The organism is Streptomyces tanashiensis (genome assembly GCF_014648895.1).
Lineage (GTDB): Bacteria > Actinomycetota > Actinomycetes > Streptomycetales > Streptomycetaceae > Streptomyces > Streptomyces tanashiensis.
Genome location: NZ_BMRZ01000020.1, coordinates 55,628 through 167,904, shown reverse-complemented (window position 1 = coordinate 167,904; position 112,277 = coordinate 55,628). Strand labels below are relative to the sequence as shown.

Below are 112,277 nucleotides of genomic sequence, written 5' to 3'. Positions count from 1 at the left end.
CCGCCTCCTGCGGGGAGACCGCCGGCGCCACCGGGGCCGAGTCCGCCTCCGGCTCCGGCGTCGGCACCGGGCGCCGGCTCTCGCGCAGACGGGCGGCGGCCGCTTCGGCCCGGCGCCGGTCCATCACGTACACGAAGCGGCGCCGCTCCTGGGTCCGCAGATGCACGATGTACGCGCTGAGGAGCAGCGCGGGGACCGCCGGGGCCCACAGGAAGGCGATGCCGCCGACGGCCGCGACGACCGCGCCGAGGGTGAAGCCGGCGAAGAGGAGCGTCGTGGTCCGGCGGCGCCGCGCGAGGACCTTGCCGCGGCGGGCGCGCTCGGCCGCGGCGCCCGGGGCCGGGCGGGCCGGGGCAGGGTTCGGCGCCGGTTCCGGATCGGGCTCCGGGAGTTCCAGGCGCGCCTCCGTCCTGGCCGCGGGCGCGGAGAAGGCCCGGACGTCGACCGAGCTCAGATGCTCGGTCTCCGCGTCCGGGTCCACGTCGGGCGTCGGTCCCTCCGCCGTACGGTCCCGCTCCTTCAGCTCCTTGGCGTACCGGCGCTCCATGCCCGCCCGTCCGGAAAGCAGCCGGATGGCGGTGCTGAAGCGTTCCGTCGGACGGGCTTCGTTCAGCTCGTCCTGCCTGCGGAGCCACATCGGCACCAAGTAGGCGGCCCAGGCCCCGACGATGACTGCGTAGATGAGGCCGCTGCTGCTCACGCCTCACACGGTAGAGGGGTTCTGTAACACGCATCGGCCAATTGGCCCGGTGTGTCGCACGATCTGGCTGATATCACTGAACTTTTTTGTGATTGTTCAGATCGATTGACCGCCAACTGGCGATTAAATTCGAACACTTATTGCATTCTCGCGTGATGCCAGCGCCTCAGCAGACCCTCCGGAACCTCCTCGGCCGTCAGCGCGAACACCAGATGGTCCCGCCACGCGCCGTCGATGTGGAGATAGCGGGGCCGCAGACCCTCCTCGCGGAAACCGAGCTTCTCCACCACCCGGCGCGACGGCCCGTTCTCCGGGCGGATGCACACCTCCATGCGGTGCAGCCCGACCACCCGGAAGCAGTGGTCGACCGCGAGCGCGACCGCCGTCGGCATCACCCCGCGCCCGGCCACCTCACTGTCCACCCAGTACCCGACGTGCCCCGAGCACATCGAGCCCCAGGTGATCCCGGCCACCGTCAACTGGCCGACGAGCCGCCCCCGGTACTCGATCACGAAGGGCAGCATCCGGCCGGCGTTCGCCTCCGACCGCAGATGGCGCACCATCTGACGGTACGTCGGACGATGCGCGACCGGACCACCGGGGGGCGCCGGCGGAACCGTCGCCTCCCAGGGCCGCAGCCACTCGCGGTTGCGCCGGTTCACCTCGCGCCAGGCCGCCTGGTCGCGCATCCTTATGGGTCGGAGCACCACCTCGCCGTCGACGAGGACCACCGGCCAGGACGGGATCACGACGCTCTCGGGTGGTCGCCGCCGCGGATCTGGTCGACGGCGTGGCGCAGGAGCGGCTCCAGGACGGCGAGCCCGTCGCGCACCCCGCCCGGGGACCCCGGCAGGTTCACGATCAGCGTGGAGCCCGCGACCCCGGCCAGACCGCGCGAGAGCGCCGCCGTCGGGACCTTCGCGCGGCCGTACGCGCGGATCGCCTCCGGGATGCCGGGGATCTCCCGCTCCAGGACCCGGCGGGTCGCCTCGGGGGTCTCGTCGGTGGGCGAGATGCCCGTACCGCCGGTGGTGACGATCACGTCGTACCCGGCGGCGACCCCGTCGCGCAGGGCCGCCTCGACCGGCGCCCCGTCCGGGACGACCCGCGGGCCGTCCACGGCGAAACGCATCCCGGTCAGGCCTTCGGCGATCAGCGGACCGCCCTTGTCCTCGTAGACCCCGGCCGACGCCCGGTTGGAGGCGGTGACGACCAGCGCGCGGTACGCCGCCTCCGGGACCTCCCCGTGCCCGTGCGCCGCGTGCTCGTGCGCTCCGGACACCCGGCCCGCGCGCGTCACGCCTCGGCCCTCGTCCAGTGGCCCGACTTGCCGCCCGTCTTCTCCTCCACCCGTACGTCGGAGATGACCGCGCCCTTGTCGACCGCCTTGATCATGTCGACGACGGTCAGCGCCGCCACCGAGACCGCCGTGAGGGCCTCCATCTCGACGCCCGTGCGGTCCGTCGTCCTCACCGTGGCCAGGATCTCGACGGCCTCGTCGGTGACCGCCAGGTCCAGGGTGACGCCCGAGACGGCCAGCGGGTGGCAGAGCGGGATGAGGTCCGGGGTCTTCTTGGCCCCCATGATCCCGGCGATCCGCGCGGTGGCGAGCGCGTCACCCTTCGGGACGCCCTCGCCGCGCAGCAGCTCGATCACGCGCGGCGAGACGAGCACCCGCCCGCTGGCACGGGCGGTGCGGGACGTGACGTCCTTCGCCGATACGTCGACCATCCGGGCCGCGCCCGCCTCGTCGATGTGGGTGAGACCTTGCTGCGTGCTCATGGCCGTGACACTCCCGGTCGCTGTGTGAAGGACGACACCGTACCTCCAGCGTCGCCCCCTCAGCCGAGGAGGACCACGTCCAGCTCCGCGCCCGGCTCCACGGATTCCGTTTCCTCCGGGACCACGAGCAGGCAGTCCGCGTGGGCGAGGGCCGCGATCAGGTGGGAGCCGGCACCGCCCACAGGTGTGACGGTGCCCGCCTCCTTGTCGTACGTACCGCGCAGGAACTGGCGGCGGCCCTCCGGGGACGACAGGGCCTTGTCGGCGGCGAGGACCGCCCGCACCGTGGGCCGGTGCAGGTCCTCGACGCCCATCAGCGCGCGGATCGCGGGGCGCACGAACAGCTCGAAGGAGACGTACGAGGAGACCGGGTTCCCCGGCAGGGCGAGCAGCGGGATCTGCTCGGCGCCGACCGCGCCGAAGCCCTGCGGCTTGCCCGGCTGCATGGCCAGCTTGCGGAAGTCGACCTGCCCGTCGGCGGTCAGCGCCTCCTTCACCACGTCGTACGCGCCGACGCTCACCCCGCCGGTGGTCACGATCAGGTCGGCCCGGATCAGCTGGTCCTCGATGGTGCCGCGCAGCGACTCCGCGTCGTCGGCGACGGCCCCCACCCGGTAGGCCAGGGCGCCGGCGTCCCGCGCGGCGGCGGCGAGCGCGAAGCTGTTGGAGTCGTGGATCTGGCCCTCGCCCAGCGGCTCGCCGGGCTGGACGAGCTCGCTGCCGGTGGAGAGGACGACCACCCGGGGGCGGGGACGGACCTTCACGGTGCCCCGGCCGATCGCGGCGAGCAGACCGATCTGCGGCGGACCGAGGACCGTGCCCGCCGCGAGGGCGAGCTCCCCGGCCTTCACGTCGCTGCCCGCCCTGCGGACGTGGGCGCCGGCCTCGGCGGACCGGTGGACCCGGACCTCTCCCGCGGCGCCCTCGGGGGCGGCGCTGGCGGCGGTCATGCCGGTGGCCGCGCCCCCGCCCGTACCGCCGTCGGTCCATTCGACGGGGACGACGGCCTCGGCGCCGGGCGGCAGCGGGGCGCCGGTCATGATCCGGGCGGCCTCGCCGGGGCCGACCTCGGGCAGGCCGCCGGCGCCCGCGGCGACGTCGCCGACGACGGTGAGGACGGCGGGGAACTCCTCGGTGGCACCGGCGACATCCGCGACCCGGACCGCGTACCCGTCCATGGAGCTGTTGTCGAAGGGCGGCAGCGCGGCCGGCACCGTCACGTCCTCGACGAGGACGCAGCCCTGGGCGTCGAGGAGTTGCAGCTCGATCGGTTCGAGCGGGGAGACCGTCGCGAGGATGTCGGCGAGGTGCTCGTCGACGGACCACAGACCGCGGGCCGGGCCCGCGCAGGGGTCCGGCGCGCCTGCCGCGTGGTCGTGCTCGTGGCCGTGTGCCGCACTGCTGCTCAAAGTGCTACATCTCCTCGCTGACGTATCTCCGGAGCCAGGCCCGGAAGTCCGGTCCCAGATCTTCACGTTCGCACGCGAGTCTGACAATGGCACGCAGATAGTCCCCGCGGTCACCGGTGTCATAGCGGCGTCCCTTGAAGACGACTCCGTGCACCGGTCCGCCGATCTTCTCGTCCGAGGCGAGCTTCTGCAGGGCGTCGGTCAGCTGGATCTCCCCGCCGCGGCCCGGCTCGGTCTCCCGCAGCGTGTCGAAGACCGCCGGATCCAGGACGTAGCGGCCGATGATCGCGTAGTTGCTGGGCGCCTCGCCCGGGTCCGGCTTCTCGACCAGGTCCGTCACCTTCACGACGTCCGAGTCGGCGGTCGGCTCGACCGCCGCGCAGCCGTAGAGGTGGATCTGCGAGGGTTCGACCTCCATGAGGGCGATGACGCTGCCGCCCTCCCTTTCCTGGACGTCGACCATCCGCGCGAGCAGCGGGTCCCTCGGGTCGATCAGGTCGTCGCCGAGGAGGACCGCGAAGGGCTGGTCGCCGACGTGCGGGGCGGCGCAGAGCACGGCGTGGCCGAGGCCGCGCGGGGCGCCCTGGCGGACGTAGTGCATGGTGGCCAGGTCGCTGGGTTCCTGGACCTTGGAGAGGCGTTCGTCGTCGCCCTTCCGGATCAGGGCCTCCTCCAGCTCGTAGTTCCGGTCGAAGTGGTCCTCCAGGGGCCGCTTGTTCCGGCCTGTGATCATCAGGACGTCGGAGAGGCCCGCGGCGACGGCCTCCTCGACGACGTACTGGATGGCCGGCTTGTCGACGACCGGCAGCATCTCCTTCGGCGTCGCCTTGGTCGCCGGGAGGAAGCGTGTACCGAGACCGGCGGCGGGGATGACAGCCTTGCTGATCCGGCCGAGCCTGGGGAACGACTGATTCATGCGGAGCACCTTAGCCGTTCGGAATGAGAGGAAGATGTGGCTTCGGTTAACTTCCTTCACATAAAGACAGTTACGAGACTTTCGTACATGCACATGAGGCCGTCATGACACCTGAGATGTCCGAAAAGACCCTGCTGCGCAGCCGACTTCTGGCCGCCCGTGCCGCGCTGACCCCCGAATCCCTCGGGGAGACGGCCGAATCTCTCGCCCGGCGGGGGATGGAACTGGCCGAACTCGCCGGGGCCGCCACGGTCGCCGCCTATGTGTCGGTGGGCCGTGAGCCGGGCACGCGCGCGTTGCTCGACGCCCTCCACGCGCGCGGGGTGCGGGTCCTGCTGCCCGTCCTGCTGCCCGACAACGACCTGGACTGGGCGGCGTACGAGGGGCGGGAGGCGCTCGCGAAGGCCGGCCGGGGCCTGCTCGAACCGACCGGCCCCCGCCTCGGTCCCGAGGCCGTGTGCGCCGCCGACACCGTGCTGCTGCCGGGCCTCGCCGTCGACGGGCGCGGGATGCGGCTGGGGCGGGGCGGCGGCTCGTACGACCGGGTGCTCGCCCGGCTCGCACGCGCGGGCGTGGATCCGGCCCTGGTGGTGCTCCTCTACGCGGACGAGGTGGTCGCCCGGGTCCCGGAGGAACCGCACGACCACCCCGTGCACGCGGTGGTGACCCCGGAGGGGGTCACCCGCTTCCGCCCCTGATCAGGGCTTGAGCGTGAGCGTGTCCTTCGCCGCCGCGTCGACCGCCGCCTTGCCGTAGGCCCAGTCGTACAGCTCGCCCTTCGCCCAGGCGTCCGTCTGGTCGGTGTAGTTCGAGTGGAAGGCGTGACCGGAGGCGCCGGTCAGGTTGACCCACCGGGACTTGTCCCATTCCCCGACGTTGACGACCATCCGCATCGACGGGACCCAGATGACCTCGTAGCCGCCGGCCGCGTTCCAGCCGGTGGCGTCGACGGCGGCCTCGCCGCCGCCCAGGTTCCACGGGCCGCGGTTGAGGAGCTGCTGCACGAGGCCCGGGCCCGCGGTGCCGAGGGTCTGGTTCTTCAGGGTCAGCTGGTGCAGCCGGCCCCAGCTCCAGGTGGAGACGTCCTTGCCGAGCTTGGCGGTCAGCTCCCAGCGGGCGTCCTTCATGGCCTGGGCGAGCAGCTGGTCACGGGTCTCGGTGGCCGCGTCGGTGCGGCTGCCCGGGGTCTTCCACCACTCGTTCTTCTCCTGCTTGAGGAGCGGGCGGACCACCTCGTACCAGCGGTCGCCGCCGTCCGGCTGCGCCGAGTCGGGGTCGCGCTGGCCGCACTCGCGGACGAGCCTGTTCTGCTCGTCGACCGGTCCGGTGGCGTCGGCCGGGCGGACGTTGATGCAGTCGCCCTCGGCGCGCAGCTCCTTGGGCAGCTTGTTCCCGAAGGCGAGCTTGAGGACGTTGCGCCAGACCGCGTTGAAGTAGGCGGCGGCGGCCGAGTCGGGCTCCTGGGTGTAGTCCCAGCCCTCCAGGAGCTTCTGCGCCTCGCGGACGTACGGGTCGGAGATGTCGATCTTCAGCAGGAGCGGGTTGAGCAGGGTCGCGATCTCGCTGCGGTTGTCGGTCTGCATGGTCCGCATGTCGTCCGGCGAGATCTTGCCGCCGTCCTTGATCTTCGACTCGATGAGGTCGTTGATCCGCTGGCTGCGCGAGCCGTAGCCCCAGTCCTTGGTGAGCAGGTCCGGGTAGGTCTTCTGGTCGATCACGGCCTGGTTGGCGGTGACGATGTAGCCGCGGTCGGGGTCGTACTCGTAGGGCAGCTTCTCGAAGGGGATGTATCCCTTCCACCGGTACGAGGAGTCCCAGCCGGGCGCGGGCAGGGTGCCGTCGCCCTTGGAGCGCTGGGGGATCTTGCCGGGCGACTGGTAGCCGATGTGGCCGTCGGTGTCGGCGTAGATCAGGTTCTGGGACGGGACCTCGAAGTTCTTCGCGGCGGCCCGGAAGGTGGTGAAGTCCTTGGCGCGGTCGAGCGCGAAGATCGCGTCCATCGACTTGCCCGGCTGGAGGGCGGTCCACTGGAGGGAGACGCCGTAGCCGGTGCCGCGGTCGGGGGCGGCGTTGCCGACGGGGGCCTTCTGGCCGACCTTCTCCAGCTCGGAGGAGCGGTCGGAGACGAGCGGGCCCCGCTCGGTGGAGCGGACGGTGATCTTGCGGTCGGTGCCGCCGGCGACCTTGATGATCTCCTCGCGGACGGTGAAGGGCTTGACCTTGCCGTCGACGAGGTAGCCGTCGGGGCCGATCTTCTCCAGGTAGAGGTCGGTCACGTCGGCGCCGAGGTTGGTGAGGCCCCAGGCGATCTTGTCGTTGTGGCCGATGATCACGCCGGGCATGCCGGAGAAGGTGTAGCCGGCGACGTCGTAGCGGCAGGTGGCCGAGACCGAGCGGCAGTGCAGGCCCATCTGGTACCAGAGGGACGGCAGCTGGGGCGCGAGGTGCGGGTCGTTGGCGAGCAGCGGATTGCCGGAGGTCGTGTACTTGCCGGCGACGACCCAGGAGTTCGAGCCGATGCCGTTGCCGTTGGGGCCGAGCAGCGCGGGGACGGTGTCGAGGACCTCGGAGAGCGCGCCGAGCTGGGAGGACACTCCGCCGCTCGCGCCGCCCGGGCCCGTGCCGGGGGTGTCCCCGGTGGTCGTCCCGTCGCCCTCGGTCGCCTCGGCCTTCGGGTCGAACTTCCCGGTGGACTCGTCGACCGCGCCGCCGTCCAGGATCGGCTGGTGGAGCGCGTAGGGGTACTCGGGGTACAGCTGCTTGATCTGCCGGGCGCTGAGCCGGCTCGTCATCAGCGAGCGGTCGATCTCGTCCTGCATGTTGCCGCGCAGGTCCCAGGCCATCGCCTTGAGCCAGGCCACCGAGTCGACCGGGGTCCACGGCTCGATCGTGTAGTCGTTGGTGAGGCCGAGGGCCGCGTACTCGACGGAGATCTCCTTCGGCGCGCGGTCCTTCAGGTAGGCGTTGACGCCCTCCGCGTACGCCTGGAGGTACTTCTTCGTCTCCGGCGACAGGACCTTGTCGTACTCCTCCTGCGCGACCCGGCGCCAGCCGAGGGTGCGCAGGAAGGCGTCGGTGTCGACCTGGCTCGCGCCGAACATCTCGGAGAGCCGGCCCGCGGTGACGTGCCGCCGGACGTCCATCTCGTAGAACCGGTCCTGCGCCTGGACGTAGCCCTGGGCGCGGAAGAGGTCCGTCTCGTTGTCGGCGTAGATCTGCGGGACGCCGTTCGCGTCCCGCTTCACGTCGACGTCGGCGGAGAGCCTGTCGAGGCGGATCTCGCCGGTCGTCTGCGGGAACGAGGCCCGGACGGTGCTGACACCCCAGTACCCGCCGAAGCCCATGCCCGCGACCAGTGCGAGGACCAGGACGAGGAGGAGCAGGCGGGCACGCCGCCCTTTCTTCTTGGCGGTCTTCTTGCCGGGGGGCGCGGTCGTGTTGGAGGGCATCGCTGTCCTTCGAGGGGCAGGGTGGTCCTGGAGTACGGGAGCAACCTTAGGCGCAGCGTCCGGACGGCCCGGACGCGGTGTCAGGAAGAGAACCGTACTGGTGAGCGAGGAGAGGCAAAGGACGCGTCAAGAAAGCGTTAAAGATTAGGTAAGGTAACGAAGTACCGGCCGCTGGAGGAACGATCCAGCCGCACGTGAGGGGAAGGAACGGCCACTGACTGTCCACCAGCTCAACGAACTCCTGCTCATCTGCTCGCTCGTCCTGCTCGTGGCCGTCGCGGCCGTGCGGATCTCCTCCCGCAGCGGGCTCCCCAGCCTCCTGCTCTACCTGGGCATCGGCGTCGCGATCGGACAGGACGGCATCGGCAACGTCGCTTTCGACAACGCGGAACTCACGCAGGTCATCGGCTACGCAGCCCTCGTCGTGATCCTCGCCGAGGGCGGTCTCGGCACGAAGTGGAAGGAGATCAAACCGGCGCTGCCCGCCGCGGTCGTCCTCTCCACCGTCGGCGTCGCCGTCAGCGTCGGCATCACCGCCGCCGGCGCCCACTACCTCGTCGGTCTCGACTGGCGGCAGGCCCTGATCATCGGCGCCGTCGTCTCCTCCACCGACGCCGCCGCGGTCTTCTCCGTCCTGCGCAAGGTGCCCCTCCCCTCACGGGTCACCGGCGTCCTGGAGGCCGAGTCCGGCTTCAACGACGCCCCCGTCGTCATCCTCGTCGTCGCCTTCTCCACCGCCGGACCGATCGACCACTGGTACGTCCTCGTCGGAGAGATCGCCCTCGAACTCGCCATCGGCGCCGCCGTCGGCCTCGCCGTCGGCTTCGTCGGCGCCTACGGCCTGCGGCACGTCGCCCTGCCCGCCTCCGGCCTCTACCCGATCGCCGTCATGGCCATCGCCGTCGTCGCGTACGCCGCCGGCGCCATGGCCCACGGCTCCGGCTTCCTCGCCGTCTACCTCGCCTCGATGGTCCTCGGCAACGCCAAGCTGCCCCACGCGCCCGCCAACCGCGGCTTCGCGGAAGGACTCGGCTGGATCGCCCAGATCGGCATGTTCGTCCTGCTCGGCCTGCTCGTCACCCCGCACGAGCTCGTCCACGACTTCTGGCCCGCCGTCGTCATCGGCCTCGTCCTGACGGTCGTCGCACGCCCCACGGAAGTCCTGGTCAGCCTGCTGCCCTTCCGGATCCCCTGGCAGGAGAAGGCCCTGATGTCCTGGGCCGGCCTGCGCGGAGCCGTCCCCATCATCCTCGCCACCATCCCGATGGTGTCGAAGATCGAGGGCAGCGAGCGGATCTTCAACATCGTCTTCGTCCTCGTCGTCGTCTACACCCTCGTCCAGGGCCCGACGCTCCCCTATCTGGCCAAGGCCCTCAAGCTGCGCGACTCCACCGAGGCCGCCGACCTCGGCGTCGAATCCGCCCCCCTCGAAAGACTGCGCGGACACCTGCTCTCCGTCGCCATCCCGGAGCGCTCCCGGATGCACGGCGTCGAGGTCGCCGAGCTGCGCCTCCCGGCCGGAGCCGCGGTCACCCTCGTCGTACGCGAGGACGCCAGCTTCGTCCCGGGACCCGCGACCGTCCTGCGGACCGGCGACGAACTCCTCGTCGTCGCCACCGACCCCGTACGGGACGCCACCGAACGGCGACTGCGGGCCGTCGGACAGGGCGGAAAGCTCGCCGGCTGGCTCGGGACCGGGGGCGCGACCGCGGCCTCACCACCCGCCGCCACCGGACGCTTCCACCTGCCGGGCAGCGGCGGACAGAGGCCGGGCCATGGTGGACCCAGGAAGACATCCGGTTAATCGCAGGCATTAATTCAGGTGCGGGAGCGTTTTCCCAGGCGGGAAGACGCTCTTCCCTGTACCATGAAGGCACACCTGATCGAACCAACTCTGCCTGACGCAGAGCTGGCGCGACCGTATGGCGGCCGTGGCGCCCCTCCGCAGTGGGGCCGGCCCGGTATCTACCGCAGTAACGCGCATGAGGACAGCTCTCGGCGACACCCGCACCACCGTGCCGGGGCGCGCTACCAGGCGGCAGAAAGGCCAGGACCGTGGCGTCCACGGTCATCTCGGACAAGCGGCCCGGCTACGGGCAGCTGCTGCGCACCCCCGGCGCGCTGTCCTTCCTGCTCCCCGGCTTCGCCGCACGGCAGCCCTTCGCGATGCTGACCATCGGCATCGTCCTGCTCGTCCAGCACACCACCGGCTCCTTCGGCAGCGCCGGCTCCGTCGCCGCCGTCACCGGCGTCTCCATGGCGCTCTTCGCCCCCCAGAGCGGCAAGCTCGCCGACCGCTTCGGCCAGCGCGCCGTCCTCGTCCCCGGCGTCCTCGTCCACACCGCCTCCGTCTCCCTGCTCGTCGTCCTCGCCCTGACCGGCGCCCCGCTCTGGGCGCTGTTCCTGGCCGCCGTGCCCGCCGGCGCCTCCGTGCCCCAGGTCGGGCCGATGGTCCGGGCCCGCTGGGCCGCCAAGCTCGACGGCACCCCGCTGATGCCGACGGCCGCCGCCTTCGAATCCGTCACCGACGAATTCACCTTCGTCGTCGGCCCCGTCCTCGCCACCGCCCTGTGCACCGGCGTCCACCCGGCCGCCGGCCTGATCGCCGAGGCCGCCCTCACCCTCGTCGGCGGCCTGTTCTTCGCCGCACAGCGCGCCACCCAGCCCGCCCACGGCCTGTCCGCCGCGGCCGGCCACCTCGGCGGCGAGCCCCGCCGCTCCGCCCTGTCCGTCCCCGGCGTCCGCGTCCTCGTCGTCGCCTTCCTCGGCATCGGCACCGTCTTCGGCGGCATGCAGGTCTCCCTCACCGCCTTCACCGAGGAGATCGGCAACCCCGGCGCCAACGGCCTCCTCTACGGCATCTTCGCCGCCGGCAACATGCTCGCCGGCATCGCCATGGGCGCCGTCGCCTGGAAGACCGGCCCCCGCCGCCGCCTGATCATGGGCTACGCGGGCCTCACCATCGCCGCCTCCCTGCTGTGGACCACGCACTCCGTGCTGCTCCTCGCCGCCCTCGGCCTGGTCGTCGGCCTGTGCATCGCCCCCGCCCTGATCACCGGCTACACCATCGTCGAGACCCTGATCCCGGCCTCCGCCCGCACCGAGGCCTTCACCTGGCTCACCGGCGCCGTCGCGCTCGGCCAGGCCGCCGCCGTCACCGTCGCCGGCCGCCTCGCCGACGCACACGGCGCGAGCACCGGATTCCTGGTGCCGATGGCGGGCACCGCCCTCGCCCTGACCACGCTCCTCGCCCTCCGCTCGCGGCTGAAGCCGCACGAGGCGAGCCGGGTCGCGGCACGTGGCATCGGTCACCGCGTGCCGGTGACGGTGGACTGATCCCACGGAATACGTCAGTATGGATCGTCGTTAGCACTCGATGAGTGTGAGTGCCAGGAGGAAGTCAAGTGCCGACCTACCAGTACCAGTGCACCGAGTGCGGCGAAGGCCTCGAGGCGGTGCAGAAGTTCACCGATGACGCCCTGACCGAGTGCCCCAGCTGCAACGGACGCCTGAAGAAGGTGTTCTCGGCCGTCGGCATCGTCTTCAAGGGCTCCGGCTTCTACCGGAACGACAGCCGCGGCTCGTCGTCCAGCAGCTCGCCGGCCTCGTCGAAGTCCACGACCACGACGTCCACGACGTCCTCGTCCACGGACTCCAAGCCCGCCGCGTCGACCGCGTCCACGTCCGCTTCCTCCTCCTCGACGTCCTCGTCGAGCACCGGAAGCTCGGCCGCCTGACCGCACGTCCTTCCCAGGGCCCCGTCGCCGTCCGCGACGGGGCCCTCGGCGTTTCCCCACGGCGTGCGTAGGGTGACCGGCATGGCGAACCATGACGTGTACGCGGACATCGGCGTGATCGGCGGCTCCGGCTTCTACTCGTTCCTGGAGGACGTCACCGAGGTGTCCGTCGACACCCCGTACGGCAGCCCCAGCGACTCCCTCTTCCTCGGCGAGATCGCCGGCCGACAGGTCGCCTTCCTCCCCCGGCACGGCCGCGGCCACACCCTCCCGCCGCACCGGATCAACTACCGCGCCAACCTCTGGGCACTGCGCTCCCTGGGCGTACGGCAGATCCTCGGGCCCTGCGCCGTCGGCGGACTGCGCGAGGACCACGGCCCCGGCACCCTCGTCGTCCCCGACCAGCTCGTCGACCGCACGAAGAGCCGCGCCCAGACCTACTTCGACGGGGAACCCCGGGCCGACGGAACCGTGCCGAACGTCGTCCACGTGACCTTCGCCGACCCCTACTGCCCCGACGGACGGCGAGCCGCGATCAAGGCCGCCCGGGGACGCGACTGGGAACCCGTCGACGGCGGCACCATGGTCGTCGTCGAAGGACCCCGCTTCTCCACCCGCGCCGAATCACGCTGGCACGCCGCCGCAGGCTGGTCCGTCGTCGGCATGACCGGACACCCCGAAGCCGTCCTCGCCCGCGAGCTGGGCCTCTGCTACACCTCCCTCGCCCTCGTCACCGACCTCGACGCGGGCGCCGAGACCGGCGAGGGCGTCTCCCACACCGAAGTACTGCGGGTCTTCGGCGAGAACGTGGGCCGGCTGCGCGACGTGCTCTTCGACGCCGTGGCGGCCCTGCCCACGACGGTCGACCGCGACTGCCTCTGCACCCACGCACACGACGGCTGGGACCTGGGGATCGAACTCCCGTAAACCACCCCCCGGGGTGGGGAAGTTGTCCACAGCCGCAGAGCCGTCCCCAGGCCGGAACGGGGTGCCGGCGGGGCGAGGAGAGTGGGAGGCGTTCAGCTCCTCCCCCTCCCGACCGGACAGGCGGCACCCCCGCATGACGACCACTCACCCCTCCCCGTCCCCCTCCCCGTCCCCCTCCCCGTCCCCCTCCCTCTCCCCCTCGTCCCCTTCCTCCGTCCCCGCGCCGTGTACGGTGCCGCCCTTCGAGCCCCTACGGGTGCGCGGCGCCCGGCACCGGCTGCGGAGGGCCCTCCGGCGCGGGCGGCGCGCACCGGCACTGCTCCTGGCCCTGACGGCCGGCGCACTGGCCGTCGCGCACACGAACCCGGCCCCGGCCGCGCCGCCCCCGACGACCGCCACCCGCGCGCGACCACCCGCACCCGCACCCCTGGTCTCCGCGCCCGTACGGATCGCCGACGCCGCGACCGTACGGCTGCTGCGGCCCGGCGACCGGGTCGACGTGATCGCCGCACCCAACTCGCCACTGGGCGGGGAGGATGATGCCCGGGTCGTCGCCACCGGCGCCCGAGTGGCCGAAGTCCCACGGCCGGGCGAGACTCGTTCGGACGGAGGGGCACTCGTCGTCCTCTCCGTGCCACGGCCGACGGCGGCAGCGCTGGCAGGCGCCGGAGTCACATCCCAACTGGCGGTGACGGTGTGCTGATTCGCACTGACTCACTGTCAAGTCACCGTCCCGTGTGTACGGATTGGACGGCTCTGCGCCGTTCACGGCCTAATGGCTGCGCACACAGCAGCACACGCGACGAAAGGCACCTCGGTGGCCGAGAAGAAGGAATCCCTGCTCGGAGGCTTCAAGGCCTTCCTGATGCGCGGCAACGTGATCGACCTGGCGGTCGCGGTCGTCATCGGTGCCGCGTTCACCAACATCGTGAACTCGGTGGTCAAGGGCATCATCAACCCGGTCGTCGGCGCCTTCGGCACCAAGGACCTGGAGAGCTACTCGTCCTGCATCAAGGACAGCTGCGCCGTGGTCAACGGCGAGGTGCAGGGCATCCAGATCCAGTGGGGCCTGGTCCTCAGCGCCGTACTGAGCTTCCTGATCACCGCGGCCGTCGTCTACTTCCTCATGGTCCTGCCGATGGCGAAGATCCTCGCCAAGCGGGCCGCGCACGAGAAGGCGAAGGAGGGCGTCGAGGAGGTCATGGAGATCAGCGAGCTGGAGGTGCTCAAGGAGATCCGCGACCACCTCGTCGCCCAGCGCGGCCCGGCGACGGGCACGGGTTCCGGCACGGGCACGGGCACGGGCTCCGGCTCCGGTGGTGGCACGGGGACGCACCCCACCTCCTGACCGGCGGACCACGCCGGTCTCAGAGGTGGTGCGGCGGCTTCTCGTCGAGGAAGCGCGCGAGGTCGGCGGCGCTGCCGCCGGCCGGAGGCCGCTCGCCCCACCCGCGGTCCGTGTCGTCCGCGGATTGCTGGTCCAGCGGATCGTCGAAGACGAGTGCCGGCTTCGGACTGTTCTCGGGGCTGGAAGATGTGCCGGGCCGCTTCGCGTCTCGCGGTCCGTGGGCGGGGGCGGTGCTCATCTCTTCAGAGTACGCCCGCTCACCCGCCCCGTACCCCTCTGATCAGCGATCCTTCGGATCGATCAGCCAGAGCCCCAGCACCACGAGGAACGACAGGACGAGGAAGCCCGCGCCCCACCACGCGGTGCCGGTGTCACCCGTCATCCACTCGTCCACCACGATCGTCAGGCCCCACAGCTGGCCGATGACCACCGTCAGCGCCAGCGTCAGGCGCGCCGACAGCTTCGACGAGCGCTCCGGCTCCTGCTCCGTGCCCGCACCGGGCCCCGGTCCGGTGTGCCGGATCCGCGGATCGCCGTAACCGCTGGTGGGCCGGATCTGCGGATAGCGCTCATGCACGGGCCGGTTCAACCGGGGCTGAGCGCTGCCCGGGGTGTACGCGGGGCGGGGAGGGAGGGGGGCGGAGGGGGAGGGGGGAGGCCCCCCTGGGCTCTCCGGGTCCTTCGGGAACGGTGTGTCGGTCACGTCCGCTCGCTCCTCTCGGTCCCGCCGCCGGTCTCCGTGGCCGTGCCCTCCAGTCGGGCGCAGAGGGGGCTGCCCTGGCCGCGCTGGCGGCAGTAGCCCTCCTGGAGGCTCTCGCCGGAGCGGGCGGTGCCGACGGCCCAGACGCTGCCGTCGGCCTGTTCGATCAGGATCACCTTCGGCAGTCCGCGGGGCGGCGGGCCGGCGGTGACCTCTCCCGTACGGGCGTCGAAGATTCCTTCGTGGCAGGGGCAGTACAGCTCGCCCTCGCTGCCCCTCTCCTTGCGCCACAGGACCGCGCAGGCGAGGTGGGTGCAGACGGCGGAGTAGCCGGCGAGGGTGCCGTCGTCCATGCGGACGGCGATCGCCCGGTCCTCGTCGCCGGGGTAGCGGAAGGCGAGCGACTCCCCCGGCTCGATCCGGTCGGCGATCTTCATGATCTCGGGGCTGCCGTCGGAGTCGCCGTGCCGGTGCAGGATGCCGGAGGCGACGCCGATGCCGCCGACGGCGAGGCCTCCGGAGACGGTGGCGACGATCCGCAGGTAGTCGCGGCGGGTGGTGAGGGAGTCGGCGGCGATCCGGTCGTGGAGCGCTTCCTGGGCCGCGTCGGTGCGGGCGTCCGGTGCGGGCGGCTGCGGGTCGGTGACGCTCAACGGACCCCCTCCCGTCGCCCGCCGCCACCCTTGTTCGAGTTCGCTTCGCTCACGTCCCTTCCATTGATCTCGACGACGGGGAGGCCGCCGGGCACCGGCCACTGGACCTTGTCGGCGGGGACGACCATCGCGACGCCGGTGGAGACGGTGGTGCTGCCGAAGGTGAAGGAGTCGGCGACCTGGACGCCGGGGCGTTCGGCGCGGAGCTCGTCGAGGGTTCCGTAGAAGAGGGCGCCGGTGGGGCAGACGGTGGCGCACATCGGGGCGAGGCCGTAGGCGGTGCGGTCGTAGCAGAGGTTGCACTTCATCTGGAGCTTCGCCTGGAGGTCGATCTTGGGGACGCCGAAGGGGCAGGCGTTGACGCAGTTGGCGCAGCCGATGCAGCGGGTGGTGTCGGCCTGCTGCACGACGCCGTCGGCGGTGACGAGGATCGCGTCGGCGGGGCAGACCTCGGCGCAGGGGGCGACGGGGTCCTCGCAGTGCATGCAGACGGTGGGGAGGGAGGCAACGGAGTGGCCTTCGTCGGGGTAGTCGAGGTGGATCATCGACTTGCCGCGGTGGGAGTCGCATTCGCGGCAGGCGGAGACGCAGGCCTGGCAGCCGATGCAGCGGCCCGGGTCGATGAAGATCGTGCGGCCCATCATGTGCGGGTCAGCTCCTCTCCGCGGTGCCGCGGCCCTGGGGGGAGGTGGGGGGCAGCGGGTCGGTGCGGGAGACCTGGGTCTCCGGGTAGGCCTGGTGTCCGGGGGCGGTGGGTGGGGCGGGGACCTCGTCGATGCGTTCGGCGGCTTCGATGCGGGCGGCGCACACCTTGTACTCGGGGATCTTGGAGCGCGGGTCGAGGGCGTCGATGGTGAGGGCGTTCGCGGCGGTGGGGACGGGCCAGTGGTACGGCACGAAGACGGTGTCGGGGCGGATGGCCTCGGTGACGAGTGCGGGGAAGACCTCGCTGCCGCGGCGGGTGACGACGCGGACGGGTTCGCCGTTGCGGAAGCCGTGCGAGGGGTGGACCTCGACCCAGGGGCGGGGGGTCTGCTCGACGAGGGCGCCGAGGCGGCGGGTCTGGTTGCCGGAGAGGAAGTGGGCGACGGTGCGGCCGGTGGTGAGCGAGAGGGGGTACTCCTCGCTGTACGGGTCCATGGGCGGGTGCCATTCGACGACCTGCATGTGGATCTTGCCGTCGGGGTGGTAGGTGCGGCCGTTCTCGAAGAGGCGGGGGGTGCCGGGGTGGTCGGTGCTGGGGCAGGGCCAGGCGATGCCGCCGGTCTCCTCCAGGCGTTCGTAGGTGATGCCGTAGTAGTCGTTGACGGTTCCGGCGGAGGCGATGCGGAGTTCTTCGAAGACGGAGCGGGAGTCGGGGAAGGCGAATTTGTCGCCGGCGCCGAGGCGCTTGGCGAGTTCGCAGATGACCCAGGTGTCGGTGCGGACGCCGGCGGGTGGTTCCTGGGCCTTGTTGTGTTTGACGACGCGGGCCTCGGCGTTCGCCATGACGCCTTCGTCCTCGGCCCAGACGGTGACGGGGAAGACCACGTGTGCGTTGGCTGCGGTCTCGGAGAGGAAGAAGTCGAACTGGGCGTGGAATTCGAGGGTGTCGTAGCCGTCCTTGACGGTGGCGTAGTTCGGGAGGGAGACGAAGGGGTTGTTGCAGATGCCGACGAGGCCTCGGATCTCCTGGCGCTGCATCTGCCAGACCATTTCCATCATGGAGGTGCCGGCGGGTGGGAGTTCGGTCTCGTCGATGCCCCAGATCTCGCAGATCTGCCGGCGGTGCTCGGGGTTGGTGATGGAGCGGCCGCCGGGAAGGAGGTCGGACTTCTGGCCGTGTTCGCGGCCGCCCTGGCCGTTGCCCTGGCCGGTGATGGTGCCGTAGCCGGCGCCGGGCTTTCCGATGTTTCCGGTGGCGGCGCAGAGGTTGATGATGGAGAGGCAGTTCTCGACGCCCTGGGAGTGGTGTTCGACGCCGCGTGCGTGCCAGGCCATGGCCTTGTCGGCGCCGGCGAACATGCGGGCGACCTGGACGATCTGCTGCTCGGGTACGCCGCAGATCTCGGCCGAGCGGGCGGGTGGGTGGTCGGCGACGGTGCGCTTGACCTCGTCCCAGCCGGTGGTGTGGGCGGCGAGGTAGGCCTCGTCGGTGAGGCCTTCGGCGACGACGACGTGGAGGACGGCGTTGAAGAAGGCCGAGTCGGTGCCGGGTCTGATGGCGACGTGGACGTCGGCGGTGCGCGCGATCGCGGTTTCGCGGGGGTCGACGACGATGAGGGAGGCGCCGCGGTCGCGTGCTCCCCACAGGTACTGGGTCATGACGGGGAAGCATTCGCCGACGTTGGAGCCGGCGATGAGGAGGCAGTCGGTGAGGAGGATGTCGGAGAAGGGGTTGCCGGCGCGGTCGATGCCGAAGGCGAGTTTGTTGGCTCCGGCGGCGGAGACCATGCAGAGGCGGCCGTTGTAGTCGACGTGGCGGGTTCTGAGGGCGACGCGGGCGAATTTTCCGACGAGGTAGGTCTTCTCGGAGTAGAGGCTGGCGCCGCCGAGGAGTCCGAAGGCGTCGTTGCCGTACTCGGCCTGGATGCGGCGGATCTCGGCGACGGTGTGGTCGAGGGCCTCGTCCCAGCTGACCTCGCGGAACTCCTCGTCGCGGTTGCGGCGCATGAGGGGGGCGGTGAGCCGGTCGGGGTGGTTGACCTGCTGGTAGGCGTTGATGCCCTTGGGGCAGAGCCGCATGCGGTTGATGTCGTGGTTGCGGGGTTCGACGCCGAAGACCTTGCCGTGGCGGTCGACGCGGAGGTACATGCCGCACTGGACGCCGCAGAAGCAGCAGTGGGTGGGGACGAGGGTCTCGCCGTTCTGGTCGGCGTGCCAGCGGTCGGCGGGGATGCCTCCGGCGTCGCGGAAGTTGCGGGTGCCGGGCGGGGCGAGGGAGGGGTCGAGCGGCACCGGCCGGCCGGGGGTCGCGGGGTCGGTCGCGGTCAATTGAAGCCCTTCTTCACGTGGTCGAGGTAGGCGGTGCCGCGGAGGACGCGCTTGCAGCGGGGGCAGTACTCGGTCCATGTGTCGAAGCCGAGGTCGAGGTCGCGCATGGTGCCCTGGAGGTTCTCCACGTAGGGGGCGGTGTCGATGGGCTCGTGGCAGCGGCGGCAGGTGAGGATCTCGTCGTCGTCCTTGCGGCGGGCGGTGTATTTGAAGAGCTGCATGCCGACGGCGGCGGGGCGCTGGACGATGTGGAAGAACTTCCCGAAGGGGATGTAGATGAGGGTGAAGACGACGGTGACCATGTGGAGGATGGCGAGGAATTCGTAGCCGCCGCCGTGCAGGAAGATGGACGAGAAGGTCAGCAGGAGCCCGGTCACGGAGATGACGATGAGGGCGATGAGCGGGACGAGGTCGTAGGCGAAGCGCTGGCCGGTGATGGCGCCCCGGTCCTTCATGCGGCGCCAGAGGAAGTAGGAGGCGCCGGCGATGACGAGGACGGCGGCGATGTCGAGGCCGTGGAACATGAGCCAGCCGACGGCGTTGAGGGCGTCGAAGCCGATGATCTTGAAGCCCCAGATCCGCATCTCGTAGCCGGGTCCTGAGCCGCTGTCGGAGGTGAAGGTGAACCAGCCCCAGGTGAGGGGGAAGGTGATCGCGGCGGCGAGCAGGCAGCCCCAGAAGATGAGCTGGTGGGCGGCCCAGCGGGCGTGGGAGCGGGCGCCGAGGAATTTCTGGAAGCCGAGGTAGGTGGCGATCATCTTCGGCAGGGCGGTGGGTGCCGTGCGGAAGTTGGCGGCGGAGAAGAAGGATCGCCAGCCCTGCCGGAAGAGGCGGCGGGCGCCGGGGGCGGAGATCCAGACGGTGTAGCGGTAGGCGACGCCGAAGGCGAGGAAGACGGTGGCGACGGCGTACGGCAGGAGGGCCGAGTCGAAGTCGCGGAGCAGGCGGCTGCCGAGGACGATCGCGAGGATCAGCAGGGCGGAGACCGCGGCTCCGGTGAGGGCGGCGCGGCGGCGCACGGCGGCGGGGGTCTGGGGTGTGGTGCCGTCGGCCGCCGCGGGGCCGGGCGCGGGGCCCGGGGCGGGGCCGGGTACGGGGGTGGGCTCGGCTGTCTGCGGTGGCTCGGTCACGCGGTCACGGTAAAGCCGCATGCCCTATTCAGTCCCGTTTTGCCCGCTATAGGGGTGACGCGTCGCTCAGACGGCGTTCAGCCCGTGGGCCCGGAACACCTCACGGGCCGCGGTGACCTGCTCGGGGGTCGGGGGGGTCGTGTCGTGCAGGGTGAACGGCATGGCGAGTGCCTGCCATTTCGCTTCGGCGAGCTTGTGGAGTCGTCGCCTTCGGACGGCGTGTAGTTCCGCTGGATGAAGTCGCGGACGTCGATGGCGTCGCGCCGGAGTCCGCCCTTGAAGCCCTGCCAGGCCCGCTCGTTCACCGTCGCCTCAGCAGGGGTCGCAGTCACTGCCGGCACCGCCTTCTTCGCATCGTTCGATCGCGTCGTCGCTCCCTTTCATTGCACTCCTTCCGATCGGTCGTTTCGGGCGGCATCGGTCACCCTTCGGGGCCCTAGGTCCCGTCCCGGGCATGCGGAAGGGCCCCGCCGCAGCGGGGCCCTTCTCTCTGGGGACGGGGGCCGGTCAGCTGGGCGCCTCGGCGTTCTTGCGGGCGTAGAACCACCAGGTCACGGCCATGCAGCTGATGTAGAAGGCGACGAATCCCCACATCGCGCTGGTCACGGCGACCGAGCCGAACAGGGCCGGGATGAAGAAGAAGCCGTAGGCGGCGACGGCCGAGGTGAAACCGGTGACGGCGCCGGACTCCATCTCCGCCTGCTTCAGGGCCCTGGCGTGTTCCGGGGTGCCTTCGTCGAGGCCCTTGAGGTGGGTGCCGCGGAAGATGACCGGGATCTGGCGGAAGGTGGAGCCGTTGCCGATTCCGGAGAAGAAGAACGCGGCGAGGAAGCAGAGGAAGAAGCCGTGGAAGGAGCCGCTGTCACTGCCCGAGGGCAGGAAGGTGATCACTCCGACGATCGAGGCGGCCATGCCCACGAAGGAGAGGATCGTGACCCGGGCGCCGCCCCACTTGTCGGCGATCCAGCCGCCGCCCCAGCGGGCCAGGGCGCCGACGGCGGGGCCCATCCAGGCGTAGGTGGCGACCGAGTAGTCGGGGAACGTGGTCTTGATCAGCATCGGCAGGGCGGCGGCGAAGCCGATGAAGGAGCCGAAGGTGCCGACGTACAGCCAGGTCATCAGCCAGTTGTGCTTGCGCTTGAAGATGATCTTCTGCTGCTTGAACGGGGTCGAGGCGACCTTCAGGTCGTTCTGCCCGAACCATGCGATCGCGGCGAGGACCAGCAGCACCGGGACCCAGAGGAACGCGGCGTTCTGCAGGAAGACCGGGGCGCCGTCCGCCTTGTGCTGGGCCGAGCCGATCGCGATCGTCGACCACGTGATGACGATCGGGGTAAGGAGCTGCACGACGGAGACGCCGAGGTTTCCCAGACCGCCGTTGATGCCGGTGGCGCTGCCCTTCTTCGCCTTCGGGAAGAAGAAGCCGATGTTGGCGAGGGAGGAGGCGAAGTTCGCGCCGCCGATGCCGCAGAGGGCCGCGATGGCGACCATCACGCCGTACGGGGTCGTCGGGTCCTGGATGGCGATGCCGAGCCAGATCAGCGGGACGACGAGGACGGCCGTCGACAGCGCGGTGAAGCGGCGCTGGCCGACCATCGGGCCGAGGAAGGTGTAGAAGATCCGGGCCGTGCCGCCGGTCAGGCCGGGGATGGCCGTCAGCCAGAACAGCTGGGAGGTCGAGAAGCCGAAGCCGACGTCCTTCAGGTCGGTCGCGGTGACCGACCACACCTGCCAGACGACGAACGCCACGAGCAGCGCCGGCACCGCGATCCACAGGTTGCGGGCGGCGACCCTCTTGCCGATGGCCTTCCAGAAGAGCTCGTTCTCCGGCTCCCAGTCGGTGATCGGCTTGCCGGGACGGTACTGCTCCGTGTCGTACGAGGCGGGTGACCGGCCGGCCGTTCTGCTGTCCTGGACTACGGAACTCATGGCGCTTCCCTGACGTTTCGGGGCTTCCTTGCTCTTCCAGGCTGCGCCCGCCCGTCAGGGGTGTGTGAGTGCCGATGGTCACCGGTGGAGCGGGCCTAGGTCCCTGGCCGGTGTCCCGGACGCCTGGGCGGTGACGGAGCCGCTCGCCGACCTCCCTCTCGTGGCGGGGGTCGTGGCCGACCTGTGCGCGGGCGGGCAAGTCACCGGGCGTGGCACGCGAGCGGGCCCGCCGCCCGCTCTGCTGTGCTGGGGCGCATGACACAACCGTTCCTGCCCCTGACCGCCCGCTCCCGCGAGGAGTCGCACCGGGCCGCCACGCCCCTGGAGCTCTTCTTCGACCTGTGTTTCGTGGTGGCCGTCGCCCAGGCGGGCGCCGAGCTCGTGCACGCGGTCGCCGAGGGCCACGCGGGCGAGGGCATCCTCAACTACGCGATGATCTTTTTCGCGATCTGGTGGGCCTGGATGAATTTTTCCTGGTTCGCCTCGGCGTACGACAATGATGACGTTCTCTACAGAGTCGTCACCCTTGTGCAGATCGCCGGTGTGCTCATCCTCGCCGCCGGCGTCTCGCGCGCCTTCGCGGAGCACGACTTCCTCGTCGTCTACCTCGGCTACCTCGTGATGCGGCTCGCCCTGGCCTCGCAGTGGCTGCGCGCCGCCCACCACGCGCGGGACGCGGCCGAGCGGACGATGTGCCGCCGGTATGCGGGCGGGGTCCTCGCCGTGCAGGTCGGCTGGCTCGCGCTGCTCCTCGCGCCCGAGCCGGCCCGGCCGTGGGTCTTCCTGGTCATGGCACTCGCCGAGATGGCCGTGCCGGTGTACGCGGAGAAGGACGCCCCCAGCGCCTGGCACCCGCACCACATCGCCGAGCGGTACGGCCTGTTCACCATCATCGTGCTGGGTGAGACCGTCGCCGCCGCGACCGTCGCCGTGAAGACGGGCATCGCCGAGAACGACGCCCTCGGCGAGGTGCTCCCGATCGCCGCGGGCGGTCTGCTGCTGGTCTTCGCCGCCTGGTGGATCTACTTCGTCGTGCCCGCCCACGACCGGCTGACCTCCAGCCGGCAGGGCTTCCTGTGGGGCTACGGCCACTATGTGATCTTCGCGTCGGCCGCCGCCGTCGGGGCGGGCCTGGAGATCGCCGTCGAGCAGGCCGTGGACGAGGCCCACATCTCCACGCTCGCCGCCTCCGCCGCCGTGACGATCCCGTCCGCGATCTTCCTGCTGTCGGTGTGGCTGCTGCACGCCCGCTACTTCAAGATCGGCATCGCGCAGCAACTGGTGCTCCCGGTGGCGTCGTTCGCGATCCTGATGTGCTCGTTCGCGGGCCACTGGGCGGTCCTCGCGGCCGGGCTCGTCGCGGCGGCCACGGTCGCCGTCGGGGTCACCCTGACCGCCCGCACCCCGGCCCCGCGCGCGACGACGGCCTGACGGGGCGGTCCGGGAGGCTGGAAGAGCCGCCGTCAGGCGGGACACAATCCCGTACATGATCTTCCGCCTGCTCGGACCGCTCACGGTGGCCGAACCCACCGATGCCACCGCGGGCGCCACCGGGGACGCCACCGGGGTGGCCGCCGGGGTGGCCGCCGGCGCGCCGGTCCCCGTCACCGGCGGGCCCAAGGTCCGCGCCCTGCTCGCCCGGCTCCTCCTGGACGCGGGCGGCACCGTCCCGGTGGAGCGGCTCGTCGACGGGCTGTACGGGGAGGAACCGCCGGCCGGCACCACGGGCGCGCTCCAGGCCCAGGTCTCGCGGCTGCGCCGGGTCCTTCCGCCGGGCGTGACGGTGGAGTTCTCGCCCGCCGGGTACCGGCTGGCCGTCGCGGACCCCGTCGCGGACGTCGACGTCCTGCGGTTCGAGGCGCTCGCACGGGAGGGTGCGCGGGCCGGCGCGGCGGGCGACCCCGGGCGCGCGACCGGGCTGCTGCGGGAGGCGCTCGGGCTCTGGCGGGGGCCGGCGCTCGCCGACGTACGGGACGCGCCGTTCGCGGCGGGTCAGGCGGCCCGGCTCGACGCGCTGCGGCTGGACGCGGTGGAGGAGTGGGCGGCGGCCGAGCTGGCCTCGGGCGGTGACCCGGCCGTGCTGGTCGCGGAGTTGGAGCGGCCGGTCCGGGAGCAGCCTTTGCGGGAGCGGCTGCGGGGGCTGCAGATGCGGGCGCTCGGCGCGGCGGGCCGGCAGGCGGAGGCGCTCGCCGTGTACGAGGAGGTGCGGGCGGCCCTCGCCGAGGAGCTGGGGGCCGATCCGTCGCCGGAGCTGTCCGCCGTCCACCTGGAGCTGCTGCGGGGCGGGAGCGCGGCGGAGCGGGCGGTCCCGCCGCTGCCCGCGCCGCTGACGGACTTCGTGGGTCGTGAGCGGGAGCGGGAGCGGCTGGCCGGCCTGGTGGCGGCGGCCCGGCTCGTGACCCTGGTGGGCCCGGGCGGTGCGGGCAAGACGCGGCTCGCCCTGGAGGTGGGCGCGGGGCTGCCGGGGGAGGTGCGTTTCGTGGACCTGGGGGCGGTGGCGGGCACGGGCGGCCCGTCCGGCGAGGTCGCGGAGGCGTTCGCGGCGGCGCTCGGGGTGCGGGGCGCGGCGCGGCTCGAAACGGCCCTGGCCGGGCGGCCGGTGCTGCTGATCGTGGACAACTGCGAGCACGTCGTCGTGGAGACGGCGGTCCTCGTACGGCGCCTGCTGGCCGCCTGTCCGGGGCTGCGGGTGCTGACGACGAGCCGGGAGGCGCTCGGGATCACCGGGGAGTCGCTGCTGCCGCTCGGCGCGCTGGCGCCGGAGGCGGCCGTGGAGCTGTTCGTGCGGCGGGCGGCGGCGGTCCGGCCCGGATTCGCGGGCCACGCGCGCGTGGCGGAGCTCTGCGCGGGGCTCGACGGGCTGCCGCTCGCCGTCGAGCTGGCGGCGGCCCGGCTGCGGACGCTGTCCGTGGAGGAGCTGGCGGACGGGCTCGGCGGGCGGTTCGAGCTGCTGTCGCGCGGGGACCGCACCGCACCGGAGCGGCATCGCACGCTGCGGGCCGTGGTGGAGTGGAGCTGGTCGCTGCTCGAACCCGGCGAACGGGAACTGGCCGCGCGCCTCTCGGTGTTCCGGGGCGGCGCGACGGCGGAGGCGGTGGCCCGGGTGTGCGGCGCGGACGCGGGCCTGCTGGCCTCGCTCGTGGAGAAGTCGCTGGTGGAGGTACGGGACGACGGCCGGTACCGGATGCTGGAGACGATCCGCGCGTACGCCGCCGAACGGCTCCCGGACGACGATCCGGCGCCGGCCGCCCACCTCGCGTACTACCGGGAGCTCGCCGAGGCGGCCGACCCCGAACTGCGCGGGGCCGCCCAGCTGGAGTGGCTGGCCCGGCTGGACGCGGAGGACGCGAACCTGCGGGCGGCGCTGCGGCGCGGCACGCCGGAGGACGGGCTGCGGCTGGTGGCCGCGCTCAGCCCGTACTGGTGGCTGCGCGGGCTCCGGGGCCGGGTGGCGGCGCCGGTCGCGGAGCTGCTGGACCGGGTGGAGCCGACGGCGGAGCGGGGCGAGGAGTACGCGCTGTGCGTCCTCGCGGCGGGCCTCCGGGAGGGCGAACGCGTCGACCGGGCACGGGGTTTCCTCCACGCGGGTACGGCTCCGCTCCGGCAGCCGTACACGGCGTTCCTGTGGTCGACCTCCGTCGGACCCGTGGAGGGCCTCCGCCTCGGCGACGACCCCTGGTCCCGGGCCCTGGGGCTCGTGGGCCGCGCCCAGCTGACGGCCTCCCCCGCCGAGGCCGGGGCGCTCCTCACGGAGGCACTCGCCGGGTTCCGGGCGCTCGGGGAGCGGTGGGGGACGGCGACCGCCCTGGAGGGTCTCGCGGCGCACTCCACCACGCCGCTGCCCCTGCTCGCGGAGGCCCTCGCCCTCTTCGAGTCCCTGGGTGTGGCCGAGGACGTCGTGGACCTGCTCCACCGCCGGGCGGCCGTCCACGAGGCCGCCGGGGACGCGGCGTCGGCGGCGTCCGACCGGGCTCGCGCGACGGAGACGGCCCGCCGGGCGGGGCTGCCGACGCCGGCGGGGCGTGCCGCCGCCGGCTGAGCCGGCCCCCCGATGAGGCGCCCCGTCCCGTGTGGGCCGCGCCCCCGCCCCCCGTGTGGGCCGGTGCCCGCCCCCGTGTGGGCAATCGTCCCGCTGGGCGGGACGGGTGGGCACACGGGACGGCGCCCTTCAGCGGCGCCTCCGCGTTCCGCGCCTGGGCCCGCACCACGAGGCATTGCACCAGGGGTGCGGGTTCAGGCGCGGGAGCCTCTGGCGCCGGCAAGGGCGCCGTTCCGTTGTGCCCACCCGTTCCGCCCCAGCGGAACGATTGCCCACAACGGGGGGGGAGCCGTCAGTCGGTCGTCAGTGGTTCGTCAGCGCCCCGCGCGACCGTTCTTCTCGTGCCCCGGGGAGACGCTCCGGGCCGCAGGGGAAGTCCGAGGAGACCGCCATGCAGAACACCACCGCCACCACCCGTACCGCCCTCGTCACCGGTTCGTCGCGGGGGATCGGGCGGGCCGTCGCCCGCCGGCTCGCCGCCGACGGGATGGTCGTCGCCGTCCACTACGGGCGGGACGCCGCCGCCGCGCAGGAGACCGTGGACCTGATCGCCCGGGACGGCGGGCGGGCCTTCTCCGTCGGGGCCGACCTGGCCACGCACGACGGGGTGCTCGCGCTGGTCGAGGGCGTCCGGGCCGGGCTCGCCGCCCACACCGGGGAGGCGGCGCTCGACGTCCTGGTCAACAACGCCGCCGCGACCGGCTCGGGCGGGCACCTCGGGGACGAGACCCCCGAGCAGTTCGACCGTGTCTTCGCGGTCAACGTCCGGGCGCCGTACTTCCTCGTCCAGGGACTGCTGCCCGTGCTACGGGACGGCGGCCGGATCATCAACATCGGCTCGGCCGTCACCCGGATCGCACTCGCCGACGAGCTGGCGTACGCGATGACGAAGGGCGCGATGGAGACCTTCACGCGCACCCTCGCCAACGTGGTCGGCGAGCGCCGCATCACCGTCAACACGGTCGCCCCCGGCCCGACGCAGACCGCCTCGCTCACCGCCGCCATGGCGGCGGTGCCCGAGCTGGAGGGGATGCTGATCGGCGGCCAGGCGCTGCCGTGGGTCGGCCGGCCGGAGGACATCGCCGACCCGGTGGCCTTCCTGGCCTCGGAGGACGGCCGGTGGATCACCGGCACCGTGATCGACGCCTCGGGCGGCACCTACCTCGGCCCCAAGCACTGAGCCAAGCACCGTGGTAGGCAGGGGACATGACACTCCCCGAGGAGAAGAACGGCCGGGACGCGATCACCGACGTGACCGGGCTGCGCGTGGGGCACGCGCGCGTGGCCGGGCCGGGGGCGCTGAGCGGCACCACGGTGGTCCTGGCCCCGGAGGGCGGGGCCGTCGCCGCCGTGGACGTACGGGGCGGCGGTCCGGGCACGCGGGAGACGGACGCCCTGGACCCAAGGAACGTGGTCCAGCGGATCGACGCGGTCGTCCTCACCGGCGGCAGCGCGTACGGCCTGGACTCGGCGGGCGGGGTGATGGCCTGGCTGGAGGAGCGGAACCGGGGCGTGCGGGTGGGCCCCGACCCGTCCCACGTGGTGCCGGTGGTGCCCGCCGCGTGCGTCTTCGACCTGGGTCGGGGGGGCGACTTCAGGGCCCGCCCGGACGCGGCGACGGGACGGGCGGCGGTGGAGGCGGCCGCCGCGAGCGGGGACCACGCGCGCGTGGAGACGGGCGCGGTCGGCGCGGGCACCGGGGCCGTGGCCGGCGGGCTGCGGGGCGGGGTGGGGACGGCGAGCACCGTCCTGGAGTCGGGGATCACGGTCGGGGCGCTCGTGGTGCTGAACGCGGCGGGCTCGGCCGTCGACCCGGCGAACGGCGTCCCGTACGGCTGCTACTACGCGGCGGGCCCGCTCGTCCCCCCGGAGGCCGCGGTCCACGAGGCGGCCCTGCGGCGGCTCGCGGAGGCGCGGGAGGCGTCCGTCCGGCCGCCGCTGAACACCACGCTCGCCGTCGTCGCGACGGACGCGGCGCTGACCCGGGCGCAGGCGCAGAAGGTCGCGGGCACGGCCCACGACGGCATCGCGCGCGCGGTGCGCCCGGTGCACCTGATGAACGACGGGGACACGGTCTTCGCGCTCGCCACCGGGACGCGGGAGCTGCCGGAGGAGCCGGGCCCGCTCGCCCTGAACGAGATCCTGGCGGCGGGCGCGGACCTGGTGACCCGGGCGATCGTCCGGGCGGTCCTCGCGGCCCCGGGCGGCCGGCGCGGCCCGGGCGGCGACTTCCCCTCGTACCGCGAGCTGTACGGACCGCACGCGGACGCGTACTGCCGGTAAGCCCAAGGGAGTTGAAGGAAACGGTCGGGAACTTCCCAAGCGGGCCCCTCGTTTTCCGGAACGCCGGACGCGATGTCAGACCCAGGGACTACGTTAAGCAAGCACCAAGTGACATGCGGCGACGGCCTGGAGACCCTCTTGAACGATCCGCAGGATCCTCACGATCCTTACGAGACGACCGAGACGCACCTTGAGCGGCTTCTCGGCCGGGCGCTCAACTCCTTCGACCTGCCCGACTCGACCGTCGAGCGCCTCGGCACGGCGCTCGCGCACTCCAGCGCGCTGCACTCCTCGCACCACAGCGCGTCGCTGCACCGCACGACCCACCGCCACACCTATCTGCTCGCCGACGGCAGCGCCCTCAGCCTCTGGGAGCTCGCGCACAACGCCGGCCGGGACGGCACCGAGCAGCACGAGCTGTACGCGGAGGAGTCGGAGGCGCGGCTCGCCGCCTCCCGCCTCCCGACCGGACCGCTGCCGGGCTGGACGGCGGAGCGCTCCGACGGCCGCGCCCTCGACGACGACGACGACCTGGAGCTGCTGAGCTCCCTGCTGGCCCGCCCGATACCCGCCCAGCCCCGGATGTACGTGCCGGACAACTCCGCCGACCACGCGCGCCGCGTCCTGCGCCGCGCGGAGAACGCGGACCGGCCGGGCGAGCGGACGGCCCGTCGCCTCCGGCTGGCCTTCGCGCACCACATCACCCAGGCCTTCGGCCGCCACTGCCCGGTGGAGGGCGGCCGGGACGCCGGCTTCACCCTCTACGAGCACCAGTTCCTGCTGCTCGACGGCAGCGAGGTGAGCCTCTGGGAGGTCGAGCACACGGCGACGCCGGACGGCCGGCACATGTGCGAGGTGTACGAGGACGAGCACGCGGCCCGCGGGGCGATGGAGTCCCGCTCGCGGGTCCGCTGACGCACCGCCGGCGCACGCCCGGCCGGGCCGCCGGTCCCGCCCCGTCCGTTCAGCGGACGAGGGCGGGGGCGGCGGCCTCGGTCAGCCTCTCCACGGCGAACGCCCGGTTGGCGCGGGTCTGTTCGCGGTAGCTCTCCGGCAGGTCCGGCAGGGCGAGCAGCCGGTCGCAGGCGGCGAGCGAGGCGGCGTGGTCACCCACCCAGTACGCGGTGATCGAGTACTCGAACAGCAGCCCCCACCGGTAGACCCACGGCTGGGTGAACAGCACGTCGTCCGGCATCTCCCGGCCCACGACGGCGGACACGATGGCGTGGGCGGTCGCGTGGCGCCGCATCTTCCTCAGCCGCGCCACCAGCTCGTAACAGGCCTCCAGGCGCTCCGGCCGGGAGTCCCAGGCCCGTGAGAGGGCGTCCATCGCGGCCGGCCAGTCGCCGGCGTCGGCCCGCAGGACACCCGACTGGAGCAGCGAGAAGTACACCTCCTCGACCCAGCCGCCCATGGCCGCGCGCCGCTCGTAGAGGGCGACGGCCTCGTCGGTGCGGCCCATGTCCCGCAGGGTCTGCGCGAGGTAGAAGACCGTGCGGTGGTTCGTCGGGTCCCGGTCGAGCTCGGCGCTCAGGAGGCGGGCGTCGCGCTCGAACTTGTCGTGGCGCGAGCCGCCGTCGGCGTGGTCCTCGATGACGAGGGCGTCGAGGTTCTCCTGGACGTGGTCCCGGTCGGCCGTCAGGTACTCGTGGGTGACGCCCTCGTACCGCCACGGCAGATCGCCTCTGACCAGGCGTTTGATGCGGTACTCGACGGTTCCCCGGTGGCGGATCATGTACGCGTCGGCGAGCGGTCCGCCGGCGGCGGGCAGCGGGGCCTCCTGCCGCAGGACGTGGTCGGCGTCGAGGAGCAGGAGATAGTCGGCCCGGCCGAGGGCGTGCGCGATGTTCAGGCTGCGGTTGTGGCCGAAGTTCACCCACGTCTCCTCGTGGAGCTCCCCGGGGATGCCGTCGAGGGCCTTGCGGATCAGCTCCTGGGTGCCGTCGGTGGAGCCGGTGTCGGAGATGACCCAGGTGTCCACGAGACCGCGGACGGAGGCGAGGCAGCGCTCGATCACGGCGGCCTCGTTCTTGACGATCATGCACAAGCAGATGGACGGACGCACGGCAACACCACTTCCGGTGGGGGCGGGGGGAACGGTCGGGTCGGACAGTGGGGGGCGACCCTACGGGCGGGCTCCCGGAGCGCCCCTCCGACGCGCCGACAGACCGTTCGAAGTTCGCCGTTGCGTACGCATCCATTCAGCTATCCGTGTTAGGCCATGGCGTTGAGAGTGCCGAAAAATCGTCAAGCCTTTGCATGCGCGATCCGATGATCCGACCAGGGAGTGAGAACCGGCTCCCCCCTCGACCTCACTCGCGCCGGCCGCAGAGCCGGTGGAGGAAGGAGCATGCACATGCGTCCTGATGCCAGGACCAGGACCCCGCTCGGCCCGCTGCCCCGCCGGCGCGCGTGGATCAGCGGTGGGGCCATCGCCTCGGTCGCACTCGTCCTCACCGGATTCGCGTCACCGGCCGCGTCGGCCGCGTGGGGGTCCTCCCCCGAACTCGGCGCCCGTGGCGTGACGAGGGCGGGCCCCCCGCCCGGCGACCCCTGCAAGGAAGGGCCCCACCACCACGAGGACGGACCTCCGCCGCACCGCGAGGACGGACCTCCGCCGCACCACGAGGACGGACCTCCGCCGCACCACGAGGACGGACCTCCGCCGGGCCACGAGGACGGGCCTCCCCCGTGGGAGCAGGACGGGCCCCGGACCGCCGACCTCGCGGCCTTCCTGGACAACGAGATCCAGGGGCCCCGCGCACTGACCGAGGCCGCGCTGCGCACGGTGGGCGGCGGCCACGACGACGACTGCAAGGTCGGCCCGACCGGACCTACGGGCCCGACGGGACCCACGGGTGCGACGGGCGCGACGGGCGCCACGGGCGCGACGGGCGCCACGGGCGCCACGGGCGCGACGGGTGCGACCGGAGCTACGGGCGCGACAGGCGCCACAGGTGCGACCGGAGCCACCGGAGCCACCGGTGAGACGGGTGCTACCGGCGCGACGGGTGACACCGGAGCCACGGGCGCCACCGGCGCGACGGGAGCCACCGGCGAGACCGGAGCCACTGGAGCAACAGGCGCCACCGGAGCGACCGGCGCGACGGGAGCCACCGGCGAGACCGGAGCCACTGGAGCAACAGGCGCCACCGGAGCGACCGGCGCCACCGGCGCGACGGGCGCCACCGGAGCGACCGGCGCCACCGGCGCAACGGGAGCCACCGGCGAGACCGGAGCCACCGGAGCGACGGGCGCCACCGGCGCGACCGGCGCCACCGGCGCGACCGGCGCCACCGGCGCGACGGGCGCGACGGGCGCCACCGGCGAGACCGGAGCCACGGGTGCCACGGGTGCCACCGGCGCCACGGGAGCCACCGGCGCAACAGGCGCCACGGGCGCGACAGGCGCCACAGGCGCGACAGGTGCCACCGGAGCCACGGGCGCCACCGGCGCCACAGGTGCGACCGGACCCACCGGGCCCTGCTCCGACATCGACCTCTACGCCCCCTCCAGCACCGAGGACCAGCAGGCGGTGCTCACCGGAGGCCGGGTCTACGTCGGAAGGGCGCCCTCTGCGGGCGGAATCATCACCTGGCAGGACCTCACCAACGCCACCGCCACCGCCGACGACCCCGCCAACCCGAACTTCCCCGGCAACGCCTGCGGCGTCTCCTACGACAACCAGGGCAACACGGCTCTCGTCAAGATCGTGACCGTGAACGGGCAGGTGTGGCAGACGATCGGCCAGACCAACGGCGGCAACTTCATCTGGAACCAGGCCTGGAGCCAGCAGACGACACCCACCCCGGCGGCACTCCGCTCGAGCAAGTTCGAGCGCACCCTGCCGCCCAGCACAGCCCGCAACCTCGTCCCGGGCCTGAAGCGCCCCTGACCGACAGGAGACACGGCTGAGGGGCGGTGCGCATCATGCGCACCGCCCCTCTTCGCTTCCCCCGGACTCAGTGCGTCAGCACCGGCTCCTTCGCGGCCCCGTCGGCGACGACCTCGTCGTCACCGCCGCCCTCCACGTGCTGCTTCGGCTTCGCCGGCAGCGCGAACATCACCAGGAAGATCACCGCGAGCACGCCCGCCGCCCAGCCCAGCGAGTTCTGGAAGGCGTCCGTGAACGCCGCCCCCACCTCGCCCGGGGCCTTGGCGAGCTTCTCGTCGTCGATCGTCCCGAAGAAGACCACCGACACCAGGCCGAGTCCGAGCGCGTTGCCCATCTGCCCGGTCGTGTTGATGAGGCCCGAGGCCGAACCGGCGTGCTCCTTCGGCACCTCCGAGAGCACCGCGTCCGTCAGCGGCGCCACGATCAGGCCCATGCCGAGACCCATGACCACCAGCGGCGCGATCATCTGCCAGGAGTGGATCCCGGTCCCGTACCGCCCGGTCACGAAGAGGTAGAGCAGGATGCCCGCGATCATCGTCAGCGCGCCCGCCTGGAGCACCTTCCGGCCGAAGCGCGGCACCAGCTTCTGCACGGACATGCCCGCCGCCACCGAGACCGCGATCGAGAACGGCACCCCGGTCAGACCCGCGTGCAGCGGGGTCCAGCCGAGCCCGATCTGCATGTACATCGTCCACACGAGGAAGAAGATGCCGAGCACGACACCGAAGGTCAGCTGCACCGCGACACCGGCCGCGAAGCTCTTCACCTTGAACAGCGACAGCTCGACCAGCGGCGACCCGTCCTTCTTCGTCTTGTACTTCTCGTACGCCACGAGGGCCCCGAAGACGAGCAGGCTGCCGGCCATCATCAGGTGACCCCAGAGCGGCCAGTCCAGCTCACGGCCGCGCGTCAGCGGGTAGACCAGCATGAGCAGCGCCGTCGTCACGAGGAGCACGCCGACCATGTCGAGCTTGAGCGCCTTCGGCGCCTTCGACTCGGTGATGAACTTCCGGCCCAGGATCAGGGCGGCGACGCCGACCGGAAGGTTGATCAGGAAGATCGGGCGCCACTCCAGACCCGCGATGTTCCACTGGGTGAGGAGCGCGCCGAGCAGCGGGCCGGAGACCGCGCCGAGGCCGATGATCGCGCCGAACATCCCGAAGACCTTGCCGCGCTCGTGCGCCGGGAAGGTGACGTGGATGATCGACAGGACCTGCGGCACCATCATCGCGGCCGCCGCGCCCTGGAGCAGGCGGGAGCCGACGAGCATCTCCTGGTTGGCCGCGAAGCCGCAGAGCGCCGAGGCGAGGGTGAAGCCGGCGGTGCCGAGGAGGAAGAGGCGCTTGCGGCCGTAGATGTCCCCGAGCCGCCCGCCGGTGATCAGACCGGCGGCGAACGCGAGCGCGTAGCCGGCGGTGATCCACTGGATGGCCCCGAACGAAGCGCCGAGGTCCTTCTCGATGCTGGGGATCGCGATGTTGACGATCGTGGCGTCGACCAGGTCCATGAAGGCGGCGGTCATGACGATGGCGAGGGCGATCCAGCGCCTCTTGTCGCTGGCCGCTGCTGCTTCGGTGGCGGCGTCGTGTGAACTCATACGAAGAAGATAAGAGTCATCTAGGTCAGGTCATGTCCTAGATGGGCCTCATCCTGGAAAACATGACGGACACCCCGGCACGACTCCTGAATCTGCTCTCGCTCCTCCAGACCCCGCGCGAGTGGCCCGGAAGCGAGCTCGCCGAACGGCTCTCGGTCTCCCCGCGCACCATCCGCCGGGACATCGACCGGCTCCGCGACCTCGGCTACCCCGTCGAGGCGACCATGGGCGCCGTCGGCGGCTACCGCCTCGTCGCCGGTACGGCCATGCCGCCGCTGCTCCTCGACGACGAGGAGGCCGTCGCGATCGCCGTCGGCCTGCGCGCCGGCGCCGGGCACGCCATCGAGGGCGTCGAGGAGGCGTCCGTACGGGCCCTGGCCAAGCTGGAGCAGGTGCTGCCGGCGCGGCTCCGGCACCGGGTCTCCACCCTCCAGAACGCCACGATCCCGCTGACCCGGGGCGACGGCGCCACGGTCACCCCCGCCACCCTGACCGCGCTCGCGGGCACGGTGACGGGGCACGAGCGGCTGCGGTTCGGCTACCGGGCCGGGGACGGCACGGAGACGAAACGGCTGGTCGAGCCGTACCGGCTGGTGTCGACGGGGCGGCGCTGGTACCTCGTCGCGTACGACCTGGGGCGCGAGGACTGGCGGACCTTCCGGGTGGACCGGGTGAGCGAGCCGTTCCCCACGGGCGCGCGCTTCACCCCGCGCGAGCTGCCCTCGGGCGACGCCGCCACGTACATGGCCCGCTCGATGGCGCGGACCCAGGGCGAGGTCGACCTCGACGTGGAGTTCGCCGCGCCGGCCGAGTTCGTCGTGGCCCGCCTCCCGTCCCACCTCGTGCCGGTCGCGACGGGCCCGGACCGCTGCCGGCTGCACGCCCGCGTCGCCGACTCGGTGGAATGGCTGGCGCTGAGGCTCGCCCTGATGGACGTCGACTTCACGGTGCGGGGTCCGGATGCGCTGGTGACGTACATGCGAGACCTCTCGGGGAGGCTGGCGGCGGCCGTTGCGGGCAATCGTTCCGCCGGGACGACTGCCCACACGAGGGTGGGCCGCCGGCCGCTCTAGGCCACCGCGTCGAAGCCCGTGTCGTGGGCCATCTTCTTCAGTTCCAGCAGCGCGTGCTTCTCGATCTGGCGGATCCGCTCGCGCGTCAGCCCGTGCTCCTTGCCGACCTCCGTCAGGGTCCGCTCGCGGCCGTCCTCGATGCCGTACCGCATGCGGATGATCGACGCCGTCCGGTGGTCGAGCTTGTCGATGAGGTCGTCGAGCTCCTCGCTGCGCAGCAGTGTCAGCACCGACTGCTCCGGGGAGACCGCCGAGGTGTCCTCCAGGAGGTCGCCGAACTGGGTCTCGCCCTCGTCGTCCACCGACATGTTCAGCGAGACCGGGTCGCGCGCCCAGTCGAGGACGTCCGTGACCCGCTCCGGCGTCGAGCCGAGCTCGGCCGCGATCTCGGCGGGCTCGGGCTCCCGGCCGTTCTCCCGGTTGAACTCGCGCTGCACCCGCCGGATCCGGCCGAGCTCCTCCACGAGGTGGACGGGGAGCCGGATGGTCCGGGACTGGTCGGCGATGGACCGGGTGATGGCCTGGCGGATCCACCACGTGGCGTACGTGGAGAACTTGAAGCCCTTCGCGTAGTCGAACTTCTCGACCGCGCGCACCAGGCCCGCGTTCCCTTCCTGGATCAGGTCGAGCAGCGGCAGCCCGCTGCGCGGATAGCGCCGGGCCACGGCCACCACGAGCCGCAGGTTGGACTTGATGAAGAGGTCCTTGGCACGCTCGCCCTCGGCGACCAGCGCTTCGAGCTCCTCGCGGGTCGCCCCGCCCCCGTCGCTCTCCACCTCTTGGTCGAGTATCTGCTGGGCATAGACGCCCGCCTCGATCGTCTGGGAGAGCTCGACCTCCTTGGCGGCGTCGAGCAGGGGCGTGCGCGCGATCTCGTCGAGGTACATGCCGACCAGGTCGCGGTCGGCGATCTCCCCGCCCACGGCGCGAACGCTGCTTGCCCGTGCGGCCCCGCTCTTGGCGGAGGTCTGACGACGGGCGACGGCACGGGTTGCCATGCGTGCTCCCTTGCTGAGTAGGTCGCGACACCCTTCCGGGTGCCCTGCATCCGACGGAAACAACGACTGGAATCAGGACAGAATTCCCACCCGGCACATGGATTTTCGCGATCATGCAGTATCCTGCGCGGCCGCCGCCCCCGCGGGCACGCCGCGGGCACCCATGGAGGTGCAGGTCAGACCGGGCACGGAGGGTGAAACGGCGCCCCTCGCGGGCGCACGCGACCACGCTGTCGGTGAGACCGCGATCACATGCGGCGCCATCCCTTCAGACGCCGCCGCACGACCCACGGTTGCCTCGGGCCCACGGTTGCCTCCGACCCACGGTTGCCTCCGGCCCACGGTTCGGTTGCCTCCGACCCACGGTCGCCCCGACCCACGGTCGCCTCCGCGGCGGACCGCCTCGCCTCCGCCCTGCGGCCTAGGTCCCCAGCCCGTTCCGCCCCACCGCTCCCCGCGCCTAGCGTCGCCCTCATGACCGACACCACCGGCACCCTCGACGAGGCCCTCGAACGGCTCCACACCTCGGGCCCCGAGCGCAACGGCTGGCTCACCAATCACGCCCCCATGGCCGTCGAGGCCCTGGTCCGGCACGGCCGGGCCCCGGCCGTGCACCGCTGGCTCGACCACTACGCGCCCAAGCTGGAGGAGCTGCCGCCCGCGCGCCTCCCGGTCACGACGGACAGCTGGCGGGAGGCGCTCGGCGATCCGGCGCGGATCACGGACTGGACCCGGTTCTTCTCCCGCGAGCTGGCGGACCACCCCTGGCGGGAGGTCCTCGCCGCGTGGTGGCCCCGGCTGCTGCCCGGCATCGCGGGCGGGGCGACGCATCCGGTGATCCGTACCGGTCACGCCGTACGGACCCTTCTGACGCCCGGCGCGGAGGAGACGGCGCCGCGCCTCGCCGAGCTGGCGCACGCCCTCGGCTACTGGGCGGCCCGCCACCAGCCGCTGCCGCTGCTCGCCCCGCTGGCCGCCGCGCCGACGGCGGCGGCCGCGCTCGACGCCGTACCGCCGGTCCCGGAGCAGGACGGCGGGATCCGGACCCGGCTCGCGCAGCTGACGGCGTTCCCGGTGTGGGGCGGGGCGACGGACCCCGAGACGGCGAAGGAGCTGCTCGTCGAGCTGGTGACGGCGGCGACGCACCGGTACGCGTCCCACGGCCACGGCGAGCCGATCATGCTGGTCCACGCGGCGACCGCGCCGAACGCGGTCCTGCGGGCGCTGCCCGCGCTCCCCCGTGAGCTGTGGGCGCCGAGCGTGGCGGCGGCCTGGGCGGCGGCGGCCGCGGTGACGGCGGCCTACACGCCGCGCGAGGCCGCCCCGTACGCGCGGACCGGCCTCACCGCGGAGGAGGTCTTCGAGCGGGCGGCTGCGCACGGCGACGACCACACGATCAAGTTCGCGGACACGGCGCTCGACGTGGGCGACGGCCTCGCCCTCAGCGCCGCCGTCCGCTCCGTCGAGCTGAATCCGCCGGTCTTCTGAGCCCGGCGCTCCGGAGGGCCCGGAGAGCCCTGAGGACCCGCAGGGCCCTGCCGACCCCGACGAACCGCACGAACCGGACGACCCTGCCGATCCCGATGAACCGGAGGACCCGAACCGTGCGGCGGACCCGGACCATTCCGATGCCCCGGCCGCTCAGCCGAACTGGACGGACCGCTTGGCGAGTCCCATCCAGAAGCCGTCGATCACGGACCGCTCCGCGTCGAGGTCGCCGGCCGCGTCCGCCGCGCCCATGGTGACGAAGAGGGGGGCGAAGTGTTCGGTACGGGGGTGGGCGAGGCGGCCGGCGGGCGACTTGTGCTCGAAGTCCAGGAGGGCGTCGACGTCGTGTGCGGCGAGGGCCTCGCTCCCCCAGGCGTCGAACTCGGCGGACCAGCCGGGGACGCCGGGGCCGGTGTGGCGGAGGGCGGCGAGGTTGTGGGTGAAGAAGCCGCTGCCGACGATCAGGACGCCCTCGTCGCGCAGCGGGGCGAGCTTGCGCCCGATGTCCATGAGCCGGCGCGGGTCGAGGGTGGGCATGGAGATCTGGAGCACGGGGATGTCGGCGCCCGGGAACATCTCGACGAGCGGCACGTACGCGCCGTGGTCGAGGCCCCGGTCGGGGATGTCCTGCACGGGCGTGCCGGGGGCGCGGAGCAGCTTGCGGACGGCCTCGGCGAGCCGCGGGGCGCCGGGGGCGGCGTACTGGACGCGGTAGTAGTGCTCGGGGAAGCCCCAGAAGTCGTACACGAGGGGGACGGTCTCGGTGGCGCCGAGCGCGAGCGGGGCCTCCTCCCAGTGGGCGGAGACCATGAGGATCGCCGTGGGGCGCGGCAGGCCGGCGGACCAGGCGGCGAGCTCGCCGGGCCAGACGGGGTCGTCGGCGAGCGGAGGGGCGCCGTGGGACAGGTAGAGGGCCGGCATCCGTTCGAGCGTGGCGTCCATGGCGACGATCCTCCTGGTCCTTGAAACTTCAAGCTAACTGCTCACAGCCTAGCCGTACATAGTTCAACTTTCAAGAATGAGTCGTACGATGGGACCCATGGGAGACATGACCGAACCCCGCTGGCTGACCGACGAGGAGCAGCACGTCTGGCGCGCGTACCTGCACGCCACCACGCTCCTCGAGGACCACCTCGACCGCCAGTTGCAGCGCGACGCCGGGATGCCGCACGTCTACTACGGACTGCTCGTCCAGCTCTCCCAGGCACCGCGCCGCCGGCTGCGCATGACCGAGCTCGCCCGGAGCGCCAAGATCACCCGCTCCCGGCTCTCCCACGCGATCGCCCGCCTGGAGAAGAACGGCTGGGTCCGCCGCGAGAACTGCCCCTCCGACAAGCGCGGCCAGTTCGCCCAGCTCACGGACGAGGGGATGGAGGTCCTCCGGCGGAACGCCCCCGGGCACGTGGCCGCCGTCCGCCAGGCCATGTTCGACCGGCTCTCCGCCGATCAGGTGGAGCAGCTCGGCGCGATCATGCGCGTCATGGCCGAGGGCCTCGAACCGGCGGACGCGGACGCGGACCTGCCCTGGCTCCGCTGAGGAGGCGGAACCAGGGCAGGCGGCGCGGGATCACCGGGGTCGGTGACCGACGGCGGGATCACCGGGGTCGGTGACCGACGGCGGGATCACCGGGGTCGGTGACCGACGGCCGGGATCAGTGGGCGATGACCGGCACCTTCACCTCGTCGTCCGCGCCCGCGCCGGACCCGGCGACCACTCCGGTCCCCGGCTTCCCGGTGTTGATGAGCACGAAGGCGATCGTGGCCGAGACGACCAGGATGCCGACCGCCCACCAGATGGCCGCGGCGTACCCCTCGACCATGCCCTGGAGCTGAAGCAGCTTCTGCGCGGCCGGGGTCGTCGCGCCGGCGGCGTGGTCGGTCAGGTAGGCGGTGGTCGCCGAGGCGGCGATCGTGTTCAGCAGGGCCGTACCGATGGCGCCGCCGACCTGCTGCGAGGTGTTGACCATCGCGGAGGCCACACCGGCGTCCCGCGGGTCCACGCCGAGCGTCGCGAGCGACATGGCGGGCATGAACGCCGTACCCATGCCCAGGCCGAGGAGCAGCTGCGCGGGCAGGATCAGACCGGCGTACGAGGTGCCGATCTCCAGCTGGGTGAGGAGCAGCATGCCGACACCGGCGGTCAGGAAGCCCGGGCCCATCAGGAGCCGCGGCGGGACGCGGGTCATCAGGCGCGTGCCGATCTGGGTCGAGCCCACGATCATGCCCGCGATCATCGGCAGGAACGCGAAGCCCGTCTTGACCGGCGAGTACCCCTTCACGACCTGGAGGTAGTACGTCAGGAAGAGGAACAGGCCGAACATCGCGATGACGGCGAGACCCAGCGAGAGGTAGACACCGCCGCGGTTGCGGTCGGTCAGGACGCGCAGCGGCAGCAGCGGGGACTTCACCTTCGCCTCGGTGAGCACGAAGGCGAGGAGCAGGACCGCGGAGCCGACGAAGAGGCCGATCGTGCCGGCGTCGCTCCAGCCCGCGGACTCGGCGCGGGTGAAGCCGTACACGAGGGCGACGAGGCCCAGGGTGGACAGGATCACGCCGGGGATGTCGAGCGCGGAGCGGTTGCGGCTGCCCTCGGGCTCACGGACGACGAGGTACGCGCCGACGGCGGCGACCACGGCGAACGGGATGTTGACGAAGAAGGTCCAGCGCCAGTTCAGGTACTCGGTGAGGAAGCCGCCGAGGATGAGGCCCACGGCGCCGCCGCCGCCGGCGATCGCGCCGTAGATGCCGAAGGCCTTCGCGCGCTCCTTGGCGTCGGTGAAGGTCACGGCGAGCAGCGAGAGCGCGGCGGGCGCGAGGAGCGCGCCGAAGGCGCCCTGGAGCGCGCGGGCTCCGAGCATCATGGCCTCGCCGGTCGCGGCCCCGCCGAGGGCGGAGGCGGCGGCGAAGCCGATCAGACCGGTGATGAAGGTCCGCTTGCGGCCCCACAGGTCGGCGATGCGGCCGCCGAAGAGGAGGAGGCCGCCGAACGCGAGGGCGTAAGCGGTGATGACCCACTGCCGGTTGCCGTCCGAGATCCCGAGGTCCTGCTGGGCGGAGGGCAGGGCGATGTTCACGATCGTCGCGTCGAGCACGACCATCAGCTGGGCGAGGGCGATGAAGATCAGGGCTTTCCAGCGGCCGGCGTCGGCCTGGATCGCGGGCGAGTCGGGGATTTTCGGCATGGGGGTAGCCACCTCTTGGCGCGTACTGGTGAAAAAAGGACGTAAGGACGTGCGGGTCACATGAGTCGGGGGCCCTGGAGGCGGGCGCTCACGACGGGGCGCTCACGGCGGCGGCGCTCACCACGGGGCACCCGCGGCGGCAGCGCTCCCGAAGGCGGCGCTCACGACGAGGAGCAGGAGTCGCGTCTCAGGTCCTCCAGGGTGGCGGCCTTCCCCGGCAGCTCGGAGCGGGCGGGCGCCTCCAGGCCGTCGAGGAACAGCTGCAGGTGGCGGTGGACGAACTGGTCGAAGGACCCGCAGGCCGATCCGGGCAGCGGACGGGTCAGCTGGGAGATCGCCACCATCAGGTCTCCGACGCCCACGTCGGCGCGGAGCCGGCCGGCCCGCTGCGCCCGGTCGACGAGGCCCTTGACGGCCTCCTCCAGGCGGTCGCGTTCGGCCGTCAGGTCGGGGTGGTCCTTGTCGAAGGCGCCGTCGAGCATCGGGCACAGGGCCCCGATGCGCTCGTCGGCGGCGCCGTGGGTGAAGCGGCGGAGGGCGGCGAAGGTGTCGCTCTCCTCCTCGGTGGCCCGCTCGGCGAGCTCGGTGACGCGGGCCATGAGCGAGAGGACGACCTCGTGGACGAGGTCGGCGCGCTCGGGGAAGTTCCGGTAGAGCGTGGCGTTCCCGACGCCGGCCCGGCGCGCGACCTCGTCGTAGGGCACCTGGGGGCCGAACTCGACGAACATCTCGCGGGCCGTGCTCACGATCCGCTCGCGGTTGCGCAGGGCGTCGGCCCGCGGGCGGGGTACGCGGCGGGCGGGCGCGGTGTCGGCGGTGCTGGTCACGCCACGGCCTCCTCACTCGTCCGGAAGCTTCCGGAACATCCGGGGAAGGATTCCCCACTTCGTTGGACACAGGCGTAAACGGGGAGTCGGTCCCCGGTTATTTCCCGGCCATCCTGTGACCTGCGTCACACGCTCTCCGCTCCGTGGAATACCCACGATCGGGCCACCCGGCGCGCGTACCCGGACCGCGCGTCACAGGCTGATCGCACAGCGCGGACCCGCGGAAAGGGGTCGCGGCGCGCCGACCTGACCCCTCCGGAGAGGCGACGTATGCAGCACCCCCGCCGACGGATACGCAGACCCGTCGCCCTGGCGGCGACCACGGCGCTCTCCCTCACCCTGCTCGCCTCGGCGAGCACCACCCTCCCCGGGCCGGCCCCGGCCTCGGCGGGCCCCGTGGCCGCCGCGCCGAGCGGCGCCCAGCTGGGACCGTGCCGCATCGCCACCACGATGGGCGTGCAGATGTCGGAGGGGCTGCCCACGGCCCCCGGATACGTGCGCTCCACGGGCCTCGTCAGGGCCCTCAACCTGATGATCGACTTCCCGGACGCCTCCGGGGACGGCACGGCGATGAACCGCTTCCGCGAGTTCTTCCCGCAGACCGCCGACTGGTTCCGCACCAGCTCGTACGGGCGCCTGCACTACCAGCCCGAGGCGCCGATACCCGACTGGCTGCGGATGCCGCGGGCGTTCTCCTCGTACGGCATCGAGCGCGGCTCACCGTACGAGCCGGGCTACCGCTCCCTCGTCGAGGACATCGTGAAGGCCGCCGACCCGCGCGTGGACTTCAGCGCCTACGACCTGGTGAACATCCTGGTCACGCCGAACGCCGGGCCCTCCGCCCTCGACACCGTCCTGTCCGTGACCTTCTCCGGCAACGAGGACGCCCCCTACGCCGACGGCGTGCCGCTCGCCAACACGTCCTTCGTCTACAGCCGCCAGGACGACGGCTCCGGCAGCTTCACCGAGACCGGCTACCGCGTCCTGCCGCACGAGAACGGCCATGTCTTCGGCCTGCCCGACCTCTACACCTCGGACGGCGGCGGCACCGTCGGCCACTGGGACATCATGTCCGAGGACTGGGGCGCCAACAACGACCTGCTCGCCTGGCACAAGTGGAAGCTGGGCTGGCTCGACAACGACCAGGTCAGCTGCGCCGCCGGCCCCGGGACGGGCGACTACAGCCTCACTCCGCTCGCGACCCCCGGCGGCCCCAAGCTCGCCTTCGTCCCGCTCTCCGGCACCTCCGGATACGCCGTCGAGGTCCGCAGCAAGGACGGCAACGACGAGGCCGTCTGCGAGCAGGGCGTCCTCGTCTACCGCGTGGAGTCCGACGTGGACACCGGCCACGGCCCGGTGACCGTGGCCGACAGCGACCGGGCCAGCGGCGGCTGCACCCGCCGGGCCAACGTCCACGCGGAGCTGTCGGACGCCCCGTACGGCCCCGGCGAGACGTTCACCGACCGCGCCAACGGCATCCGGATCACCGTCCTCGACGAGGACCCGACGGGGACGTACCGGGTCCGGATCACCCGGCGCTGAGCCCGGCCCCGAGCCCGGCGTCGGCCCCGGCCCCGACCCCGGCCCCGAGCAGGTCCCTGAGCTCGCGCTTGAGGATCTTCCCGGTCGGATTCCGGGGCAGTTCCTCCGCCCGTACGAGGATCCTGGCCGGCACCTTGAAGGCGGCGAGGCGCGCGCCCACGTGCGCCCGCAGCGCCTCGGTGCCGGGATCCGCGCCGGGCCGCGGCCGCACGACGGCCACGACCTCCTCCCCGAGCAGCGGATGCGGGACCCCGAACACGGCGGCGTCGACGACGTCCGGATGCTCGTGCAGCACCCCCTCGACCTCGACGCAGTACACGTTCTCGCCGCCGCGGATCACCATGTCGGTGAGCCGGTCGACGACGCTGACCCGGCCGTCCTCGTCGACCAGGACGAGGTCGCCGGTCCTGAACCACCCGTCCTCGGTGAAGGCGGCCCGGGTGGCGGCCTCGTTCCCCCAGTACCCGCGGATCAGCGACTGCCCGCGCAGCCACAACTCGCCCACGCCCCCGGCGTCGGGCCGCTCGACCCGCACCTCGGTGACGGGCGAGGGCCGTCCGACACTCCCCGGATGGGCGCGGTACTCGGCCCCGACGTTCGAGAGGACCCCGCCGCAGGTCTCGGTGAGCCCGTAGCCGTTCCGGGGCTCGATCCGCTCCCCGTACCCGTCGACGATCCCCGCCACGATCCCGGGCGGGGCGGCGGCGCCCCCGGTGCTGAGCAGGGTGAGGCTGGTCAGCGGGTCGCCGGTGCTCCGGGCGAGCGCCAGCAGCTGGAGCGCGGTGGTGGGCACCCCCGCGTAGTGGGTGACGCCGTGCTCGCGGATGAGGCCGAGGGCCTGGCCGGCGTCCCACTTCCGCATCATCACCAGGGTCCCGCCGGCCGCCATGACGGCGTAGAACGACGTGAACGCGGCGACGTGGAAGAACGGGAACGTGGTCAGGGAGACCGGTGCCGGCGCCGTCCCGGGCACCTCCCCGCGCGCGAGGGCCGCGGCGGCGGCGAAGTACCGCGGGTTCATGGCGGCCCCGGCCTGCGCGAGGTGGGTGGCGACGGCTCCCTTGGGCCGCCCGGTGGTGCCCGAGGTGTAGATGATGGTGGCGTCGTGCTCGGGCAGGACGTCGACGGGCGGCGGCCCCGGCAGCGGGTCGGTGTCGGCGGCGTACGCGGCGAAGCCCTCCTCGGCCTCCCCCCGGAAGACGATCCCGGGCACGCCGTTGCGCACGGCCCAGGCCCGCACCCGGCCGACCCGTTCCCCGTCGACGAGCAGCACACCGGGCGCGCAGTCCTCCAGCGCGTACGCGAACTCGTCCTCGGTCCACCAGGCGTTGAGCGGTACGGCGACGAGCCCGGCGAGCTGCGTCGCCCAGAAGGCGACCTGCCACTCGGGCAGGTTCCGCATGGCCACGACGGCCCGGTCGCCCGGCCGCAGCCCGTACTCCCCGACGAGCCGCCGGGCGAGCCCGCAGGCGGCGTCGAAGAACTCCCGGTAGGTCATCCGCACGTCCTCGGACAAGAGGAACAGCCGGTCGCCGTAGGCCCAGGTGACCTCGACGAACTCCCGCAGGGTCCGCGGCCCGCCGGCGTACACCCCGTCCTCGACGGCGAACGGCGCCCCGTCAGCCGTCAGCCGCTCGACCCCGCCAGCCACCACACCATCCTCCTAAGCGCCCGCTCAGCACACCCGGCGACGCTATGCGCACCCCCGAACGCGGTCAACCCCACCCGGCACGGATGGAACCCCTCACCTGCACGCATTCCGGCACCGAAACGCTCCCCGACGGCATCAACTGCGGCGAGTTCGCCTTCGTCCTCCGGCAGCGACTGGAGGAAGGAGAGGGCCACCGGAAGAATCCGGTGGCCCTCTCTCCTCGGAGAGGCGCACCTCTCCGAAGTCCACCCACGGCTCCCTCACCCGCGTCGACGCCGGCCGTGGTCATGGGCATGCGCGCGGCCGTAGGCGCTCTCGGCCGGCCGAGCCACCCCGGATCAGTGGTTGACGTCGATGACGATCCGGTTGGGGGCCGTCAGCTTGAAGACCTTGTACGAGGTGTGGGGGCCCAGCGCGAGGCCGAAGGTGTTGCTGTCCTCGAAGCTGTACACGAGCGCCTGGCCCTTGAGGCTCGGGTAGCCGAAGGACTGCGACCGCGGGCTCGTGTACGTCGACTGGTAGTTCACGTCGAACGTCTCGGCCGGCATGAGGGTGACCTTCAGGTACGAGTCGCCCTGGATCGGCACCTGGGTCTCCGACCCCTCCTCGCCCCAGTAGAGCGGCGTGGTCTGCTCGCTGGTGGTCCACCCGGGGACGGTGCCCTCGCCGAGGTCGATGACGACGCGGTCGTACGTGTCGTGCGTGGCCGTGCGCACCCCGAGGACGCAGATGTGGCCACAGGTGGGAGCGGCCGCCACGGCCGCGGCGGACGTGGTGCCGAGCAGGGTGGCGGCGAGCGCGGCGGAGCCGGTCAGGGTGGCGATTGCGGTCTTGCGCATGCGTACTCCTCGAGAACGGGGGCGGGACTACCGGTAGATGTCGACGACGACGCGGTTCGGCTGCGTGAGCGTGAAGACGTTGTAGCGGCTCACGGGACCGTTCAGGGTGATCGCGAACTCGGGCTGGGCGTGCTGCTCGTACAGGAACTCCACGCCCTTGACCGTGGGCAGGGCGAAGGGCTTGACCAGCGGGTTCGTCTCCGCGTAGTCGCCGATGCGGGCCGGGGAGAAGTCGAGGAACAGGTACGAGGAGCCGGCGATGGCCACCGTCTCGGCCTGGCCGCTCGGCGGGTAGTACGTGCCGTCCACACTCGTCCGCGGGGTGACCTGGGGCAGGGCGCCCGCCCCCAGGTCGAACACGACGCGGTCGTATCCGGTGTGGGTCGCGGCTCGGACCCCGTCGATGCAGCTGTGGTCACAGACCTCGGCAGCGGCCCGCGCCGGCGCGGCGGAGGCGACGGGAGCGGCGACGACCGCGGCGAGGAGAGCCGTGGCGGCCGGGGCGACGAAGCGGGCGAGAACACGTCTTGCGGTGCGCATGATGCCTCATTCCTTGATCGCGAAACCCCGCAGCCTAGGACGCGCACCGGACACCGTGGCGAGATCATTTCCCTTAGTTCGTCATGTCCACGCCCACAAATCCCCCCACCACGACCCCCCACCCCCGGAACCGATATCCCCCGTGCGCCGCCCCCACCACCCGCTACACTGACAGCGCTCCGCCTTCGCCTTCGTAGCTCAGGGGATAGAGCACCGCTCTCCTAAAGCGGGTGTCGCAGGTTCGAATCCTGCCGGGGGCACAAGCATCAGAGGGGCGTCGCCCACCGATTCGGTGGGCGACGCCCCTCTGGCATGTGGACGTACGGGCTAGCCGATGGCCTCGTCGCCCGTCAGGGCCGTGTACGCGGCCTCGGCGCGGCGGGCCTCCGGGACGTGTGCGGGCGCGTGTGCGAGGAAGGCGCCGGTGGAGCCGGAGAAGGTGATCGTGCCCCGGGTGAGGGCGGTGACGTGGTCGGCCTCCTCCGCCAGGTCGGCGACGTCGTGCGTCGAGAGGAGGACCCGTACCTCCCGGGAGGCGAGCCCGATGACGAGGTCTCGGAAGACGCGGCGCTGTGTCGGGTCCATCCCGGCCGTGGGCTCGTCGAGGAGCAGGACCTCGGCTCCGTGGACCAGGGCGGAGGCGACACCGACGCGGCGCAGCTGACCGCCGGAGAGCTGCTTCGTCCTCATGTCGGCGTGATCCGTCATCCGGACCTGTTCCAGTGCACCTGTGGAGGCGTCCCAGGCGGCACGACGGCTCATCCCCTTCAGCCATCCCGTGTACGCGACCTGCTCGCGGGCGGTGAGGCCGGTCATGGCGGTGACGGTCTGCGGCATCCAGGCCACCTTCATGCGGTACGCCCTGGAGTCGGAAGAGAGGCGCCCGAGTCGTACCGAGCCCTGACTCGGCTGGTTCACCCCGGCGGCCAGCTTCAACGTGGTCGTCTTTCCGGCTCCGTTGGGGCCGAGAAGGATCGTGAAGCCGTCGGGGACGGTGTAGCTGAGCCCGGAGAGAATGCTGCGCGAGCGGCGCCCGTACGCGTAGGAGACGGCGTCGAGTTCGATGGACACGGGGCTGGCGGGCCTTTCAGGAGGTGGGTCGGCGGCGGGTGTGGCGGAGCGCGACCAGGCCGCAGAGGAAGACCGCCAGGCAGAAGAGGAACGTGGGGAGGTAGCCGGCGGGGTGAAGCGTGACGGCCCAGGGCCAGGGGCGGTGGAAGTCGCGGTAGCCGACGAAGGCCGCGATGAAGACCCAGGCGACGGGGGCGACGGTCGCGGCCTGTGGGTGGACGGCGCCCGCGAGGAGCATGAGCCCGGTCAGGAACAGCGTGTTCCGGGCGGCCTCGTACGCCGTCGAGGAGTCCGCGAGCGCGCCGATGGTCCCGGCGGCCGACACCGCCACGGCGACCGTGAACAGGGCAAGGGTCACGTCGTACCGCCGGACAGGGCGCACGCTCAGGTCCTCTGCCTCGGGCAGCCGTTGGGCGAGGCTGTGCGCGAGGACGCCGGTCACGATCAGCGGCGTGATGTGCATGAGGAAGAGGAGGTTTCCGCCGGAGGTGAGCAGTCCGGGCAGGGCCACCGACTCTCCGTGGGCGACGGCGGCGAGCAGCGTGAACGCGAGAAGGCCGGGCAGGACGACCGTGGTGATCCGGCGTCCCTTGTACCACCAGATCACGAGTCCTCCCCCTGCGGGCCGGTCGCGGCAGGGACGCCGGCCGGCCGCTTCGGCATGCCACGGCACGCCTTCGCCTGCTCCTGCTCGAACCAGGCCGTGCGCTGTGCGGCGGTGGGCAGTGCTCGGCCCTTCGCGGCGCGTTCCTTCACCTTCGCCAGGACCTCGGGCCCGTTCGCGAACTGCGCGTACTCGCCGGAACGCCAGCGGAGGTAGGGGTCCTGGGCGTCGACGGTGTACGCGGCCCAGAGCATCGCGGCGTCGCGGTTGACGATCCAGGCGGTGGGGGTGCCGGGAGCGATCGTGGCGGGGAAGGAGCAGGGGAAGGTGACGGAGCCGAGCAGGACGGCGTAGCGGACGCCCGCGAGGCGGCCGTCCGGTCCGGCCGTCTCCGCCTGGGCGGTCAGCGGCAGCCACCAGGTGGAGACGGTCGAACGGGGGCGGGTGCTGGTGCGCTCGTACAGCAGGCCGTCGGTGACGGTGGACGGGACGGTGACGTCGACACCCGCGGCTTCCAGCTTCTCCAGCGATTCGACGACCTCGGACCGTACGTCGTCGAGCCGCTCGACCGCGCCGCCCGTCTCGGCCATGCAGACCCGGGGCGCCGCGCCGACGCAGCGGGCGGGCGCGTGGCCCGCGCTGACCGGGCCGTCGACGACACCCCAGCCGGAGGCCGTCCGCGCGCTCAGGACCAGGGTCGCGAGAGCCACGGCGGTCGCGAGGATCCGTAGCGGCAGACGACGGGGGCCGCGGCTCCACCAGGCGGCGACGGCGGCGGCCACGGTGGCGGCGACGAGGAAGGGGATCAGGACGGTGGGAGCGGAGTAGTACTCACCGAAGGCGACGCTCGTGCTGAGCTGCCCCGAAACATGCCGGGGCCAGAGCGGATCGCTGTACGCGTGCGTCTTGCTGATCACGTAATACGCAGCGACGGCGCTGACAGGTGCGGCGATCACGCGAGGAGCGAGGTGCCCGAGAACGATGCCGACCACGGCGTACGCGCACACGATGCCCATCCCCATGAGGAGGGGGAGCACGGCGGTCGGCGTGGGCAGGAGCCGGGTCTCGCTCAGACGCATGCCGACGGGCAGGAGCAGGATGGCCCAGCCGGCCGCGACGGCGGGCGCGAGCGCCTGTCCGGCCACGCGCCATGGGGCCCGGCCGGGAGCGAGGTCCCACACCCGATCCTGCTTGAGCCGCCCGCCCTCCCAGGTCGCGAGGCCGAGGGTGATGGCGTACGCGAAGGCGTAGAAGTAGGTCAGGGCGATGGCCACCTGCTGGGCGCCCCAGAGCGGCCCGTTGATCACCTCCTCGTACGGGTCCTCGAGGTGCAGCGCGTAGAAGAAGTAGAAGGCGACGATGCCGCCCCAGACCGGCGCGGTCCAGAGGGCGGCGGAGGAGCGCAGGAGGGCTCGGAACTTCACAGGGGCACCGATCTCGCATGGGGGACGGGCCGGGAGGCTGAACAGCCCTCCCGGCCCATGTGTGCGGTTCAGCCGGAGTCGTCGGTCGACACCGGCCGCTCGTTAGTCGGCCAGCGCCGTGTCGACGTAAACCCTCTTTACGTAGAGATGAGCGCGCGTGTAGATGGAGCCGTTGAGCTGCGGGATCGTGAAGTACCGGTTGTCGCCGCCGGCGTAGTAGCCGTTCCAATAGGCTCGCGTGCTGGCATCCGGACCGGTGAAGCAGTTGTAATAGGTCTGCATCCCCATGTCCGCGTCGAGGTTGAAGGGGATTGCCTGCCAGAGCTTCACACCGGCGGACTTGCCGCCTCCCACGTCCAACGAGCACCCGATGAACTGGATCTCCGTGTAGTCGTTGTCGGCCCAGTGGCGCGACTCGAAGTTTCCCGGCCCCCAGCCGCCGATGGCTCCATCCCAGTTCATGGGCCCTATCTGCCCGGGCTCCGGAGCGGAGTACAGCTCGATGAGCCCCGGATCGTTCGGGTTCGTGACGTAGGAGTCTCTGCTCTTAGGCTGAGTGCCCTTGGCGCTGGCCGAGGTGATGGTGCCGACGAGCGTTGTCGCCACCAGCGCCGCGATCAACACGGCGCATCTCTGCGTGGTGCGCGTCATGAGTTCTGTCCCCCCTGGGATTGGACTGTTTGCCGGAGCAATACGATGTGCACTTCTGCGACCTGTCTGTGACGGAGGCCACCCTTCCGGGGGTTGTCGGGGAATCATGACCGGAAGTGACGTACCGATGGCGGGAAGGTGTCCTTCTCGTGGCGGACCTGCGCCGGAGTTACGCTTCGATCCCGCTCTGCTCTTCACAGGGGTGTCGCGCCAACGCCCGGGAAACAGCAGCCGTCCCCGCCGTGTCCGCTCAGTACGATGGACCGCCCCGAAGGGCGGGACGGATCGGCGGGAGGGGCGCGGGATGGCGAAGGGTGGGCCTGGGGGATCCGGGCGGCGGCGGGGGCAGGGGGAGCTGGAGGCTCAGGTGCTCGTCGTTCTGCGGCAGGCTGCCGGGGCGCGGACCGCGGGGTGGGTCCAGGAGCGGCTCGGCGGCGATCTCGCCTATACGACCGTCATCACGATCCTCACGCGGCTGTACGCCAAGGGTGCGGTGAGCAGGGAGCGGGCGGGGCGGTCCTTCGAGTGGACGGCCGTCGCCGACGAGGCGGGGCTCGCGGCCCTGCGGATGCGCAAGGTCCTGGACGGCGAGGCCGACCGGGAGGCCGTGCTCGCCAGCTTCGTGACCGGTCTCTCCCCGCATGACGAGCGGCTGCTGCGGGACCTGCTGGCCCAGGAGCCCGGCGAGGCGGAGGACTGACGGCGTGGGGGTCTTCGTCTTCCTGCCGCTGGTCCTGCCGCTGACGGCGTGGCCGGTCGCACGGCTCGCCGCGCACCGCCTGCATCCCCGGACGGCCACCCGGCTGCTCACCGGATGCGCGGGCGTGCTCGGGGTGTGCAGCACCCTGTCCCTCGCCCTGCTCATGGTGGTCGGCACCGCGCAACTGCCCGGCAACCCCCTGCCGGACGCCTGGTCCGACCCCGAGGTCCGCGCCGCCGTCCCCTACGACGAGATCGCCGGCCGGCTCGCCATCCCCGCGCTCGTCGTCGTGGTCGTCTCCTGCGCCCGGGCCGCGTGGCGGCACCGCCGGGTCCGCCGGCGGGCCGGGCGGGCCCTCGCCGGTCTGCCCGCCACCTCGGTCGTCGTACTGCCCGACCCGCGCCCCTACGCGTACGCGCTCCCCGGGCGGAGGAACCGTGTCGTCGTCACCACCTCCCTGCTCGCCGCGCTCTCGGGGCCCGAGCGCCGTGCGCTCTTCGCCCACGAGCGCGCCCACCTCGACGCCCGGCACCACCGGTTCCTGCTGATCACGCAGCTCGCCGCGCGGGCCAACCCGTTCCTGCGGCCGCTGCGTACGGCCGTCGCCTACACCACCGAGCGGTGGGCCGACGAGGACGCCGCCACCCGCGTCGGCAGCCGCCGGACCGTGGCCCGCGCCGTCGGCAAGGCCTCGCTCGTCTCCCGGGGCGCGCCTTCGACGGCGCTCGCGGGCTTCGCCTCGGCCGCCGGGCCCGTGCCGCGCCGCGTGGCGGCCCTGCTCGCCCCCGCCCCGGCCGCCCGCCTCCTGCCCTCCGTGTTCACGGTCGCGGGCCTCGCCACCTGGGCCGCGGCCGCCGGGACCGCCGTCTCCGCGCTCTCCTCGGCGAACTCGGCCGTGACGCTTTTCCTGATCCTGAAGGCCGCGACCCCTCTCTGACCCGTCCCGCCGGTCCTATCCTGGGCCTTTCACGTACCGGGGGAAACGGGGGAACGACGGTGGACTGGTTCTGGTGGGTACTCATCCTGTTCTGGACCGGCGGCTTCGCGTGGGCGGGCGACAGCATCCGTACCGCGCTGCGCCATCGCCACGAGCGGAAGATGGAGGTGCTGGAGGCGGCGAAGCAGGAACGTCTCGCCCTCGAAGCCGCGCACAAGACGCCCGAGCCGGTGTGCGGGTGCACGCACCATCTCGCGAAGCACGACAAGCAGGGCCGGTGCCATGAGCGGGTCGAGGTGCCGACGGCCTGGGACGAGAACAAGAAGCCCGTCCGTTACGAGGCCGGCAGCTGCAACTGCCAGCAGTACGTCGGGCCGCAGCCCCTGTCCCAGGTGTACGCGGACGAGCTGACGGACCTGGGGTGACGGCGCCTCAGCGCAGTTCCTCCGGGCAGGCCGTGCCCCGCGACAGCTTGTACGGGGCTCCCAGGCGGTAGACGCCCGCCTTCGGGGCGACGAGTTCCGTCCATTCGTCGCCCTCGGTGTCCGCCTCGGCCTTGAAGAGGCAGCCCTCCTCGTTCGCGAAGACCTTGGGGAGCTCGGTCTCCGACTCCTCGCGGGCCGCCTTCGAGGCCTCCGTCTCCTGCGGCGGCTCGATCTTGCCGCCGTTCTCGTCCATGAGGGCGAGCCACGGCGAGTACGGGACGCGGATGAGGACCCGGCCGGGGCTGTCGACCCGGATCACGACCTCGTTCTCCTCGGCGCTCTGCACCTGGGCCGGCGGGTCCGCCAGCGGGGTCGGGTTCTCGACCTCGTACAGCCGCCAGTTCTCGTCCGACCAGACCTGGTTCAGGTACGGCAGGCCCTCGCGGACCAGCTCCGCCTCCTGCTGTGCGCCCGAGTCGGGGGCGCCGGTGGGCAGGACCACGTAGTGGACGGCCCACCGGTCCAGCCACTCCTCGTAGTTCACCGCGTTCAGGGTGTCGTCGTAGAAGAGCGGGTTGCGCTCCATGTCGGCCTGCCGGTTCCAGCCGCGCGCGAGGTTGATGTACGGGCTGAGCGCGGAGGACTCGCGGTGGCTGGACGCCGGCACGACCTCGACGCGCGCCTTGCCCGCGTTCCGCACCTGGAGCTGGTTGACGAGCGGCGCCAGCTCGCGCGCCCAGGAGGCGTCCGGCGCGGTGCGGATGACGTCGTCGACGCCCTTGAAACCGATCCAGAAGTTCAGCCCGGCGACGGCGAGCAGCAGCGCGTACCAGCGGCGTGAGCGCGGCACCGTGTACGGCAGGGCCGCGAGCAGCACGACGCCCGCGAAGAGCATCGGCAGCCGGGAGATGTTCGAACCGATCTGGGAGTCGATCAGCCAGGTCAGGAGCGTGCCGATGGTGTAGACGGCCGCGGCGGTGCGGACCGTCCGCCAGTCCTTGGGGACGAGGACGAAGGTCAGGATCCCGAAGAGCAGCGGCAGTGCCGTCGAGCCGAAGGCCATCGGCTGCGTGCCGGAGAAGGGGAAGAGCCAGGAGGAGAGCGCGACGACGGCCACCGGGGCGAGCCCGAGGGCGTACGCGCCGGGGCGCCGCTTGTTGAGGAAGAGCGCCGCCGCCGCGACCCCGAGGAACAGTCCGGCGACCGGGCTGCACGCCGTCGCCAGGCCGGCCAGCGGGGCGGCGACGGCCGCCTTCGCCCAGCGCTTGTAGCGCCAGCGGTGCGGCCAGCAGAAGACGGCGGCGACCGCGCCCAGCGCGAACATCATGCCGAGGCCGAAGGTCACCCGGCCCGAGAGCGCGTTGCAGAGGAACGCGAAGACGCCCGCGATCGAGCAGACCATCGGGTTCCGGACCGCCCGCACCCGCACCAGGATCAGCGCGGTCAGCGCGGCCGACAGGGTGCCGGCGACCATCATCGTGCTGCGGACGCCGAGCACCGACATCAGGTAGGGCGAGACCACGCTGTACGAGACGGGGTGCATCCCGCCGTACCAGGCCAGGTTGTACGCGGAGTCCGGGTGCCGTCCGACGAACTCGGCCCACGCGTCCTGCGCGGCCAGGTCTCCGCCGCTGTTCGCGAAGAAGAAGAACCACAGGACGTGGGTGAGGGCGGCGAGCCCGGTGGCCACCATGACCGTGTAGCGGCGCTTGCGCCGGGGGGCGCGCGCGGGGGCGGCGGTAGCGGCCTGGGTGGGGGGTGCCGGGGCGGGCCCGGGGGCCGGCGCGGGGGCGGGCCGCTGGGTCGGCAGCACTATTCGCGAGAGCGAAGCAGGGTCGGTATCCGTGGGCGGGCCGCCCTCGCTGTCCCGGGTGTCACGAGCGTCATGGCCCTCACGGTAGACGTCGGGGTCGGAGTCCGCGCGGTCGGCGCGTGTCGGCTCGGCGGTGGTCACTGCGGCCCTTTCCCGTGCTGCCCGTCTCCTGCGCGTCTGCTGCCCGTCCCGCCTCTCGCGAGGTCACACGGGCCCCTCGTCCCCCCGGAGACGCTAACAGCCGGGCGCCCCGGGGTTCCGGGGCGCCCGGCCGAGCGGGTGGCCTCTGGGGGCCGGCCGTCAGCCCACGCGGGTGAGCTTCTTGTCGAAGCCGGGCTCCACCAGGTCCGTCTTGAGGGCGACCGGGGAGCTGACCTTGCCGGTGCCGGTGCCGATCGACACCTGGCCGACGATGTCGCCCGCCTTGCCGGAGTGCGGCACGGCCTTGCCGCCGTTCGTGAGCTCCAGCTTCACCTGGAGGCCCGGCCAGCCCACCGCCTTGAGCTCCTTGGTCGCCACGACCGGGGTGCGGCCGCCGAGGCCGTCGTCGACGTAGCCGAGGACCTGGCCCTTCTTGACCACGGCCGCCGAGGTGACGTCCTTCTGGGCCTGCTGGATCAGCTTGAGGCTGTAGTCGATGGCGAGGTCCAGCTTGTCGTTGAGGATCTTGGCGTTCTTGGCCCCCATGACGATGCCGAGGACACGGCGTTCCTGGCCGTCGACGACGGTGTTCGCCGCCCAGAGCAGGTTGCCGCCGGCCGGGGTGGAGGAGCCGGTCTTGATGCCGCTCACACCCGGTTCGAGCAGGATCTTGTTGTTGTTCTCGATGCGGCCGGGGATGCCGTCGACCGTCAGGTTCGGCATGTTCACGATCTTCCGGAACACGTCGAACTGCATGACCGCCTTCGCCAGCTTCAGCTGGTCCTGCGGGGTCGACACCGTGCTGTCGAGCAGACCGGACGGGTCCGTGTACGTGGACTGGGTCATGCCCAGCTCCTTCGCGGCGGCGTTCATCTTCTCGACGAACGCGGCCTCCGAACCGGCGTCCCAGCGGGCGAGCAGCCGGGCCACGTTGTTCGCGGAGGGGATCATGAGGAGCTCCAGGAGCTCCCTCTCCGAGTAGGTCTGGCCCTCCTGGACCGCCGCCGTCGACTCGTGCGTCGCCTTGGCCTGGTCCGCGGCCTTCTTGTCGATGGTGATCTCGGGACCCTGCTGCTTCCCCTTGATCGGGTGGTCGCGGAGGATCACGTACGCCGTCATCGTCTTGGTCACGGACGCGATCGGGGCCGGCTTCTGCGCCCCGTACAGGCCCATGGAACCGACGCCCTCGACCTCGACGGCGCCCTGTCCCTCGGTGGGCCACGGCATCTTGAGCTCGCCGCCCTCGAAGGTGAACGTCGGCTCGGCCGACAGCGTCAGCGCGGGCGCGGGCAGCGGGCGGACCATCTGCGCGATCGCAAAGACGATCAGGAGGAGCAGGACCAGCGGGGTCCAGATCCGCAGCCGGCGCACGGTCGTCCGCAGCGGGGTCGCCGGCGGGGGCGGTGTGTTGGTCAGCTCCGCGAGCAGGTCGAGCGGAGGCAGCGGGGGCAGCGGCTGCTGCCGGGTCCGCTCCGCCTCGGCGAGCGCGGCGGGGGCCGGCTTGGGCGCGGCCTCCTTGGGCGCGGCAGCCTTCGGAGCTGCCTCGGGGGCGGGCGCCGGGGCGGCGGAGGCCTTGGCGGCCTCCTGCGCGGCCTTCTCGGCCTTCTCGGCCTTCTGCTCGGCGGGGATGTCGGGGCGCAGCGCGCGGAAGACGCTGGTGCGCTCGCTGTCGGAGTCCGCGGTCAGCGCGGACGGAAGCTTCAGGGCGGTCGTCGGCTGGTCCACGACGGGCGGACGGACCATCTTGAACATGGTCGTGGGCTGGTCGACCGGCTCGTCGTCCGGCTCGTCGTCCTCGGAGGAGCCGTCGGAGGAGTTCTCCGCGGAGTCGTCGGCGGAGTCGCCGGAGTCATCCGAGGACGCCGCGGGCTCCGTCGGCTTCTCGTCGGCCGACGGCTTCTCGTCCGGGGACGGCTTCGCGTCGGCCGCCGGCTTCCGCGCGGCGAACCAGGACGCGGAGGGCGCCTTGTCCTCGACGTCCTCGACGGGCTCCTCGTCCGGCTCGTCGCCGGACTCCTCGTCCGCCTCCTCGGGCCCGTCCTCGGGCTCGTCGTCCGCCTCGTCGTCCCGCGGCTCATCCTCGGCCTCGGCGTCGTCGGCCTCGTCCTCCGGCTCGGGCTCGCCGTCGTCCTCCGGCTCGTCCTCGGTCTCGGGCTCCTCGGCCGTCGCGACCCACGCCGCCACGGCCGCCTTCAGGCGGTCGCCCTCCGGCTCGGACACCGACGCCTGCCCGGACCCGGACTCGGACGACGCCGGCTCGGGCGCCGACTCCGAATCCGACTCCGACTCGCCCGTCGGCGTCACGGTCGCCGTCGCACTCGGCTCGTCGTCCTCCGGCGTGCGGGGCGCGAGGGTCTTGAACACGGCCGTCGGCTGGTCCACCTGGACCGCCGAGGCCGACGAGGACTCTGACTCACGGAGTACGGAGAGCCGAGGATCCCGGCCGCCGCCGCCCGAGGCCGCCGTCTCCTGAGACGACCCCTGCTGCTCCGCCTTGTCGGGGGACTCGCCCGCCACCGTGCCTCCTCCATGCGTCATACGTACGTCCGAACCGTCTACCAGTGTCCTGTGTGAACCCCTTGGCTCCCGTGCTAGACGAGAACGACATACCTACTGGTTCCCGGATGAAGCACCCAGGCACTCTCGACAGATGAATGTGAGAGGGGTCACCCTGTCATTCATCCACGCGGGGAGGCATGGATGGGCAGGAGCCGCAGAACTATTCCGGAAGAGCTTCTGCTGCTCGCTCTGGACCCGACCACGGGTACCACAGCGCAGCCGCAGTCGCTCGACCTCGGTCTGGCCGGAGCACAGCTAGTGGAGCTGGCTCTGGCAGGCCGGATAGCCCCTGACGGGGATCGTATCGCCGTGGTGATGCCACGGCCGACCGGAGATCCGACCTTGGACTCCGCACTGGAGCTGTTGCGCAGGCGCGGCAGCCCGGTTCGGGCCGTCCACTGGATCGGCGGACCCCGACTGGGGCTCCGTCAGACATATCTCTCGCATCTGGAGCGATGCGGCATGGTGCATGCCGTGGAGGGCCAGATGTGCGGGGTGTTGCCGACGACTCGCTACCAGGCGACGGACACGGCGATCAGTCGGGAGATCCGTGCCCGACTGGACAGTGCGATCCGCACCGGCGTACCACCGGACCCGCGGACCGCGGCGCTTGCCGCGCTGGCCCACGCGGTCGGTCTCGGGAAGCACCTGTACCCCGGCAACGAAGGACGGTCGTCGCGGTCCCGGCTGCGCGACCTGATCCGGCACGACCCGATGGGCGGACTCGTGGCGCACGCCGTGATGGACGTCCAGAACGGCGCGGCGGCACAGCCGCGCCGGAGCGCCGCGGGCGTCCCGGCACAGCCTCACGGCAGCATGGCCCGCGCGGCCGCGCACTGACGACCGCGCGACGAGCAGCACCCGGCACCAGCACCAGCACCAGCACCAAGAACCACCAGGAACCATCCCGGGAGCCGCACAGGTGTGCGGGGCGGTCTGGACGGCCGTCCCGCACATGTGCGTTGTCCCGTTTTCCCAGCGCACACCCGGCCATTGGTGGCAGTCTGCCAAGCGGTAGATACTCACAGCTACGCAGCAGACAGCCGGAGGTGCAGTTTCCGTGGCGTCCAACGTCAACCCCACCGTCAGGCGACGCCGATTGGGCCAGGAGCTGCGCAAGCTCCGCGAGGCGAAGAACATGACGGCCGAGCAGGTCGCCGAGCGTCTGCTCGTCTCCCAGTCCAAGATCAGCCGGCTGGAGAACGGCCGTCGCTCCATCAGTCAGCGTGACGTGCGGGACCTGTGCGGTGTGTACGAGGTCGAGGACGAGCGCATGGTCGACTCCCTCATGCAGATGGCCAAGGACTCGCGCCAGCAGGGCTGGTGGCACGCCTTCGGCGACATCCCGTACAGCGTCTACATCGGCCTGGAGACGGACGCGGAGAGCCTGCGGATGTACAAGCCGCAGATCATCCCGGGGCTGCTCCAGACGCACTCCTACGCGGAGGCCGTGATCTCGGGCGCGCTGCCGGAGTCGACGCCCGCGGACATCGAGAAGCGGGTCACGGTCCGCACCCGCCGCCAGGAGCGGATCCGGGACGAGGAGCGTCCGCTGCGTCTGTGGGCGGTCATCGACGAGGGTGCGCTGCACCGGATCGTCGGCAGCAGGCAGCTGATGGTCGAGCAGTTGGAGCACCTCATCGAACAGTCGCACCTGCCGCACGTCACCGTGCAGGTGCTGCCGTTCGAGATGGGCGCGCACCCGGGGATCAGCGGGCAGTACTCGATCCTGGAGTTCCCGGACACCTCGGACTCCAGCGTCGTCTACATCGAGGGCGTGACGAGCGATCTGTACCTGGAGAAGGCGCAGGACGTCGGCAAGTACTCCGTCATGTACGAGCACCTCAGGGCACAGGCGCTGAACGTCGATCAGACGCGTGAGTTCATCTCGAAGATGGCGAAGAAGCACGCCCAGGGCTGACCGCCGACGGGCGGGGCAGGCACCGTACACCGGGTGATCGCTCCCACGGAAGCGCAGTTGGAATATGCCACTCGGACGTGTGAACGCCGGTCCCGCCGGACGGGACCGGCGAGTAGCGTCGATCACGCCATCGAGAACGTTGGCGCGACACACTACTCGGCAGAACCGGAGTGAGCAGCATGGCGATTATTCAGGGTGGTACGGACACCTGGACGAAGTCCTCGTACTCGGGCGGGAACGGGGCCTGCGTCGAGGTGAAGTCCCCCGTCGTGGCCGCGATCGCGGTGCGTGACTCCAAGGCCCCCGAGGGCCCGTCCCTCTCTTTCGGACCGGGTTCGTGGAACGCCTTCGTCGGCGAGGTGAGCAACGGGGCCCTCTGAGCCCCGGTGCGCCCGCCGTCACCAGCAGTACGAATGAGCCCTCTCGACCGGTCCGCCGTCCTGGCCGAGGGGGCTCGGCCTCTTTAGAGCGGCCCCTTCAGAGCGGCCTCTTCGGAGCGGCCTCTTCCCGGACGGGATCAGCGGAGCTCGTCCACATAGCGGTTCGTGCCCGGGACCGTCGGGATGAAGGGGGCCACCAGCTCCACCGTCCCCGTGGCCCCTCCCAGGGTCTCCAGGTCCGCGAAGTGCTCCGTCCAGCACGCGCGCGGGTCTTCCTCCAGGAACCAGAGCAGGGTCAGGCGGGTGTCGACGCCCTCGACCTGTTTCACGTAGGTCATGCGGTCGCCGGGCAGGGGGGTCGGGCGGAAGACCGTGACCATCGCCGCCGGTGAGCCGGCGAGGCGGCGGGGCAGTTCCCGGGTGCGGAGGCGGTCGAGCAGTGCGGCCCGTTCCTGCGGTCCCTCCGTGTCGATCACCTGGAGGACGAGGCCGGCGTAGGGGTGGTCGAGGGCGTGGAAGTCGCGCGGACCCTCCGCCCCGTCGCGGTAGACGGTCGCCTCGTGGTCCTGGAACGAGGTGAAGACGTGGGTGCGGTCGTGGTGGACCCGGGCGTCCCGGTTGAGGCGCTTGTTGATGCCGACGGTCCACTTCATGTGGTCGTCGTAGCGGCCCTCGGTGATCCAGTACGTGGAGAGGTAGCAGCCGGCGGTGACGGGCCGGGCGACGGCGGACTTCTCGGGGACGCGGAGCTCCTGGAGCTCGCGGGTGGCGACCCAGCGCCGGCCGGCGTACATCCAGGGCATGGCCATGGCGCCCGCGTAGTAGTGGTCGTCCTCGTACCAGCGGTTGTACGCGTACTCGTGGCCCGGGTGCGGTTCGACCATGGTGATCAGCGCGTGGCCGGGGCGCACGCCGTACGGCCCGACGGCCGCCAGTTCCGCGTACGTCTCGCTGCGGGTCTCCTCGCTCACTCTCGTACCCCTTCCCATGTCGGTGGCAGGGTCCTACTCTGACGGGCCGTCAGATGAATGGCCAGGGTCGAGAGGGGTCCGGATGCTGCTCCAGGGAAAGACGGTCGTCGTGTCGGGGGTCGGTGCCGGGCTCGGCCACCGGATCGCGGAGACGGTGGTGCGCGACGGGGGGAACGCGGTCCTCGGCGCCCGCACCGAGGCCAACCTCGCCAAGTCGGCGGCGGAGATCGACCCGGAGGGCCGCCGCACCGCGTACCGGGCCACGGACATCACCGACGAGGGGCAGTGCGAGGCGCTCGCCGCACTCGCCGTCGAGCGCTTCGGCGGGATCGACGCGGTCGTCCACGTGGCCGCCTGGGACTCCTACTTCGGGGGCCTGGAGGACGCGGACTTCTCGACCTGGCAGGGGGTCCTGGACGTGAACCTGCTCGGCACGCTGCGGATGACCCGCGCCTGCCTGCCGGCGCTGAAGGAGCGCGGGGGCTCGGTGGTCCTGATCGGGACGCAGTCGGCGGTGGCGGCGCCCTCACAGGTGCGGCAGGCGGCGTACGCGGCCTCGAAGGGGGCGCTGACCTCGGCCATGTACTCGCTCGCGCGCGAGCTGGGGCCGCACCGGATCCGGGTCAACACCGTTCTGCCGGGCTGGATGTGGGGACCGCCGGTGCAGGCGTACGTCCAGTTCGCCGCGCACACCGAGGGGGTGCCGGAGGCCGAGGTGCTGGCGCGGCTGACCGAGCGGATGGCGCTGCCGGAGCTCGCGACGGACGGGGACGTGGCGGAGGCGGCGGCCTTCCTCGCCTCGGACCGGGCGCGGGCGATCACGGGACAGTCGCTGCTGGTCAACGCGGGGGAGCTGATGCGCTGACTCTTCCGCGCCCCCTCGCGACAAGTTCATAGTTGTGAACAAGGGTCAGTAAGTCGAACGATTTTACTGCCCCTTGACCCTCCTTTGCATTGTCCGGGTCTTGCAACTCCCCACACCATGAACCGCGTTCACAAGACGGACCGGACCCCATGGAGGGGACGCAATGAACAGTCTCGACTGGGCCGTGCTCATCGGCTACTTCGGCGTCATGGTCGCGATCGGCGTCTGGTCCCACAAGCGCGTGGACACCGTCTCCGACTTCTTCACCGCCGGCGGCCGGATGCCCTGGTGGCTCTCCGGCATCTCGCACCACATGTCGGGCTACAGCGCCGTGATGTTCACCGGATACGCGGGCATCGCCTACACCTACGGCGTCACCTCCTACGTCACCTGGTCCTTCCCCATCGCCATCGGCATCGCCATCGGCGCCCACCTCTTCGCACCCCGCCTCAACCGGCTGCGCTCCCGCCTCCGGGTCGCCTCCCCGCTCGAATACCTCAAGGACCGCTACAACCTCCCCACCCAGCAGGCCCTCGCCTGGTCCGGCGTCCTCCTGAAGATCGTCGACGTCGGCGCCAAGTGGGCCGCCATCGCCACCCTGCTCTCCGTCTTCACCGGCATCTCCCTCGACCAGGGCATCCTCATCACCGGCGTCGTCACCGGGATCTACTGCACGGTCGGCGGGCTCTGGGCCGACGCCCTCACCGAGCTCGGCCAGTTCGTCATCCAGCTCCTCGCCGGGGTCGCGATGCTCGTCGCGGTCCTCGGCAGACTGGGGGGCTTCAGCGCCCTGTGGACGGTGTGGGACCGCCCCGAGCTTCAGGGGCACACCGCACCCACCGCGGGCCCGTACACGCTGACCTTCCTCCTCGCCTACCTCTTCATCAAGACCTTCGAGTACAGCGGCGGCATGTGGAACCAGGCCCAGCGCTACATGGCCACCCCGTCCGCCCGCGAGGCCACCCGCTCCGGCCGCCTCTCCGCCGTGCTCTGGTTCGTCTGGCCGCTGGTCCTCTTCTTCCCCATGTGGTGCGCGCCGCTGCTCGTCGACCCCGAGAAGCCCGACGGCTCCGACGCGTACGCCCTGATGACCGAGCAGCTGCTGCCGCACGGCCTGCTCGGGCTCGTCGTCGTCGGCTTCTTCTCGCACACCATGGCCATGTGCTCCTCCGACGCCAACGCCATCGCGGCCGTCTTCACCCGGGACATCGCACCCGTCCTCAGCAAGACCGCGCGGAGCTGGACCCAGCGGGCCGGGCTGCTCGCCGCGCGCTGGTCGACGATCGCCTTCCTCGCCCTGTCGATGGCCGTCGCCACCCAGGTCGACTCCCCCACCTTCAAGGACATCATCACCGTCGTCATCAAGTGGGTCGCCGGACTCATGGGACCGATCGCGATCCCCTTCATGCTCGGCCTGCTGCGCCGCTTCCGGAAGTCGGGCCCCACCGCGGCCCTCGTCTCCTGGGCGGCGGGACTCCTCGTCTTCTGGCTCACCAACTACGGCCTCGACGGCGTCGAGCTCCAGATCCAGATCGTCTCGCCGCTCGCGACCTCGCTCGTCCTGTACGTCCTCATCGGGTACGTGAAGCCCGAGGACACCCCGGAGCGGGACGCGCTGCTGGAGCGGCTGGGAACCGACGGGGGCCCGGTCCCGGCCCAGGCCGGCGCCCGCACGGATCAGCCCCTCGGATAGCGCGCGGCGGGAACGTGGGCGGTCAGCCCCTCGGGTAACGCGCCAGCCAGCCCGGCGAGGACTCCGCGGGGCCGTGCAGGGCGGCCCCCTGGGTCATCTCCATCGAGAAGTCGTCCGCGAGCTCCAGGACCGTCGCACGGCCCTCCAGTTCGGCCAGCCAGGCCGGCGGGAGGGCCGTCTCGCCGTGCAGGGCGCCGAGCAGCGCGCCCGTGAGCGCGCCCGTCACCGCCGAGGGCCCGTCATGGTTCACCGCGAGCCGCAGCCCGTGCCGTACGTCCTCACCGACCAGCGCGCAGTACACGGCCGCCGCCAGCTGTCCCTCGGCCAGGTCCTCACCGGCCCCGAGGGCCGTCACCCGGTCCGCGTCCGGCGCCCCCTCCCGTACGGCTCCGAGGGCCCGGCCCAGCGCCTCGGTGACCGGCTCGTGGCCGGGACGCACCGCGAGCTGCTCCACGGCGCCGGCCACCGACGCCTCGACGGAGCCGCCGCGCGCGAGGCCGTGCACGGTGACCGCGAAGGCGCCCGCGGCGAGGCCGGCGGCCGGGGCGCCGTGCGTCTGCGCGGCGCACTCCACGGCGAGCTGGCAGACGAGCTGCGGCTCCCAGCCGACGAGCAGTCCGAAGGGGGCCGAGCGGACGAGGGCGCCGGAGTCGGCGGCGTCCGGGTTCTTGGGCTTGTCGAGCGTGCCGAGGAGCTCGTCGCCGAGGCCGGTGAGGCAGGCGCGGGGCGGGTTGCGGCGGGCGTAGAGCCACTCCTCGCGGGCGAGCCAGCCGTTGTCCTTGCGGCGCTCGTCGGGGCCCCAGTCGCGCTGGGTGGCGGCCCAGCGCAGATGGGCCCGGTGGACGTCGGTGGGCGGGTGCCAGGCGCCGGTGTCGCGGCGGACCTGGGCGCGGATGAGGCCGTCGACGGTGAAGAGGGCCATCTGGGTCGCGGCGGTGACGGCGCCGCGGCGGCCGAACGCGGGCACGGGGTCGCCGAGTCCGTCAGGTCCGTGGGCCTCGCGCAGCTCCGCGAGCGTGCGCCCGTCGCCGCCGGCGCCCAGGGCGTCGCCGAGGGCTCCGCCCAGCAGACAGCCCCGTACGCGGGCCCGGAAGTCCTGCTGCTCGGCACGGCCCCACACGGCTGCGGCTGTCGTGGCCACGACGTGCTCTCCCCCCGTCGGCGGTCTGCGCAGCACTGTAATCGACCGGGTGTGGCCGTTCGGGGTCCGGAACGTTATGCGATCCGAACCCCTTCAGCCCGCTTTTGCCCATGTTCCCCGCCTGTTGTGGGCAGTGGGGGGCTACTCCTGCGGGAGGACCGGGAGCAGCTCCGGGAGGTGACCGTCCGAGGCGCGGGCCGTGGTCTGCCGTTCCTCCGGGACCTCCCCGTACAGCGTCGTCCGGGGCTTCGCCGGACGCCCCGCCGCCTCCGCGATCGCCTCCAGGTCCCGGATCGAGCGGTACGAGCCGTAACTGGACCCCGCCATCCGGGAGATGGTCTCCTCCATCAGCGTGCCGCCCAGGTCGTTGGCGCCCGAGCGGAGCATCTCCGCCGCACCCTCCGTGCCCAGCTTCACCCAGCTGGTCTGGATGTTGGGGATGTGCGGGTGGAGGAGGAGCCGGGCCATGGCGATGACCGCGCGGTTGTCGCGGGCGGTCGGGCCGGGGCGGGCGATGCCGGCGAGGTACACGGGCGCGTTGGTGTGGATGAAGGGAAGGGTCACGAACTCGGTGAAGCCACCGGTCTCCTGCTGGATGCGGGAGAGGGTGCGGAAGTGGCCGAGCCAGTGCCGGGGCTGGTCCACGTGCCCGTACATCATGGTCGAGCTGGAGCGGATGCCCAGTTCATGCGCCGTCCTGATGACCTCGATCCAGGTCGCCGTGGGCAGCTTGCCCTTCGTCAGCACCCAGCGGACCTCGTCGTCGAGGATCTCGGCGGCGGTGCCGGGGATGGAGTCGAGGCCGGCCTCCCTCGCGGCCGTCAGCCACTCGCGTATCGACAGGCCCGTGCGGGTCGCGCCGTTGACCACCTCCATCGGCGAGAACGCGTGCACGTGCATCCCCGGGACCCGCTCCTTCACCGCGCGGGCGATGTCGAAGTAGGCCGTGCCGGGCAGGTCGGGGTGGATGCCGCCCTGCATGCAGACCTCGACGGCGCCGACCTCCCAGGCCTGCTGGGCCCGGTCCGCGACCTGGTCCAGCGAGAGGGTGTACGCGTCCGCGTCGGTGCGGCGCTGGGCGAAGGCACAGAAACGGCAGCCGGTGTAGCAGACGTTGGTGAAGTTGATGTTGCGCGTGACGATGTACGTGACGTCCTCGCCCACCACCGACCTGCGCACGTCGTCCGCGATCCGGGTCAGGGCGTCGAGCGCGGGGCCGTCGGCGTGCAGCAGGGCGAGCGCCTGGGCGTCGGTGAGCCTCGTCGGGTCGTCGGCCGCGACGGAGAGGGCCTCGCGGACGTCGGCGTCGACCCGCTCGGGCACCATCCCGGGCGCGGCCGCCTCGCGCAGGGCCTCCCAGTCGCCGTACACCTCGTCGAAGTCCTCGCGCCGGTCGTGGGTGCGGCCGGTGGTGTCGATCGTGGTGTGCAGGTCGGTGCGGCCGGTGGCGGTGAAGGCCTCGTCGGGCTCCTGCCAGGGCAGGCCGCGGACGGGCGCGTCGGGGTTCGCGAGGCCGGTCTCGGGGTCGGCGAGGGCGCGGACGTGCGGGAGGAGCCGGGGGTCGAGCCAGGGTTCGCCCCGGGTGACGAACTCGGGGTAGACGCAGAGCCGTTCGCGCAGCTCGAAGCCGACGGCGGCGGAGCGGGCGGCCAGCTCCTCGATCTGCGGCCAGGGCCGCTCCGGGTTGACGTGGTCGATGGTGAGCGGGGAGACCCCGCCCCAGTCGTCGATGCCGGCGGCGATGAGGCGCTCGTACTCCGAGTCGACGAGGTTCGGCGGGGCCTGGAGGCAGGCGGAGGGCCCCATGATGAGCCGGGCGACGGCGACGGTGGCGACGAGGTCGTCGAGCTCGGCGTCCGGCATCCCGCGCATGGCCGTGTCCGGCTTGGCGCGGAAGTTCTGGATGATCAGTTCCTGGATCGAGTGGTAGGCCCGCGCGATCCGGCGCAGCGCGAAGAGGGACTCCGCGCGCTCCTCCAGGGTCTCCCCGATGCCGAGCAGCAGCCCCGAGGTGAAGGGGACGGAGGAGCGGCCGGCGTCCTCCAGGACCCGCAGCCGCACGGCCGGTTCCTTGTCGGGGGACCCGTAGTGGGGGCCGCCGGGCTCGGACCAGAGCCGGGTCGCGGTGGTCTCCAGCATCATGCCCATGGAGGGCGCGACGGGCTTGAGGCGCTGGAAGTCGGTCCAGGACAGCACGCCCGGGTTGAGGTGGGGCAGGAGCCCCGTCTCCTCCAGGATGCGGATGGCCATGGCCCGCACGTACGCGATGGTGTCGTCGTAGCCATGAGCGTCGAGCCACTCGCGGGCCTCGGGCCAGCGGTCCTCGGGCTTGTCGCCGAGCGTGATCAGGGCCTCCTTGCAGCCCATCTCGGCGCCGCGCCGGGCGATGTCGAGCACCTCGTCCGGCGACATGAACATCCCGTGCCCGTCCCGGCGCAGCTTGCCGGGGACGGTGACGAAGGTGCAGTAGTGGCACTTGTCCCGGCAGAGGCGGGTGAGCGGTATGAAGACGCTCTTCGAGTACGTGACGACCCCCGGCCGCCCGGCCGCCTCAAGACCGGCGTCCCGCACGCGCCCCGCGGAGGCGACGAGGTCCTCCAGATCGGTCCCCCGCGCCCGCAGCAGCACGGCGGCCTCGGCGACATCGAGCGCGACCCCGTCCCTGGCCCGCTTGAGGGCACGGCGCATGGCGTTCTCGGTGGGTCGTCCTGCCTGGTGATCCGTCATGAACCGAGCATACGAGCGCCCCACCGGCCACCGGTCCGGGTCCCCGCAGGAACCCGGAACCGGCCGGCCCTCACAGATACCGCGCGTACCCGTCCAGCACCCGCAGGACCTCCGCCTCGTCGCCCGGCGGGAGCTGGAGGACGACCTCCTCGCAGCCCAGCTCCGCGTAGTGGGCCAGCTTGCCCGGCGTCGGGAGCACCGCGTACGGGACCAGCTGGAGGCTCTCCGGGGCGCGGCCGGCCTTCTCCCAGGCCTCGCGGAGGACGGGGAGGGACTCCGTCAGGCCCCGGCCGCCGATCGGCATCCAGCCGTCGGTCTGCGCCGCGATCTGCGCGAAGAGCCTCGGGCCCGCCGCGCCGCCCAGGAGGACGCGCGGTGCGCCGCCGGCCGGCTTGGGCCAGACCTCCGAGGCGCGGACGGACTCGCCGTACTCCCCTTCGTACGCCCTCGGTTCGGGCGCCCACAGGGCCCGCATCAGGTCGAGCCGGTCGCGGCCGAGCTCCCGGCGGGTGGACCAGTCGACGCCGTGGTCGGCGGCCTCCTCCCGGTTCCAGCCGAAGCCGAGGCCGAGGGTGAAGCGGCCCCCGGAGAGGTGGTCGAGGGTGGCGACCTGCTTGGCGAGGACGATCGGGTCGTGCTGGGTGATCAGGGTGATGCCGGTGCCGAGCCCGAGACGTTCGGTGACGGCCGCCGCCTGCCCCAGGGCCACGAGCGGGTCGAGCGTCCGGGCGTACTCCCGGGGCAGCTCCCCGCCCGCCGGATAGGGCGTCTCGCGGGAGACGGGGACGTGGGTGTGCTCGGGGAGGTAGAGGCCCGCGAAGCCGCGCTGCTCCAGTTCGCGCGCGAGGCGCACCGGGCTGATGGTCTCGTCGGTCAGGAAGATCGTGGTCGAGATCCGCATAGCCGCACGGTAGGGCGTGCGGTGCGGATTTCCGAGAGGTGCGGCGGGCTTCCCCCACTCCTCTTGACCTGAACCATGGTTGAGGCAGGAGGCTCCCCGCATGACCACGGACACCCTCGCCGTCACCCGGCTCTTCGACCGCTACCTCCGCTCCCTCGACGACCGCGGCCCGTTCGACGAGGCCTGGGCGGCCTCCTTCTTCACCGCGGACGCGACGACCTCCACCCCCGCCGGCGACGTGCGCGGGCGGGAGGCCGTCGCCGCGAACATCCGCGGGGCGATGGGGCTCTTCGACCGGACCGTCCACTTCGGCTCGAACTACCTCGTCGACGTCGACGGCGACCGCGCCACCCTGCTCGGGAACCAGCTCTCCACGCACGTCCTCGCGGCCGACGGCTCGCTCTTCGTCTCCGGCGGGCGGACGGAGAACGACCTCGTCCGCACCGCCGACGGATGGCGGCTGTCCCGGGCCGATCTGCGCATCGCCTGGACGCGGGGAAATCCGCCTGCCCTTCCGTAGCGCGGCTGCTTGGATGAGCCGGTGCTGAAGCGAATCGAGACGTACTACGACGCCGTGCCCCGTTCCGCCGCCCGCGCCGAGGCGTTCGGGCCGCTGACCCTCTTCGTGCAGGAGGGGGCGGGCTGGCCCTACTACGCCCGCCCGGCACTCGGGCACGAGGGCGAGGTCCCCGTGGAGGCCGTGGAGACCGTGCGGACCCGGCAGCGGGAGCTGGGGGTGCCCGAGGCCTTCGAGTGGGTCGCGGAGACGACACCGGGACTGCGGGCCGCCGTGGAGGCGACCGGGCTGACCGTGCACGAGCACCCGCTGATGGTCCTGGAGGGCGCGCCGCTCGCCGTCCCGGAGCCCGCGGGCGTCACCGTACGGATGGTGGGCGCGGACGACTCCGCCCTGGAGAGCGCCGTCGCCGCCCCGTACGCCGCCTTCGGGGCGGAGCCGCAGCCCGGCAGCACCGCCCAGGTCTCCGCGCGCCTCGCGGCCGGTCTGACCCGGCTCGCGGCGGCCTTCGACGCCACCGGCGGAGCCCTGGCGGCCGGCCAGCACCAGCCCGTCGGGGCCGTCTCGGAGGTCGTCGGCGTCGGCACCGTCCCGGCGGCGCGGCGCCGGGGCCTCGGGCTCGCGGTCACGGCCGCCCTGATCGCGGACGCCCGCGCCCGCGGGTCGGAGCTCGTGTTCCTGACGGCCTCGGACGCGGACGTGGCCCGCCTCTACGGCCGGCTCGGCTTCCGTACGATCGCGACCGCCCTCATCGCGGAGGCCTGAGGCGCGGAGGCCAGAAGCGCACGGGCCTGCGCCGAAGCCTGAAGCGCGCGGGCCTGAAAAAGAATCCGAAAGAAAAGTTCTCCGGTCCTGTCACATCCTCGGCGCGCGGTCCGTCAGTGCAGTGGAAGCGACGCACGAACGACACCGAGAAACGCTGAGGAGCGATCACCATGGCGCACACGCCCAAGGCCCGGATGACCAACCCCGCCTACGTCCTGGCCGACGCCGGCCCGGCGATCCAGAACCTGGTCAAGGCCACCCGCCAGGGCGGGGTCGACGAGTCGATCCTGGAGCTGGTGCACCTGCGGGCCAGTCAGATCAACAACTGCGGCTTCTGCGTCGACTACGGCGCCAAGAGCGCCCGGAAGAACGGCGTCGCCGACGAGAAGCTGTTCGCCGTGGCGGCCTGGCGCGAGGCCCCGTACTTCTCCGACGAGGAGCGGGCGGCCCTCGCCCTCGCCGAGGCGGCGACCCGGCTCGCCGACGCCTCGGACGCGGTGCCGGACGAGGTGTGGGACGCCGCCGCCGACCACTTCGACGAGAAGCAGCTCGCCGCGATCGTGCTGATGGTCGCCGTCACCAACCTGTTCAACCGGCTCAACGTCACCGTCCGGCAGCCCGCGGGCGCGGGGTTCTGACCATCGCCACGTCCACCGGGTCCTCGGACTCGAACCGGAACCCCTCCCGCTCGTAGAGGCGGCGGGCCGCGCTGCCCTGGAGGACCACCAGCCGGACGGTCGCCCCGTCCGCGTCGGCCCGGTCGAGCAGCTCGCGCAGGACCGCCGTCCCGAGGCCCCGGCCCTGGGTCCCGGGGGCCAGGTAGAAGTGTTCGAGGTAGAGCCCGTCGCCGTCCTCGTCCGGGCGCACCGTGACGCATCCGGCGAGCGCGCCGTCCAGTTCGATCACCGAGGTGTGCGCCGGCGAGAAGCCGTCCCGCAGCCGCTGGCGCACCCGGTGCTCGTCGTAGCGGCCGAGGCGCACCAGGTCCTCGCGCATGACCTCGGCCCGCAGCTCGGCCATCGGCTCGACGTCCTCCGGGCGGCCCGGGCGCAGCGCCCAGTTCGTTTCACCGTACATGCACGCATCCTAAGGAGACCTCCGTGTCCGCACGCATGCCCAACCCCGCCGCCGTCCTGCCCGAGGCCGGTCCGGCGATCTTCCAGCTGATCAAGGCGGTCCAGTCGGGCGGCGACGTGCCCGGCACCACCCTCGGCCTGGTCCACCTGCGGGTGAGCCAGATCAACGGCTGCGGGTACTGCGTGGTCGGCGGGGCCCTGACGGCGCAGAAGGAGGGCGAGACGGACGAGCGGCTCCACTCCGTCGCGGCCTGGCGGGAGACCCCGTACTTCACGGACGAGGAGCGGGCGGCGCTGGCCCTCGCCGAGTACGCGACCCGGCTCGCGGACCGCCCGGACGCCGTGCCGGACGCGGTGTGGGACGAGGCGGCCCGCCACTACGACGAGAAGCAGCTGGCCCAGATCGTGCTGTGGATCGGCGTCAGCAACCTCTTCAACCGGCTCAACGCGACGACCCGGCAGCCGGCCGGCGGGACCTGGTAGTCGTAACCGGAGCTGTGCCGTCCGCGTTGGAGCGGGCATGAAGAAGATCCTCACCGCAGCCGCCCTGACCGTCTTCGCCGCCGCCGGTGCCGCCGGCGCGGCCGCCGGGACCGCCGCCGCCGACACCGGCGGCATGAACCTTCCCTCGGTCGTGCCGCTCAGCGGCGTCCTGACCCCCAAGGCCAAGCCGGCCGGCACCCCCGACCTGCCGCCCGCCAACGCGGCGGTGGAGCGCCTGCTCCCCGGTCATCACTGACCGGTACGAGGACGAAGGCGGCGGGACCCCCCACGGGCCCGCCGCCTTCGCGTTTCTCGGACGCCTCAGGAGGGCGTCAGTCGGCGACCACCAGCGACGGGGTCTCCTTCGTCAGGATCTCGCCGCGGAAGAACGCGGGGCTCCGGCGCTGCATGATCAGCATGATCACCACGCCGAGGAGCAGCAGTCCGACGCCGATCACGAAGACCGAGCCGACGCCGAAGACCGCGGAGCCGGAGCCGTAGGCCGGGTCCCACATGTCGTAGAGCGTCTTGCCGAAGACGGCGGTCAGCATCGTGCCGCCGAGGGCCGGCAGGAGGCCCTTGAAGGCGAAGGAGCGGATGGAGCGGAAGAGCTCGCCCCGGAAGTACCAGACGCAGGCGAAGGCCGTCAGGGCGTAGTAGAAGCAGATCATCAGGCCGAGCGCGTAGATGGTGTCGACCAGGACGTGCTCGCTGACCAGGGTCATCACGGTGTAGAAGACGCCGGTGGCGACGCCGGCCACGATCGTGGCCTTGCCGGGGGTCTTGAAGACCGGGTGGACCTTGGTGAAGGACTTCGGCAGCGCCTCGTACGTGGACATCGCGAGCACCGTGCGGGCGACCGGGATGAACGTGGTCTGGAGGCTCGCGGCCGCCGAGGCGAGGACCGCGACGAAGAGCAGGATGCCGAGCGTGGGGCCCATGACGGGGCCCGCGAGGGCGGCGAAGACGTTGTCGGAGGTCTCCGGGTTGGCGAGGCCGAGGCCCTTCTCGCCGGATCCGACGGCCATCTGGGCGGCGACGCCGGTGGCCAGGTAGGAGCCGACGAGGACGACCATCGCGATGAGGGCGGCGCGGCCGGGCGTCTTGGCGCTGCCGGTGGTCTCCTCGTTGGTCGCCATGCAGGCGTCCCAGCCCCAGTACATGAAGATCGAGAGCGAGAGTCCGGCCGTGAAGGCGGCGAAGGACTGCACCGCGAAGGGGTTCATCCAGGACCAGGAGAAGTCGACCGAGGTCTCGAAGGAGCCGGCCTTCGACAGGGCCATCGCGACGAAGATGCCGAGGACGACGAGCTGGAGGCCGACGAGCGTGTACTGGATGCCCTTGGTGGCGGTCATGCCTCGGTAGCTGATCGCGGTGGCGACGGCGATGAGCGTGAGGCAGGTGAGGATGTGGACGGCCTTGTTGTCGTCCAGGGCGGCGACGGACTCGCTGCCGCTGATCTCACCGGCGAGGAGCCAGAAGTAGGAGGTCGCGACGCCCGCCAGGTTGGAGAGCACGATGATCGTCGCGATGACGAGGCCCCAGCCGCACATCCAGCCGATCTTGGGCCCGAAGGCCTTCACGGTCCAGGTGAAGGAGGTGCCGCAGTCGGGCATGACCTTGTTGAGCTCCCGGTACGCGAAGGCGACGAGGAGCATCGGGAGGAAGCCCGCGAGGAAGATCGCGGGCATCTGCAGTCCGACCTCACCGGCGGTGGAGCCGAGGGTCGAGGTCAGGCAGTAGACGGGGGCGACGGTGGAGATACCGATGACGGCACTGCCGAGGAGGCCCACGGAGTTGCCGCCGAGGCCCTTGGTGCGCACGCCGTTGGTGTCGCCCGGGGCGTCGACGCCCCTTACCGTGTCTCCGGCCTGGGGCCGTACGTCCACCTGAGTCATGAACAGGACGTTAAATGCTGCGGTTTCCATATCCGGAGGATCGAAGTCCGCTCACTTGATCGATCATCGCCTTGCATTGCGAGGGTCGAACCGGACACTCGCCAATGATTGAAAGATCGACCAACCGGGCGAGCCGACCAACCGGTAGGTCCGGCGACGAGTGTCCGATATGCGGGAACCGCAGCAGTGTCCTGAATGTCCGTTTCGAAATTTTCCCGAAGAATTTTCCGGCGGTCGCTCACCCCGGCCAGACGACCGCCTGCAGCTCGCTGTACGCGTGCAGCGCGTACGAGCCCACGTCCCGCCCGACACCGCTCTTCTTGAAGCCGCCGAACGGCGCCTCCATGTTCCGGCCGATCGTGTTCACCCCCACCCCGCCGGCCCGCAGCCGGGCCGCGACACGGAAAGCGCGGGCCACGTCGCCCGACCACACGTAGTCGATCAGCCCGTAGTCGCTGTCGTTGGCGAGCGCGATCCCCTCCTCCTCGTCGTCGAAGGGGACGACCACCACGACCGGGCCGAAGATCTCCTCCCGCACCACCCGCATCTCGTTGGTGCAGTCGGCGAGCAGCGTCGGCGCCACGTAGAAGCCCCGGTCGAAGTCCGGACGCTCGCCGCCCGCGACGACCCGCGCCCCCTCCTTCCTCCCCAGCTCGACGTACGACTCCACCCGGTCGCGGTGGGCCGCCGAGATCACCGGCCCGACCACCGTCCCCTGCTCCGCCGGGTCCCCCACCTTCATGAAGGCCAGATAGCCGGTCAGCTTCTCGATCAGCCGCTCGTAGATCCCGCGCTGGGCGAGCACCCGGGTCGGGGCGGTGCAGATCTGCCCGCTGTAGAAGGCGAAGGTCGTCCCGATGCCCATCACCGCCGAGTCCAGGTCGGCGTCGTCGAAGACGAGCGCCGCCCCCTTCCCGCCCAGCTCCATCAGCTGGCGCTTGAGCGCACGGCCGCAGACCTCGCCGATCGCCTGCCCGACGGCCGTGGAGCCGGTGAAGGAGACCATGTCGACGTCCGGAGAGTCGACGGCGGCCTCGCCGACCGCCTGCGCGGAGCCGGTGACGACGTTCACCACCCCCGCGGGGACGCCGGCCTCCTCCAGGGCCCGGGTCATCGCGTACACGGAGAGCGGGTCCTGCGGGGCCGGCTTCACCACGACCGTGTTCCCCATCGCGAGCGCCGGGGCGATCTTGCCCGCCGGGTTGGCCCAGGGGTTGTTGTACGAGGTGATGCAGGTGACCACGCCGACCGGGCGCCGCACCGCCACCGCGCCGAACACCCCGGCCCTCCCCATCGGACCGGCCTCGTTGATCTGCGGGGGCAGCGCCTGCTCGACCGGCTCCATCGCCCCGCGCGCGTACCGGCGGAAGCGGGAGGAGCCGACCGCGACCTGCATCCCGCGCGCGGTGCCGGTGGTGGCGCCGGTCTCGGCCCGGGCGAGGAGCGTGTTCGCCTCGGCGTCCCGGGCCATCACGTCCGCGGCCCGGTCGAGGATCGCCGCCCGCTCCTCCGGCCTCGTCCGCGACCAGCTCGCGAAGGCCTCGCGGGCGGCGGCGGCCGCCTCGTACACCTGGGCCCGGGAGGCCTCGGGCGCGAGACCGACGACCTCCTCCGAGGCCGGGTCGATCACCTCGTAGTGACCGCCGTCGGGCTCGACCCACTCCCCGCCGATGAAGAGCCTCTCCGTCCTCGCGTTTTCCATCGTCATCGCGTGCTCACCGTCCTCGTGTCGCGGCCCGAGCGCAGCACCCTCCCCGGGACAGCGCCGGTCACCTCGTCGTCCCGTACCGTCTCCACGCCGTTGACCCGCACCGACACGATCCCGACCGCGCGCGAGTCGAGGCGCGGGCTGTCCCCGGGAAGGTCGTGCACGAGGGTCGCCGGGCCCGCGTCGATCCGCTCCGGGTCGAAGAGGACCAGGTCGGCGTGGAAGCCCTCGGCGATCCGGCCGCGCTCCCGGAGCCCGAAGAGCCGCGCCGGGTCGTCGCTGAGCATCTTCACCGCCCGCTCCAGCGGGACCAGCTTCCGGCCGCGCAGACAGTCGCCGAGGAAGCGGGTGGTGTACGGGGCGCCGCACATCCGGTCCAGGTGCGCGCCCGCGTCCGAGCCGCCGAGCAGGACGTCCTCGTGGTCCCAGGTCTCCCGGCGCAGCGCCCAGGAGGCCGGGTCGTTGTCCCTGGGCATCGGCCACAGGACGGTCCTCAGGTCGTCGTTGGCGCAGATCTCGACGAGGGCCTGGAAGGGGTCCTGGCCGCGCTCGGCCGCGATGTCGCCGACGACCCGGCCGGTGAGGCCCTCGTTCTCGCGGCTGTACGTGTCCCCTATGACGTACCGGCCGAAGTGCGCGAGCCGCCGGAAGACCCCCGCCTCCTTCGAGTCCGCGCGCCGCAGCATCACGGCCCGCACCTCGGGGTCGCGGAGCTTCGCGATCCGCTCGGGGACGGGGAGGGCGAGGATCTCGCCCCAGCCCGGGATGAGGTTGAGGGCGCAGAAGGTGCCGAGGGACATGTTCATGGGGGTGAGGATCGGCATCGTGAGCGCGACGATCCGGCCGCCGGACTTGCGGGCCCGCTCGGAGGCGGTGAGCTGGCGCGGGACGCGCTCGGGGACGGCGGCGTCGATGGTGAGGACGTTCCAGTTGAGGGGCCGCCCGGCGGCGGCGGTCATCTCGACGAACAGCTCGATCTCGTCGTCGGAGAACTGGTCGAGGCACCCGGCGAGGATGGCCTCGATCTGCGTCCCCTCGTGCTCGCCGACGGCCTTCGACAGGGCGATCAGCTCGGCGGGCCGGGCGTGCCGGGAGGCGACGGGGGCGCCGTCGCCGTCCGAGTGGGTGGAGGACTGGGTGGTGGAGAGCCCCCAGGCGCCGGCCTCCATGGCCTCCTTCAGCAGGGCGACCATCTGCGCGAGCTGCTCGGACGTGGGCTGTCCGCCGACGGCGTCCGCGCCCATCACGTACCGGCGCAGGGCGCAGTGGCCGACCATGAAGCCGGCGTTGACGGCGATCCGGCCGTCGAGGGCGTCGAGGTACTCGGCGAAGGAGGACCAGCTCCAGTCGACGCCCTCCTCCAGGGCCTTGAGGGCCATGCCCTCGACCTTCGACATCATCCGGCGCGTGTAGTCGGCGTCCTCCGGCCGGTCCGGGTGGAGGGGCGCGAGGGTGAAACCGCAGTTGCCGCCGGCGACGGTGGTGACGCCGTGGTTCATGGAGGGCGTGGCGTACGGGTCCCAGAAGAGCTGGGCGTCGTAGTGGGTGTGCGGGTCGACGAACCCCGGCGCGAGGACGAGGCCGGTGGCGTCCTCGGTGGTGCGGGCGGTCGCGCCCGGCTCTGCGAAGACGATCCGGCCGTCGCGTATGCCGACGTCGGCGACGTAGGCGGGGGCGCCGGTGCCGTCCACGACGGTGGCGCCCGTGATCAGGTGGTCGAGCATGACGGTCCCTCTCTGTCCGTGGACGTGGGTGTGCCCCGGACCGGGGCCGCCGCGGAACGGCCTCCGGCCGGGGCCGGTACGGGGCGGCGATCCGGGAAGACACCACCCCGCGCTTCACTTACCGGGCCTGCGGCCCGCCGCCCGTTGCGTGCGGCGGGCGGCTAGGACCCCGACGACTGGCGCATGCGGGTCGTGCGGTGGACCGGGTCCGTGTCGATCCGAGGAATCACGTGCTCACCGATCAGCTTGATCGAGTTCATCGTGTCCTCGTACGAGATCCCGATCGGGAGGCCGAAGGACAGCTGGTCGGCGCCCGCCTGCTCCCACCGCTTGCACTGGGCGAGGACCTCCGACGGGTCGCCGCAGATCATCAGCTCCTCCTGGATGAGGAGTTCGATGATCTCCGCCGAGTACTCGGGGAGGAGCTCGGGCCACTCGGGGATGCCCTCGGGCCGCGGGAAGGTGTCGTGGTAGCGGAAGAGGAGCGACTGGAGGTAGTTCAGACCGCCGCCGACCGCGATCTCGACGGCCTTCTCGTGGGTCTCGGCGCAGATCGCGGTCGAGGTGACCATGACGTTGTCGTTGACGAAGTCGCCGACCGCCTTGGCCTCCTTGATCGCGTTCTTGTAGGACTCGACGACCCACTCCATGTCCGAGACCTTCTGGACGCTGAAGCCGAGGACGCCGAGGCCCATCTTCCCGGCCATGGCGTACGAGGAGGGGGAGCCGGCCGCGTACCACATGGCCGGGTGGGACTTCCCGTACGGCTTGGGGAGGACCTTGCGGGGCGGCAGCGACCAGTGCTTGCCCTGGAAGCCGACGTACTCGTCCTGGAGCCACATCTTGGGGAACTCGGCGATGGTCTCCTCCCAGATCTCCTTCGTGTGGTTCATGTCGGTGATGCCCGGCATGAACCCGAGGATCTCGTGGGAGCCCGCCCCGCGCCCGGAGCCGAACTCGAAGCGTCCGCCGGAGAGGTGGTCGAGCATGGCGACCTTCTCGGCGACCTTCACCGGGTGGTTGACCGGGGCGAGGGGGTTGAAGATGCCGGAGCCGAGGTGGATCCGCTCGGTGGCGTGGGCGAGGTAGCCCAGGTAGACGTCGTTGGCGGAGAGGTGCGAGTACTCCTCCAGGAAGTGGTGCTCGGAGGCCCAGGCGTATTTGAAGCCGGACCTGTCGGCCTGGATGACGTACTCGGTCTCCTCCATGAGGGCCTTGTGCTCGGCTTCGGGATCGGTCTCGGCGCGCTTGCCGACGTATCCCTGTACGAAGATCCCGAATTCCAAGGGGGTTCACCGTCCTCGTCTTATCTGACGATGCGTCAGATTCCTTGATGTGCCCGACTCTCGCACCACCGCACAGGTGCGTCAATACCTGACACTGCGTCAGAAGAGGCTCACGCCCGCCAGCCAGCCGCCGTCGATCACGAACGGCTGGCCCGTGATGTACGCCGAGTCCTCCCCGGTCAGGAAGAGCGCCAGCGCCGCCACCTCCTCCGGCCGGCCGATCCGCCCGAGCGGGACGAGCTTGCGGTACAGCTCGGCCGTGGCCTCCGGGTCCACGCCCTCGGGGTTGCTCATGGGGGTGTCGATCGCCCCCGGGCAGACCGCGTTGACCCGGATCCCCTTCGCGGCCAGCTCCAGGGCCGCGACCTTGGTGAGCCCGAGGACCGCGTGCTTCGTCGCCGCGTAGGCCCCGACCCCGGCCATGCCGGTGATCCCCGTGTACGAGGCCGTGTTGACGATCGTCCCGCCGCCCGCCGCCGCGATCTCGGGCGCGACCGTGCGGATGCCCAGGAAGCAGCCGGTCTGGTTCACGGACACGATCGCCTGGAACTCCTCGAGCGGCGTCGAGACCAGCTCGTTGAAGCGGAGGATGCCCGCGTTGTTGACGAGCCCGTCGATCTTCCCGAACCGCTCCTTGGCCGCCGCCACGGCCGCCGCCCAGTCGCCCTCGCTCGTCACGTCCAGCCGGACGTACGCGGCCCGGTCCTCCCCCAGCTCCTTGGCCAGCGCCTCGCCGGCGTCGTCCAGGACGTCCCCGAGGACGACCTTCGCCCCCTCGGCGGCGAACAGCCGCGCCTCCTGCTCGCCCTGCCCGCGCGCCGCTCCGGTGACGAGGACGACCCGCCCGTCGAGCTTGCCCATGTCCGTACTCCCTAGAGATGAGGGGCGACCTCCGTGCCGAAGGCCGCCATCTGGTCGATGAGTTCGGTACGGCTCCGGGACCGGAACCGGACCTGGATCTGGTGCACGCCCATCTCCCCGTACGCGCGCAGGGAGGCGGCGAGCTCCTCCGGCCGGCCGCTCAGGGTGCGCCGGCCGACCTCCCAGCCGGGCGTGCCGACGTACAGGGCCTCGGTGATCGCGCCGACGGTGACCGGCTCGGCGATCCCGGCCTCCGTGCGGAGCCGCAGCAGCTTCCGGATCTGCGCGGCGAGCCTGTCGCGCGGGTCGCCCTGCGGCAGCCAGCCGTCGCCCTTGAGGGCGGCCCGGCGCACCGCGGCCGGCGAGGAGCCGCCCACCCAGAGCGGGACCCGCTCCTGCGCGGGCCGGGGCAGCTGCCCGAGGTCCTTGAAGGCGAACCGCTCCCCCAGGTGCTCCGGGTACTCCTCGGGCCCGAGGGCCGCCCGCAGCGCGTCGACCGTCTCGTCGAGCACGGCGCCCCGGCGGGCGAAGTCCACGCCGAGCGCCTCGAACTCCTCCTGGACGTGCCCGGCGCCGACCCCGAGGACCAGCCGGCCGCCGGAGAGGTGGTCGAGCGTGGCGTACGCCTTGGCCGTGACGAGCGGATGGCGCAGGCCGACGACGGCGACGTGCGAGAGGAGCCGGACCCGCTCGGTGGCGGCGGCGAGGAAGGAGAGCGTGGCCACCGGGTCGTACCAGACGGTGCTCATCGGCCCGGCGAGCCGGCGCGGGATGGCGACGTGGTCGCAGCTCGCGAGGTAGTCGAAGCCGTGGGCCTCGGCGGCCCGGGCCACGGCGAGCAGGTCCGCCGGACCCGCGCCCGCCTCCCAGGCCTCGGCGTAGAGGGTGCTCTGCGACTGGACCGGCAGCTGCATGCCGTAGACCACCATGGGAACCCCTTCGATCTGACACGTCGTCAGGTATGAGCGGACGAGGGTCATGCTTGTACCTGACGACCCATCAGGCAAGGGGGGTGCGGAAACGGGTGCGCGGCCGGTCCGAACGGAGGGGCTCGCGGGCGCCCCGGTCGGGGTCGCCGTCACCGCCCCGCCGCCACAGCCCCGTCACAGCCCCGCCGTCACAGCCCCGCCGTCACGCCCGCCAGAGTCCCTCCGGGGTCAGCCCCAGCAGGTCGATCGCGTTGCCCCGGACGATCCGCTCGACGACGTCCGGGGGCAGGTGCCCCATCTGGGCCTCGCCGACCTCCTTCGACTTGGGCCAGGTGGAGTCCGAGTGCGGGTAGTCCGTCTCGTACAGGACGTTCGCCGCCCCGATCGCGTCGAGGTTGCGCAGCCCGAAGGCGTCGTCGAAGAAGCAGCCGAAGACGTGCTCCGCGAAGAGCTCGGACGGCGGGCGGGTGACCTTGTCGGCGACGCCGCCCCAGGCGCGGTTCTCCTCCCAGACCACGTTCGCGCGCTCCAGGATGTACGGGATCCAGCCGATCTGCCCCTCCGCGTACATGATCCTCAGGTTCGGGAAGCGCTCGAACTTGCCGCTCATCAGCCAGTCGACCATCGAGAAGCAGCAGTTCGCGAAGGTGATGGTGGAGCCCACGGCCGGCGGGGCGTCGGCCGAGGTGGACGGCATCCGACTGGAGGAGCCGATGTGCATCGCGATGACCGTGCCGGTCTCGTCGCAGGCGCGGAAGAAGGGGTCCCAGTGGTCCGTGTGGACCGAGGGGAGCCCGAGGTGCGGCGGGATCTCGGAGAAGGCGACGGCCCGGACCCCGCGCGCGGCGTTGCGGCGGACCTCTGCGGCGGCGAGCTCGGGGTCCCAGAGCGGGATGAGGGTGAGCGGGATCAGCCGCCCGTGCGCCTCGGGCCCGCACCACTCCTCGACCATCCAGTCGTTGTAGGCGCGGACGCAGAGGAGACCGAGCTCGCGGTCGCCCGCCTCCGTGAAGGTCTGCCCGCAGAAGCGGGGGAAGGTGGGGAAGCAGAGCGCGGACTGGACGTGGTTGACGTCCATGTCGGCGAGCCGGTCCGGGACCGAGTGCGAGCCGGGCCGCATCTGCTCGTAGGTGATGACTTCGAGACGTATCTCGTCCCGGTCGTAGCCGACGGCGGTGTCGAGCCGGGTGAGGGGCCGGTGCAGGTCCTCGTACACCCACCAGTCGCCGATCGGCCCGTCGTCCCCCTTGGCACCCATGACCGGGGCGAACTTGCCGCCGAGGAAGGTCATTTCCTTGAGGGGGGCACGGACGATCCGGGGTCCGGTGTCGTGGTACCGGGACGGGAGCCGGTCCCGCCAGACGTGCGGGGGCTCCACGGTGTGGTCGTCCACCGAGATGATCTTCGGGAAGGTCTCCATGGCTTTCACGGTAGCGCCGATCTGACGGTCCGTCAGCTACCTGGGCCCGGAACGACGGGCCCGACGGCCGTGTTGCGGTCCTGCAACGGCCGACCCGATGCTGACGGACTCCCTCCGGACAAGGCAGACTGTCCTGGGCGAAACCAGCGGTAGGGCAGGGGGAGCGATGGACCGTGAGAACGGGCCGCGAGTTCCGGTGCAGCGGTCTCCGAGGATGGGCCCGACGGCCCCGGTGGGCGAAGTGACGGACACCGGCATGGGCGCGGGCGCCGACGGACGTGCCGGAACCGGCACGGTCGGGGACGCCCCCGGCGGGCTCCGCTTCGGCGTGCTCGGACCCGTCCGCGCCTGGCGCGACGGCGAACCCGTCCCCACCGGCTCCCCGCAGCAGCGCGCCCTGCTCGCCGCGCTGCTCCTGCGCGGCGGCCGCACCGCCACCGCACACGAGCTGATCGACGCGCTCTGGGGCGAGGAACCGCCCTCCCAGGCCCTCGCCGCGGTCCGTACGTACGCCTCCCGGCTGCGCAAGGCCCTCGACCCCAAGGTCCTGGTCAGCGAGTCCGGCGGCTACGCGCTGCGGACGACCGCGCTCGACGTGACCGCCGCCCAGGAGCTGGCCGCCGAGGCCGAGAAGCTCCGCGCGGCCGGGGACCGCGCGGCCGCCCGCGAGCGGCTCGCCGAGGCCCTCGACCTCTGGGACGGCGAGGTGCTGGCCTCCGTACCCGGCCCGTACGCCGAGACCCAGCGGACCCGCCTGGAGGAGTGGCGGCTCACCCTCCTCGAAACCCGCCTGGACATCGACCTGGAGGTCGGCGCGCACGCCGAGGCCGTCTCCGAACTGACCGCGCTCACCGCCGCGCACCCGCTGCGCGAGCGGCTCCGCGAGCTGCTCATGCTCGCCCTCTACCGCAGCGGACGGCAGGCCGAGGCCCTCGCCGTGTACGCCGACACGCGCCGTCTCCTCGCCGACGAGCTGGGCGTCGACCCGACCCCCGAGCTCTCCCGGCTCCAGCAGCGCATCCTCCAGGCCGACGCCGAACTCGCCCGCCCGGTCGAGGAGCCCGCCCCGGCCGCCAAGGCCGTCGCCCGCCCGGCCCAGCTCCCGGCGACCGTGCCGGACTTCACGGGCCGCGCCGCGTTCGTACGGGAACTGGGGGCCCGCCTCGCCACCGCCGAGGGCCACGTCATGGCGGTCTCCGCGCTCGCCGGCATCGGCGGCGTCGGCAAGACCACGCTCGCCGTGCACGTCGCCCACGAGGCCCGGCCGCACTTCCCGGACGGCCAGCTGTACGTGGACCTCCAGGGCGCCGGCTCCCGCGCCGCCGCGCCGGAGACCGTCCTCGGCTCCTTCCTCCGCGCCCTCGGCACACCGGATTCGGCCATCCCGGACTCGCTCGACGACCGGGCCGCGCTCTACCGCTCGACGCTGGACGGCCGCCGGGTCCTGGTCCTCCTCGACAACGCCCGCGACGCCGCCCAGATCCGCCCGCTGCTGCCCGGCACGGCGGGCTGCGCCGCCCTGGTCACCAGCCGCATCCGCATGGTCGACCTGGCCGGCGCGCACCTGGTCGACCTGGACGTGATGTCCCCGGAGGAGGCGCTCCAGCTGTTCACGAGGATCGTGGGCGAGGAGCGGGTCCAGTCGGAGCGCGAGGCGGCCCTGGACGTGGTGGCGGCCTGCGGCTTCCTCCCCCTGGCGATCCGCATCGCGGCCTCCCGTCTGGCGGCCCGGCGCACCTGGACGGTCTCGGTCCTGGCGGCGAAGCTCGCGGACGAGCGCCGCCGCCTCGACGAGCTCCAGGCGGGCGACCTGGCGGTCAAGGCCACCTTCGAACTCGGCTACGGCCAGCTGGAGCCGGCCCAGGCCCGCGCCTTCCGCCTCCTCGGCCTCGCCGACGGCCCCGACATCTCCCTCGCGGCGGCCGCGGCCGTCCTCGACCTCCCGCTCCGGGACACGGAGGACCTCCTGGAGGCCCTCGTCGACACGTCGCTGCTGGAATCGGCGGCGCCGGGCCGCTACCGCTTCCACGACCTGGTCCGGCTCTACGCGCGTGCGTGCGCGGACCGCGACGAACAGCCCCCGTCGGAGAAGGAGGCGGCGCTCTCCCGCCTCCTGGACTTCTACCTCTCCACGGCGGCCCGCGTGTACGCGATCGAGCGCCCCGGCGACCGGCTGGTCGACCACCTGGAGCCCACGGCGTACGAGGGCCTCGCCTTCACCGACCGCCACGAGGCCCAGGACTGGCTCTACGCGGAGGCGAACTGCCTCCTGGCGACGGTCCGCCAGGCGGCCGCGACCCCGGCGACCCTCCGCAGGGCGGTGGACCTGCTGTGGGCGTCGCTGGACCTCGGGGAGTCCGGGGCGAACTCCAGGGAGTTCGAGGCGACGGGCGTCGTCGTGCGCGATGCCGCCCATGCCCATGCCGACGCCAGGGCCGAGGGCCGTGCGCTCATGGTTCTCGCCGGTGTCCACCACACCGCGGGCCGCTTCAAGGAGGCGGACCGCGACGCCGAACTCGCCCTGCCGCACGCGGACCGGGCCGGCGATCCGGTGCCGGCATGCTGGTCCGCCAACGCTCGGGGCATCATCGCGCTGTACCAGAACCGGTTCGCGGAGGGCGAGCAGTACCTCACCGAGGCGATCGATCGGTTCCGCGGCATCGGGGACGAGCCGGGGGAAGCGAGCGCCCTCTGCAACCTGTCGCGCATCCATCTGGCCACGGGCCGTACGTCGAGCGCGATAGCGCTCGCCCGGCAGGGCACGGACATATACGACTCGATGGGACACGCGCTCCGGGGCGCGAACGGGCGCTACGCCCTCGGTCTCGCCCTCACCCAGGACAACCGGCTCACCGCGGCGAGCGAGCGGCTCCGCGAGGCGCTGGCGGTCTTCGCCGACAGCAGGCAGCGGCTGTGGGAGGGCATGACCCTCTTCCGGCTGTCCGAGGTGGACCTCGCGGCCCACCGGCACGCTCAGGCGGCGTCGAACGCCGAGATGGCCCTCACGGTGCTCCGGGGCATCGGGGGAGAGTGGCGGCGGGGCAACGTCCTCACCGTCCTGGGCCGGGCCCTGTTCGGCATCGGCCAGAGCGGCCGTGCGGTGGTCTGCTGGCAGGAGGCGCTCGGCATCTTCGATGAACTGGGGGCCCCGGAAGCCGACGAGGTCCGGGCGCTGCTGACCCCGGCGACCGCCGCATAGACCTCTCCGGCCAGTGCGTTCATCGTTCGTTTATCGCCACCCGGCATGCTTCTCTGCATGACGATCCGCCGCGTCGGGGGGCAGGCGAGTCGCCGATGAGGGCCACAGCCCCTGAGTACTAGGGTGATCGGCCCCGGAGATTCGTCCAGCCGTCCACGGGGGAACGGCTGGACGAATCTCCTCACATCTCGGACATCACACGCAGGAGTTGACGAGCATGACCGACCCGATCAAGCAGGACCCGATCATCAAGCCCATGGACATGCACGCCACTTCGGAGCCGGCGCTCGACGCGATCACGGACAAGATCACGGGCGGCCACGACGAGTCGATCAGCACCAAGGACATGCACGCCACCTCCGAGCCGGCGCTCGACGCGATCACGGACAAGATCACGGGCGGCCACGACGACACCGCCGTCAAGCCGGCCTGACAGACCACTCCCGACGGGGAACGGCCGCGGCGGCGACTTCGGGGGAGCTGCCGGGGCCGACCAGGGAAGGTCCGGTCGACGGGGGAGCACACGGGCTCGGGGGACAACCCGGCGGAACCAGGGGGGATCCGTCCGGGCAGGGCCCGTGCGCAACGCGATCGGACCACCACAAGGAGGGGCCGGGCTACTGCCCGGCCCCTCCGGCGTGCACGGGCAGCGGTGGCGTGACCCGACCTGACGGACTCGACTTCCGCGGCTCGCCCACCTGCCTCCCCTCGAACAGGCTGACGTCGCCACCGAACCTCAACATCTCAGGAGTTGAACATGACCCGCACGAAGCGACTCCTCGCGGGGGTCCTCCTCGCTGCAGCCGTCGCCGTCGGCACCACCACGCCCGCGCTGGCCAACATGCACGCCACCAGCTACCCGGCGACGGAGAACGTCGAAGTGACCGCTGTCAGTACGGACAACATGCACGCGACCTGACCGTCGCCAACTCCACGGGGCCCGGACCACGCCTTGGTCCGGGCCCCGCGTGCTTGCGTACGTCACGGCCTGCCGCTCCGGACGGGGCCGGCCGCCCGCGAGGCCGAGGGGATCGTCGTCCTGACCCGTCAGCGGGCGTAGGAGCCGAGTCCGACGAGGCAGTAGACGTACTCGCTGACGGTGGTGCCGTTCATCGTGTACCGGTGCGAGAAGGCGTACTGCGTCCTGGGGTTGGAGTTGCAGTTGTTCATGTCCGAGGTGAACGGGAAGGTCTGGATGACCTTGTAGTGGGCGTCGGACGCCGAGCACGACACCTCCTCGACGCCGCTGACGCTCTGCGCGGTCTCCGAGTTCGGCAGCGTGCCGTTGAGGCAGGTGCCCTGCTCGTACGGGTCGGGCTCCTTCTCCGTGGCGGTCGGGCTGGGGACGAGGTCGGTGGGGAAGGGCTCGTACGAGTAGGTCGGCATCGGGCCCGCGCCGCCGGGGCTCTCGTCCTTGTCGTCGTTCAGGAGGTACGAGCCGCCGACGAGCGCGCCGATGACGGCGAGGGGGACCAGACAGCCGAGGACCCCGGACTTCCTGGGCGCCGCCGGGGCCCCGGCGACCGTGATGCGCAGGTACACCGTGCCCTCGCCCAGCCGGGTCGCGACGAGTTCGCCGTGGCGGCAGGGGCGGACGGTGAGGTGGGCGGGCCCGGACGGCAGCCGGACGGTGAGGATCACGCCCTGGGCGGCCTGCTGCGGGGTGAGGGTGAGGGGAATCTCTTGCGTCGGCACCGGCTGCTCCTGGAAGAGGGAGGGGAGGTACACGAAGGGCTGCCCATATGACGTGTACATGGAGGGGGTTGGTTGCGTCTCCCCCGGGGCCGCCCTCCGTCCGGCCCCGCTCCGTCCCGTCCCCCTCCGTCCGGTCCCCGTCAGGACGCCGACGCCCGCGCCCTCAGCTCCCCCTTCACCACCTTCCCGCTCGCGTTCCTCGGGAGCTCCGTCACGAACTCGACCTCCCTCGGGACCTTGTAGTTCGCCATCTCCCGCCGCGACCAGGCGATCAGGTCGTCCGCCGTGACCCGCGCCCCCGCCCGCCGCACCGCGAAGGCCTTGCCGACCTCGCCGAGCCGCGGATCCGGGACGCCGATGACGGCGACGTCCGCGATGTCCGGGTGCAGACCGAGGAGCTGCTCGATCTCGGCCGGGTAGGCGTTGAAGCCGCCGACGATGAACATGTCCTTCAGGCGGTCGGTGATGCGGAGGTTGCCGGCCTCGTCCAGGACGCCGATGTCGCCGGTGTGCAGCCAGCCGTCCGCGTCGATCGCCGCCGCCGTGGCCTCCTCGTCCTCGAAGTAGCCGCTCATCACGTGGTGGCCGCGGACCAGGACCTCCCCGGTGCCGGAGAGCCGGAGTTCGGTGCCGGGAACGGGGCGGCCCGAGGTGGTGGCGACGGTCTCGTCGGGGTCGTCGCGCCGGCACATGGTGACGATCCCGCTCGCCTCGGAGAGGCCGTACGCGGTGAGGACCGTGCCCACGCCCAGCTCGGTACGGAGGCGCTCGACGAGCCGCAGCGGGACCACGGCCGCGCCGGTCACGACGAGGCGGAGGGTGGAGAGGTCGTGCGCGGGGCGGGCCGGGTGGTCCAGGAGGGACTGGTGGAGGGTGGGCGGGCCGGGGAGGACGGTGATGCGTTCGGCGGCGATGTTGGCGAGGACGGTGTCCACGGTGAAGACGGACTGCGGGACGATCACGGCCCCCCGCATGAGGCAGGCGAGGATGCCGGCCTTGTAGCCGAAGGTGTGGAAGAAGGGGTTGACCACGAGGTAGCGGTCGCCCTCCGCCAGGCCGGCGAGCTCGGACCAGATCGCGTAGCAGCGCAGGCTCTGGGCGTGGCTGATGACGGCGCCCTTGGGGCGGCCGGTGGTGCCTGAGGTGAAGATGATGTCGGAGGGCGCCGCGGGGTCGATCCCGTCGGCGCGCGCGCGGACGCGGGCGGCCGGGACGCCGTCGCCCTCCGCGAGGAAGGCCTTCCAGGTGGTCCAGTCGGCCTCGTCGGGCGCGGTGTCGCCGAGGACCACGACCTTCTCCAGGTCCGGCAGCGCGACTCCGGAGCGGCGCAGGGAGGCCACGTACGAGGTGCCGAGGAAGGTGCCGGTGACGAAGAGCAGCCGGGCCCGGGAGCGCTGGAGGACGTAGGCGGCCTCGGTGCCCTTGAAGCGGGTGTTCAGGGGGACGAGGACGGCGCCCGCGGTGACGGCGCCGAGGGCGGAGACGATCCAGTCGAGGGTGTTGGGGGCCCAGATCGCGACCCGGTCCCCGCTCCGTATCCCGGTGGCGAGACAGGCGGCGGCCGCCCGTTCGACGCGTTCGCCGAGCTCGGCGTAGGTGACGCGGACGCGGCCGTCGACGACGGCCTCCCGCGGGCCGTACCGCTCGGCCGCCGCCCGTACGAGCCCGGGGATCGTGCCCCACTCCAGGTCGCCGCGCATGTCCATACCCAACCTCCCTGTAGCTGACTATCCGTCAGATTAGTTGTAGCCTGACGCGCTGTCAGCAGTGCTGCCCCATGAGGAGGTTCGGTGCTCAAGGACGCCACGGCCATCGTCGGGATAGGACAGACCGCCTTCGCGAAACAGCTCCACGAGACCGAGAAGACCCTCGCCTGCCGGGCGATCCTCGCCGCTCTCGACGACGCCGGCATCGACCCCTCCGAGGTCGACGCCTTCGCCTCGTACACGATGGAGGAGACCGACGAGGTCGAGGTCGCCAAGGCCATCGGCGCCGGCGACGTCACCTTCTTCTCCAAGGTCGGCTACGGCGGCGGCGGCTCCTGCGCCACCGTCGGCCACCTCGCCGCCGCGATCGCCACCGGACAGGCGAGCGTCGGCGTCGCCTGGCGGTCCAGGAAACGCGGCTCAGGACCCCGCCCCTGGAAGAACACCGCCGTCCAGCTGCCCACCCCCGGCCAGTGGACCCGCCCCTTCGGGCTGCTCCGCCCCGCCGACGAGATCGGCATGCTCACCCGCCGCTACATGCACGAGTACGGCGCCACCCGCGACCACCTCTTCAACGTCGCCCTGGCCTGCCGCAACCGCGCCAACCAGAACCCCGCCGCGATCATGTACGAGCGGCCGCTGACCCGCGAGATGTACATGACCGCCCGCTGGATCAGCGAACCCCTCTGCCTCTTCGACAACTGCCTGGAGACCGACGGCGCCCTCGCCTGCGTGATCGTCGGCGCCGAACGCGCCCGCGACTGCCGGCAGAAGCCCGTCTACGTGCACGCCGCCGCCCAGGGCCTGCCCTCCCAGCACCACGGCATGGTCAACTACTGGAACGACGACCCGCTCTCCGGGCCCGCCTGGACCGCCGCCCGCCACCTCTGGAAGCAGGCCGACTTCGGCCCGGACGACGTGGACGTCGCCCAGATCTACGACGCCTTCACCCCGCTCGTCCCGCTCTCCCTGGAGGGCTACGGCTTCTGCGGGCGCGGCGAAGGAGGCGCCTTCACCGAGGGCGGAGCCCTGGAGATCGGCGGCCGGCTGCCGCTCAACACCGGCGGCGGCGGGCTCTCCGAGGCGTACGTGCACGGCTTCAACCTCATCAACGAGGGCGTGAAGCAGCTCCGCGGCACCTCCACCGCCCAGGTCCCCGACGCGGCCACCTGCCTGGTCACGGCGGGCGAGGGCGTCCCCACATCGGCCATTCTCCTCAGGAGCTGACATGCTGACACCCGTCATCGACGAAGACGGCGCCCCCTTCTGGGAGTTCACCGCCCGCGGCGAGCTCCGGATCCAGGCCTGCGCCGCCTGCGGCGAGCTCCGCTTCCCGCCCCGCCCCTGCTGCCCGCACTGCCGGTCCTTCGACAGCGAGTGGCGGCTCATGTCCGGGCGCGGCCGGATCTGGTCGTACGTCCTCCCCCACCCGCCGCTCCTGCCCGAGTACGCCGCCCAGGCCCCGTACAACGCGGTGCTCGTCGAACTCGCCGACGCCCCCCGCATCCGCCTCGCCGGCAACGTCGTCGCCGCCCCGGACGCCCCCCTGAACTCGGTCGACCCGGCCCGGCTCCGCATCGGCGCCCCCGTCCGGGTCGCGTTCACCGAGATCGACGGCGTCACCGTCCCCCGCTGGCTCCTGGAGCGCGCATGAGCGTCCGGGTGGAGCGCGACAAGGAGACCGGCGTCGCGGTCGTCACCCTCGACCGGCCGGAGCGGCACAACGCCCTCACCCTGAAGATGGCCCGCGAACTCGGCGCCGCCTGGCGGGCGTTCCGGTACGAGGACGAGGTCCGCGCGATCGTCGTCACCGGGGCCGGCGGGCGGGCCTTCTGCACGGGCATCGACCGCGAGGACGCCGGAAGGGTGCCGCAGCCCTCCTCCCCGTACACGATCGACGACCCCCTCCTCGCCATCGGCCCCAAGGCGAACGACCTGTGGAAACCGGTGATCGCCGCCGTCGAGGGCATGGCCTGCGGCGGGGCCTTCTACCTGCTCGGCGAGGCGGAGTTCCTGATCGCGGGCGAGAACGCCACCTTCTTCGACCCGCACACCACCTACGGGATGGTCAGCGCCTTCGAGACCGTCCACATGGCGCAGCGCATGCCCCACGGAGAGGTCGCCCGGATGGCGCTGATGGGCGGCGCGGAGCGCGTCTCGGCCCGCAGGGCGTACGAGACGGGTCTGGTCAGCGAGGTGACGGCGCCGGGCGGGGCGCTGGGGGCCGCCCGCGAGGCCGCCGCCGTCATCGCCTCGTACCCGACGGAGGCCGTCCAGGGCACGGTCCGGGCGCTCTGGTCCACCAAGGAGGCCTCCCGCACCCAGGCCCTCGCGCACGCCCCGCACCTGGTGACGCTGGGGAACCTGCCGGCGGAGCGGCAGGCGGAGCTGTTCACCCGGAGGGGCGGCGGCCACCGGCTTCGATAGCAGATGCGAAGGTCTGTTTTAATGGATCTTCACTTTGATGAGACACCGTCAATGGCGGTGGGACAGCCCCGCGTTCGCAGCCGGATCGGGCCTCGCCCGGCCGCTGTGACATGCAACGGGGAGCTGTGATGGGACGACGCATCGTCAAGGCCGGACTCGCGGCCGGAGCCGCACTCGTGCTGGCCGCCTGCGGCGGCGGGAGCGACCCGGCCACGGACGCGAGCACCGGCGGCGGGGGCGGCAGTGAGGCCGGGCAGGACGGCGCTGCGAAGACCACGTCGCTCGCGCAACCGGACAGCCTCACGGTCGCCTTCTGCCAGGCCCTCGACAACGGCAACGGCGGCGAGGCCTACCAGGTCATCCTGCGCTCCTTCGCCGCGAAGGACGGCGCCTTCGGCGGCGAGCGCACCACCGCCCTGCCGCCCGGCGCCGAGCCGGCCGCCGGCTGCGGCGGCGACGGACCCAGCTACAGCGCCGGCACGGCCTTCGACAAGGGCCTCACGCTGCTCGCCGGCACGGTCGACGGAGACCGCGCCGCCGCCTTCGACCTGGCCACCGGCCACGAGGTCGGCGCGCCCGACCCCGATTCCTTCACCAAGCGCCCGAAGAACGGCGGTGTCGCCTTCCACCCGGCGACCGGCCGTCTCTGGTACGACCTGCAGAGCCAGGACTTCCAGTCCACCGACCCCCTCGGCTCCCGGGACCCCAAGGGCGGCCTGAAGACCGAGGAGAACACCCCCTTCGCGAAGATCCCCGACCTTCTGGAGCAGGACGGCGCCACGGCCGACACGGCGCTCGCGACGGACGGCATCCACGCGGTGACGGTCCCCGACGGCGGAGTCGTGGCGACGTCCACCACGGACAACGGCGTCCGCCTGAGCCGGGTCGACCGCGGCGAGGACGGCGAGGGCTCCGGCGTCGGCGCCGGGGCCTTCCTGGGCGACCTCGCGACCGTGGGCCTCGACGAGGACAACAAGGTCTTCTGCGAGCCGGCCTTCTGGCGGAACGCCACCACCCTGGTCTGCGACTTCAAGCAGCTGACGTTCTCCGCCGACTACAAGAAGCTGCTGAAGACCGAGGACCTCATCCCGGAGAACGACCGGATCAACGGCCAGCCGGTCCTCTCCCCGGACGGCAAGAGCTTCGCCTTCCTCTCCAAGGGCGAGGACGGCCGCAGGGGCCTCTTCCGCGGGGACTTCTCCGGCGGCGAGCCGAAGAAGATCACCAGCGTGGACCCCCCGGTCGCCGACGAGGACAACCTCCGCACGACGCTGATCCGCTGGAACTGACCCCCGCCGCGGCTACTTCTTCCGTACGTCGTACACGTAGCAGCTCTTCACCCGGTCGACGGCCTTCGGGGACTTCATCGCGACCTCGAAGGTCTTGTCCTCGTAGGCCCCCACGGTGACGACGGTCGCGACCGAGTCGACCGCCGAACCCGTGGCGCCCTTGAACTCCAGGGTCACCTCGTACGTCCCCTCCAGCGCGTCGTGCGAGGTGATCCTGAGGGTCGACGTCGTGTCGGCCTTACGGGCCGGCCTGCCCTTGCGCTTCCGCTGGGCGGGCTTCACGCAGTCGACGACCTCGACCTCGACCTTCGCCGACGTGGCAGAAGGACTGGCGGAGGGCGTGGAGCCGCCCGAGCCGCTGTAGTCGTCGTTGCTCTTCTCGTCGCTGGAGCAGCCGCCGCCCGAATCGTCGTCGGAGTCCGAGTGGCTCCGGCTCTTCCCGCTCTTGCTCTTCCCGCTGCCGCCGCCGCTGCTCCCGTGGCCGCCCTTGCCGGTGTGGAAACCGGTCAGCGCGAGGACCACCACCGTGAGCGTCGCCGCGAGCTTCAGACGCGTCCGCACCATCACCGCTCCCCGTCCTGTCTGTCGTGTCCGCGCCACCCTAGCGCCGGCTCCGTGCCACGTGGCGGGGCCCCCTCACCCGGCGTAGCGTCGGGAGCGAGAGCCGGACCGCCGAGGAGGCCGCACCGATGATCCGCAACATCGCCGGATCCGTCCTGGCTCTCGCCGGAGCGACGGCCGCCGTCTGGAGCCCCTTCCGTGCCTGGTACGACGGCCGTCACGGGCGCGACTACGCCGTCGACGAGCTGTTCACCGGCATCACCGACGCGAAGGCCGACCTCCTGGGCTCGATCCTGCTGCCCTTCGCCTTCGCCGCGCTCGTCACCCTCGTCGGCGTCCTGCTCCGCTCCCGCCTGATCGTCGCCTTCGCCGGGCTCGTCGTCCTCGGCTTCACGATCCTGTGGATGGTGCGGGTCGGCCAGGCGGAGGGCGGCCTCACGGTCGGCTCCGACGGCACCGGGCTCGGCGACGGGGTCGCGAACGCCTTCGGCGGCGGGGTCCTGCTGCTCCTCGGCGCGCTCGTCATGTCGGGCCGCGGCCACTCCCACCGGGTGGACCGGCCGCACGCGCACCCCCGTCCGGCACCGGAGACGCCGTCCGCTGCTCCTGAGGGACCGTCCCGTCCTCCCGAGGCCGCGGACCCGTCCGGAGCCCCTGACCTGTACGCCGCCCCGGACCCGTACGGGGACACCCGGACCTTCGAGGTGCCGACCGGCCCGCCGGCACCGGACCCGGAACGGGAGAACCCGCCGCCCAGGGGCTAGCCCCGGAACGGCGGGTCCACTTGTGTCCTACGGGCGTGCGGCCGCGCCCCTGCCCGTCGCCGTGCCCTTGACCGCGTCGAGCGCGTACACACAGCGGTCCTTGCTGCACGCGTACACGACCCCGCCCTTCGCCACCGGCGAGCCGGTGATCTCGCCGCCGGTCGCGAGCTTCCAGCGGAGCTGGCCGCCGGTCGCGTCCAGGGTGTAGAGGACGTGGTCGGCCGAGCCGAAGTGCACCCGGCCGTCGGCGACGACCGGGGAACCGACCAGCTCGCCGCCCGCCGCGAACCGCCACCGCGGGGTGCCGGTGACCGCGTCGAGCGTGTAGAGCGCGCTGCCGCTGCCCACGTGGACGTTGCCGTCGGCGACGAGCACCGGCTCGGCGGACTGGCGCGGCTCGGTCGCGATCCGCCAGCGGTCCTGCCCGGTGGTGGCGTCCAGCGCGTACACCGTGCCGAGGTGGTCCGACAGGTACACCCCGCCGCCCGTGACCGCCGGTCCCGGCGCGAACGCGGGCGGGGACAGGAACACGGCCGGCGCCTCGAAGTGCCAGCGGACGTGCCCGGCGGCGATGTCGATCGACAGGACCCGGGTCCCGGCGGAGACGTACACGCAGCCGTCCTCGGCGGGGGCCACCCGCACCGGCACGTTGGCGCAGGAGGCGGCGTCGCCGATCGGGTACGACCAGCGCTCCACGCCCGTGCGGGCGTCGAGGGCCTGGAGCCGCGCGTCCCGCCACACGTACACGGTGTCGCCGTGCACGGCGGGACCCGCCTCCGGGGTCTCGAAGTCGGTCTGGGCGCCGGTGATCTCCCACAGCTTGGCGCCGTTGGAGGCCTCCCAGCCCTGCACCCCGCCGCCGCGCGTGCCCGTGACGACCGTGCCCCGGTCGACCTGGAGCGAGTACACCCAGGCGTCGGTGTGCAGCCGCCAGCGCTCGCTGCCGTCGGTGGCGTCGAGGGCGTACAGGGTGGGCCCGTCGGAGGCGTGGATACGGCCCGCGGCGACGGCCATCGACCAGGCCACGTCCCGGGTCTTGAACTGCCGCCGGCCGCTCCCCGTGTCCAGGGCGTGCACCTCGAAGGAGGTCACGTACAGCAGGTCGCCGTCGACGACCGGGGTGCCCCAGACGTCGTTCGACATCCGGAAGCGCCAGGGCCGCCAGTGGCCGGGCTCCGGCGGGGGCTGCGGTGCCGCCTGGTCGGTGCCCTGCGGGGGCACGGACACCGGACGGGAGCCGTGCGGGGCCTGCTCGGCGGTGCTCTGGCCGCCGCCGGGCGGACGGATCCAGCCGGTCGCGGGGCCCGCGTCGGCGCCCCGGCCGACGGCGAGCGCCGCGCGGGTGTCGGCGACCCTGGGGCCGGGCCCGATCGGCACGGTGGCGCCGCCGAGGCGCACGGGACCGCCCGCGCTCTCGGCGGGACCGGCGTGCCGGCCGCCGACGGGCGCCTGCTCCGGCGCGCGCTCCGGGAAGCGCGGGTCGCGGCGGGGGCCGGGCGGGTCCGCCGGGGGCCGCGGCGGCGTGACCGGGCCGGGCAGCTGGCGGCCCCCGCCGCGGCGCCGCTCGATCATGGCGGTGGCGCTCTGCGGCAGCCAGGCGGAGGCGGTGCCGCTGTCGTCGCTGCCCGGACCGAAGAGGTGCGGGGCGAGCTGCGCCTGGAGGTCGGCCGGGGTGGGCCGGCGGGTGACGTCCATCTGCATGCAGGAGTCGATGAGGGGCCGCAGCTCGTCCGGCAGGCCCTCCAGGTCCGGCCCCTCGCGGAGCAGCATGAAGACGGTCTCGACCGGGTTGGCGCCGTGGAAGGGCGCGTGGCCGGTGGCGGCGAAGACCAGCATCGAGCCCAGCGAGAAGACGTCGCTGGCGCCGGTGACGCTGCGCGAGTCGCGGGCCTGCTCGGGCGACATGTAGGCCGGGGTGCCGACGGCGACGTTGGTCATGGTCAGACGCGTGTTGGAGACGCCCGACGCGATGCCGAAGTCGATCACCCGGGGGCCGTCCTCGACGACGAGGACGTTGGAGGGCTTGAGGTCACGGTGGACCAGGCCCGCGCCGTGGATGGACTGCAGGGCCTCGGCGACGCCCGCGGCGAGCCAGCGGACGGCCTGGGCCGGGAGCGGCCCGCACTCGTTCACTATCTCTTCGAGCGAGGGCGCCGGCACATAGGCGGTGGCCAGCCAGGGCACGGCGGCGCGCGGGTCGGCGTCGACGACGGCGGCCGTGTAGAAGCCGGAGACCGCCCGGGCGGCCTCCACCTCCCGGGTGAAGCGGACCCGGAACAGCTGGTCCTCCGCGAGCTCCGTGCGCACGGTCTTGATCGCCACGCGCCGGCCCGAGGCCGAGCGCGCGAGATAGACCAGGCCCATTCCGCCCGCGCCGAGCCGGCCCAGCACCTCGAAGGGCCCGATACGTCTCGGGTCGTGCTGCGTCAGCTGTTCCACTTGCCTGCCACCTCCCCGTACGGGCCATGAGGGTACGGCCCCGTGGCCCCTGATTCTTCCTGTCCGAGGGCCCGGTTGCGAACCCGGGGGCGGATCGGGGTGTCACACCTCATAAAGGGGTGCTGCGGTACGGGGGCGTACCGGCCGGTACAGGCGGGGGCGGATCAACCCGTAGGGGGTGTTTTCGGTTCGGCCGTTCCCGATTCGACCGTTCCTGATTCCGCCGTCCCCGGTTCCGCCAGGACGGCGAAGCGGGCGCCCTGGTTGTCGTGGAGGACGGCGATGCGGCCGTGCGGGGTGTCGAAGGCCGGGGTGGCGATCCGGCCGCCGAGCCGGACGGTGGTCGCGCAGGCCTCGTCACAGTCGGCGACGGCGAAGTAGACGAGGACGTGGCCGGGCATCTCGGCGGGGAAGTCGTCGGTGATGACGGCCCGCCCGCCGAAGGCGCTGTCGTCGCCGGGCCGGGAGCCGGGGGGCGACCAGACGCGGTAGTCGAAGCCGGCGTCCCTGCCCTCCTCCCCGGCGTCGGCCTGGCGGCCGAGGTAGCCGAAGACGCTGGCGTAGAAGGTGTCGACGGCCTCCGGGCGGCGCGTGTAGATCTCCATCCAGCAGAAGGCGCCGGGTTCGTTCGTGACCGCGAAGCCGTCGTCGTCGCCCTCCTGGCGGAGACCGAAGACCGCGCCGCCGGGGTCGGCGGCGAGCGCGTAGACGCCGAAGGGGCCGACGGGGTAGGGCTCCATGACCATCTGCCCGCCGGCGGACTTGATGCGGGCGGCGAGGGTGCCCGCGTTCCCGGTGGCGAGGTAGAGGGTCCAGGTGGTGGGCATGCGCCCGTCGCGCTTGGGGACGAGTCCGGCGGCCCGGCGGCCGTCGAGGAGGGCCTCGTCGCGGTCCGGGTCGAAGGTCCAGCCGAAGAGCTCGCCGTAGAAGCGCTTGCCCGCCTCGAGGTCGGGAAGCTGTGCGTCCACCCAGCACGGGGTGCCCTCAGTGCGTACCGCCATGCCTCCACGCTAGGGCGGCGGGGGCGGCCCCGCACGCCCCGACATACGAACAAAGAGGCGATTTATCGGGGCAGAACCCTTGCGGCGCCTGAGTTGTCCACCGAAGTTGTCCACAGGCTGTTCATAAGCCTATTCGGGTACGGGGCTCCCCCGGCCGGCTCCGGCCGCCGCCGGCGCGGGGACGACACTGGCTCGATACCGCCCCTCCCCCGTCCGCCACGCACCCGCGCCGACCTCGCAGAACGGGCCCGCACCCCATTTGCAGTCGGCCGAATCGCGCGCCGATCCCCCCTCGGTAAGCTGACGGCATGACAGGACAAGTACGCACCGTCGACGGCCGCGTGGCCGGACGACGCGGCCAGGCGACGCGGCAGAAGCTGCTCGACTGCCTCGGTGAGATGCTCAGCTCCTCGCCCTACCGGGACGTCAAGGTCATCGATGTGGCCCGGAAGGCGGGTACTTCACCCGCGACGTTCTATCAGTACTTCCCGGACGTCGAGGGGGCGGTCCTCGAGATCGCCGAGGAAATGGCCAAGGAGGGCGCCGCGTTGACCGAACTGGTCTCCGGCCGCTCCTGGGTCGGCAAGGCCGGCTGGCAGACCTCGGAGGAACTCGTCGAGGGCTTCCTGGACTTCTGGCGGAAGCACGACGCGATCCTGCGGGTCGTGGACCTCGGCGCCGCCGAGGGCGACAAGCGGTTCTACAAGATCCGCATGAAGATCCTGAACTCGGTCACCAACTCCCTCACGGACGCGGTGAAGGAGCTCCAGGCCAAGGGCAAGGTCGACAAGGACGTCAGCCCCGCCGCGATGGCCGGCTCCCTGGTGGCGATGCTGGCCTCGGTCGCCGGCCACCAGAAGGGCTTCCAGACCTGGGGTGTGAAGCAGGCCGAACTCAAGCCGAACCTCGCCCTGTTGGTGCACCTGGGCATCACCGGCAAGAAGCCGACCAGATAGCCCCGCCCGGACATCCCGTCCGGAGAGTCGAGACCCCTTCACCCGTCCTGTCGCCGACGCCGGCGGCGGCCCGCCCCCACGGACCGCCGCCGGCGTCGCCGTGTCCGGGGCACGGCGCCTACCTCCGCGTGAGCCGGAAGAGCCGGATCTCGCGCTCGATCCGCGCCTGGTACGTGGCGTACGGCGGCCAGAACTCCAGCGCGGCCCGCCAGGCCTCCGCCCGCTCCTCCCCGGCGAGCAGTTCCGCCCGTACGGGTACGTCCTCGCCCCTCCAGTTGACCTCGGCGTCCGGATGGGCGAGCAGGTTCGCCGTCCAGGCCGGGTGGCCCGGCCGGCCGAAATTGGAGCCGACCAGGAGCCAGCGGCCGTCCCCCTCCGGCATGCAGGCCAGCGGGGTCACCCGCGCCTGCCCGCTCCTCGCGCCCCGGGCGGTGAGGATCACCCCCGGCAGCATCCGCGCGCTGAGCAGCACCTTTCCCCTGGTCAGCCGGTGCACGGCCCGGTCCATGGCCGGGATGACGTGCGGGGCGACCTTGGCGAAGGCCCGGGTCGAGGACACTTTCTGCACGAGCTTCCGTCCTGCGGACATCTACGCCGCCTCCTCTCCGAAGAGTCCGTTCCGTTCCGCCGCCCGGGCGCGCAGCCGCCGGGCGGGGCCGAAGAGCAGTTCGTCGGAGGCGGCCCGCCGGAAGGAGAGCTGCGCCTCCTCCTCCCGGGCGAGGCCGGTGCCGGCGTGGAGCTGGAGCGACTCCCCGGCGGTGGCGCGCAGGGCCTCCAGGGCGTGGGCGAGGGCGAGCGGGCCGCCGTCGGGTCCGGGGCCGGGTTCGTGGGCCGCGCAGTAGGTCAGCGAGCGGGCCGCCTCGACCTGGGCGTGGAGGTCGGCGAGGCGGTGCCTGGCGGCGTGGACGGATCCCGCGGGCCGGCCGGGCCGCTCGCGGGAGCCGAGGTGCTCGACGGTGCGGTCGAGGGCGGCTCCGGCGGCGCCGACGGCCTCGGCGGCCAGCATCACGGCGGCGGCGCGTCCGGTGGCGGCGAGCGCGCCGAGGACGTCGGCGGGTTCCTCGCCGAGGAGTTCGGCCGCGGTGTCCCGGAACTGGACGGTGGCCTGGGGCCTGGTGAGGTCGAGGGCGGGCTGCCGGGTGCGCACGAGCCCGGGGGCGTCCGCGGGGACGAGGAAGAGGAGCGTCCGGCTGCGGGCGAAGCCGCCGGCGTGGGCGGCGACGAGGAGCAGTCCGGCGCTGTGTCCGTCGATGACCTGGGCGGCCTCGCCGTAGAGGCGCCAGCCGCCGTCCTCCGCGCGGGTGGCCTGGATGCCACCGGACCGGCCGCCGCCGGACCAGTCCCCGTCGGTGTTGTCGCCGGTGAGGCCGAGGGCGAGGGCGATGCCGGTGGGGACGGCGAGGGCGCAGGTGAGGCTGCCGGCGGCGATGCGCGGGAGGAGTTCGGTGCGCTGCGCGGGGGTGCCGAGGGCGGCGAGGAGCGGGGCGGTGAGGACGGTGGTGGCGAGGAGCGGGGAGGGGGCGAGGGCGCGGCCGGTCTCCTCGCAGGCGAGGGCGAGTTCGGCGGGGCCGCGGCCGGCGCCTCCGTACTCCTCGGGGAGGGCGAGTCCGGCGAGGCCGAGGGGGCCGGTCATGCGGGCCCAGAGTGCGGTGTCGTAGCCCTCGGGGGTGGCGGTGGCCGCGCGGTTCTCGTGCGGTCCGGCCCGTTCGGCGAGCAGGTCCCGCAGGGTGTGGCGGATCTTCTGCTGCTCCTCGGTGAGCGGGGCGGCATGCGGGGCGGCGAGCGGTTCCGCCCGCGCGGCGGCGAGCGCGTCCTGCTGCCCCCCGGTGAGCGCGGCGGTGTCGGCGGCGTCCATGGAGCTCCCTCCGTATCTGACGGTGCGTCATGCTAGGGCGGTGCGGGGCCGGTTGCCCAGAGAGACGCCGGTCCCGATTCAGCGAATCTGATGTACCGTCAGATTCATGCCCACCACCACACGCAGCTCCCGCCGCGTCGCCGTCGTCGGCGTCTCCCTCTCCGACTGCGGCCGGGTCGACGAGGCCACCCCGTACGCCCTGCACGCCCAGGCCGCCCGGCGGGCCCTCGCGGACAGCGGGCTCGACCGCTCGCTGATCGACGGCCTGGCCTCGGCGGGCCTCGGCACCCTCGCCCCGGTCGAGGTCGCCGAGTATCTGGGCCTGCGCCCCCGCTGGGTGGACTCGACCGCCGTCGGCGGCGCCACCTGGGAGGTCATGGCCGCGCACGCCGCCGACGCGATCGCCGCCGGCCACGCGAACGCGGTCCTGCTCGTGTACGGCTCCACCGCCCGCGCCGACATCCGGGCCCGGCGCCGCACCGGGAACCTCTCGTTCGGCGCGCGGGGCCCGCTCCAGTTCGAGGTCCCGTACGGGCACACCCTGATCGCCAAGTACGCGATGGCCGCCCGCCGCCACATGCACGAGTACGGCACGACCCTGGAACAGCTCGCCGAGGTCGCCGTCCGGACGCGGGCGAACGCGGCGCTCAACCCGGAGGCGATGTTCCGCGAGCCGATCACCGTCGACGACGTACTGGACGGGCCGATGATCGCGGACCCGTTCACCAAGCTGCACTGCTGCATCCGCAGCGACGGCGGCTGCGCGGTGCTGCTCGTGGCCGAGGAGTACGTCCAGGACTGCCGCAAGGCCCCGGTCTGGGTGCTCGGGACGGGCGAGCACGTCTCGCACACCACGATGTCCGAGTGGGAGGACTTCACCGTCTCCCCCGCGGCCGTCAGCGGCCGGCTGGCCTTCGAGCGGGCGGGTGTCCGGCCCTCCGACATCGACCTGGCCGAGATCTACGACGCCTTCACCTACATGACCCTGGTGACGCTGGAGGACCTGGGCTTCTGCGCGAAGGGCGAGGGCGGGGCGTTCGTCCAGGAGAAGGACCGGCTGCCGGTGAACACGGACGGCGGCGGCCTCTCGGCCTGCCACCCGGGGATGCGGGGCCTGTTCCTGCTGGTGGAGGCGGTGCGCCAGCTGCGCGGGGAGGCGCCGGGGCTCCAGGTGCGACGGCCGGACGGCTCGCTGCCGGAGCTGGCGGTGGCCTCGGGGACGGGGGGCTGGTTCTGCTCCTCGGGGACGGTGGTCCTGGGCCGGTCCTGACCCCCGCCCAAGAATCTATACAAGCGTCATAGACAAGCGTGTAGGACATCCGTATAGTCATGTCTGCGGGCAGGGGAACGGCCCGCAGACACCCGACAAGGAGTCCTGCCGTGAACAGCACCTCGAAGACCGCCGCCAAGACCGTCCTGATCTCCGGCGCCTCCGTCGCCGGCCCCGCCCTCGCCCTCTGGCTCCACCGCTACGGCTTCACCCCCACCGTCGTCGAGCGCGCCCCCGAACTGCGCACCGGCGGCTACAAGGTCGACATCCGCGGCACCGCCATCGAGGTCTGCCGCCGGATGGGCGTCCTCGACGAGATCCGCGCCCACTCCACCGACATGCGCGGCGGCTCGTACGTCGACGACGCCGGCCGCACCGTCGGCGAACTCCCCGCCGACATCTTCGGCGGGCGCGTCGAGGAGGACGACGAGATCATGCGCGGCGAACTCGCCCGCATCCTGTACGACCGCACCCGCCAGGACGTCGAATACGTCTTCGGCGACTCCATCGCCGCCCTCGCCGAGGACGCCGACGGCGTCACCGTCACCTTCGAGAGCGGCACCGTCCGCCGCTTCGACCTGGTCGTCGGCGCCGACGGCCTCCACTCGAACACCCGGAAGCTCGCCTTCGGCCCGGAGGAGCGCTACAAGCGCCACCTCGGCGCGTACATCTCCATCTTCACCGCCCCCAACCACCTCGGCCTGGACCGCTGGGAGACCTACCACGCGCTCCCCGGGAAGCTGGTCTGCGTCTACAGCTCCTCCGGCGAGACCGACGCCAAGAACCTCTTCGTCTTCTCCTCGCCCGAACTCGCCCACGACCCCCGGGACGTCACCGCGCAGAAGCGCGCCCTCACCGACACCTTCACCGGCGACGGCTGGGAGATCCCCCGGCTCCTCGGCCACGCCGCCGAAGCCGACGACTTCTACCTCGACTCCATGTCCCTCGTCGAGATGGACAGCTGGTCCCGCGGCCGCGTCGTCCTCCTCGGCGACGCCGCCCACTGCGCCTCCCCCGCCTCAGGACAGGGCACCGGCCTCGCCCTCATCGGCGCCTACGTCCTGGCCGGCGAACTGGCCCGCGCCGGCGGCGACCACACCGTGGCCTTCGCCCGCTACGAGCGGCACATGCGACCGGGCGTCGAGCAGAACCAGAAGATGGCCGAGGGCTTCGTCAAGGAGATGACCGTCGCCTCCAAGTGGAAGATCGCCCTGCGCATGTTCATGGTCCGGACCCTGCCCAGGACCCCCTGGAAGAACCTCATCGCGAAGAAGATCCGCGACGACATCCAGGCCGCGGCCAACGCGGTCCCGCTGGTCGACTACACGGCACCGGCCGCCGCCCGCACCACCGCACGCCCTACCGTGACCGCATGACCGACTTCCACCACGCCCTCCGCTCCCTCCGGGTCTGGGACACCGCACTGCCGTCCTTCGACCCGGCGAGCGCCCCGCCCGAGCCGCTCCCCCTCTTCCACGACTGGTTCACGGCGGCGGTCGCCGCCGGCCAGACCGAGCCCCACACCCTCTCCCTGGCCACCGCGGACGAGGACGGCAGGCCCGACGTCCGCACCGTGATGCTGCACGACGCCGACGCGCGCGGCTGGCACTTCGCCTCGCACGCCGGCAGCGCCAAGGGCCGCCAGCTCGCCGCCCGCCCCGAGGCCGCGCTCGGCTTCTACTGGCCGGTCCAGGGCCGCCAGGTCCGGATCCGCGGCCACGTCACCACCGGCACCCCCGAGGAGGCGTACGAGGACCTCCACGCCCGCACCACCGGCGCCCTCGCCGCCGCGCTCGTGGGCCGGCAGAGCGAGGTCCTCGACTCCCCCGGGACCCTCGCCGAGGCGAGCGAGGCGGCCTGGCTCCGGGCCGAGGCGGAACCGGACGCCCCCGCCCCCAGCTGGACCCTGTACGTGGTCGAACCGACCGAGGTCGAGTTCTTCCAGGGCGACGCCCGCCGCCGCCACCTCCGCCTCCGCTACCGCCGCACGGCCTCCCCGGACGCGGGCTGGACCCGCGAACTCCTCTGGCCCTGAGCCCTATTCGGCCCCGGAGCCGTACATCTCCTCGATGTCCCGGGCGAAGTCCCGCAGCACCGCCCGCCGTTTGAGCTTCAGGGACGGCGTCAGATGTCCCGAGGACTCCGAGAACTCGGTGCTCAGGACCCGGAAGGCACGGATCGACTCGGCCCGCGAGACCAGCCGGTTGGCGTCGTCCACCCCCCGCTGGAGCGCGGCGAGCAGCTCCGGGTCCCGGGCCAGCTCCCAGAGCGCCAGATGGTCCTTGCGCCGCATCCGCCGCCAGTGCGTCAGACCCTCGTGGTCCAGGGTGATCAGGGCCGTCACGTACGGGCGGTCGTCGCCCAGCACCATGCACTGGGCGACCAGCGGATGGGCCCGGAGCCAGTCCTCCAGCGGAGCGGGAGCGATGTTCTTGCCCGCCGACGTGATGAGGATGTCCTTCTTCCGCCCGGTGATCCGCAGATAGCCGTCCGCGTCGAGCGAGCCCAGGTCCCCCGTGGGGAACCAGCCGTCGTCGGTGTACGGCAGGGCCACCCCGCGCTGTGCGTCCCAGTAGCCGGCGAAGACGTGACCGCCCCTGAGCCAGACCTCGCCGTCGTCGGCGATCCGGACCGCCGTGCCCGGCAGCGGCCAGCCGACGGTCCCGGTGCGCGGCCGGCGCGGCGGGGTCACCGTCGAGGCGGCCGTGGTCTCCGTCAGGCCGTACCCCTCGAAGACCTCGACCCCGGCGCCCGCGAAGAACTCGGCGAGCCGGGCACCGAGCGGGGAGCCGCCGCAGATCACGTACTTCACCCGGCCCCCGAGCGCGCTGCGGATCCGCCGGTAGACCAGCGGGTCGTACAGCGCCCGCGCGGCCCGCAGGGGGAGCGAGGGCGAGGCCGCCTGCCCGTAGCGGCGGGCGACCCGCGCGGCCCGGTCGAAGGCGGCGGCCTTCCCGCCGCGTTCGGCGGTGGCGCGGGCCTTGTTGAAGACCTTCTCCAGGACGTACGGGATCGCCAGGAGGAAGGTGGGCCGGAAGGCGGCCAGGTCGGTGAGGAGCTCCTCGCCCTCGACGGAGGGCGCGTGCCCGACCCGGACGCGGGCACGGACGCAGCCGACGGCGACCATCCGCCCGAAGACGTGGGAGAGCGGCAGGAAGAGGAGGGTGGCGGCGGGCTCCTTGCTCTCCGAGACGAAGACGGGATGGAGGAGCCGGACGGCGTTGTCGACCTCGGCGAAGAAGTTGGCGTGGGTGAGGGCGCAGCCCTTCGGCCGGCCCGTGGTGCCGGAGGTGTAGATGAGGGTGGCGAGGGTCGCCGGGGTGAGCAGCCCCCGGCGGGAGGTGACCGCCTCGTCGGAGACCCGGGCGCCCGCCCTGCGGAGCTGGTCGACGGCGCCGGTGTCGAGGGCCCAGAGGTGGGCGAGGCCGGGCAGCTGACGCCGCTCGGCGGAGACGAGCCGCGCCTGCTCCGCGTCCTCGACGACACAGGCCGCGGCCCCGGAGTCCTGGAGGATCCAGCGGGTCTGGAAGGCGGAGGACGTGGGGTAGACGGGGACGGTGACGAGCCCGGCGGCCCAGGCGGCGAAGTCGATCAGGGTCCACTCGTAGGTGGTGCGGGCCATGAGGGCCAGCCGGTCGCCGGGGCGCAGTCCGTAGGCGATGAGGCCCTTGGCGACGGAGTGCACCTCGGCGGCGAAGCGGGCGGCGGTCACGTCGTGCCACGCGCCCTCGGCGTCCTTCCGGGAGAAGAGGACGGCCTCGGGATCCTGCCGGGCGTTGTCGTACGGCAGGTCGGCGAGCGAGCCGCGGGCCACCCGGGGGACGAGCGCGGGCACGGACACTTCCCGCACCCGCCCGTCCACCACGACCTTCTGCGGCTCGACCGGCTCGGTGTCGGATGCGGCGGTGACGACGGACACGTGCGGCTCCTCGGTCTGCGCGATGAACTGAGGTCGTGCGTCGGTACGTTGAGCCCTGCGATCCCTTGACCAGTCGGTAACCTTACTGCGCGGTAAGGCTCAACGGGGAGACCAGCGCTCGCTTTTCATGAGGTTTCCGAGCCCGGCCCAGGCGAAGTTCATCAGCGTCGCGGCGGCCTCCTTCGCCGTCACCCCGGGGGTCTCGTTCGCCCAGCCGGCCAGCGACTCGGCCGCCCCCACCAGCGCCTGCGCGAGCGCGTCCACGTCCCGCGGGGTGATGCCCCCGCCCCCCTCCACGCCCGCCGCGGCCTCCCCGATCAGCCCGGCCACGAAGCGCACGATCCCGTCACGCATCCGCGCCGCCTCCCCGGCGAACGGCTCCCCCTGCGTCCGCGCCTGCCGGCTCAGCACCACCCACGAGTCCGGGTGCTCGGCGGCGTACGTGAAGAAGGCGAGCAGCCCCGCCCAGAGCCGCTCGTCGGGCGGCACCTCGGGCCCCCCGACCCCGACCCCGGCGGCCACGGCCCCGAGCAGCGCACCGGCCTCCCGCCGGATGACCGCGGTGAAGAGCTCCTCCTTGGAGTTCAGATACAGATACACCAGCGGCTTGGACACCCCCGCCAGCTCGGCGATCTCGTCCATGGACGCCGCCTGGTACCCGTGCCGAGCGAAACTCAGCACGGCCGCGTCCAGCATCTGCCGCTCCCGCACCACCCGCGGCAACCGCCGCGCCTTCGCCCCACCGGCCATGGCGCCCACCCCTGCTTCCAAGATCCATTGGATGCCCCGCAGAAGCGTACGTGCCCCCTGCCCGGACGGGGCAGGGGGCACGGAGGCGCTCGGGGCCGTTCGAGACGGTCGGCCGGATCAGGCGGCGGCCGTGACCGCGACCTTCTGGTCCTTCTCGCCGATCTCGACCAGGTCGTCGATCGGGGAGGCCGAGGCGTTCTCGTACGCGGTGTGGTCGAGGATCTTCTCCCGGGCGGAGACGATCACCGGGATCAGCGCTTGACCCGCGACGTTCGTGGCCGTGCGCATCATGTCCAGGATCGGGTCGATCGCCATCAGGAGGCCGACGCCCTCCAGGGGGAGGCCCAGGGTGGAGAGGGTCAGGGTGAGCATGACCGTCGCGCCGGTGAGGCCGGCGGTGGCCGCCGAGCCGATGACCGAGACGAAGGCGATCAGCAGGTAGTCGCCGATGCCGAGCTGCACGTCGAAGATCTGCGCGATGAAGATCGCGGCGAGCGCCGGGTAGATCGCGGCGCAGCCGTCCATCTTGGTGGTGGCGCCGAACGGGACGGCGAAGGAGGCGTACTCCTTCGGGACGCCGAGGCGCTCGGTGACCTTCTGGGTGACCGGCATGGTGCCGACCGAGGAGCGGGAGACGAAGGCCAGCTGGATGGCGGGCCAGGCGCCCTTGTAGAACTGGAGCGGGTTGACCTTGGCGACCGTGGCGAGCAGCAGCGGGTAGACGCCGAAGAGGACCAGGGCGCAGCCGATGTAGATGTCGGCGGTGAAGGTCGCGTACTTGCCGATCAGGTCCCAGCCGTAGTCGGCGATGGCGAAGCCGATGAGGCCGACGGTGCCGAGCGGGGCGAGGCGGATGACCCACCACAGGGCCTTCTGGAGGAGCTCCAGGACCGACTCGGAGAGGGTGAGGATCGGCTTGGCGCGGTCGCCGAGCTTGAGGGCGGCGATGCCGGCGACGGCGGCCATGAAGACGATCTGGAGGACGTTCAGCTCGGTGAAGGGCGTGATGACGTCCGTCGGGATGATGCCGGTGAGGAAGTCGATCCAGGAGCCCTCGCGCTTCGGCAGCTTGCCGTCCTGCGGGGTGAGGCCGGTGCCGGCGCCCGGGTTGGTGAGGAGGCCGATCGCGAGGCCGATGCCGACCGCGATCAGCGAGGTGATCATGAACCAGAGCAGGGTGCGGGTGGCGAGCCGGGCGGCGTTGTTCACCTTCCGCAGGTTGGTGATCGAGACCAGGATCGCGAAGAAGACGAGCGGGGCGACGGCCAGCTTGAGCAGCTGGACGAAGATGTCGCCGATCTGGCCTAGGGTCTCCTTCAGCCAGGAGACGTCCTGGCTGCGGGCGACCCAGCCGAGCAGGGCGCCGAGGGCCAGACCGGCGATGATCTGGGCCCAGAAGGGGACCTTCGGTATGCGCGAGGAAGCCGGGGACTTCGTCTCGGACGCGGACGCGGACACAGGCACACTCCACAGGTGCGTATCGGGCAATACGGGACGGGGGTGCGGCACACACGCGCTCGGGCGCGGGCCGCTGCATGATGCCGGATCAGAGCGCGCGGCAACAGACCGCGGACATACAGCGGCAGAGATCGACGTGCAGGCGCGCCACGAGCGGGGTGCTCGCGACATGAGAGGGGCGCACTGCTGTCTTCACGTCGAACACGTTAACACTTGAACTTTGAGAACCTCAAAGCCCTTCTTTGAGGTGCAGAGGCACCCTTTCGCCTCCGAAACGCAGAACACCCCAGGCCGGAGCCTTGGAAGGCCCTGCCTGGGGTGTGACGCCTGTGAGGAAGCTTACGCAGCCCTTATGCGTCTACAGCGCGTCCTCCTGGGAGCGGTTAGCGTTCAGCCGGCTCTTCGCGCGGTCGACCTTCGCCACGACCTCGGCGCTCGCCTCGTCCCGCACCTTGCGCAGGAGGACGAAGCTCAGCGGGGCGGAGACGACGATGGAGAGGACGAGGACCCAGAGCAGGTTCGAGTCGCCCAGGCCGCGCGGGAGCACGCCGACGTAGACGAGACCCCACAGGGCGAGGAAGCACCCGGCGAAGATCCCGAGCCGCATCAGCGTGTAGCGGAGCATGTCAGTCCACTCTTCCGTTCCGAAAGATCCCGAAGTTCCCCTGAGGGGGCGAACGTCCTCCAGTGAAGCACGCGACGGCCGGCGACCCGGGACCGGGCCTCTTGAGCACCCCGGAAGTAATAGATAAGCTTGCTCAATGACCCTTACGTTCGAGGTGGACCCGGCAGTCGACCCCGCCCTGCGCGACGGCGTGCTCTCCCTCTGGGCCGACGTCTCCAACGCGGGCGGCGCCGTCGGCTTTGTACCCCCGGTGACCCCCGAGGAGATACGTCCCGCCCTGCTCAAGCACCTCGTCGCGATGAGCGAGGGCGGCACCCGCCTCCTCGTCGGCCGCGACGAGGACGGCCGGGTCGCCGCGACCGCCTTCTTCACCTTCAACACCCACCCGCTGATGACCCACTGGGTGTGGCTCTACACCGTGATGGTCCACCCCCGGCACCAGGGCAGGGGGTACGGCCGCGACCTCATGGCGGCGGTCGAGCACACCGCCCGTACCGCCGGGGGCTTCGAGGCGATCGAGGCGATCCGGCTGACCTGCCGCGGCGGCACCGGCGTCGACGGCTTCTACGCCAAGTCCGGCTACAAGGAGGTCGGCCGCGTCCCCGACGCGATCCGGGTCGCGCCCGGCGACGACCGCGACGACATCATCATGCTGCTGCCCCTCGCCTGAGACGGCGGAAGGGCCGGCGGGAGATCCCGCCGGCCCTTCCGTCACGAAGCCGCGTCGTCAGAACCGCATGGCCTGCGGCGTCTCGCGCCGGTCCGCGTCCGGGCCCGCGTACTCGCGGATGATCTCGTACCGCGTGTTCCGCTCGACCGGCCGGAAGCCCGCGTCACGGATCAGTTCGAGCAGGTCCTCGCGGCCCAGCTTGTTCGGCGTGCCGTAGTTGTCGGCGTCGTGCGTGATCTTGTACTCGACGACCGAGCCGTCCATGTCGTCGGCGCCGTGCTGGAGCGCCAGCTGCGCCGTCTGGACGCCGTGCATGACCCAGAAGACCTTGACGTGCGGCACGTTGTCGAAGAGGAGCCGGGAGACCGCGAAGGTCTTCAGGGCCTCGGCGCCGGTCGCCATCGTGGTGCGCGCCTGGAGCTTGTTGCGGACCTTGCCGTCCTGCATGTCCACGAAGTCGTGCTGGTAGCGCAGCGGGATGAAGACCTGGAAGCCGCCGGTCTCGTCCTGGAGCTCACGGAGCCGCAGCACGTGGTCCACGCGGTGGCGCGGCTCCTCGATGTGCCCGTAGAGCATGGTCGAGGGGGTCTTGAGCCCCTTCTCGTGGGCGAGCCGGTGGATCCGGGACCAGTCCTCCCAGTGGGTGCGGTGGTCCACGATGTGCTGCCGGACCTCCCAGTCGAAGATCTCGGCGCCGCCGCCGGTCAGGGACTCCAGACCGGCCTCGATCAGCTCGTCGAGGATCTCGGAGGCGGAGAGGCCGGAGATCGTCTCGAAGTGGTGGATCTCGGTGGCCGTGAACGCCTTGAGGGAGACGTTCGGCAGGGCCTTCTTGAGCTCGGAGAGGGAGCGCGGGTAGTAGCGCCAGGGCAGGTTGGGGTGCAGCCCGTTGACGATGTGGAGCTCGGTGAGGTTCTCGTTCTCCATCGCCTTCGCGAGGCGCACGGCCTCCTCGATGCGCATGGTGTACGCGTCCTTCTCGCCCGGCTTGCGCTGGAAGGAGCAGTAGGCGCAGGAGGCGGTGCAGACGTTGGTCATGTTCAGATGCCGGTTGACATTGAAGTGGACCACGTCGCCGTTCTTGCGGGTCCGGACCTCGTGGGCCAGACCGCCGAGCCAGGCGAGGTCGTCGGACTCGTACAGGGCGATGCCGTCCTCACGGCTCAGCCGCTCACCGTCCCGGACCTTCTGCTCCAGCTCCCGCTTGAGCCCAGCGTCCATCTCCGGCCGCCTCCCTTTGTCTCCGATTTCAGGCTTGACCACCGTACTCCCCCACCCTTCGGGCGGGAGGTACCCCCATTGCCGCTTCGCGTCAGCCCTCTTCGGGCAGCTCCCCGACCCGGTTCTCCCACTTGGTGGAGAGCACGATCGTCGTACGGGTGCGGGAGACGCCCTTGGTGCCGGAGAGCCGGCGGATCGTCTTCTCCAGGCCGTCGACGTCGTTCGCGCGCACCTTGAGCATGAAGGAGTCGTCGCCGGCGATGAACCAGCAGTCCTCGATCTCGGCGAGGTCCTTGAGCCGGCGGGCCACGTCCTCGTGGTCGGCGGCGTCGGAGAGCGAGATGCCGATGAGGGCGGTGACGCCGAGGCCGAGCGAGGCGGCGTCGACGGTGGCGCGGTAGCCGGTGATGACCCCGGCGGCCTCAAGGCGGTTGATGCGGTCGGTGACGGAGGGGCCGGAGAGCCCGACGAGCCGGCCGAGCTCGGCGTACGAGGCACGGCCGTTCTCGCGCAGAGCCTGGATGAGCTGCCTGTCCACGGCGTCCATAGGTATGAAGCCTTCCATTGTCCAGCGATACCGCGAGTTTAGGTATAGAATCTAAGGTACACAGGGGAGACGCCCTGTGAATCTTTCAGCAGATCAAAGACGATCTTTCAGGAGTGGTGTTCACCGTGTACACGATCGAGATGGCCTACGCACGCATGCGCGAGCTGCAGGACCTGGCCAACCGCTCGCGTGCCCACCAGCCGACCGCCGCCTCGAAGCGCGCCGCGAAGAAGCGCGCCAAGAAGCGCTAATCAGAACGGGTGGCTCCACCGAGCTCACCCTCCCAACGGCGGTACAGCTCGTGCGGCACCCCTGCCGCGTCGAGCACCCGCCCGGCGACGAAGTCCACCAGATCCTGGATGTGCGTCGCCCCCGCGTAGAACGCCGGAGAGGCGGGCAGCACCACGGCGCCCGCCTCGTCCAGCGCCACCATGTGCTTGAGCGTCTGTCCGTTCAGCGGGGTCTCCCGCACCGCGACCACCAGCGGACGCCGCTCCTTCAGCGTCACGCTCGCGACCCGCTGCAGCAGGTCCTTCGAGAGCCCGAGTGCCACTCCCGCCACCGCCGCGGTCGAGGCCGGCACCACCAGCATCCCCTTCGCCGGGTACGAGCCGGAGGACGGCCCCGCGGCCAGATCCCCGGCAGCCCAGTACCGCACGTCGTCCAGGGCACCGGAGACGTCGAACGTGTCCGGCTTCCCGTCCGCGCCCCGCGCGAGCCACGCCGCCAGGTCCTCGCGCCAGTGCGCGTCCCGGAAGGAGATCCCCGTCTCGTCGAGCAGCGTCAGCCGGGAGGCCCGCGACACGACGAGGTCGACGCTCTCCCCCGCGTCGAGCAGCCCCCTCAGGACGGCGGCGGCGTACGGCGTACCCGACGCTCCGGAAACCCCCACGATCCACGGGGTGCGCTTGCCGTCGTTCATGCCTGCGAGCCTATCCGCCATCGGCCGGGCCTACGGAGTGAGCCCGCGGACCAGCAGGTCGAGCAGCGCGCACACGAACAGGCTGATCCCGATGAAGCCGTTCGTCGTGAAGAAGGCCCTGTTCAGACGGGACAGGTCGTGCGGCTTCACGATCGTGTGCTCGTAGCAGAAGGCGACGACCACGATCACCAGACCGGCCCAGAAGAAGAGGCCCGCCTCCGTCGCCACGGCGTACCAGACGAGGAGACCGGTCGTCACGACCGCCGAGGCGCGGGCGCCCCACAGCGCGGCCGGCACACCGAAGCGGGCCGGGACGGACATGACGCCGTGCGCCCGGTCCGCCTGCACGTCCTGGCAGGCGAAGATCAGGTCGAAGCCGCCGATCCAGATGCCGACGGCGAGGCCCAGGATCACCGCGTCCCAGGACCACTCCCCCGTCACCGCGAGCCAGGCGCCGATCGGGCCGATGGACTGGGCGAGGCCCAGGATCGCGTGCGGGAAGTTCGTGAACCTCTTCCCGTACGGGTAGACGACCATCGGGATGACGGCGAGCGGCGCGAGCGCCAGGCAGAGCGGGTTGAGCAGCGCGGCGGCGCCGAGGAAGACGACGACGGCGATGCCGGCCCCGGTCCACGCGGAGCGCACGGACACCGCGCCGGTCACCAGCTCCCGCCCCGCCGTCCGCGGATTGCGCGCGTCGATCTCGCGGTCGATGATCCGGTTGCAGGCCATGGCGAAGGTCCGCAGGCCCACCATGCAGACGGTGACGAGGAAGAGCGTCCACCAGTGGATGTTCCGGTCGAGCCGGAACATCGCGGTGAGCGAGGCGATGTAGGCGAAGGGCAGCGCGAAGACCGAGTGCTCGATCATCACGAGGCGCAGGAACGCCTTGGTGCGCCCCGGCTGGGCGCCCGGTACGGCGGCCGTGGTCACAGCCCGTACTCCTTCCAGCGGCGGTCCACCAGGGCCGCCGTCGCCGGGTCCGACTCCACCATGTCCGGCCAGCCGCCGTCCCGGGTGTAGCCCTCCTCCGGCAGCTTCTTCGTGGCGTCGATACCGGCCTTGCCGCCCCAGAACTGCTGGTAGGAGGCGTGGTCGAGGTGGTCGACCGGCCCTTCCACCACCGTCAGGTCACGGGCGTAGTCGGTGTTGCCGAGGGCCCGCCAGGACACCTCGTGCAGGTCGTGGACGTCGCAGTCCTTGTCGACCACGATGATCAGCTTGGTCAGCGACATCATGTGCGCGCCCCAGATGGCGTGCATGACCTTCTGCGCGTGCTTCGGGTACTTCTTGTCGATCGAGACGATCGCGCAGTTGTGGAAGCCGCCCGACTCCGGCAGGTGGTAGTCGACGATGTCCGGGACGATGATCTTGAGGAGCGGCAGGAAGAAGCGCTCCGTCGCCCGGCCGAGCGGCCCGTCCTCGGTCGGCGGACGGCCGACGACGATCGACTGGAGCAGCGGGCGCTTCCGCATGGTGATGCAGTCGATCTTCAGGGCGGGGAAGGGCTCCTGCGGCGTGTAGAAGCCGGTGTGGTCGCCGAAGGGACCCTCGGGCAGCATCTCGCCGGGCTCCAGCCAGCCCTCGACGACGACCTCGGCGTTGGCCGGGACCTGGAGCGGGACGGTCTTGCAGTCGACCATCTCGATCCGCTTGCCCTGCACGAAGCCGGCGAAGAGGTACTCGTCGATGTCGCCGGGCAGCGGGGCCGTCGAGGCGTACGTGACGGCCGGCGGGCAGCCGAAGGCGATCGCGACCGGCAGCCGCTCGCCCTTCGCCGCCGCGACCGCGTAGTGGTTGCGGCTGTCCTTGTGGATCTGCCAGTGCATGCCGATGGTGCGCTTGTCGTGCCGCTGGAGCCGGTAGAGCCCCAGGTTCCGCACACCGGTCTCGGGGTGCTTGGTGTGGGTGAGCCCCAGGTTGAAGAAGGAGCCGCCGTCCTTCGGCCAGGTGAAGAGGGCGGGGAGGAGGTCGAGGTCGACGTCGTCGCCGGTGAGGACGACCTCCTGCACGGGGGCGTCCCCGCTCTTCACCTTCTTCGGCGGCACGTGGACCATCGAGCCCAGCTTGCCGAAGGCCTCGCGGACCCCGACGAAGCCGTGCGGCAGCTCCGGCTTGAGGAGCCCGCCGATCTTCTCGCTGATCTCGCCGTACGACTTGAGGCCGAGGGCCTTGAGAAGGCGGCGGTCCGTGCCGAAGACGTTCATCGCCAGGGGCATCGAGGAGCCCTTGACGTTCTCGAAGAGAAGCGCCGGCCCTCCCGCCTTGTTCACCCGGTCGACGATCTCCCCGACCTCCAGGTACGGGTCGACTTCGGCCTTGATGCGCTTGAGGTCGCCTTCACGCTCCAGGGCCCTGAGCAGCGAGCGGAGATCGTCGTAAGCCATAGGGGCCAGTATCGGTCACGGGCTAGGCTTGGCTCGTCACCGGGGCCGTCGCAACCGGCCCCGCCACCGCTTCCAGGGGGCTCTCCCACATGCTCAGGGCGCTGATGTACATCCTGCCGCTGGCGCTGACGATCTATGCCTTCATCGACTGCCTGAACACCCCCGAGGACGAGGCCAAGCACCTGCCGAAGGTGGTCTGGGTCATCATCATCCTGCTGTTCTGGATCGTGGGCCCGATCGTCTGGTTCGCCGCCGGCAAGATGCGCCGTGCCCCCGCCGGCGGCCGTACGCCCGCCGAGTGGCACCGCAACCACCGCTCCGAGTGGGTCGCCCCGGACGACAACCCCGAGTTCCTGAAGTCCCTCCGCGAGGAGAACAAGAAGGACGAGTCCCTCCTCAAGGACTGGGAGGCGGACCTGCGCCGCCGCGAGGAGGAGCTGAAGAAGCGCGAGCAGGGCAAGGCCGGCGAGGACACCGAGAGCTGATGGAGCTGCGGCTCCTGGCCACCTTCGAGAAGGTCGCCGACGTCCTCTCCTTCACCCGGGCCGCCGCCGAGCTCGGCTACGCCCAGTCGAGCGTCACGAGCCAGATCCGCGCCCTGGAGTCCTCGCTCGGCGTCGATCTCTTCGAGCGCCTCGGCTCCCGCATCCGCCTGACCGAGGCCGGGGAGCGGCTCCTCCCCTACGCCCGCCGGATGGCGGAGCTGGCCGAGGAGGCCCGTACCGCGGTGGCGGTCACCGAGGAGCCCTCCGGCGCGATCGCGGTCGGCACCATGGAGTCCCTCACCTCCTACCGGCTGCCGCCGCTCCTGGAGTACTTCCACCACCGCTACCCGAAGGTCCGGCTGACCCTCCGGCCCACCCTCGGCGACGAGACCCGGCAGGCGCTGCGCCAGGGCACGTACGACGTCGGGTTCCTGATGGAGCCGGAGACGGAGCACGAGGGCCTGGAGGCGGAGGTCCTCGCGCCCGAACCGCTGGTCCTGGTGGCCGGCCCGGACCACCCCCTCGTCGGGCGTACGGACCTGACGAGCGCGGACCTGGCCGGGGCGCAGCTGGTGGGCACCGAGCCGGGCTGCCCGTACCGCGACCTCTTCGAGGCGGAGCTGCGGGAGTGGGCGCCGCCGTTCATGGAGTTCGGCACGATCGAGGCGACGAAGCGGGGTGTGGCGGCGGGCCTCGGGGTGGCGCTGCTGCCGAGGGTGGCGGTCGCGGAGGAGCTGGCGGCCGGCACGCTGGTCCCGCTCGCCTGGGAGGCCCCGTTCACCCTCTTCACGCAGCTCGCGTGGCGGCGGGGGAAGCGGCTTCCGGCCCACGTGCGGCTGTTCGTGGAGCAGGCGCGGCGGCTGGTGTCCGAGCAGCGAGGGTGACCTTGAGGCTGGCCAGCACGATCAGCGGGACGCCGAGCGCCTGGACGAG

Annotated in this window: 104 protein-coding genes and 1 tRNA gene (2 of these 105 running past the window's edge); 47 read left to right on the top strand and 58 right to left on the bottom strand. The window is 72.1% G+C overall.

What is annotated here, in order from left to right:
- From sepX to galU, 6 genes are all read right to left on the bottom strand, one after another.
- Positions 1 to 700, bottom strand: the 5' portion of a protein-coding gene (sepX, locus tag IE237_RS36160; RefSeq protein WP_189806411.1) for a divisome protein SepX/GlpR. 338 nt of this gene lie to the left of the window's left edge; the window shows 700 of its 1,038 coding nt (coding positions 1-700); it begins with the start codon at positions 698 to 700; its stop codon lies off the left edge, out of view.
- Between the two features lie 137 nt (positions 701 to 837).
- The gene (locus IE237_RS36155) at positions 838 to 1,431 is read right to left on the bottom strand and encodes a GNAT family N-acetyltransferase (RefSeq protein WP_189806427.1); all 594 of its coding nucleotides are present in this window, start codon (positions 1,429 to 1,431) and stop codon (positions 838 to 840) included.
- A gap of 14 nt (positions 1,432 to 1,445) precedes the next feature.
- Positions 1,446 to 1,982, bottom strand: a complete 537-nt coding sequence (locus IE237_RS36150; protein WP_229843888.1) for a MogA/MoaB family molybdenum cofactor biosynthesis protein — start codon at positions 1,980 to 1,982, stop codon at positions 1,446 to 1,448.
- A gap of 14 nt (positions 1,983 to 1,996) precedes the next feature.
- Positions 1,997 to 2,482, bottom strand: coding sequence for a cyclic pyranopterin monophosphate synthase MoaC (gene moaC, locus IE237_RS36145; RefSeq protein ID WP_189806409.1), 486 nt, complete (start codon positions 2,480 to 2,482; stop codon positions 1,997 to 1,999).
- A gap of 59 nt (positions 2,483 to 2,541) precedes the next feature.
- Positions 2,542 to 3,891, bottom strand: coding sequence for a molybdotransferase-like divisome protein Glp (gene glp, locus IE237_RS36140; RefSeq protein ID WP_370468341.1), 1,350 nt, complete (start codon positions 3,889 to 3,891; stop codon positions 2,542 to 2,544).
- Between the two features lie 4 nt (positions 3,892 to 3,895).
- On the bottom strand, positions 3,896 to 4,807 hold the full coding sequence (gene galU / locus IE237_RS36135) for a UTP--glucose-1-phosphate uridylyltransferase GalU (protein ID WP_189806408.1): 912 nt from the start codon (positions 4,805 to 4,807) through the stop codon (positions 3,896 to 3,898).
- A 104-nt stretch (positions 4,808 to 4,911) separates the two neighbouring features.
- On the opposite strand from galU, the gene IE237_RS36130 reads away from it, so the two are divergent.
- Positions 4,912 to 5,505, top strand: coding sequence for a 5-formyltetrahydrofolate cyclo-ligase (locus IE237_RS36130; protein ID WP_189806407.1), 594 nt, complete (start codon positions 4,912 to 4,914; stop codon positions 5,503 to 5,505).
- Here the strand turns inward: IE237_RS36130 and IE237_RS36125 are convergent, their stop codons facing one another.
- Positions 5,506 to 8,256, bottom strand: coding sequence for a penicillin acylase family protein (locus IE237_RS36125; RefSeq protein WP_189806406.1), 2,751 nt, complete (start codon positions 8,254 to 8,256; stop codon positions 5,506 to 5,508).
- Between the two features lie 214 nt (positions 8,257 to 8,470).
- Here IE237_RS36125 and IE237_RS36120 point away from each other — a divergent pair, with 214 nt between their 5' ends.
- The 6 genes from IE237_RS36120 to mscL all read left to right on the top strand — a co-directional run bounded on the left by IE237_RS36120 (position 8,471) and on the right by mscL (position 14,268).
- Entirely contained in the window at positions 8,471 to 10,060 is a 1,590-nt protein-coding gene (locus IE237_RS36120; RefSeq protein WP_189806425.1) for a potassium/proton antiporter, read from the top strand.
- A 251-nt stretch (positions 10,061 to 10,311) separates the two neighbouring features.
- Positions 10,312 to 11,592 carry an MFS transporter gene (locus IE237_RS36115; protein WP_189806405.1) on the top strand — a complete coding sequence of 427 codons (1,281 nt, stop codon included), beginning with the start codon at positions 10,312 to 10,314 and terminating at the stop codon, positions 11,590 to 11,592.
- Between the two features lie 68 nt (positions 11,593 to 11,660).
- Positions 11,661 to 11,993 (top strand): FmdB family zinc ribbon protein, encoded by a 333-nt coding sequence (locus IE237_RS36110; protein WP_189806404.1) that lies wholly within the window; start codon positions 11,661 to 11,663, stop codon positions 11,991 to 11,993.
- 81 nt (positions 11,994 to 12,074) lie between these two features.
- Entirely contained in the window at positions 12,075 to 12,920 is an 846-nt protein-coding gene (locus tag IE237_RS36105; RefSeq protein WP_189806403.1) for an S-methyl-5'-thioadenosine phosphorylase, read from the top strand.
- A gap of 133 nt (positions 12,921 to 13,053) precedes the next feature.
- Positions 13,054 to 13,623, top strand: a complete 570-nt coding sequence (locus IE237_RS36100; protein ID WP_189806402.1) for a CpaB family protein — start codon at positions 13,054 to 13,056, stop codon at positions 13,621 to 13,623.
- A 114-nt stretch (positions 13,624 to 13,737) separates the two neighbouring features.
- Positions 13,738 to 14,268, top strand: a complete 531-nt coding sequence (gene mscL / locus IE237_RS36095) for a large conductance mechanosensitive channel protein MscL (protein ID WP_229843886.1) — start codon at positions 13,738 to 13,740, stop codon at positions 14,266 to 14,268.
- A gap of 19 nt (positions 14,269 to 14,287) precedes the next feature.
- Here the strand turns inward: mscL and IE237_RS36090 are convergent, their stop codons facing one another.
- From IE237_RS36090 to IE237_RS36060, 7 genes are all read right to left on the bottom strand, one after another.
- Positions 14,288 to 14,506, bottom strand: a complete 219-nt coding sequence (locus tag IE237_RS36090) for a hypothetical protein (RefSeq protein ID WP_189806400.1) — start codon at positions 14,504 to 14,506, stop codon at positions 14,288 to 14,290.
- A 42-nt stretch (positions 14,507 to 14,548) separates the two neighbouring features.
- Positions 14,549 to 14,971, bottom strand: a complete 423-nt coding sequence (locus IE237_RS36085) for a hypothetical protein (protein WP_189806399.1) — start codon at positions 14,969 to 14,971, stop codon at positions 14,549 to 14,551.
- The gene (locus tag IE237_RS36080; protein WP_189806398.1) at positions 14,968 to 15,621 is read right to left on the bottom strand and encodes a QcrA and Rieske domain-containing protein; all 654 of its coding nucleotides are present in this window, start codon (positions 15,619 to 15,621) and stop codon (positions 14,968 to 14,970) included. The genes IE237_RS36085 and IE237_RS36080 overlap by 4 nt, the downstream gene beginning before the upstream one ends.
- Complete coding sequence (locus IE237_RS36075) at positions 15,618 to 16,265, bottom strand: 4Fe-4S dicluster domain-containing protein (protein ID WP_189806397.1); 648 nt, start codon at positions 16,263 to 16,265, stop codon at positions 15,618 to 15,620. Before IE237_RS36075 ends, IE237_RS36080 begins: the two co-directional genes overlap by 4 nt.
- 7 nt (positions 16,266 to 16,272) lie before the next feature.
- Positions 16,273 to 18,594, bottom strand: coding sequence for a molybdopterin oxidoreductase family protein (locus tag IE237_RS36070; protein ID WP_189806396.1), 2,322 nt, complete (start codon positions 18,592 to 18,594; stop codon positions 16,273 to 16,275).
- Positions 18,591 to 19,724: an MFS transporter gene (locus IE237_RS36065; RefSeq protein WP_189806395.1), complete on the bottom strand. Its 1,134-nt coding sequence runs from the start codon at positions 19,722 to 19,724 to the stop codon at positions 18,591 to 18,593. Before IE237_RS36065 ends, IE237_RS36070 begins: the two co-directional genes overlap by 4 nt.
- A gap of 507 nt (positions 19,725 to 20,231) precedes the next feature.
- Positions 20,232 to 21,653, bottom strand: coding sequence for an MFS transporter (locus IE237_RS36060; protein ID WP_229843885.1), 1,422 nt, complete (start codon positions 21,651 to 21,653; stop codon positions 20,232 to 20,234).
- A 255-nt stretch (positions 21,654 to 21,908) separates the two neighbouring features.
- Between IE237_RS36060 and IE237_RS36055 the strand changes: the two genes are divergently transcribed.
- The 5 genes from IE237_RS36055 (at position 21,909) to IE237_RS36035 (ending at position 28,890) form a co-directional block, all read left to right on the top strand.
- On the top strand, positions 21,909 to 23,084 hold the full coding sequence (locus tag IE237_RS36055; protein WP_189806394.1) for a low temperature requirement protein A: 1,176 nt from the start codon (positions 21,909 to 21,911) through the stop codon (positions 23,082 to 23,084).
- Between the two features lie 55 nt (positions 23,085 to 23,139).
- Complete coding sequence (locus IE237_RS36050; protein WP_189806393.1) at positions 23,140 to 25,692, top strand: ATP-binding protein; 2,553 nt, start codon at positions 23,140 to 23,142, stop codon at positions 25,690 to 25,692.
- Positions 25,693 to 26,083: 391 nt separating this feature from the next.
- The gene (locus IE237_RS36045) at positions 26,084 to 26,872 is read left to right on the top strand and encodes an SDR family oxidoreductase (protein WP_189806392.1); all 789 of its coding nucleotides are present in this window, start codon (positions 26,084 to 26,086) and stop codon (positions 26,870 to 26,872) included.
- A gap of 26 nt (positions 26,873 to 26,898) precedes the next feature.
- Entirely contained in the window at positions 26,899 to 27,975 is a 1,077-nt protein-coding gene (locus tag IE237_RS36040; protein ID WP_189806391.1) for a P1 family peptidase, read from the top strand.
- Positions 27,976 to 28,047: 72 nt separating this feature from the next.
- A complete protein-coding gene (locus tag IE237_RS36035) occupies positions 28,048 to 28,890 on the top strand; it encodes a DUF6227 family protein (protein WP_229843884.1) in 843 nt (280 codons plus the stop codon).
- A gap of 49 nt (positions 28,891 to 28,939) precedes the next feature.
- Here the strand turns inward: IE237_RS36035 and IE237_RS36030 are convergent, their stop codons facing one another.
- Complete coding sequence (locus IE237_RS36030; protein ID WP_189806389.1) at positions 28,940 to 30,016, bottom strand: tetratricopeptide repeat-containing glycosyltransferase; 1,077 nt, start codon at positions 30,014 to 30,016, stop codon at positions 28,940 to 28,942.
- Between the two features lie 315 nt (positions 30,017 to 30,331).
- On the opposite strand from IE237_RS36030, the gene IE237_RS36025 reads away from it, so the two are divergent.
- The gene (locus tag IE237_RS36025) at positions 30,332 to 31,870 is read left to right on the top strand and encodes a hypothetical protein (RefSeq protein ID WP_189806388.1); all 1,539 of its coding nucleotides are present in this window, start codon (positions 30,332 to 30,334) and stop codon (positions 31,868 to 31,870) included.
- 67 nt (positions 31,871 to 31,937) lie between these two features.
- On the opposite strand, the gene IE237_RS36020 is transcribed toward IE237_RS36025, so the two are convergent.
- Entirely contained in the window at positions 31,938 to 33,467 is a 1,530-nt protein-coding gene (locus IE237_RS36020; RefSeq protein WP_189806387.1) for an MFS transporter, read from the bottom strand.
- 62 nt (positions 33,468 to 33,529) lie between these two features.
- On the opposite strand from IE237_RS36020, the gene IE237_RS36015 reads away from it, so the two are divergent.
- Positions 33,530 to 34,540, top strand: coding sequence for a helix-turn-helix transcriptional regulator (locus IE237_RS36015; protein ID WP_189806386.1), 1,011 nt, complete (start codon positions 33,530 to 33,532; stop codon positions 34,538 to 34,540).
- On the opposite strand, the gene IE237_RS36010 is transcribed toward IE237_RS36015, so the two are convergent.
- A complete protein-coding gene (locus IE237_RS36010; RefSeq protein ID WP_189806385.1) occupies positions 34,537 to 35,538 on the bottom strand; it encodes a sigma-70 family RNA polymerase sigma factor in 1,002 nt (333 codons plus the stop codon). The genes IE237_RS36015 and IE237_RS36010 overlap by 4 nt on opposite strands.
- Before the next feature lie 474 nt (positions 35,539 to 36,012).
- On the opposite strand from IE237_RS36010, the gene IE237_RS36005 reads away from it, so the two are divergent.
- Positions 36,013 to 37,026, top strand: coding sequence for a questin oxidase family protein (locus tag IE237_RS36005; protein WP_189806384.1), 1,014 nt, complete (start codon positions 36,013 to 36,015; stop codon positions 37,024 to 37,026).
- 153 nt (positions 37,027 to 37,179) lie between these two features.
- Here the strand turns inward: IE237_RS36005 and IE237_RS36000 are convergent, their stop codons facing one another.
- Complete coding sequence (locus IE237_RS36000; RefSeq protein WP_189806383.1) at positions 37,180 to 37,968, bottom strand: dioxygenase family protein; 789 nt, start codon at positions 37,966 to 37,968, stop codon at positions 37,180 to 37,182.
- A gap of 88 nt (positions 37,969 to 38,056) precedes the next feature.
- Between IE237_RS36000 and IE237_RS35995 the strand changes: the two genes are divergently transcribed.
- Positions 38,057 to 38,563 (top strand): MarR family winged helix-turn-helix transcriptional regulator, encoded by a 507-nt coding sequence (locus IE237_RS35995; RefSeq protein WP_189806382.1) that lies wholly within the window; start codon positions 38,057 to 38,059, stop codon positions 38,561 to 38,563.
- Positions 38,564 to 38,678: 115 nt separating this feature from the next.
- Here IE237_RS35995 and IE237_RS35990 read toward each other — a convergent pair whose 3' ends face one another.
- Both IE237_RS35990 and IE237_RS35985 read right to left on the bottom strand, forming a co-directional pair.
- Complete coding sequence (locus tag IE237_RS35990) at positions 38,679 to 40,208, bottom strand: MFS transporter (protein ID WP_189806381.1); 1,530 nt, start codon at positions 40,206 to 40,208, stop codon at positions 38,679 to 38,681.
- Between the two features lie 161 nt (positions 40,209 to 40,369).
- Complete coding sequence (locus IE237_RS35985) at positions 40,370 to 41,035, bottom strand: TetR/AcrR family transcriptional regulator (RefSeq protein WP_189806380.1); 666 nt, start codon at positions 41,033 to 41,035, stop codon at positions 40,370 to 40,372.
- A 270-nt stretch (positions 41,036 to 41,305) separates the two neighbouring features.
- On the opposite strand from IE237_RS35985, the gene IE237_RS35980 reads away from it, so the two are divergent.
- A complete protein-coding gene (locus IE237_RS35980) occupies positions 41,306 to 42,577 on the top strand; it encodes a M6 family metalloprotease domain-containing protein (RefSeq protein ID WP_189806379.1) in 1,272 nt (423 codons plus the stop codon).
- On the opposite strand, the gene IE237_RS35975 is transcribed toward IE237_RS35980, so the two are convergent.
- The 3 genes from IE237_RS35975 to IE237_RS35965 all read right to left on the bottom strand — a co-directional run bounded on the left by IE237_RS35975 (position 42,564) and on the right by IE237_RS35965 (position 45,607).
- Positions 42,564 to 44,228, bottom strand: a complete 1,665-nt coding sequence (locus tag IE237_RS35975; protein WP_189806423.1) for a class I adenylate-forming enzyme family protein — start codon at positions 44,226 to 44,228, stop codon at positions 42,564 to 42,566. The two genes, IE237_RS35980 and IE237_RS35975, sit on opposite strands and share 14 nt — an antisense overlap.
- Before the next feature lie 338 nt (positions 44,229 to 44,566).
- On the bottom strand, positions 44,567 to 45,067 hold the full coding sequence (locus tag IE237_RS35970) for an AMIN-like domain-containing (lipo)protein (RefSeq protein WP_189806378.1): 501 nt from the start codon (positions 45,065 to 45,067) through the stop codon (positions 44,567 to 44,569).
- Positions 45,068 to 45,094: 27 nt separating this feature from the next.
- Positions 45,095 to 45,607 (bottom strand): AMIN-like domain-containing (lipo)protein, encoded by a 513-nt coding sequence (locus IE237_RS35965; RefSeq protein WP_189806377.1) that lies wholly within the window; start codon positions 45,605 to 45,607, stop codon positions 45,095 to 45,097.
- Between the two features lie 187 nt (positions 45,608 to 45,794).
- Between IE237_RS35965 and IE237_RS35960 the strand changes: the two genes are divergently transcribed.
- Positions 45,795 to 45,867, top strand: a tRNA-Arg gene (locus IE237_RS35960).
- Positions 45,868 to 45,934: 67 nt separating this feature from the next.
- Here the strand turns inward: IE237_RS35960 and IE237_RS35955 are convergent.
- From IE237_RS35955 to IE237_RS35940, 4 genes are all read right to left on the bottom strand, one after another.
- Positions 45,935 to 46,678: an ABC transporter ATP-binding protein gene (locus tag IE237_RS35955; RefSeq protein ID WP_189806376.1), complete on the bottom strand. Its 744-nt coding sequence runs from the start codon at positions 46,676 to 46,678 to the stop codon at positions 45,935 to 45,937.
- Positions 46,679 to 46,694: 16 nt separating this feature from the next.
- Complete coding sequence (locus IE237_RS35950) at positions 46,695 to 47,285, bottom strand: hypothetical protein (protein ID WP_189806375.1); 591 nt, start codon at positions 47,283 to 47,285, stop codon at positions 46,695 to 46,697.
- Entirely contained in the window at positions 47,282 to 48,706 is a 1,425-nt protein-coding gene (locus IE237_RS35945; RefSeq protein WP_189806374.1) for a hypothetical protein, read from the bottom strand. The genes IE237_RS35950 and IE237_RS35945 overlap by 4 nt, the downstream gene beginning before the upstream one ends.
- Before the next feature lie 102 nt (positions 48,707 to 48,808).
- Positions 48,809 to 49,357 carry a hypothetical protein gene (locus IE237_RS35940; RefSeq protein ID WP_189806373.1) on the bottom strand — a complete coding sequence of 183 codons (549 nt, stop codon included), beginning with the start codon at positions 49,355 to 49,357 and terminating at the stop codon, positions 48,809 to 48,811.
- A 304-nt stretch (positions 49,358 to 49,661) separates the two neighbouring features.
- Between IE237_RS35940 and IE237_RS35935 the strand changes: the two genes are divergently transcribed.
- Genes IE237_RS35935 through IE237_RS35925 form a run of 3 tightly spaced genes read left to right on the top strand, consistent with a single transcriptional unit; the run spans position 49,662 to position 51,419 of the window.
- The gene (locus IE237_RS35935; RefSeq protein ID WP_189806372.1) at positions 49,662 to 50,057 is read left to right on the top strand and encodes a BlaI/MecI/CopY family transcriptional regulator; all 396 of its coding nucleotides are present in this window, start codon (positions 49,662 to 49,664) and stop codon (positions 50,055 to 50,057) included.
- Positions 50,058 to 50,061: 4 nt separating this feature from the next.
- Positions 50,062 to 50,994, top strand: coding sequence for a M56 family metallopeptidase (locus IE237_RS35930; protein WP_189806371.1), 933 nt, complete (start codon positions 50,062 to 50,064; stop codon positions 50,992 to 50,994).
- A gap of 59 nt (positions 50,995 to 51,053) precedes the next feature.
- The gene (locus IE237_RS35925; protein ID WP_189806370.1) at positions 51,054 to 51,419 is read left to right on the top strand and encodes a hypothetical protein; all 366 of its coding nucleotides are present in this window, start codon (positions 51,054 to 51,056) and stop codon (positions 51,417 to 51,419) included.
- 7 nt (positions 51,420 to 51,426) lie between these two features.
- Here the strand turns inward: IE237_RS35925 and IE237_RS35920 are convergent, their stop codons facing one another.
- Positions 51,427 to 53,373: a DUF8823 domain-containing protein gene (locus IE237_RS35920; protein WP_370468340.1), complete on the bottom strand. Its 1,947-nt coding sequence runs from the start codon at positions 53,371 to 53,373 to the stop codon at positions 51,427 to 51,429.
- Between the two features lie 159 nt (positions 53,374 to 53,532).
- On the bottom strand, positions 53,533 to 55,890 hold the full coding sequence (locus tag IE237_RS35915) for a D-alanyl-D-alanine carboxypeptidase family protein (RefSeq protein WP_189806369.1): 2,358 nt from the start codon (positions 55,888 to 55,890) through the stop codon (positions 53,533 to 53,535).
- Between the two features lie 183 nt (positions 55,891 to 56,073).
- On the opposite strand from IE237_RS35915, the gene IE237_RS35910 reads away from it, so the two are divergent.
- From IE237_RS35910 to IE237_RS35900, 3 genes are all read left to right on the top strand, one after another.
- Complete coding sequence (locus IE237_RS35910; RefSeq protein ID WP_189806368.1) at positions 56,074 to 56,772, top strand: GOLPH3/VPS74 family protein; 699 nt, start codon at positions 56,074 to 56,076, stop codon at positions 56,770 to 56,772.
- Positions 56,773 to 56,992: 220 nt separating this feature from the next.
- Positions 56,993 to 57,853: a helix-turn-helix domain-containing protein gene (locus IE237_RS35905; RefSeq protein ID WP_189806367.1), complete on the top strand. Its 861-nt coding sequence runs from the start codon at positions 56,993 to 56,995 to the stop codon at positions 57,851 to 57,853.
- A gap of 179 nt (positions 57,854 to 58,032) precedes the next feature.
- Entirely contained in the window at positions 58,033 to 58,233 is a 201-nt protein-coding gene (locus tag IE237_RS35900) for a DUF397 domain-containing protein (protein WP_041133951.1), read from the top strand.
- Between the two features lie 137 nt (positions 58,234 to 58,370).
- On the opposite strand, the gene IE237_RS35895 is transcribed toward IE237_RS35900, so the two are convergent.
- Positions 58,371 to 59,204: a hypothetical protein gene (locus IE237_RS35895; RefSeq protein WP_189806366.1), complete on the bottom strand. Its 834-nt coding sequence runs from the start codon at positions 59,202 to 59,204 to the stop codon at positions 58,371 to 58,373.
- Positions 59,205 to 59,286: 82 nt separating this feature from the next.
- Between IE237_RS35895 and IE237_RS35890 the strand changes: the two genes are divergently transcribed.
- Both IE237_RS35890 and IE237_RS35885 read left to right on the top strand, forming a co-directional pair.
- The gene (locus IE237_RS35890; RefSeq protein ID WP_189806365.1) at positions 59,287 to 60,069 is read left to right on the top strand and encodes an SDR family oxidoreductase; all 783 of its coding nucleotides are present in this window, start codon (positions 59,287 to 59,289) and stop codon (positions 60,067 to 60,069) included.
- Between the two features lie 163 nt (positions 60,070 to 60,232).
- Positions 60,233 to 61,762 carry a sodium:solute symporter family protein gene (locus tag IE237_RS35885; protein ID WP_189806364.1) on the top strand — a complete coding sequence of 510 codons (1,530 nt, stop codon included), beginning with the start codon at positions 60,233 to 60,235 and terminating at the stop codon, positions 61,760 to 61,762.
- A 22-nt stretch (positions 61,763 to 61,784) separates the two neighbouring features.
- Here IE237_RS35885 and IE237_RS35880 read toward each other — a convergent pair whose 3' ends face one another.
- From IE237_RS35880 to IE237_RS35870, 3 genes are all read right to left on the bottom strand, one after another.
- On the bottom strand, positions 61,785 to 62,903 hold the full coding sequence (locus IE237_RS35880; RefSeq protein WP_189806363.1) for an ADP-ribosylglycohydrolase family protein: 1,119 nt from the start codon (positions 62,901 to 62,903) through the stop codon (positions 61,785 to 61,787).
- Positions 62,904 to 63,044: 141 nt separating this feature from the next.
- Complete coding sequence (locus IE237_RS35875) at positions 63,045 to 65,630, bottom strand: bifunctional FO biosynthesis protein CofGH (RefSeq protein ID WP_189806362.1); 2,586 nt, start codon at positions 65,628 to 65,630, stop codon at positions 63,045 to 63,047.
- A 70-nt stretch (positions 65,631 to 65,700) separates the two neighbouring features.
- On the bottom strand, positions 65,701 to 66,531 hold the full coding sequence (locus IE237_RS35870) for an LLM class F420-dependent oxidoreductase (protein WP_189806361.1): 831 nt from the start codon (positions 66,529 to 66,531) through the stop codon (positions 65,701 to 65,703).
- 100 nt (positions 66,532 to 66,631) lie between these two features.
- On the opposite strand from IE237_RS35870, the gene IE237_RS35865 reads away from it, so the two are divergent.
- From IE237_RS35865 to IE237_RS35855, 3 genes are all read left to right on the top strand, one after another.
- Positions 66,632 to 67,051: a nuclear transport factor 2 family protein gene (locus IE237_RS35865; RefSeq protein ID WP_189806360.1), complete on the top strand. Its 420-nt coding sequence runs from the start codon at positions 66,632 to 66,634 to the stop codon at positions 67,049 to 67,051.
- A 21-nt stretch (positions 67,052 to 67,072) separates the two neighbouring features.
- The gene (locus tag IE237_RS35860) at positions 67,073 to 67,813 is read left to right on the top strand and encodes a GNAT family N-acetyltransferase (protein WP_308433149.1); all 741 of its coding nucleotides are present in this window, start codon (positions 67,073 to 67,075) and stop codon (positions 67,811 to 67,813) included.
- Positions 67,814 to 67,983: 170 nt separating this feature from the next.
- Entirely contained in the window at positions 67,984 to 68,451 is a 468-nt protein-coding gene (locus IE237_RS35855) for a carboxymuconolactone decarboxylase family protein (protein ID WP_189806358.1), read from the top strand.
- Here IE237_RS35855 and IE237_RS35850 read toward each other — a convergent pair.
- The gene (locus IE237_RS35850) at positions 68,417 to 68,890 is read right to left on the bottom strand and encodes a GNAT family N-acetyltransferase (RefSeq protein ID WP_189806357.1); all 474 of its coding nucleotides are present in this window, start codon (positions 68,888 to 68,890) and stop codon (positions 68,417 to 68,419) included. The two genes, IE237_RS35855 and IE237_RS35850, sit on opposite strands and share 35 nt — an antisense overlap.
- 23 nt (positions 68,891 to 68,913) lie before the next feature.
- Between IE237_RS35850 and IE237_RS35845 the strand changes: the two genes are divergently transcribed.
- Positions 68,914 to 69,372, top strand: a complete 459-nt coding sequence (locus tag IE237_RS35845) for a carboxymuconolactone decarboxylase family protein (RefSeq protein ID WP_189806356.1) — start codon at positions 68,914 to 68,916, stop codon at positions 69,370 to 69,372.
- Positions 69,373 to 69,409: 37 nt separating this feature from the next.
- Entirely contained in the window at positions 69,410 to 69,628 is a 219-nt protein-coding gene (locus tag IE237_RS35840) for a hypothetical protein (RefSeq protein ID WP_189806355.1), read from the top strand.
- A 76-nt stretch (positions 69,629 to 69,704) separates the two neighbouring features.
- Here IE237_RS35840 and IE237_RS35835 read toward each other — a convergent pair whose 3' ends face one another.
- The 7 genes from IE237_RS35835 to IE237_RS35805 all read right to left on the bottom strand — a co-directional run bounded on the left by IE237_RS35835 (position 69,705) and on the right by IE237_RS35805 (position 79,198).
- On the bottom strand, positions 69,705 to 71,270 hold the full coding sequence (locus IE237_RS35835; RefSeq protein ID WP_189806354.1) for an APC family permease: 1,566 nt from the start codon (positions 71,268 to 71,270) through the stop codon (positions 69,705 to 69,707).
- Positions 71,271 to 71,508: 238 nt separating this feature from the next.
- Positions 71,509 to 72,972 (bottom strand): aldehyde dehydrogenase family protein, encoded by a 1,464-nt coding sequence (locus tag IE237_RS35830; protein ID WP_189806421.1) that lies wholly within the window; start codon positions 72,970 to 72,972, stop codon positions 71,509 to 71,511.
- 2 nt (positions 72,973 to 72,974) lie between these two features.
- The gene (locus tag IE237_RS35825) at positions 72,975 to 74,702 is read right to left on the bottom strand and encodes an N-acyl-D-amino-acid deacylase family protein (RefSeq protein WP_189806353.1); all 1,728 of its coding nucleotides are present in this window, start codon (positions 74,700 to 74,702) and stop codon (positions 72,975 to 72,977) included.
- A gap of 161 nt (positions 74,703 to 74,863) precedes the next feature.
- Positions 74,864 to 75,988 (bottom strand): LLM class flavin-dependent oxidoreductase, encoded by a 1,125-nt coding sequence (locus IE237_RS35820; protein ID WP_189806352.1) that lies wholly within the window; start codon positions 75,986 to 75,988, stop codon positions 74,864 to 74,866.
- Positions 75,989 to 76,087: 99 nt separating this feature from the next.
- Positions 76,088 to 76,849, bottom strand: a complete 762-nt coding sequence (locus IE237_RS35815) for an SDR family NAD(P)-dependent oxidoreductase (RefSeq protein ID WP_189806351.1) — start codon at positions 76,847 to 76,849, stop codon at positions 76,088 to 76,090.
- A gap of 11 nt (positions 76,850 to 76,860) precedes the next feature.
- The gene (locus IE237_RS35810; RefSeq protein ID WP_189806350.1) at positions 76,861 to 77,778 is read right to left on the bottom strand and encodes an LLM class F420-dependent oxidoreductase; all 918 of its coding nucleotides are present in this window, start codon (positions 77,776 to 77,778) and stop codon (positions 76,861 to 76,863) included.
- A 202-nt stretch (positions 77,779 to 77,980) separates the two neighbouring features.
- Positions 77,981 to 79,198, bottom strand: coding sequence for an amidohydrolase family protein (locus IE237_RS35805; RefSeq protein WP_189806349.1), 1,218 nt, complete (start codon positions 79,196 to 79,198; stop codon positions 77,981 to 77,983).
- Between the two features lie 166 nt (positions 79,199 to 79,364).
- Between IE237_RS35805 and afsR the strand changes: the two genes are divergently transcribed.
- The 3 genes from afsR to IE237_RS35790 all read left to right on the top strand — a co-directional run bounded on the left by afsR (position 79,365) and on the right by IE237_RS35790 (position 83,316).
- Positions 79,365 to 82,397 (top strand): SARP-family global regulator AfsR, encoded by a 3,033-nt coding sequence (gene afsR, locus IE237_RS35800; RefSeq protein ID WP_370468339.1) that lies wholly within the window; start codon positions 79,365 to 79,367, stop codon positions 82,395 to 82,397.
- Positions 82,398 to 82,614: 217 nt separating this feature from the next.
- The gene (locus IE237_RS35795) at positions 82,615 to 82,830 is read left to right on the top strand and encodes a hypothetical protein (RefSeq protein ID WP_189806348.1); all 216 of its coding nucleotides are present in this window, start codon (positions 82,615 to 82,617) and stop codon (positions 82,828 to 82,830) included.
- 324 nt (positions 82,831 to 83,154) lie between these two features.
- Positions 83,155 to 83,316 (top strand): hypothetical protein, encoded by a 162-nt coding sequence (locus IE237_RS35790; RefSeq protein WP_189806347.1) that lies wholly within the window; start codon positions 83,155 to 83,157, stop codon positions 83,314 to 83,316.
- A gap of 128 nt (positions 83,317 to 83,444) precedes the next feature.
- Here the strand turns inward: IE237_RS35790 and IE237_RS35785 are convergent, their stop codons facing one another.
- Positions 83,445 to 84,092, bottom strand: coding sequence for an LppU/SCO3897 family protein (locus IE237_RS35785; protein WP_189806346.1), 648 nt, complete (start codon positions 84,090 to 84,092; stop codon positions 83,445 to 83,447).
- A gap of 140 nt (positions 84,093 to 84,232) precedes the next feature.
- A complete protein-coding gene (locus tag IE237_RS35780) occupies positions 84,233 to 85,792 on the bottom strand; it encodes a FadD3 family acyl-CoA ligase (protein WP_189806419.1) in 1,560 nt (519 codons plus the stop codon).
- A 90-nt stretch (positions 85,793 to 85,882) separates the two neighbouring features.
- On the opposite strand from IE237_RS35780, the gene IE237_RS35775 reads away from it, so the two are divergent.
- The 4 genes from IE237_RS35775 to IE237_RS35760 all read left to right on the top strand — a co-directional run bounded on the left by IE237_RS35775 (position 85,883) and on the right by IE237_RS35760 (position 89,514).
- Positions 85,883 to 87,025, top strand: coding sequence for a lipid-transfer protein (locus tag IE237_RS35775; RefSeq protein WP_189806345.1), 1,143 nt, complete (start codon positions 85,883 to 85,885; stop codon positions 87,023 to 87,025).
- A 1-nt stretch (position 87,026) separates the two neighbouring features.
- The gene (locus IE237_RS35770; protein ID WP_189806344.1) at positions 87,027 to 87,452 is read left to right on the top strand and encodes a Zn-ribbon domain-containing OB-fold protein; all 426 of its coding nucleotides are present in this window, start codon (positions 87,027 to 87,029) and stop codon (positions 87,450 to 87,452) included.
- The gene (locus IE237_RS35765; protein WP_189806343.1) at positions 87,449 to 88,225 is read left to right on the top strand and encodes an enoyl-CoA hydratase/isomerase family protein; all 777 of its coding nucleotides are present in this window, start codon (positions 87,449 to 87,451) and stop codon (positions 88,223 to 88,225) included. The genes IE237_RS35770 and IE237_RS35765 overlap by 4 nt, the downstream gene beginning before the upstream one ends.
- Before the next feature lie 128 nt (positions 88,226 to 88,353).
- On the top strand, positions 88,354 to 89,514 hold the full coding sequence (locus IE237_RS35760) for a TolB-like translocation protein (protein ID WP_189806342.1): 1,161 nt from the start codon (positions 88,354 to 88,356) through the stop codon (positions 89,512 to 89,514).
- Between the two features lie 12 nt (positions 89,515 to 89,526).
- Here the strand turns inward: IE237_RS35760 and IE237_RS35755 are convergent, their stop codons facing one another.
- Positions 89,527 to 90,078, bottom strand: a complete 552-nt coding sequence (locus IE237_RS35755) for a hypothetical protein (RefSeq protein ID WP_189806341.1) — start codon at positions 90,076 to 90,078, stop codon at positions 89,527 to 89,529.
- A 125-nt stretch (positions 90,079 to 90,203) separates the two neighbouring features.
- Between IE237_RS35755 and IE237_RS35750 the strand changes: the two genes are divergently transcribed.
- Positions 90,204 to 90,839 (top strand): hypothetical protein, encoded by a 636-nt coding sequence (locus tag IE237_RS35750; RefSeq protein ID WP_189806340.1) that lies wholly within the window; start codon positions 90,204 to 90,206, stop codon positions 90,837 to 90,839.
- Positions 90,840 to 90,866: 27 nt separating this feature from the next.
- On the opposite strand, the gene afsK is transcribed toward IE237_RS35750, so the two are convergent.
- Together afsK and IE237_RS35740 are read right to left on the bottom strand one after the other, a co-directional pair.
- Complete coding sequence (gene afsK, locus IE237_RS35745; RefSeq protein ID WP_189806339.1) at positions 90,867 to 93,278, bottom strand: protein serine/threonine kinase AfsK; 2,412 nt, start codon at positions 93,276 to 93,278, stop codon at positions 90,867 to 90,869.
- Positions 93,279 to 93,442: 164 nt separating this feature from the next.
- Positions 93,443 to 94,279 (bottom strand): VOC family protein, encoded by an 837-nt coding sequence (locus tag IE237_RS35740; protein WP_189806338.1) that lies wholly within the window; start codon positions 94,277 to 94,279, stop codon positions 93,443 to 93,445.
- Positions 94,280 to 94,587: 308 nt separating this feature from the next.
- Here IE237_RS35740 and IE237_RS35735 point away from each other — a divergent pair, with 308 nt between their 5' ends.
- On the top strand, positions 94,588 to 95,235 hold the full coding sequence (locus IE237_RS35735; RefSeq protein ID WP_041129739.1) for a TetR family transcriptional regulator: 648 nt from the start codon (positions 94,588 to 94,590) through the stop codon (positions 95,233 to 95,235).
- 118 nt (positions 95,236 to 95,353) lie between these two features.
- On the opposite strand, the gene IE237_RS35730 is transcribed toward IE237_RS35735, so the two are convergent.
- Both IE237_RS35730 and IE237_RS35725 read right to left on the bottom strand, forming a co-directional pair.
- Positions 95,354 to 95,824 (bottom strand): nitroreductase family deazaflavin-dependent oxidoreductase, encoded by a 471-nt coding sequence (locus IE237_RS35730; RefSeq protein WP_189806337.1) that lies wholly within the window; start codon positions 95,822 to 95,824, stop codon positions 95,354 to 95,356.
- Positions 95,825 to 97,090 (bottom strand): acyl-CoA dehydrogenase family protein, encoded by a 1,266-nt coding sequence (locus IE237_RS35725; RefSeq protein WP_189806336.1) that lies wholly within the window; start codon positions 97,088 to 97,090, stop codon positions 95,825 to 95,827.
- 106 nt (positions 97,091 to 97,196) lie between these two features.
- Here IE237_RS35725 and IE237_RS35720 point away from each other — a divergent pair, with 106 nt between their 5' ends.
- The 3 genes from IE237_RS35720 (at position 97,197) to IE237_RS35710 (ending at position 100,395) form a co-directional block, all read left to right on the top strand.
- Positions 97,197 to 98,360, top strand: a complete 1,164-nt coding sequence (locus IE237_RS35720) for a thiolase C-terminal domain-containing protein (RefSeq protein ID WP_189806335.1) — start codon at positions 97,197 to 97,199, stop codon at positions 98,358 to 98,360.
- A 110-nt stretch (positions 98,361 to 98,470) separates the two neighbouring features.
- A complete protein-coding gene (locus IE237_RS35715) occupies positions 98,471 to 99,736 on the top strand; it encodes an FAD-dependent monooxygenase (RefSeq protein ID WP_229843883.1) in 1,266 nt (421 codons plus the stop codon).
- Positions 99,733 to 100,395, top strand: coding sequence for a pyridoxine/pyridoxamine 5'-phosphate oxidase (locus IE237_RS35710; protein WP_189806333.1), 663 nt, complete (start codon positions 99,733 to 99,735; stop codon positions 100,393 to 100,395). The genes IE237_RS35715 and IE237_RS35710 overlap by 4 nt, the downstream gene beginning before the upstream one ends.
- Before the next feature lie 3 nt (positions 100,396 to 100,398).
- On the opposite strand, the gene IE237_RS35705 is transcribed toward IE237_RS35710, so the two are convergent.
- The 4 genes from IE237_RS35705 to IE237_RS35690 all read right to left on the bottom strand — a co-directional run bounded on the left by IE237_RS35705 (position 100,399) and on the right by IE237_RS35690 (position 105,112).
- Positions 100,399 to 102,279, bottom strand: coding sequence for an AMP-dependent synthetase/ligase (locus tag IE237_RS35705; RefSeq protein ID WP_189806332.1), 1,881 nt, complete (start codon positions 102,277 to 102,279; stop codon positions 100,399 to 100,401).
- Positions 102,280 to 102,378: 99 nt separating this feature from the next.
- A complete protein-coding gene (locus tag IE237_RS35700) occupies positions 102,379 to 103,029 on the bottom strand; it encodes a TetR/AcrR family transcriptional regulator (protein ID WP_189806418.1) in 651 nt (216 codons plus the stop codon).
- 117 nt (positions 103,030 to 103,146) lie between these two features.
- Positions 103,147 to 104,487, bottom strand: a complete 1,341-nt coding sequence (locus tag IE237_RS35695) for a dicarboxylate/amino acid:cation symporter (RefSeq protein ID WP_189806331.1) — start codon at positions 104,485 to 104,487, stop codon at positions 103,147 to 103,149.
- Between the two features lie 358 nt (positions 104,488 to 104,845).
- Entirely contained in the window at positions 104,846 to 105,112 is a 267-nt protein-coding gene (locus IE237_RS35690) for a DUF4229 domain-containing protein (RefSeq protein ID WP_189806330.1), read from the bottom strand.
- Between the two features lie 136 nt (positions 105,113 to 105,248).
- Here IE237_RS35690 and IE237_RS35685 point away from each other — a divergent pair, with 136 nt between their 5' ends.
- Positions 105,249 to 105,782, top strand: a complete 534-nt coding sequence (locus IE237_RS35685) for a GNAT family N-acetyltransferase (protein WP_189806329.1) — start codon at positions 105,249 to 105,251, stop codon at positions 105,780 to 105,782.
- 57 nt (positions 105,783 to 105,839) lie between these two features.
- On the opposite strand, the gene mqnE is transcribed toward IE237_RS35685, so the two are convergent.
- Entirely contained in the window at positions 105,840 to 107,003 is a 1,164-nt protein-coding gene (mqnE, locus tag IE237_RS35680; protein WP_189806328.1) for an aminofutalosine synthase MqnE, read from the bottom strand.
- A 91-nt stretch (positions 107,004 to 107,094) separates the two neighbouring features.
- Positions 107,095 to 107,550 carry an Lrp/AsnC family transcriptional regulator gene (locus IE237_RS35675; RefSeq protein WP_017241016.1) on the bottom strand — a complete coding sequence of 152 codons (456 nt, stop codon included), beginning with the start codon at positions 107,548 to 107,550 and terminating at the stop codon, positions 107,095 to 107,097.
- Between the two features lie 113 nt (positions 107,551 to 107,663).
- Between IE237_RS35675 and IE237_RS35670 the strand changes: the two genes are divergently transcribed.
- Positions 107,664 to 107,801: a hypothetical protein gene (locus IE237_RS35670; protein WP_189806327.1), complete on the top strand. Its 138-nt coding sequence runs from the start codon at positions 107,664 to 107,666 to the stop codon at positions 107,799 to 107,801.
- Here IE237_RS35670 and IE237_RS35665 read toward each other — a convergent pair.
- The 3 genes from IE237_RS35665 to IE237_RS35655 are packed head-to-tail and all read right to left on the bottom strand — an operon-like array spanning position 107,798 to position 110,859.
- A complete protein-coding gene (locus IE237_RS35665; protein ID WP_189806326.1) occupies positions 107,798 to 108,472 on the bottom strand; it encodes a UbiX family flavin prenyltransferase in 675 nt (224 codons plus the stop codon). The genes IE237_RS35670 and IE237_RS35665 overlap by 4 nt on opposite strands.
- Before the next feature lie 30 nt (positions 108,473 to 108,502).
- The gene (gene mqnP, locus IE237_RS35660) at positions 108,503 to 109,405 is read right to left on the bottom strand and encodes a menaquinone biosynthesis prenyltransferase MqnP (protein ID WP_189806325.1); all 903 of its coding nucleotides are present in this window, start codon (positions 109,403 to 109,405) and stop codon (positions 108,503 to 108,505) included.
- On the bottom strand, positions 109,402 to 110,859 hold the full coding sequence (locus IE237_RS35655; RefSeq protein ID WP_189806324.1) for a menaquinone biosynthesis decarboxylase: 1,458 nt from the start codon (positions 110,857 to 110,859) through the stop codon (positions 109,402 to 109,404). The genes mqnP and IE237_RS35655 overlap by 4 nt, the downstream gene beginning before the upstream one ends.
- A gap of 89 nt (positions 110,860 to 110,948) precedes the next feature.
- Here IE237_RS35655 and IE237_RS35650 point away from each other — a divergent pair, with 89 nt between their 5' ends.
- Positions 110,949 to 111,344, top strand: coding sequence for a PLD nuclease N-terminal domain-containing protein (locus IE237_RS35650; protein WP_189806323.1), 396 nt, complete (start codon positions 110,949 to 110,951; stop codon positions 111,342 to 111,344).
- A complete protein-coding gene (locus tag IE237_RS35645; protein ID WP_189806322.1) occupies positions 111,344 to 112,228 on the top strand; it encodes a LysR family transcriptional regulator in 885 nt (294 codons plus the stop codon). The genes IE237_RS35650 and IE237_RS35645 overlap by 1 nt, the downstream gene beginning before the upstream one ends.
- On the opposite strand, the gene IE237_RS35640 is transcribed toward IE237_RS35645, so the two are convergent.
- On the bottom strand, positions 112,131 to 112,277 hold the end of the coding sequence (locus IE237_RS35640) for a DMT family transporter (protein WP_189806321.1). It continues 783 nt past the right edge of the window; only the last 147 of its 930 coding nucleotides appear in the window; its start codon lies off the right edge, out of view — the gene reads right to left on this strand; it ends in the stop codon at positions 112,131 to 112,133. The genes IE237_RS35645 and IE237_RS35640 overlap by 98 nt on opposite strands.

Excerpts from the sequence above, each read along its gene's own strand:
- moaC (WP_189806409.1), bottom strand. The coding sequence starts at position 2,482 with ATGAGCACGCAGCAAGGTCTCACCCACATCGACGAGGCGGGCGCGGCC.
- galU (WP_189806408.1), bottom strand. The coding sequence starts at position 4,807 with ATGAATCAGTCGTTCCCCAGGCTCGGCCGGATCAGCAAGGCTGTCATC.
- IE237_RS36130 (WP_189806407.1), top strand. The coding sequence starts at position 4,912 with ATGACACCTGAGATGTCCGAAAAGACCCTGCTGCGCAGCCGACTTCTG.
- IE237_RS36125 (WP_189806406.1), bottom strand. The coding sequence starts at position 8,256 with ATGCCCTCCAACACGACCGCGCCCCCCGGCAAGAAGACCGCCAAGAAG.
- IE237_RS36105 (WP_189806403.1), top strand. The coding sequence starts at position 12,075 with ATGGCGAACCATGACGTGTACGCGGACATCGGCGTGATCGGCGGCTCC.
- IE237_RS36100 (WP_189806402.1), top strand. The coding sequence starts at position 13,054 with ATGACGACCACTCACCCCTCCCCGTCCCCCTCCCCGTCCCCCTCCCCG.
- IE237_RS36090 (WP_189806400.1), bottom strand. The coding sequence starts at position 14,506 with ATGAGCACCGCCCCCGCCCACGGACCGCGAGACGCGAAGCGGCCCGGC.
- IE237_RS36075 (WP_189806397.1), bottom strand. The coding sequence starts at position 16,265 with ATGATGGGCCGCACGATCTTCATCGACCCGGGCCGCTGCATCGGCTGC.
- IE237_RS36060 (WP_229843885.1), bottom strand. The coding sequence starts at position 21,653 with ATGAGTTCCGTAGTCCAGGACAGCAGAACGGCCGGCCGGTCACCCGCC.
- IE237_RS36055 (WP_189806394.1), top strand. The coding sequence starts at position 21,909 with ATGACACAACCGTTCCTGCCCCTGACCGCCCGCTCCCGCGAGGAGTCG.
- IE237_RS36050 (WP_189806393.1), top strand. The coding sequence starts at position 23,140 with ATGATCTTCCGCCTGCTCGGACCGCTCACGGTGGCCGAACCCACCGAT.
- IE237_RS36045 (WP_189806392.1), top strand. The coding sequence starts at position 26,084 with ATGCAGAACACCACCGCCACCACCCGTACCGCCCTCGTCACCGGTTCG.
- IE237_RS36040 (WP_189806391.1), top strand. The coding sequence starts at position 26,899 with ATGACACTCCCCGAGGAGAAGAACGGCCGGGACGCGATCACCGACGTG.
- IE237_RS36035 (WP_229843884.1), top strand. The coding sequence starts at position 28,048 with ATGTCAGACCCAGGGACTACGTTAAGCAAGCACCAAGTGACATGCGGC.
- IE237_RS36030 (WP_189806389.1), bottom strand. The coding sequence starts at position 30,016 with ATGATCGTCAAGAACGAGGCCGCCGTGATCGAGCGCTGCCTCGCCTCC.
- IE237_RS36025 (WP_189806388.1), top strand. The coding sequence starts at position 30,332 with ATGCGTCCTGATGCCAGGACCAGGACCCCGCTCGGCCCGCTGCCCCGC.
- IE237_RS36020 (WP_189806387.1), bottom strand. The coding sequence starts at position 33,467 with ATGAGTTCACACGACGCCGCCACCGAAGCAGCAGCGGCCAGCGACAAG.
- IE237_RS36015 (WP_189806386.1), top strand. The coding sequence starts at position 33,530 with ATGACGGACACCCCGGCACGACTCCTGAATCTGCTCTCGCTCCTCCAG.
- IE237_RS36010 (WP_189806385.1), bottom strand. The coding sequence starts at position 35,538 with ATGGCAACCCGTGCCGTCGCCCGTCGTCAGACCTCCGCCAAGAGCGGG.
- IE237_RS36005 (WP_189806384.1), top strand. The coding sequence starts at position 36,013 with ATGACCGACACCACCGGCACCCTCGACGAGGCCCTCGAACGGCTCCAC.
- IE237_RS36000 (WP_189806383.1), bottom strand. The coding sequence starts at position 37,968 with ATGGACGCCACGCTCGAACGGATGCCGGCCCTCTACCTGTCCCACGGC.
- IE237_RS35995 (WP_189806382.1), top strand. The coding sequence starts at position 38,057 with ATGGGACCCATGGGAGACATGACCGAACCCCGCTGGCTGACCGACGAG.
- IE237_RS35990 (WP_189806381.1), bottom strand. The coding sequence starts at position 40,208 with ATGCCGAAAATCCCCGACTCGCCCGCGATCCAGGCCGACGCCGGCCGC.
- IE237_RS35980 (WP_189806379.1), top strand. The coding sequence starts at position 41,306 with ATGCAGCACCCCCGCCGACGGATACGCAGACCCGTCGCCCTGGCGGCG.
- IE237_RS35970 (WP_189806378.1), bottom strand. The coding sequence starts at position 45,067 with ATGCGCAAGACCGCAATCGCCACCCTGACCGGCTCCGCCGCGCTCGCC.
- IE237_RS35965 (WP_189806377.1), bottom strand. The coding sequence starts at position 45,607 with ATGCGCACCGCAAGACGTGTTCTCGCCCGCTTCGTCGCCCCGGCCGCC.
- IE237_RS35940 (WP_189806373.1), bottom strand. The coding sequence starts at position 49,357 with ATGACGCGCACCACGCAGAGATGCGCCGTGTTGATCGCGGCGCTGGTG.
- IE237_RS35935 (WP_189806372.1), top strand. The coding sequence starts at position 49,662 with ATGGCGAAGGGTGGGCCTGGGGGATCCGGGCGGCGGCGGGGGCAGGGG.
- IE237_RS35910 (WP_189806368.1), top strand. The coding sequence starts at position 56,074 with ATGGGCAGGAGCCGCAGAACTATTCCGGAAGAGCTTCTGCTGCTCGCT.
- IE237_RS35900 (WP_041133951.1), top strand. The coding sequence starts at position 58,033 with ATGGCGATTATTCAGGGTGGTACGGACACCTGGACGAAGTCCTCGTAC.
- IE237_RS35890 (WP_189806365.1), top strand. The coding sequence starts at position 59,287 with ATGCTGCTCCAGGGAAAGACGGTCGTCGTGTCGGGGGTCGGTGCCGGG.
- IE237_RS35885 (WP_189806364.1), top strand. The coding sequence starts at position 60,233 with ATGAACAGTCTCGACTGGGCCGTGCTCATCGGCTACTTCGGCGTCATG.
- IE237_RS35875 (WP_189806362.1), bottom strand. The coding sequence starts at position 65,630 with ATGACGGATCACCAGGCAGGACGACCCACCGAGAACGCCATGCGCCGT.
- IE237_RS35870 (WP_189806361.1), bottom strand. The coding sequence starts at position 66,531 with ATGCGGATCTCGACCACGATCTTCCTGACCGACGAGACCATCAGCCCG.
- IE237_RS35865 (WP_189806360.1), top strand. The coding sequence starts at position 66,632 with ATGACCACGGACACCCTCGCCGTCACCCGGCTCTTCGACCGCTACCTC.
- IE237_RS35855 (WP_189806358.1), top strand. The coding sequence starts at position 67,984 with ATGGCGCACACGCCCAAGGCCCGGATGACCAACCCCGCCTACGTCCTG.
- IE237_RS35850 (WP_189806357.1), bottom strand. The coding sequence starts at position 68,890 with ATGTACGGTGAAACGAACTGGGCGCTGCGCCCGGGCCGCCCGGAGGAC.
- IE237_RS35840 (WP_189806355.1), top strand. The coding sequence starts at position 69,410 with ATGAAGAAGATCCTCACCGCAGCCGCCCTGACCGTCTTCGCCGCCGCC.
- IE237_RS35835 (WP_189806354.1), bottom strand. The coding sequence starts at position 71,270 with ATGACTCAGGTGGACGTACGGCCCCAGGCCGGAGACACGGTAAGGGGC.
- IE237_RS35830 (WP_189806421.1), bottom strand. The coding sequence starts at position 72,972 with ATGGAAAACGCGAGGACGGAGAGGCTCTTCATCGGCGGGGAGTGGGTC.
- IE237_RS35825 (WP_189806353.1), bottom strand. The coding sequence starts at position 74,702 with ATGCTCGACCACCTGATCACGGGCGCCACCGTCGTGGACGGCACCGGC.
- IE237_RS35815 (WP_189806351.1), bottom strand. The coding sequence starts at position 76,849 with ATGGGCAAGCTCGACGGGCGGGTCGTCCTCGTCACCGGAGCGGCGCGC.
- IE237_RS35810 (WP_189806350.1), bottom strand. The coding sequence starts at position 77,778 with ATGGTGGTCTACGGCATGCAGCTGCCGGTCCAGTCGCAGAGCACCCTC.
- IE237_RS35805 (WP_189806349.1), bottom strand. The coding sequence starts at position 79,198 with ATGGAGACCTTCCCGAAGATCATCTCGGTGGACGACCACACCGTGGAG.
- afsR (WP_370468339.1), top strand. The coding sequence starts at position 79,365 with ATGGACCGTGAGAACGGGCCGCGAGTTCCGGTGCAGCGGTCTCCGAGG.
- IE237_RS35795 (WP_189806348.1), top strand. The coding sequence starts at position 82,615 with ATGACCGACCCGATCAAGCAGGACCCGATCATCAAGCCCATGGACATG.
- IE237_RS35790 (WP_189806347.1), top strand. The coding sequence starts at position 83,155 with ATGACCCGCACGAAGCGACTCCTCGCGGGGGTCCTCCTCGCTGCAGCC.
- IE237_RS35780 (WP_189806419.1), bottom strand. The coding sequence starts at position 85,792 with ATGCGCGGCGACCTGGAGTGGGGCACGATCCCCGGGCTCGTACGGGCG.
- IE237_RS35770 (WP_189806344.1), top strand. The coding sequence starts at position 87,027 with ATGCTGACACCCGTCATCGACGAAGACGGCGCCCCCTTCTGGGAGTTC.
- IE237_RS35765 (WP_189806343.1), top strand. The coding sequence starts at position 87,449 with ATGAGCGTCCGGGTGGAGCGCGACAAGGAGACCGGCGTCGCGGTCGTC.
- IE237_RS35760 (WP_189806342.1), top strand. The coding sequence starts at position 88,354 with ATGGGACGACGCATCGTCAAGGCCGGACTCGCGGCCGGAGCCGCACTC.
- IE237_RS35755 (WP_189806341.1), bottom strand. The coding sequence starts at position 90,078 with ATGGTGCGGACGCGTCTGAAGCTCGCGGCGACGCTCACGGTGGTGGTC.
- IE237_RS35750 (WP_189806340.1), top strand. The coding sequence starts at position 90,204 with ATGATCCGCAACATCGCCGGATCCGTCCTGGCTCTCGCCGGAGCGACG.
- IE237_RS35740 (WP_189806338.1), bottom strand. The coding sequence starts at position 94,279 with ATGGCGGTACGCACTGAGGGCACCCCGTGCTGGGTGGACGCACAGCTT.
- IE237_RS35735 (WP_041129739.1), top strand. The coding sequence starts at position 94,588 with ATGACAGGACAAGTACGCACCGTCGACGGCCGCGTGGCCGGACGACGC.
- IE237_RS35730 (WP_189806337.1), bottom strand. The coding sequence starts at position 95,824 with ATGTCCGCAGGACGGAAGCTCGTGCAGAAAGTGTCCTCGACCCGGGCC.
- IE237_RS35725 (WP_189806336.1), bottom strand. The coding sequence starts at position 97,090 with ATGGACGCCGCCGACACCGCCGCGCTCACCGGGGGGCAGCAGGACGCG.
- IE237_RS35720 (WP_189806335.1), top strand. The coding sequence starts at position 97,197 with ATGCCCACCACCACACGCAGCTCCCGCCGCGTCGCCGTCGTCGGCGTC.
- IE237_RS35710 (WP_189806333.1), top strand. The coding sequence starts at position 99,733 with ATGACCGACTTCCACCACGCCCTCCGCTCCCTCCGGGTCTGGGACACC.
- IE237_RS35700 (WP_189806418.1), bottom strand. The coding sequence starts at position 103,029 with ATGGCCGGTGGGGCGAAGGCGCGGCGGTTGCCGCGGGTGGTGCGGGAG.
- IE237_RS35690 (WP_189806330.1), bottom strand. The coding sequence starts at position 105,112 with ATGCTCCGCTACACGCTGATGCGGCTCGGGATCTTCGCCGGGTGCTTC.
- IE237_RS35685 (WP_189806329.1), top strand. The coding sequence starts at position 105,249 with ATGACCCTTACGTTCGAGGTGGACCCGGCAGTCGACCCCGCCCTGCGC.
- mqnE (WP_189806328.1), bottom strand. The coding sequence starts at position 107,003 with ATGGACGCTGGGCTCAAGCGGGAGCTGGAGCAGAAGGTCCGGGACGGT.
- IE237_RS35675 (WP_017241016.1), bottom strand. The coding sequence starts at position 107,550 with ATGGACGCCGTGGACAGGCAGCTCATCCAGGCTCTGCGCGAGAACGGC.
- IE237_RS35665 (WP_189806326.1), bottom strand. The coding sequence starts at position 108,472 with ATGAACGACGGCAAGCGCACCCCGTGGATCGTGGGGGTTTCCGGAGCG.
- IE237_RS35655 (WP_189806324.1), bottom strand. The coding sequence starts at position 110,859 with ATGGCTTACGACGATCTCCGCTCGCTGCTCAGGGCCCTGGAGCGTGAA.
- IE237_RS35650 (WP_189806323.1), top strand. The coding sequence starts at position 110,949 with ATGCTCAGGGCGCTGATGTACATCCTGCCGCTGGCGCTGACGATCTAT.
- IE237_RS35645 (WP_189806322.1), top strand. The coding sequence starts at position 111,344 with ATGGAGCTGCGGCTCCTGGCCACCTTCGAGAAGGTCGCCGACGTCCTC.